Here is a 113,018-nt window from a genome sequence, read left to right as displayed (position 1 = left end):
GGTCGCGACCGGATGCGCGCCATCGCCCGCAGACTCCCCCTGGTCGACGTTCACGACGTCGACCGCACGGAGGAGTGGTTCCAGCGGCACGGGCCCAAGGCGGTGTTCTTCGGGCGGATGCTGCCGCTGTTCCGCAGCTTCATCTCCATCCCGGCGGGCATCGAGCGGATGACGCTGTGGAAGTTCCTGCTCCTCACCGCCGCGGGGAGCCTGATCTGGAACACCATCTTCATTCTCGCCGGCTTCTGGCTCGGCGAGCAGTGGCACGTGGTGGAGCAGTACGCCGAGATCCTCCAGTACGTGGTGATCGCCGCGGTCGTGGGGGCGATCGCGTGGTTCGTGATCAGCCGGACGCGCAAGCACCGCCGCGGCGAGACCGACGAGGCGAGGAGCGCAGCCCGGGAATAGCCGGGTTGACGGGGCGGTTTAGAGTGTCAATCGGACCGCAGTCCGATTGACGACGACTGCCCGATGGCGTGCAGCAACCCGCTACTCCGAAGGACACGCTCATGACCATCACCGCTCCCTCCACCACGTCTTCCACCTCCACAGAGCAGCGCCTCGCCGAGACGTCCGCCCCCATCCACGAGACGCTCGCGACCCGCTGGAGCCCCCGCTCGTTCGAGGCGAATGAGACCATCGACGAGAGCCTCCTCACCGCCGCCCTCGAGGCCGCCCGCTGGGCGCCGTCGGCCGCGAACACGCAACCCGCCCGCTTCATCGTCGCTCGCCGCGGCTCGGAGGCCTTCGAGAAGGTCGCCGCCTCGCTCATGGGCTTCAACTCGGTGTGGGCCACCAACGCCGCCGTGCTCATCGTCGGCATCGCCGAGACCGTCGACGCCGAGGGCAAGCCGCGCCCGTGGGCCGAGTACGACCTCGGTCAGGCCCTCGCCCACCTCTCCTTCCAGGCCCACGCCGACGGCCTCCACGTGCACCAGATGGGCGGCTTCGTCGCGGCATCGATCTCCGAGGCCTTCGACCTCCCCGAGTCGCTGAAGCCCCTCACGGTCACCGCCCTCGGCACCCTCGCCCCCGCCGAGGCCCTCCCCGACGACACCCTCATCGCCCGCGAGTCCGCCCCCCGCACCCGCCTCCCCCTCGACGAGCTCCTCCTCGTGAGTGAGTGAGTGCGCGCTCCGACGCGCAGCAGCGAACAAGAAGGCCGGGACACCGAAGGAACACTTCGGACCCGGCCTTCTCGTCATGTCGACGGCGCTTCAGCGGCTGGCTACTCCGAATCGAGCGGGATCGACTCAACGGGGGCAGCCACGACCATGAGCTCCTCGCCCGAGGGCGACACGTCGACGCGCACGGTGTCGCCGTCTCGCACGGCGCCCGAGAGGAGGGCGGTGGCGAGGCGGTCGTCGATCTCGTGCTGCATGAGGCGGCGGAGGGGGCGCGCCCCGTAGATCGGGTCGTAACCGTGCGAGGCGAGCCAGCTGCGCGCATCCGGAGTCACCGCCAGCGTCAGCCGCCGCGACGCCAGACGACGCGAGAGGCGGTCGACGTAGAGCGACACGATCTGGGCCAGGTCGTCGGCCGAGAGCGCCTGGAACACGACGATGTCGTCGAGGCGGTTCACGAACTCGGGCTTGAAGGCCTGTCGCACCGCCGCCTGCACGAGCGCTGTTGCGTCGTCGTGCGAGAGGGTCGGGTCGACGAGGAACTGTGAGCCGAGGTTCGAGGTGAGGATGAGGATGGTGTTGCGGAAATCGACGGTGCGACCCTGCCCATCGGTGAGCCGGCCGTCGTCGAGCACCTGCAGCAGCACGTCGAACACCTCGGGGTGCGCCTTCTCGACCTCGTCGAGCAGGATGACGGAATACGGCCGACGCCGCACCGCCTCGGTGAGCTGACCGCCCTGCTCGTAGCCGATGTACCCGGGAGGGGCGCCGAGCAGACGAGCCACCGAGTGCTTCTCGCCGTACTCCGACATGTCGATGCGCACGAGCGCCTTCTCGTCGTCGAACAGGAACTCGGCGAGTGCCTTCGCCAGCTCGGTCTTGCCGACACCGGTCGGGCCGAGGAAGAGGAACGAGCCCGTGGGCCGGTCTTCGTCGGCGATGCCCGCCCGCGAGCGGCGAACGGCGTCGGCGACGGCCTTCACCGCATCCTTCTGCCCGATGAGCCGGCGGCCGAGCTCGGCCTCGAGGTTCAGCAGCTTCTCGGTCTCGCCCTGGGTGAGGCGGTCGACCGGGATGCCCGTCCACGCCGCGATCACGGCCGCGATGTCGTCGGACCCCACCTGGTCGTTGACCATGCGCTCCCCGCCCTCGGCGTCGACCTCGGCCTGTTCGGCCGACGCGAGCGAACGTTCGAGCACCGGGATCTCGCCGTACAGCAGCCGAGACGCCAGCTCGAGGTTGCCCTCGCGCTGTGCCCGTTCCGCCCGCATGCGGGCACTGTCGAGCTTCTCTTTGAGCTCGCCGACGCGGTTGAGAGCAGCACGCTCGCGATCCCACCGCTCCTGCAGTGCCTGAAGGGTCGCCGTGCGCTCGGCGAGGGTCGCGCGCAGAGCGGCGAGCCGCTCCTTCGACGCGTCGTCCTTCTCCTTCTTCAGCGCGAGCTCCTCGAGCTTCAGGCGATCGACGCTTCGCCGCAGCTCGTCGATCTCCACGGGTGCCGAGTCGATCTCCATGCGCAGGCGCGACGCCGCCTCGTCGATCAGGTCGATCGCCTTGTCGGGCAGCTGGCGACCCGGGATGTAGCGGTTCGACAGGGATGCGGCAGCCACCAAGGCGGAGTCGGCGATCGACACCTTGTGGTGCGCCTCGTAGCGCTCCTTGAGGCCGCGCAGAATGGCGACGGTGTCTTCGACCGACGGCTCGCCCACGAACACCTGCTGGAAGCGGCGCTCCATGGCGGCGTCTTTCTCGATGAACTCGCGGTACTCGTCGAGCGTGGTGGCGCCGATGAGGCGCAGTTCGCCGCGGGCCAGCATGGGCTTCAGCATGTTCGAGGCCGCGACGGAGCCCTCCCCGCCGCCCGCACCCATGAGCGTGTGCAGTTCGTCGATGAAGGTGATGATCTCGCCGTCGGCGTCGTTGATCTCTTTCAGCACGGCCTTCAGCCGCTCCTCGAACTCACCCCGGTACTTCGCCCCGGCGACGAGTGCCGCGAGGTCGAGCGAGACGAGCTGCTTGCCCTTCAACGAGTCGGCGACGTCGCCCGCGACGATGCGCTGGGCGAGACCCTCCACGACGGCGGTCTTGCCGACGCCGGGCTCGCCGATGAGCACGGGGTTGTTCTTCGTGCGTCGGGTCAGCACCTGACTGACCCGACGGATCTCGGCGTCTCGGCCGATGACCGGGTCGAGCTTGCCGCTCGCCGCGATCTCCGTCAGGTTGACGCCGTACTGCTCGAGTGCGCTCTTCTGCTCGTCGCCGTTCGGGGTGCCCTGGTTGGTCGCCATCTCGGTGGTCCGTCCTCCTGTGTTTCAAACTTGAGTGTATGTGACTCAAGTTTAGCAGAGCGGATGCTTCGGCACCAGAGTTCCGCTCGCATGATGGGTGGTGCCGCGCAGAAACGCCGAAGGGGCGGCGACCGTCATCCGGTCACCGCCCCTCGGGGTCATTGCTGGTGTCAGCTGTTCTGACGGGCCGCCTCACGACGACGCACGACGAGCAGCAGGGCGCCGGCTGCGAGGATCAGCGCGATGCTGCCTCCCGCGAGCGGCAGGGTGGCGTCGGCACCGGTCGAGGCGAGCTCGCCCGATCCGTTGCCCGAACCGCCGTTGCCGCCGTTGCCGCCGCCGCCGTTGTTCGCGGCGACGATCGTGATGGAGGAACCGGCCTTGTTGCTGACCGCACCGTCGATCGACTGGGTGGCCTCGATGGTGATGGCACCCGCGGCGATCTGGCCGCCGAGCTTGACCGACCACTTGCCGTCCTTGACGGTGGCCTTGCCGGCCGATGCACCGTTCAGCCACACCTCGACGGTCGCGCCGTCGATGCCGGTGCCGCTGATGGCGGTGGGGCCTTCACCCTCGATGAACGAGGAGCCCGACTTGGGGTCGGTGATCTTCGGAGCAACCGGAACCACGTCGAACTTCACCGTGGTGGGGTCGGACACGTTCGGGTCGGCCGAGGCGCGGGCAGCGTCGCTGCTCTGACGCGACTGAACCGCGGTGACGGAGTACTTGCCGTAGCCGAGCTCGACGTCGACGCTCCAAGCGCCGTCTTCGCCGACCGTGGTGGTCGCCTCGACGTCGCCGGTCAGCTCGAGGCTCGCACCGGGCTCGCCCTTGCCGGAGAGGGTGGTGACCTCGGTCTCGACGCGCGAACCGTCGGCGGGCGACGTGAAGGTCGGAGCCGCGATCGGGGTGGGAACGACGTTCACGGTGAAGTCGGTGGCGTCGGAGCTGTCGAAGCCCTTCTCGGCACGGATCGTGTAGTCGTAGGTGCCCTCAGCGCCGGGAGCGTTGAACGCCCAGTCGCCCGAACCGTTCACGGGGACCGTGAACGGGTCGCCCGAACCCTGGGTCACGACGAGTGTGGTGCCCGCAGGAGCCTTGCCCTGGATGCTGCCGCCGCTGTAGACGTCGCCGCCGTCGCCGGGGGCCGTCAGGGTGGGGGTGTCGATGAAGAGCGCGACGGTGTAGCCGCCGGTCAGCGCGAGGCCGGCCTCGAGGTTGGCACCCCAGACGAAGTCCTGTCCGTCGTTGGTCTTGCCACCGCCGGAGAGAACGCCCACGGCGGTGTCGCCCTGGATCATCGATCCGCCCGAGTCACCCTCGGCGGAGGTCATCAGCGAGCCGAAGCCGTAGACGTAGCGGCCGGAGACCTGTACCCAGCCGTCGGTGATGACGACCTCGCCGCTGGTCTGACCGGTGGTGCGGCCGCTCTTGGTGATGGGGGCACCGGCGACAGCCTCGCCCACGGAGCGAACCGGGACGGTCGACAGCGAGAGGTCCTCGGTGTCGGCGGTGGTCCAGTCGGTGACCTCGGGGAGGGTGGTGAGGTCGGTGTTGGTCACGTCGATCGCCGCGATGTCGACACTGGTGGTGTCGCCGTCGGCGCCGTTCGAGTTGCCGGTTCCGCCGTACTGCGAGAAGGCGAGGACGCCGAGCGGCTGGGTGAACTGGACGGTCGAGTTGTCCGCGGCGCCGCCGCCGGCGGTGTCACCGGTCGGGAGGGTCAGCCAGCTGTACTTGAGCTCGTTGTCACCGGTGCAGTGGCCGGCCGAGATGACGGCGGGCTCACCCTCGGGGCTCCAGCCGGCGTAGCCGACGGAGCAGAGACCGCCGGAGGTGGCGTCGGGGGTCGCACCCGAGAAGTAGCCGGCGCCGCCGACGACGTCATCGGTCGAGTAGGCCTCGATCGGCGCGGCCAGCTCGATGTACTTCACGTTCGTGGCGCCCTCGATGGCAGCCTTCGTGCTCGCGCTGAGATCCTCGCCCTCGACCTGCACGATGACCACATCGCCGGTGTTGTTCTTCGCGAAGCCCTGAACGTTGGCGTCAGCGAGAACGGTCTGCGCGAGGGCGGTGAACTCGGGGCCTGCAGTGGGCAGAACCTTGTCTTCACCTGCAGCGAATGCGGTGGCGCCGAACGCCCCCGTGAGTCCGGCCGTAGCCAGTGTTCCGACCGCGAGATACGCGAGTCTCTTCTTCCAAGTCATAGATGTAAATCCCTAGATCCGGTGATGGCTCCGGGGGCATACCGCTATCTCCACTCGTCATGGAACAGATCCCCCGTGCATACAAGGTAGGCATGAAAGAAGCCCCCTGACTAGGGGTATTGCCAGAAATCTCGTAGATTTGCCTAAGTCGTATATGTATGGCATAGGGGCCCGTCGCACCTCCGAAACCCCTGATCGAGGCGTGTTCGGGTGGCGTCCAACCCGTCATGGTAAGAACAGAGCGTGCAGGTCATCCCCCCTCGAGCGCGACTGGCGCTCGGTCTCGCAGGCTCGGTGAGCATCCTCGCCGGCTCCTACGCGGTCGGCTGGGTCGGCCCTGCGTCGACGCTCCACGACCTCGCGATTCTGGAGTTCCTGCGCAATTCGCGCGGCGCGGTCATCATCGGCGGCGTGCTCATGGTCGCCGGCACCCTTGCGCTGCTGTTCGCGTGGCTCACCCTCGGCGTGTCGCTGCTGCGTCGCGCGGGCGGTCGCGACCGGCTCAGCACGGCCGAGCGCCGCGAGCACGAGCGCGTACGACTCGTGCAGGTCGTCACCTCGGCGGCGGTCTGGGCCGCACCGCTCGTCTTCACACTCCCGCTGTTCAGCCGCGACATGTTCGCCTATGTCGGCCAAGGGCGTCTCATGGCCGCGGGGCTGAACCCCTACTCCGACGGCATGGCGTCGCTCCCCGGGTGGTACGGCATCGGCGTCGACCCGCTGTGGGCCGATGCGCAGACCCCCTACGGCCCGGTGTTCGTCTGGCTCGAGCGGGTCGTCGTCATGGCGACGGATGCGCTGCCCACCGAGGTCGCCGTGTTCGCGTTCCGGCTGCTCGCCGTGTTCGGCCTCGCCATGCTGGCCTACTACGCCTGGCGCATCGCCCGCCTGCGTGGGCTCGACGAGGCGGCGGTGCTCTGGATCGTCGCGGCCAGCCCTCTGGTGCTGATGAACTTCGTCGTCGCGGGCCACAACGACTCCCTCATGCTCGGCTTCATCGTCGGCGGCGTCTACTACGCGCTCCGCGACCGCCCGGTGCTCGGCGCCGTCTTCATCGGCATCGCCATCGGCGTCAAGCCGATCGCCCTCATCGCGCTGCCCATCATCGGTCTCATCTGGGCGGGCCGGCGCGCCGGCTGGGGTGTGGTCATCCGTCGCTGGGTGGGCGTGGCGGCGATCGCCATCGGCTTCGTCGTGGTGCTCGGCTGGGGCATCGGCGTCGGCGTGGGCTGGATCGGGGCGCTCGCGACGCCCACAGCGGTGTCGTCGTGGTACGCCCCGGCCAACATCATCGGCATGAGCCTCGGGGGTCTCGCCAACGGGGTCGGACTCGACGGCGCCCTGGTGCAGGAGATCGTCAAGCTCGCGCTCCTGGCCGTGGGGTGCACCGCCGCCATCTACCTCATGCTCCGCAAGCGAGACGCCGATCCGTTGTGGCTGCTGCTCGGCTCGTTCGCCGCGATCGTTCTGCTGTCGCCGGTCATCCACCCCTGGTACGCCCTCTGGCTCCTCACCCTCCTCGCCATCGCGGGGCGTCAGCGGCTGTGGAGCATCCGCACCGTCGTCTATGCGACGACCTTCTTCGTGCTCATCGGTCTCGCCGAACCGCTCGACATGATCCCGAGGATCGACGCGGATGCGCGCATCGAGGTCGTCGTCATCGGCGCGGCCCTGCTGGGTGTCGCCGCCATCCTCGTCTCGACGGAGCTGCTGGTGCGGCGTCGTTCGGCGGGCCTCGCCCTCCGCACCCTGTCGCTGCGGGCGTAGCACCCGGTACCGACGGCACAGCCCCGGCGGGCCGGGCGACTGCGCCGACGTGCCGGGCGACCCGCGCACTCCGCGCGTGCCTCGATGCGCCGGGTACGGACTACTCCGCGCGGGTGCCGCCTGCGCCGTGATATGACGGACGCGTGCGACTGCTGACCCGCCGATCGAGCGTCTTCCTCGGTGTCCGGCGACCTCCGTTCCCGTGACGGCCCTCGCGGTGGGCGGCCTCGTGGCGGCGCTGGCGTGGCACGAGTGGGCGGCATGGCGCCGGTTCGGCGTCCTCGGCGAGCCCCTCCCGCAGCTGCAGGATGCGCATGCGCGGCACGAACGGTCGGCGTCCCACGGTGCCCGCGTCAGCGGCGGGTGGAGGCCGTGAGGGTGAACTTCGGGTTGCGGGCGACCTGACGGGTGGGGCCCACGGTGCGCTGCAGCGCGGGGCGGTAGGCGAGGTGCGAGTTGTACACGGTCCAGAGCTCGCCACCCGGCGCGAGCACACGGCCGGCGGCCTCGAACAGCTTGAGCGCGATGCCGGCGTGCACGGTCGACCCGACGTGGAAGGGCGGGTTCAGCAGCACGATGTCAGCGCTCGCGTCGTCGAAGCCGCTGAGGGCGTCGTCGCGCACGACCTCGGCCGCGACGCCGTTGGCCTCGAGGGTGGCCGTGGCGGAGATGACGGCGGCAGCCGACTGGTCGGTCGCGATCACCCGGAGATCGGGTCGTGACCGGGCGAGCGCCGTCGCGAGCACACCGCTGCCGCAGCCGAGGTCGATCGCGACCGGCGCTGCGGCGCCCGACCGACCGGGGTGACCCACCTCGTCGAGGTGCTCCAGCAGCAGCCGGGTGCCGATGTCGATGCTCGTGCCGGCGAACACGCCCCCGCTCGCGCACACCCACAGCCCGAGATCGTCGTGGCGCTCGCGCCGGAGAGCGGCGGGAGCAGCATCCGTTCGCGGGTTCGAGGCCACGAGCACGCGCGACTTCTGCCGCGCGAGCGTCGCCCGCACCTCGCCGAAGCTCGCGCCCAGCACCTCGTTCATCGCGGGGGTCATGTGCTTCTGCCGACCGGTGGCGTAGACCACCACATCGGGTGCCGCCCAGGCGGCGATGGCGCGAGCGATCTCGTCGAGCTGGGCGAGCTGGCGCGGAAGGCGGAGGAGCACGACCGTCGCCTGCTCGAGGAGTTCCTCACCGAGTGGCAGCGAGGTGAAGCGCGCGGCGAGACCGGGATCGCCGAAACGGCCGGCGTTGGCGGCGAGCGCGCGCTCACCGGCGAGCGCGTCTTGATGCACGCGGATGCCGTCGAGCCCGAGCACCGCGGCCGCGGCGAGCGTGATGGCACCGTAGTCGTCGCCGATCACGGTCACGAGGCCCGGGGTGCCGGCGGTGGCCTCGAGTGCCTCCGCCGCCTCGTCGAGCAGCAGCCGGTCGGCGGCGTCGGCCGCGAACAGGTTGTCGGCCTCGACATCTGGCCAGCGTCGCAGGGCGTCGAAGGAGAACTCAGCCACCCCTCAACCGTAGCGGTGCCACCTGATCGCGTTCGGCTCGCCGCACGAACGACCGGGTGACCGCCGGCACGACGGGAACGGAGACGGCTACCGACAGGAGCAGCCCCACCGCGGCGCACACGGGCGCGATGGTGACGAAGAGCTGGCCCGACCAGATGACGGCGATGCTCAGCAGGTACGCGACCGCACCCGCGGCACCGATGACGCCGTGCACCACCGCGACGCACGGCACCAGCACGGCGAATGAGACGACCGTGGTCGCCCAGGGCCGCGCCACTCCGGGAGCCCGACGCAGCAGGAGCCACGGGCCGAGTAGGCCTGCCCCCGTGGCGCAGGCGATCGCGATGAGCAACGACCATTCGAGCACGGCCTCGTGGCCGCCCACGAAGGCGTCGAGGAGTACGGCCTCGATGACGAGCGCCGGCACCGACAAGGCGACGCCCACCACGAGACCCGCCGCGCGCGCACGCCACTTCGATGTCGTCGGCAAGACGACGACACCCGCGAGTCGAGGATTCGTCATCCCCTCAGGATGGCGGCTGGGAGCGCCGGCGTCAACGCCCGTCGCGGTCGCGAGGCCGCCACACCACGAGCTCGGTGCGCCGCTGGGTGCGGGTGCCGTGCTTCAACGAGATGACCTCGCCTTCGACACCGGCGGCGAAGACGCGCCGGCCGGGCCGGTTGAGCACCTCTTCGGCGAGCGCCGACTCCAGCTCGCGCACGCGGGCGGTGAGCCCGGCGACCTGGTTCTCGAGCTGAAGGATGCGCGCGATGCCCTCGAGCGACACCCCCTCCGACGACAGGCGCGCCACCTCACGCAGCTGCACGACGTCGCGCATCGAGTAGCGCCGCGACTTGCCTGCGGTGCGGGTGGGGCTCACCAGCCCGATGCGGTCGTACTGGCGGAGGGTCTGCGGGTGCATGCCCGCGAGCTCGGCCGCCACGGCGATCGCGAACAGCGGCGAGTTCTCGTCGACCTCGTCCATCGGGTCCGCCTCCCAGCGGGGTGTCGTGCCGGCTCGTCCTACTCGTCGTGAAGGGATGGTGACGGATGCTGCGGGCCGGCCCCAGCATCCGTCACCTCACCTCACTCCCGCGCCTTGGCGAGGAGTTCGGTTCGGGGGTTCTCGGCCGGTTCGACCGAGTGGAAGGCCTCGAGCGCCTCGCGCTGCTCGGCCGTGAGGTGCGACGGAACCGCCACCTGCACGACGGCGAGGAGGTCGCCCTTGCCCTTCGAGGTCTCGACGCCGCGGCCCTTGACCCGCAGCACGCGACCCGACGGAGTGCCGGGGGCGACCTTGAGCTTCACCGGGTTGCCGCCGAGGGTGGGCACCTCGATGGTGGCACCGAGTGTGGCCTCGACGAAGGTGACCGGCACGTTCACGCGCAGGTTGAGGCCGTCGCGTTCGAACACCGGGTGCTTCCGCACGGTGACGGTGAGCACGATGTCGCCCGCCTCACCGCCGTCGGGCGAGGGCTCGCCCTTGCCGCGCAGCTTGATCTTCTGCTGGTCGGCGACACCGGCGGGGATCTTCACCGTGATCGGCTTGCCATCCGCCGTCTGCAGCTTGATGGTGTCGCCCTTCACCGCGGTCACGAAGTCGATCGTGGTGCGCGCCGTCACGTCGCGGCCGCGGGTGGGGCCGTAGGCGCCGAAGCCCCCACGGCCGCCGCCGCGACCGAACATGCCGCCGAGGATGTCGTCGAAGCCGCCCGGTGCCTGCTGGTAGCTGTAGCTCGTTCCCCGAGCACCACCCCCGCCGCCGCCGAACATGCCGCCGAAGACGTCTTCGAAGCCGCCGCCCTGGCCGCCGCCGCCCGCGGTGAAGCGGGCGCCGGAGCCCATGGCGCGGATCTGGTCGTACTCCTTGCGCTGCTCGGCGTCGGAGAGCACCGAGTAGGCCTCGCTGATCTCCTTGAAGGTCGCCTCGGCCTTGGCGTCGCCCTGGTTCGAGTCGGGGTGGTACTTGCGCGCCAGCTTGCGATAGGCCTTCTTGAGCTCGGCGTCGGAGATGTCTTTCGACACCCCGAGCACCTTGTAGAAGTCTTTGTCGAACCAGTCCTGGCTAGCCATTCGGCACCGCCACCACGACCTTGGCGGCGCGCAGCAGCGTGGAACCCAGGTAGTAGCCCGACTCGACCACGTCGGCGATGGTCGCCGTGGTCACCTCGTCGCTCGGCTGCTGGAAGATCGCCTCGTGGATCTGAGGGTCGAACTCCTCGCCGGCCGCGGCGAAGGGCTTGAGTCCTACGCGCTCGGTGCCGGAACGTAGCTTCGTGGCGATGGCCGTGAACGGCCCGCCCTCCTCGAGGTCGCCGTGCTTGGCGGCCCGGTCGAGGTCGTCGAGCACGGGCAGCAGCACCTTCACGACCTCGCCGACCGCGCGCTCGCGCTCGATCTCGCGGTTCGCCTCGGTGCGCTTGCGGTAGTTGGCGTACTCCGCCGTCACGCGCTGCAGATCGGCGAGCCGCTCGGCCGCCAGTTCCTCGGCCGAGCTCTGGCCCGAGAGGAACGACAGGTCGGCGTCGGAGAGCGAGGTCTCCACATCCGGTCCCTCAGCCTGGATGAAGGACGAGTCGGGGGTCTCCTCGGCAGAGGCCCCCGACTCGTCAGCAGGCTGACGACCGTCGGTGTTGTCGTCAGTCATGGGTTACTTGTCCTTCGGCTCGTCTTCGTCTTCGACGACCTCGGCGTCGACCACGTCGTCGTCGTTCGACGACTCGGTGGGCTGGCCCTCGTCGCCCGCGGGGGCGGCAGCGTCTGCCTGGGCAGAAGCATAGATGGCCTGGCCGAGCTTCTGCTGGCTCTCGTTGAGCTTGTCGAAGGCGCTCTTCACGGCGTCGTCGTCCTCACCCGCGAGAGCGGACTTCAGGGCATCGACGTCGGCCTGCACCTCGGTCTTGACGTCGTCGGGCAGCTTGTCGGAGTTCTCCTTGATGAGCTTGTCGGTCGAGTACGCGAGCGACTCGGCCTGGTTGCGCACCTCGGCGGCCTCACGGCGCTTCTTGTCTTCGGCGGCGTGCTCCTCGGCCTCGCGCACCATGCGCTCGATGTCCTCCTTGGGCAGCGAGGAGCCGCCCGTGATGGTCATCGACTGCTCCTTGCCGGTGCCCTTGTCTTTCGCCGAGACGTGCACGATGCCGTTCGCGTCGATGTCGAAGGTCACCTCGACCTGCGGGATGCCGCGGGGCGCCGGCGCGATGCCGGTGAGCTCGAAGGTGCCCAGGTTCTTGTTGTCGCGGGTGAACTCGCGCTCGCCCTGGAACACCTGGATGGCAACCGACGGCTGGTTGTCGTCGGCGGTGGTGAAGGTCTCGGAGCGCTTGGTCGGGATGGCCGTGTTGCGCTCGATGAGCTTGGTCATGATGCCGCCCTTGGTCTCGATGCCGAGGGAGAGCGGGGTGACGTCGATGAGCAGGACGTCCTTGCGCTCACCCTTCAGCACGCCGGCCTGGAGGGCAGCGCCCACGGCGACGACCTCATCCGGGTTCACACCCTTGTTGGGCTCCTTGCCGCCCGTGAGCTTCTTCACCAGGTCGACGACGGCGGGCATGCGGGTGGAACCACCCACGAGCACGACGTGCGAGATGTCGTTCACCGAGACGCCGGCCTCGGCGATGACGTCTTTGAACGGCTTCTCCGTGCGGGCGAGCAGGTCGCTCGTCAGCTCCTCGAACTTGGCACGGGTGAGCGTGACGTCGAGGTTCGCGGGGCCGTTCTCGGTGAGCGAGAGGTAGGGCAGGGTGATGCTGGCGGAGAGGCCGGAGCTGAGCTCCTTCTTGGCCTGCTCGGCGGCCTCCTTGAGGCGCTGCTTGGCGATCTTGTCGTTCGTGACGTCGACACCGGTGGTGTCTTTGAACTGCTTGATCAGGTAGTCGACGATCCGCTGGTCCCAGTCGTCGCCGCCGAGGCGGTTGTCGCCCGAGGTGGCGCGCACCTGGATGGTGGAGAAGTCGTCGTCTTTGCCCACCTCGAGCAGGGAGACGTCGAAGGTACCGCCGCCGAGGTCGAAGACCAGGATGAGCTCGTCTTCCTTGCCCTTGTCGAGGCCGTAGGCGAGCGCCGCCGCGGTGGGCTCGTTGATGATGCGCAGCACGTTCAGGCCGGCGATCTCACCGGCGTCTTTCGTGGCCTGACGCTCGGAGTCGTTGAAGTACGCCGGAACGGTGATGACCGCGTCGGTGACGGTGTCGCCCAGGTAGCTCTCCGCGTCGCGCTTGAGCTTGCCGAGAATGCGGGCCGAGATCTCCTGCGGGGTGTACTTCTTGCCGTCGATCTCCGTCGTCCAGGGCGTGCCGATGTGGCGCTTCACGCTCGAGATGGTGCGGTCGACGTTGGTGACGGCCTGGCGCTTCGCGGTCTCGCCGACGAGCACCTCGCCGTCTTTGGTGAAGGCGACGACCGAGGGGGTGGTGCGGAAACCCTCGGCGTTCGCGATGACGGTGGGCTCCCCACCTTCGAGCACGGAGACCACCGAGTTGGTGGTTCCGAGGTCGATGCCTACTGCACGAGCCATGGTGGCTGTTCTCCTTCTGTTGGTGCTGCTGAATGTCTGAAGTCTTCCAAGACTTGAGCCTTGTGAGATCAAGTTCACCACTGAGCGGATGCCGCGTCAAGTCCGCTTCGTAAAACTTGAGTCATATCGGCTCAACTCTCAGCCCTCCCCCAGCATTCCCACCCCTGCTATCGTGGCTTGATGAACATTTCTCGACTCTCCGCGGTGTTAGTGGGGTGCGGGCTGATCGCGGTCGGCTGCTTGACCGGGTGCAGCTCCGAGGTCACCACCGCCGCGACCCCCGATCCGCGATGCTCCGACCAGCTGACCTCCACCACCCAGCAGCGCCGGGAGGACAGATGAGTCCGACCGAACGTACCGGATCCACGCTCCGCAGCCTGGGCGGGGTGGCCGCTCTCGCGAGCCTTCTCGGACTGGCCGGATGCAGTGGTGGGGGCGGGTCGGAGGGGGCGTGTCACGAGGTGGTGACGGCCCAGGGGCTCGAGGCGCTGGAGGAGGCGGGGCTCGGGTTCGATGCGGGGTGGCCGCGGGCGGATGACGAGTGGGCGGAGGTGTACTCCGCGTTCGGGCAGGCCGGTGGGGTGAGCTGCCGGTGGGGCGAGGGTGACGAGGGCGCGACGTACTCGGCCTCACCCATGACGGCGGGGCAGCTCGAGCAGGTCACCGGCATCCTCGAGGCGCTCGGGTTCACGGCGGCGGGGTCGGGCGACCGCGTGTTCTACGTCGCGCCCGACGGGCGACCCGCCGTGTTCGTCGCCACCGGCGACGCACTCTACGGCGTCGCCGGTTCGTCGGCGCACCTCGACGATCTCGCCCCTACGCGGAGGGGTAGAGCCACGATCTCATCGCGGAACAGCTCGGCACTCCCGGCTACAAGGTAGCTCGGAGGTAGGCCGCTCAAGTCGGTTGCCCGAGCGGGCGCAGCAGCCGAGCGGGATCCGTGCGGCAAGCATCTCGGCCGCGTTGAAGCGGTCACCTGAGACCATCCCCCCGCCGAGATGAAGAACACCGCAGTGCCCATGGCTGCCGGTCGGCGCGCGCGCCGCAGCGTCGAGACCACGATCTCCGCACCATCTCTTCTATTTGCGCATGGAGCTCCAGGTCGCACGGCGGGCGGGTCACTCCCGACATCTCGGCTCTCTTCTCCACGCGCTCGTCGGCTTGCCGGTGCCTTCATCATCGCCGCCCTCTCACCCCATCTGAGCACCCACCCGGGAAATCGCAGAATCGTCCAGGTGCAGCGCCGCATCCGCCATGTACTCGCCGGTCGGGCAGAATCTAGGGTGGCTCTGGCACGCAGCGACGCCTGTCCGCATCACAGTTGCAAGGGAGCACAATGTCCGCCTTCATCCACCGCCGAGCCGCCCGAGCGGCAACGGCCGGCCTCCTCGCGATCGGCCTCACGGCGGCCGTCGCCGGGTGCTCCTCGAGCGAGGGCGCCGCCTCCGCCGACGGTTCGCCCGTCGAGATCACCTTCCAGTCCTGGGTGCCGAACATCGACCAGGCCGTCGACGCGTTCAATGCCGCCCACGACGACATCCACGTCACGCTCGAGACCATCACGGCGGGCCCCGACGGCGGCTACGCCAAGATGCTTTCCGCAGTACAGGCGGGGAACCCCGCCGACGTCGCCCACCTCGGCTACGACGCCGTCCCCGACTTCCTCTTGAACGACGCCGTCGAAGACATCAGCGAGTATGTGAACGACTCCGAAGACCTCTTCGTGCCGTGGCAGTGGGCCACCGGCGTCTTCGGCGATGGCGTCTATTCGGTGCCGCAGGCCTCCGGGCCGCTCGGCCAGTTCTACCGCGCCGATCTGTTCGACTCGCTCGGCATCGCGTACCCCACCACCTGGGACGAGTACTACGAGGCGGCGAAGACCATCCACGCCTCCGACCCGAACAAGTACATCACCGCCTTCGCCTACAACCAGGCGCCCTGGCTCATCGGCCTCTCGCAGCAGGCGGGCGGCAGCTGGTTCGGCACCTCCGGTGACGCTTGGGACGTGACGATCGACGACGACGCGACCCTGAAGGCCGCCGCCTTCTGGCAGAAGCTCATCGACGAGGGCCTCGTGAAGATCGAGGCCGACTTCTCGAGCGAGTGGAACGCCGACATCCAGAACGGCAACATCGCGACCTGGATCTCGGGCTCGTGGGCAGACGCGATTCTGCGCGGCACCGCACCTGACACCGCAGGGAAATGGGCGGTCGGCCCGATGCCCCAGTGGGAGGCCGGCGAGAACGTCTCGGCGACCTGGGCCGGTGGCTCGGGAGTGGCCGTGCTGAAGGGCTCGAAGCACCCCGAGCAGGCCGCGGAGTTCGCGGTCTGGCTGAGCTCCGATCCCGAGAGCGTGAACATCCTCACCAACGTGGGCGCGGGCTGGCCTGCTCTCGCCGACACCAGCGAGATCACCGCCCTGCAGAATGACCCGGAGGTCTTCGGCTTCTACGGCGGCCAGGACATCTGGGACGTGTTCGCGGAGTCGGACGCCGCGGTCGACAACTCGTGGAAGTGGCCGCCGCTGTCGTCGACGCTGTTCGCCTCGCTGACCGACAACGTCAAGAGCGCCGTCGACTCCGGTACGCCTCTGACGGAAGCGTTCACGAAGACACAGACCGACATGGTCGATGCCCTGAAGGCCAAGGGCATCTCCGTCAACTGACACCATCGGGGGTGGGGCGCCTTGAGGCGCCCCACCCCCGACCCGTTCCGACCCGAAGGAGCCCGGCCATCGCCGTGACCGCCACCGCCCCCGCCCCCCGTCGGCGCCCGCGCGCCGCCCTGGTGGTACTCACTCTCCCCTTCCTCGTGATGTTCGCGCTGTTCTTCGTGGCACCGATCGTCTACGCCGTCGTCGACAGCCTCTACTCCACGAAGGCCTCAGGCCTCGGATTCGGTGCGCCGCAGAAGGTCTTCGTCTTCTTCGACAACTATCTCGCCGCCCTGTCGAACCCCTCCTTCGTCGAGAGCCTGGGCCGTCTGCTGCTGTTCTCGCTGATCGAGGTGCCGCTCATGGTGGTCACGGCGCTCGGGCTCGCGCTCCTCCTGGAGTCGGCACGGGCGAGGCTTCCCCGCTTCTTCCGGGTGCTGTACTTCGTTCCGTACGGCGTACCCGGTGTCATCGCCGCCCTGCTCTGGGGCTTTCTCTACATCCCCGCCACGAGCCCCGTGCTCCAGGTGCTGGGTGCGGTCGGGGTGGACATCAACCCGCTCTCCTCGAGCGGAGTGCTCTTCGCCATCGCGAACATCGCCCTCTGGGGCTTCGCGGGCTACAACATGCTGATCCTCATCTCGGCCCTGCATGCCATTCCGAGCGAGCTCTATGAAGCGGCACGCATCGACGGAGCCTCCGAGTGGAAGATCACCTGGCAGATCAAGCTGCCCCTGGTGCGCCCCTCGATCATCCTGGTGACCGTCTTCACCATCATCGGCACACTCCAGTTGTTCGTGGAGCCGCTGGTGCTGCGGCCCTTGACCACGGCGATCAGCTCCGACTTCACCCCCAACCTCGCCGCCTACAACCAGTCGTTCGCCCAGGGGAACCCGAGCCTCGCCGCCGCGATGGCGGTGATCGTCGCCGTTCTCGGCTTCGTCTTCTCCTTCGGCTTCCTGAGGCTGGTCAACCGGAAGGACAACCGCGCATGGTGACGCCGACCTCTCGCGTCTCGCGCTCGCAGCGCATCAAGCAGCCCGTCGGCAGCTCGATCGTCGTGAACGGGGTGCTGGTGATCGCCGGCATCTACTTCCTCCTGCCCATCGTGTGGGTGCTGGTCGCCGCCACGAAGTCGCCCGGCCAGCTGTTCAGCAGCTTCGGGCTCTGGTTCTCCGACTCGCCCCAGGCGGTCGGCAATCTCGTCAGCGTGTTCACCCAAGACGGTGGAATCTTCACCACCTGGGTGCTGAACAGTGTCGTCTATGCGGCGTTCGGGGCCTTCGTCGCGATGGTGATTTCGGCGGCCTGCGGCTACGCCTTCGCGAAATACGTCTTCCGAGGGCGCGAGACGCTGTTCTCGATCATCCTCGGCGGCGTGCTGGTTCCTGCGACGGTGATCGCGCTGCCGCTGTACTTCCTGCTGAACGCGGTACAGCTCACCGGCACCTACTGGGCGGTGCTGCTGCCCAGCATGGTGAGCCCGTTCGGCGTCTATCTCGCGCGCATCCACGCCAACGCAGCGGTTCCCGACGAGGTCATCGAGGCCGCGCGGATCGATGGCGCGGGCGACCTGCGCATCTTCGCCTCGATCGCCACCCGGATGATGGCGCCGGCACTCGTGACGATCTTCCTGTTCCAATTCGTCACGATCTGGAACAACTATCTGCTGCCCCTGGTCATGCTGAACGACCCCAAGACGTTCCCGGTGACCCTGGGTCTCACGCTGTGGAACTCCCAGACCCAGCGCGACCCGATGTTCTACCAGCTCGTGGTGACCGGCTCCGCGATCTCGGCGATCCTCCTCGTGGTGCTGATGATCTCGCTGCAGCGGTTCTGGAAGGCCGACCTCACCGCCGGCTCGACGAAGGGATGACCGTGACCGCTCTCACCGGGCCCGTGCCCGCCCACCTCCCGGCCCGCCTGACCATCACGCTCTGGGACTTCTCCTGGTACACCCGCGCGGAGCCGGGTGGTCCCTTCGACGACCTGGATGCGGTGTGTGCGGAGGCCGCGGCCCTCGGCTACAACGCCATCCGCATCTGCGCGGCCCCGTTGCTGCTTCACGGCGGGCTCGAGCACGACGGCCGGCCACTTGCCGACGCGGCCCGCGAGCTCGAGATCGAGGGGCTGGGCGGGTCGGAGGGCTGGGGTCGCTACGGCCAGCGCACCCGCTGGTACGACGCGCCGGGCGGCTACACCGTCGATGTCGGGGCCCGGCTGCTCGAACTCTTCGAGGCAGCGGAGCGGCACGGACTCGTCGTCGTGCTGGCCAGCTGGGAGTACCAGCAGTCCCCCGCCTTCGCACGCTCGGCGGCCTGGTTCGAAGCGATCCACGCGGTGCCGATGCACCAGCGCTACGCCCTCCTCGCTGGCGCCTGGAGCAGGATGATCGACCAGCTGACGGCCGCGGGCCACCGCTCGCGCATCGCCCTGGTCGAGTTGCACAATGAGGTCGACTTCTCGCTGCTGCCGCCGCTCGGTGAAGGAGGGGCCGAGGCGCTCTGCGGTCTCCGGCGGGAGCATCCCGATCTCCTCATCACGGCGAGCTACGGCAAACCCCCGCATCTCGCGATGCACCAGCTGCCGGAGGGTCTCGGAGCCGCACAGTTCCACGTCTACAGCTACGGGGTTCTGGATGCGCTGCAGCGCCTCGTCGACATCCGCTCGGAGGGCAGCAGCGATTTCCCGAACGCGGCACTGCAGGGCTTTCTGCGGCCTGATGCCCCGACACCAGCGGAGTACGGACGCGCGGCGGAATGGAAGTACCGGGCGACGGTCGTGACCGACCAGATGATCTACGGCTACGACTGGCTCGACCCCGACGCCTGGGACACCTGGCTCTACGACAACTACGGCGCCTACCGCGAGGTGATGCTGCGGGAGATCGAGTCGCGGGTCGTCGCCATCGCCGAGTGGGCGAGGTGGAAGCAGGTGCCCGCTGTCGTAGGAGAAGGCTGGATCGGCTACACGCCCCTGCACGGCAGCTTCGAGGAGGGTCCGGTCGGACGCGCTCTGGCCGAGCACGGGATCGAGACCGCTCTGTCGCACGGGGCATGGGGGCTGGTGCTCTGTTCGAACGCGGCACCGCACCACCCGATGTGGCGGGATCGGGAGTGGCAGCGGCGCCTGAACACGAGGATCCTCACGTACTGAGCTCCCGCCGGCGTTCTCGTTTTGCGCGTGCGTCAGCGCTCGCGGAACGTCGCGCGGTACGCCGTGGGGCTCACCCCGTTGATGGTGCGGAAGTGCCTCGAGAAGTAGAAGGGGTCGTCGTAGCCGACGGTGTGGGCGATGTCGGAGATCGAGGCGTCTGTCGTGATGAGGAGCTCGCGGGCACGGGCGCTGCGGAGGCGCTTCTGGTACTCGACGACACCCATGCCCGACACCTTGCGGAAACGTGCGGAGAAGTGCGAGACGCTGAAGCCCGCGACCGCGGCGAGCTCGAGAACGCTCACGGTCGTCGTGAGGTTCTCGCGCAGGAAGTCTTGAGCGGCGAGGATCGGATCGCCCGACAGCTTCACGCCCCGAGCGCGATCCGCGGCGAGCTGCGCCAGCAGACCCCACGCCGCACCCGACGCCGAGAGCAGACTGGAGTCGGTCTCATCGCGCTCGAGCGAAGAGACCACGTGTTCGAGGGCGGCCCGAGCGGCGTAGGGGTCGTGCACGGCGAGCACCGGATCGAAGTCGGCACCCTCGGCGGTGATCGCGCCGGCCAGCACGACGGCGTCGGCGCCGGTCACGTGCATCCACCAGATCGTCCAGGGGTTGCGGGGCTCGGCGCGGTAGCGATGGGGCTCGTCGGCGGGGAGCACGACGATCTGCCCTGGCAGCACACGGTGCTCACGGCCACGCAGCTCGACCACGCCGGCCCCGTCGGTGCACAGCATCACCACGACCTCCCGGGCCCCGTGCGGGCGAGCGCGACCATGGGCCGCGGCGTGAGGGAAGTGCCCCGCATCCGTCACCAGGAGCCTCTCGGTGAGAGGTGATCCCAGAGCTTCCGCCACTCTGGGCCGCGGCAGAACCCGGAGCCGCTGGCCGGGGAAGCCGTCGCGGATCAGCACGGTCGCAGTCTAACCGCGCCGTATCGACGGCAGTGTGCTCATCCCTCGTACTCGCGCGAGAACAGCAGCATCTCGGGCAGGCTGGTGGCGAAGTAGTCGGTCACCCCGTCGTCGCGCACGGCCCGGGGGGCCGTGAAACGGGGCCTCGCCTCACCGAGGTTCGCCGGAGGGTCTGCAGGGGCGAGCCCGAGCGCCTCGCGCACACCGTCCCACGCCCGAAGCGTTCGCCCTTCACCGCCCTCCCAGGGGTGGAAGGTGCGAGACGTGAGGATGTCGTGGGCCTCGGCAGCCCGGCCCTCGGCCGCAAGCAGTTCCACGTAGACGACGGTGAAGTCGTCGCGGGTGAGCACGACGTCGCGGATGCCGTCGAGCCGGGTGAGACGAGCGGATGCCGGATGCCCGAGTCGGGCGGAGAGTTGGTCCTCCTCGAAGCGGAGTCGAGCATCCTGCGGGGCGCGCTCGACGGCTGCACCGTACCGCTGCCAGGCGAGATCGTCGTCGTGTGCGACCGAGTACGCGGCGAGGCCGGCGTTTCTTAGCAGCACGGGGTCGCTGGCCCCGAGCTCGATCGCCCGTTCCCAGCAGTCGAGGGCGTCGCGGCGCCGGCCATGAGCGTAGAGCAGCATGCCGAGGAGCGACAGGGCTGTCTCGTCGCGGGGGTCGACGGCGAGCGCGCCGGTCAGCGCGTCGTGGGCGTCGAGGCCAGAGGGGAAAGCCCAGGTCGTGTCGCACTGCCGGGCCCTGTGCCGGCGAAGTACGGCGTCATCCGCTCGTCCGAGACTCTCGAGTAGCTCGGCAGCGACGTAGTGGGACACGGGGAGGACGTTCCCCGCCGCGATGACGGGCAGGGGTGCCTCCGCCAGATGGTCGAGCACCGCCAGGGCTTCCGTGGGGGCTCCTGCGGTTCGGAGCTCGAGAGCGACGTCGAGGAGCAGGCCGGGGTCGGAGGGATAGGCGTGCCCTGACAACGCGCGCACCGTCGGGTTGAGCGGTTCGAGCGCGAGTTCGGCCCGCAGCACCTCATGCGCTTCGTCGTGTCGACCCGCCTCCTTGAGCAGGACGGCTCGGAGCACCGCGCGCCGGCTGTCATGACCGACGACGCCGTCGAGAGTGTCGAGCACACGCTCTGCCGCCCGGTGCCGGCCCCGCCGCAGCAAGGAGGCGGCGAGCTCGAAGCCGGCGGGTGCCGCCCAGGCTCCGTCCCACCCCGCCTTGGCGAAGTGCTCCTCCGCCTCGACGTCGCGGCCGAGTCGCCTCAGCGCGAGTCCGGCGAGATAGAACGCCTCGGCGTCGAGCGGGTTGCCGTTGCGACGGGTGAGGCGTTCGAGGGCCAGCTCGACTCGGACGAGCGCCGAGCCGTACAGCCCCGAGCGGTACTCCGCGTCGCCGACGGCGAGATTGGTGCGGATGTCGCCCGGGTCACGGCTGAGCGCGGCTTCCCAGTACCGATGGGGGGAGCGAGTGGGATGCCGGAACTGGCTGAGGTGGAGGCCGGTGAGGTACAGCTCCTCCACCGTCTCGATCTGCTCGGGCGCGCTCGGCTCCTCGGCGGTCGAGGGCTCACCGTCGGCGATTCGAGGCGGCGACCACCGCACGAGCACGGAGCCTCGGTCGGAGAGGAGCTCGACCACGGTACACGGCCCGACCGTCCCGAAGGCGATCGACTCGACCTGGCCGGGAACGAGATCGACCGTTCGCGAGGCGACGACGGTCTCGCCGTCCCGTACCCGGAGGACGGCCGCCGGTCGAGGCGTCGTCGTCGCGAAGCGCGCTTCGCAGCTCGCACCTCGCTCCACGTGCACCGCGGCATCCGGAGTCGCCTGGTGAGCGGCCCCGATGCCCGGGATGGGGAACCAGTACTGGCTGAAGACCTTCGTCTCCCCCGGCAGCAGCCACGAGAAATCGGGCTGATTGTCGGTGTAGACGCCTGCCATCAGCTCGACGTACGGGCCGTCGTCGTCGGTGAGTTGCGCATCCCAGGCCCGGCCGAAGTCGGCGTCGCCCCAGGTCCACTGCTTCTTGCCCGGCGAGAGTCGCCGTTCGGCCCAGTGCACGAACCCGGCGTTACGGGAGTGGTCGTAGCCGCCGAAGAAGTCCTCTTTGGAGTCGACGATCATGTACGAGGTCGGCACGGGGATGTTGCGGTAGAAGTCGATGCGGTCGGCCCCGGGATGCTCGGCGGCGAGCGCCGGGTAGTCGACCCCGTAGTAAGGGCGGTCGGCGCGCGGGAATGCGGTGATCGCGCGCCGGGCGTGGTCGGCCACGTACCGCACGTCTTCGGGAAAGAACGACTGGTAGTCGTCGTGCACGCGCGCAGCGACATTCGCCCACCACAGGAAGGACTGACGCTCGCTGGTGCGGTTGTGGAGACGCACCACCACCTCGACGACCGAGCTGTCGGGTCGCACACGCACTCCGTGCTGACCCGCCATGCGCGCGAACGGGTCGTGGTCGGCGCACCAGACGGTCACCGATCCGTCGGAGCCGTGCTCGATCGTGCTCTCGACGGGCAGCACCGTGGCGGGGCGGTGATGCTGCGGCCAGTTGAACTCGACTCCGCCGCTCACCCACGGCCCAGCGAGCCCCACCAGAGCGGGCTTGATGACGTTGTTGCGGTAGAAGAAGTCGTAATCGGTGGTCTTGTCGTAGCCGATGTGGATGCGGCCGCCGAGCTCGGGGAGCACCACGAGTCGCAGATAGCGGTTCTCGAGATGAACCGCCTGCCAGGTGCGCATCTCGGCCGAATCGGAGACCGCTTCGGTGAACGGCAGCGGATACACCTTGCCGCTCGAGCCCTGATAGACGCGGTGGTCGAGGTACATCGGGTAGACGCTCGGCTCGGCGGCCGGGTAGGTGAGGATCTCGAGCGGTTCGCTCCAGGCGACAGGGCGGCCCTCGGCAAGTGCGGAGCGCAATTCGTCGGGCGCGGCGGGGAGCTCGATCCGGCCTGCGCCTTCGTCGGCACGGGGCGAGGGGCTGGTCGATTCGATCGTCATCCGAGTTCTCATCTGCGTTGATCAGCCGGTGGGAGCCGGGACTTCTGGGTGGAGCGCGACAGGAGCCGCACGCTCACGCTAATCGTCCCGGTCCCGACGGGCCGAGCACGATCGCACGGACTAACCTGGACGATCGTCTGATCTTCGCGTCAGGCGGCGGGGCCCTGGGTAAGGGTGACGGTGGCGGTGGAGGTGGTGCCGGAGGCGGTGGTCCAGGTGAGGGCGACCTGCTCGCCGGGTTCCATGGAGCCGAGGAGTGCGGTCAGGGCGGCGGCGGAGGCGACGGACTGGCCGTTGACGGCGGTGATGACGTCGCCCGCGGCGAGGCCGGCCGAGACGGCGGGGGTGCCCTCGATGACGCCCGCGACGGTCGCGCCGGAGGTGGAGGTGGAGCCGCTGGCGCCGCTGGTGCCGGAGCCGGTGCTGCCGGTGGTGCCGCGCATCCGTGACGACGGGGCGGTGCTCGACGGCGCATCCTGGGCCACCGAGATGCCGAGGAAACCGGGGTAGCCGATCTCGATGTACTCGGTGTCGACGCCGGCCCCGATCTGGCTCACGATGTCGAGCGCGTCGGAGAGGGGGATGGCGAAGCCGGTGATCTCGACGCTGCCCGACGATGCCGCGGTGTCGATGCCGACGACCTCACCGCTCGCGTTCACGAGCGGCCCGCCCGAGTCGCCCGACACGATGTCGGCGTCGACCTGGATGAGCCCCTCGAGGGTCTCCCCCTCGATGCCCGACTCGCTCTGGGTGGTGATGGTCTGGTCGAGGGCACTGACGGTGCCGGAGGCGGCGACCAGGTCGCCCGTGCCCTCCGCGTTGCCGATCGCGGTCACCGTGTCGCCCACGGCGACCGAGTCGCTGTCGCCGAGCTGCGCGGTGGTCAGCCCCGAGGCTCCGTCGAGCTGCAGCAGCGCGATGTCGTGGGTGGCGTCGGTGCCGACGACGGTCGCGGCGTAGCTCGCGCCCGTGAGCTCGTCGGTGACCTCGATGGCGGTCGAGCCTTCGACGACGTGGTTGTTGGTGAGGATGAGTCCGTCAGAGGTCAGGATGACGCCCGTGCCCGCCGAGGCGGCGCCCTGGTAGCTCAGGTCGGAGACGATGGTGACGACGCCCGCGGTCTGGGCGGTGCTGGCGGCGACCGCATCCGTCGTGGTGCCGGAGCCGGCCTGCGTGCCGGAGCCGTAGCCGTAGGTGCCCGAGCCGCCGAGCGGGAGGGACGAACCACCGGATGCCGGGCCGGAAGCGCTGGGATCGAACCCGCTGCCGGGAACGACGCCGGAGACCGACCCGTCGACGGCTGCGCCCCAGTCGTCGACGACCGATGCCTGCGACGACCCCGCGACAACCGCCGAGGTCACCTGGCCGACGGCGAACGCGGCGCCCCCTGAGCCCGCGCTCACGATGAGGACGGCTGCGGCTACTCCGGCGACGATGCCGGCGCGGCGACGACGTGCGCGGGCGGATGCCCGACGGTCGCGGCGCGGTGGGCGCCCGGATGCTGCACTCTCGATCTGGGGGACGACGACCGGGCCGTCGATGGTGTGGGCGATCACGACGGCCGGGCGGTCGGCGGAGGGGGCGGGGGCGGGGTGGTCGTTCATGGGAGTGTCCTCGGGTGGTGGGAGGGTCGGGGTGGATCGTGCTCGCCATCCCACCGGTCCCTCCTCGGCGCCGACCAAGACGCGGGTATGGCGCACCTATGACTTCTCCACATCTGTGCTGAGTGCGGAGTTCTCCACACTCAGCAGGCGCGCCACCCGTTGTTCACCCGTCCGCACTACTGTGGCCCCATGACCGTCCCCACCAGTCTCGAATCGGCAGCGGCTGCGGCGGGCGGGCGACGACCGAAGCGGTCGCACGTTCTGGCGTGGGGTCTGTGGGACTGGGGGTCCGCATCCTTCAACGCCGTCATCACGACGTTCGTGTTCACGGTGTATCTCACCAGCGACTCGTTCGGGGGCGAGACCACCACCTCGGCGCAGCTCGGAGTCGCGATGACCATCGCCGGGATCGTCGTCGCGGTGCTGGCACCGGTCACGGGTCAGCGCTCCGACCGGGGCGGGCGGCGCAAGCTCTGGCTCGCCGTCAACACCTACATCGTGGTGGCCCTCAGCGCCCTCATGTTCTTCGTGGCGCCCGAGCAGGGCTACCTGTGGTTGGGGCTGTTCCTGCTGGCGGCGGGCACCGTGTTCTTCGAGTTCGCGAGCGTGAACTACAACGCCATGATCGCGCAGGTCTCGACACCGAAGACCGTCGGGAAGGTCTCGGGCTTCGGCTGGGGGATGGGCTACGTGGGCGGCATCGTGCTGCTGCTGTTCGTCTACTTCGGGTTCATCAACCCGATCGGCGGCACCGCGTTGTTCGGCGTACCCGACAGCGACGCGCTGCCCATCAGGGTGACGGTGCTGGTGTCTGCGATCTGGTTCGCGTTGTTCGCGCTGCCGGTGCTGCTCGCGGTACCGGAGTACCACGCCCCTAAGGCGACAGCAGAGGGGCACGGAAAGAAGCGGACGGGGTTCTTCGCGAGCTACGGCATCCTCTTCCGCGACGTGAAGGCGCTGTTCCGCGAGAGCCGGGAGACGGTGTACTTCCTGCTCGCGAGCGCCGTGTTCCGTGACGGGCTCACCGGGGTGTTCACCTTCGGCGGCGTGCTGGCCGCCGGCTCGTTCGGGTTCAGCTCGGGCGAGGTCATCGTGTTCGCGATCGCGGCGAACATCGTCGCAGGAGCGTCGACGATCCTGGTCGGGCTCCTCGACGACCGCTTCGGGGCCAAGCCCGTCATGGTCGCGTCGCTCATCGGCCTCCTGGTCTGCGCGGCGTTCGTGTTCGCACTGCACGACGGCGGCCAGATCGTGTTCTGGACCTTCGGGCTCGCCCTCTGCGCCTTCGTCGGCCCCGCGCAATCGGCGAGCCGATCGTTCCTGGCCCGGCGCATCCCCGAGGGCCGCGACGGCGAGATCTTCGGGCTCTACGCCACCACGGGCAAGGCGGCGACCTTCCTCTCCCCCGCCCTGTTCACCCTCTTCATCGGTCTCGGCGCCGCCGTCGTCGGCCCCGGGGTGAACGTGCAGTACTGGGGCATCCTCGGCATCGCCCTGGTGCTCCTCGTCGGCCTGCTCCTCCTCATCCCTGTGCGCTCCCGCCCCCGCTGAGGGCGCGGGTTCACGGGCCCTGGTCGCCAAAAGAGCTCCCCAGAGCTGGGGAGGATGGGGGCCTTAGCCCCTCCTTCGAGTCGGTCGCACAACGTGCTCGCTGATGCGCGCAAAAGAGCACTTTGCGCTACCAAGGTGAGCAGTGTGGAGCCCGCGGGTCAGCGCGCGAGGGTGCCGAGGTAGAGGCCGAGGTAGGCGACGGCGACGGCGAGCACGAGCATGCCGAGGCCGTTGACGAGGGCGGCGCCGTAGCGGCGGGTCTGGAGAAGGCGCACCGTCTCGAAGCTCGCGGTGCTGAAGGTCGTGTAGCCGCCGAGGAACCCGGTGCCGAGGACGAGGAGCAGCTCGTGCGACACCGTGCCGGAGAGCACGAATCCGGTGAGCAGGCCGAGGAGGAACGACCCGGTCACGTTGATGACCATGACTCCCACCGGAAAGGTCGACGGCACAAGGCGCTTGATCACGCCGTCGAGCACGAAGCGCACCACGGCGCCGAGGCCGCCGGCCGCTGAGAGGGCGAGCATGAGCAGCGGCGTCACCGTCATCGCGACCTCCCCGCCCGGTCGCCCGGCGCTCTGCGTCGCCCCAGCACGGATCCGAGGAGGATGCCGCCCCCGCTCGCCAGCCCGCCCACGATCACGGTCGCGAGCCCGTACACCAGCGCGATGGCGAACCCGCCCTGGCTGAGCATCGAGGCGCTGTCGGCAGACAGCGCGGAGTACGTGGTGAACCCCCCGAGCACTCCCGTGCCCACGAACAGCCGCAGGTGACGTCGGATCCCCTCGTCGGGGCCGCGCAGCGCGAGGGCCGCGAGCACGAACGCCCCGACGATGTTGATGCCGAAGATGGCGACGGGGAACGACCCGATGGGCTGCACCACGAGGGTGACCGCCTCCCGGAGGGCGGTACCGAGGGCACCGCCCACCAGCACGAGCGCGAGGTGCCCCGGGTGGAGGTAGGCGGGGCGTGACGCACGCACCACCGGCGTCGCGGGCAACCCGGGAGTGGCGTCGTCGGCGTCGCTGTCGATCGGCAGCGACGCGCGGGGGTCGTCGACACGGTCATCCATCGCCTCAAGGATACGGCGGCGGGTCGTCGCTCTCGCCCGCGGTGCAGCAGCTGACGTGGTGTCACCCGCGGGCGAGAGGGCCCGGGTCAGGCGCGGCGACGTCGCATCGTCAGCACGATCCCCACGACGACGGCTCCGACCACGAGGAGCGAGCCCACCGCGGCAGCGAGCACGAGGGGCAGCTGCACCCCGCCTCGATCGCCCGCGCCGTTCGACGCGGCGCCAGCGGCGGGCGTCTCGGATGCGGGCGCGGAGGCGGCAGGCGATGCGGGCGAGGTCGCGCCCTCGCCCGCGGCAGGCGACTCGGAAGCCGCGGTCGACGGCCCCGCCGGCTGCCCGCCCGTCGACTCCCCGCCCGCCGACACGGGCCCCTGGTAGTCGAAGCCGTACTCCCCCGACACCGGATGCCCGTCTGACGAGACCGTCTGCCACACCACCGTGTACCCACCGGTCGCCGTCGGCGTGAACGGCACGCTCAGGGTGGCGTTCACGATCGTCAGAGCTCCGGATGCGGTGGCGCCCGTGGCGTCGCGCACCTCGACGGCGATGCCCGCCTGGAGGTCGGTGAGCGGCGGTTCATTGAAGGTGAGGGACACCTCGGCGAGAGGATCGGTCACCGTCGTGTCGGCGGCGGGCGAGGTCGACACCAGGAAGTCGTGAGCCGACGCCGGCGCCACTCCCCCGACGAACCCCGCTCCCCAGCCGAGCCCCAGCACCGAGGTCACCACTGCCGCTGCCGCCGAGAGGGCCGCGACGAGCAGTACCCTCCTGCGCGCCAGGTCGCGGCGCGCGCCGCGGGCCCGCCGCACGGCATCGGGACGACCACCCCGTGCGGTCGACGTCGTCGTGACGCTCATCGCTGCGCCGCCTCGGCGTCGTCGACCCGCGCTGCACTCGAGCCCCGCGCGGCACGCGAGCCCCGTGCTGCGCCGATGGCGACCACCACGAGCGCCGCCGCCGCCAGCACGATCGCGCCGATGCCGAGCCCGAGGGAGACCGACGCGACCGCCGCCGCATCGCCGGCCGCGGCATCCTCTCCACCCCCGGCGGCCGGGGCCGACCCCGAGCCGCCGGTCTCCGCCCCGGCGCCCGCGGTGGCACTCACCGCCGCCTGGTCATGCCCGTGTCCGTCCGACGGCGGAGCGTCGTTCACGTAGAGCACAGGTGCCGGGCTCTCGGGTTCCTCCCCCGAGGCCGGGGCCGGCTCGTCCCAATCGACGACGCTGCCGTCGGAGTAGCTCTGGTGGGCGGGTAGCGCGATGCTCCCCACGTCGGGCACGGGCCCGACCGAGATCGGGAACTCCTGGAACTGGCCGTCGGCGATGCCGACACCGTCGACAGCCGTCCAGGTCACCGAGACGGGCGCCTCGGTGAGGGTCGCCGACCCCGAGGTGACCGGTTCGGGGAGGTCGCCGGTGACGACCTCGGTGGTCCACCCGGGCACCGGCTGATAGCTCACGCTCGTGAACGGCGTGCCGGTCGGCAGGTCGACGGTGACCGAAGTGGTCGACGCGGTCGCCGACTCGTTGGGAACCTTGAAGGTGAGGGTGGTGTACGAGCCGGCCACCGCCTGGGCGGGATTCACGCGCACGTGGGCGGAGGCGGCGAGGGGTGCGGCGAGGGCGAGGGCGCCCCCCGCGAGGAGTGCAGCAGCGACGCCGGAGGCGCGCGCGATGGAGGTCTTGGTCATGACTGATGTCTTTCTGACGAGAGGGATGAAAAGGTCGAATGCGCGTCTGCGCACGCCGCCGATCTCCGGCCCCCGAGACGGTGGGCCGGTTTATCCGCCGGGTCAGGCCCGGATGCGGTCAGCTGGCGGCGCGCGCGATGAGCGCCGCTGGCGGTCCGCGGTGCCTCAGGCGGTCGAAGGCGACACCCAGGTCGTCGAGCGGGTCGACCACCCCGAGCAGCCAGACCTGCACTCGAGCGCCGCTGCGCCGGCGTGCGACGATGCTGGCCCGCTCGACGAGGTGGGCGAGCACGACGGGGAGGGCGGCGAGGCCGACCCGCACCGCGCGCACGACGGTGGCGGCCGCGCCGAGGCCCGAGCGACCGAGCGCGAGCAGACGCCGCAGCACGGTCTCCCCGCGCCGGAGCGCCACCACGGTCAGCACCGCGGCCACGGCGTGCGCCAGCCACATCGACCCCCCGTCGTGCTGGTGCACGGCCGAGGCCGAGGCGTCGGGAACCAGAGTGGCCGAGACGTGGCCGCCGTGCTCGTGTGATGCGACGCTGAGGCCGGAGCCACCACGGTCTCCGACACCGAAGAGCAGGTGGAAGGCGAATTGGCTGAGCGCGACCGACACGGCGAGCAGGGGCAGTGAGGGCCTCCGCAGCGTGAAGAGCACACAGACGACCGCCGAGAAGGCGCCGGCGATGACGAGACCGAGAACGGCAGGCGCGCCTCCCCCGGCGGCCACGTGAGACAACGCCGCCATGAAGACGGCGACGGATGCGGCGCTCAGCCCACGGACGACGCGGATCGACCTGGCGTTCATCCTCCCCGCATCCCGGGCCCCTCCGTGAGGCCCGATTCCAGTCTAGAGGCGGGCATCCGGACTCGTTCTCAGCGCTTTGCGGATAACCCCCTACACGAGCAAGAAGTTAGATAAACTAGCCACTAGTGCTTCTAGTTCAGGATTGTCAACCCCCCTGTGACCCATTTGGGGGGACGGGTGACGCAGGCATAGCCTTCCGATACGACCGGGATATGTCGAAGCACCGCAGGGCTGAGAGGCAAGGCGGTGCGGTGAAGCAGGTAGTCGAAGTAGCAACGGAGATGAACATGTCACGTACACTCGCCACGGCCCCTCTCGAGACCGACGACGCAGAGCCCCAGGCCCGTCTCGCCGACATCCGCGGGGCTTCCGAAGACCCGGTGAAGGACTACCTCCGCCAGATCGGTCGCACCGCCCTGCTGACCGCCGAGGACGAGGTCGATCTCGGTCGCCGCATCGAGGTCGGCGTGCTCGCCGACGCGAAGCTGAGCGAGACCCCCGTCATGGACGCGACGCTGAAGCGCGAGCTGCAGTGGCTGGCCCGCGACGGTCAGGCCGCGAAACGACAGCTCATCCAGGCCAATCTCCGCCTGGTCGTCTCGATCGCGAAGCGCTACCTCGAGCGCGGGCTGCCCTTCCTCGACCTGATCCAGGAAGGGAACATCGGCCTCGTGCGCGCGGTCGAGAAGTTCGACTACCAGGCCGGCTTCAAGTTCTCGACCTACGGCTCGTGGTGGATCAAGCAGTCCATCAACCGCGCTCTCGCCGATAGCGGTCGCATCATCCGCATCCCGGTGCACACCTCGGAGAAGATCTCATCCATCACCCGCATGCAGCGCCGTCTCATGATCGAGCTCGGCCGCGAGGCGACGATCGACGAGGTCGCCGCCGCGGTCGACCTGCCGCCCCGCAAGGTGCAGGAGCTCATCCGTCACGGTCGCGACACGGTCTCCATCCACACGCCCGTCGGCGACGACGACGCCGAGCTGGGCGACCTCATCGAAGACACCTCGCAGGCCCAGCCCTTCGACGCTGCCGCTGCCTCGCTGCAGCATCACGACCTCTCGGCTGCGCTCGCCACCCTGCCCCCCCGCGAGGCCCGTGTGGTGTGCATGCGCTTCGGTCTCGACGGCGAAGACCCCATGTCGTTCGACCAGATCGGCGACGTGCTGGGGGTCTCGCGCGAGCGGGCCCGCCAGATCCAGCGCCGGGCGCTGAGCATGCTCCGCAACGAGGCACTGCACGACTACCTGATCGCCTGACCGGTCACAAGGATGAGGAGGGGCCCCGGCAATCACGCCGGGGCCCCTCCTCATGTGCGCGGGTCGGCGGTCGTCACCGCGCGGCGCTGCGGCCCCGACGCCGCTCGCGCGACAGCCGGAGGCCGCGGTACCCGAACCCCACGGCCAGCACGATCACCCCCGCCACCACCGCCGAGGGCGGCAGCGCGGCGACCAGCACCACGCACCCGGCCGCACCGACCAGCTGCACGACGCGCGGCGAGCGCCTCTCGGTGCGCGGCTGCCCGAACGCCGACACATTGGCGACGAAGTAGTACAGCAGCACGCCGAACGACGAGAACGCGATCACCCCGCGCAGGTCGACCGCGAGCACCAGCGCCACGATGACCACACCGACCGCCAGCTCGGCGCGGCGCGGAACGCTCCGCCGCGCATCCACCACGCCGAGTGCCCTCGGCAGGTCGCCCCGCCGCCCCATCGCGAGGGCGGTGCGGCCGACGCCCGTGACGAGCGCCAGGAGCGCGCCGAGCGAGGCGAGCGCGGCGCCCACCCCGACCACCGGCACGGCCCACTCCCACCCGTTCGCCTGCACCACCTGCACGAGGGGATCGGCCGCCGAGGCGAGCCCGTCGGCGCCCAGGGCGGTCACAGTTGCGGTGGCGATGGCAAGGTAGACGGCCAGCGCGATGACGAAGGCCACCGTCACGGCCCGGGGAATGGTGCGTTCTGGACTCTTGACCTCCTCGCCGAGGGTGGCGATGCGGGCGTACCCGGCGAAGGCGAAGAAGATCAGCCCCGCGGCCTGGACGATGCCGTAGGGCGTCACGTCTGAGAGGGCCGCCGCAGGGATCGCCGCCGAGCCGCCCGCGCCGCCGGCCCCTCCGGCCGAGCCGGCCAGCGCATCCGTCACCCCCGATGCCACGACGACGGCGAGCACGGCCAGCACCGCCACCACGATCACCCGGGCAGCCAGCGCGGTGCGGGTGATTCCGAACAGGTTCACGCACACCAGGGCGGCGACCGCGAGCGCGGCAAGCGGTCGCTCGAACGCCTCGGCGCCCGCCGGCAGCGCGTAGACGGCGAAGGTGAGCGCCATGGCGGCGCAGCTCGCCGTCTTGCCGATGACGAAGCTCCACCCCGCGGCGAAGCCCCACCACTCCCCCAGCCGTTCGCGGCCGTAGACGTAGCTGCCGCCCGCCGTCGGGTAGCGCGCTGCGAGCTGCGCCGTGGAGGTCGCGTTGCAGTAGGCCACTACGGCGGCGAGGGCGAGCGCCCCGAGCAGGGCTGCCGCGCTCCCCGCCGAAGCCGCCGCGGGGGCGAAGACGGAGAACACGCCCGCGCCGATCATGGCGCCCAGGCCGATGAACACGGCGTCGGCGAGCCCGAGCCGACGCTCGAGGGACGGCGACGGCGTAGGCGGGGGAACAGCGGTCACGCGCGCAGACTAACCGGGCCGGGTGAACGGGAGGCGGCGCCCCGCCTCACCGTGCGTGGCGGGGCGCCGGGATCTGCGCCGCGATCAGGGAGTGGCCGCGGGCGGTGAAGTGGATGCCGTCGGCGTCGACGTCGCTGCGCAGCCGGTCGGGCTGCTGCGGGTCGCGCAGCAGGAAGTCGGCGTCGACGACACGGTCGATGCCGTACGGCAGCGTGGAGAGCCAGGCGTTCCAGGCCAGACGCGTGCTCTCCTCGGCCCCGCTCAGCGCGCGCGGCGGCTCCGTCATGGCGTAGACCGTGGCGTCGGGCCACAGCGTGCGCACCCGCGTCACGACCGCTCCCCAGTCGTTCTGGATGTCGGCGAGCTGCCGCCCCCGTGCGATGTCGTTCGAGGCGGCCCACACCGTCACGATGTCGGGCTCGAGGTCGTCGCCGTACTGCTGCCACAGCTCCGAGCCGCCTGCGAACAGCGAGCTCAGCGACCCGGGCGCCGCGAGCGACACGGCCACGGCGTCGTTCGAGATCGCCCACTGCTGCGGCCACGCCGTCTGCTCGCCGCGGGTCGGATGCTCGGCGGGCGAGAGCGTCCCCGGTGCGTTCAGCGAGTGGCCGATGCTGAGAAGCACGGGGGCGTCGCCAGCGAACTCGTACTCGATCCACACGTCGAAGTAGCTGAGGTCGGCGCTGCGCTCGGCGCGCGGGGTGCCGATGGCGGCCGCGTCGGTCGACGCCCCGACTCCGGTGGCGAGCCAGGACAGGCCGGGGTTGGTGGCGAGCGTCGCGCCCGCGGGCGCGGTGAATCCGATCGAGAGCAGGTAGGGCGTGTGCGCGGCGACGAGCTGGGTGCCGGGGTCGATCCATCCCGAGACGAAGCCCTCCCGGGCCAGGTTGGCCGTACCGCCCACCTCGACGGGGGCGGTGCCGAACTCGCCGGTCTGCCCGTCGGGCCCGTCGATGCGGTGCTCCCCCACGTAGACGCCGGTGAGGGTGACGGGTGAGTCGATGCTCTGCTCGGTGTTGAACTGCCAGTTGCGCACGTGCACCCGGAACGCCGTCGCGTCGACGGCGAGCTCGAACGGCAGCCGCATCGACGCCTCGAACTCCGCTCCCCCACCGGTCTCGACGCGGTTCAGGGTGTGCCCGAAGCTGTAATCGGCGACTCGGGCCGGGGCGCCCACCTGCTTGGCCTCGACACGACCGGCAGCGTCGGCTCGGGCTGCGCCGGCCTCCTGCACCCGAGCGGGCGCGATCGTGGGTGCGGCGGCATTCAGCGAGCCGAGGGCGAAGGCGGCAACGACCAGCGAGACGACCGCGGCCACCGAGGTGACGATGAGCAGCAGGCGCGTGCGATCACGTCGGGGTCTGCTCATCCCTCCATGGTGAGCAACCACTGCCAGATGAGCAAGAGCGTGACGAGGAACCCCGCCACGTAGTTGAGCCACAGGAAGCGGTGCCAGCCGGCATTGGCGCGCTCGGCGTCGGCGTCGGAGATCGACCAGTAGGGCAGGATGCTCACCGCATAGGGCAGGGCGAGCACCGCCGCGAGGGGCCCGGGCCACGGGGTCAGCAGCAACAGCAGCCCCGAGAGGATGTATGCCGCGAAGGCCATGCGTACGGTCGCCTTGCCGCCCACCACGGTGGCGACGGAGCCGATGCCGCCCTCGCGGTCGGCGACGATGTCCTGCACGGCGCCGAAGGCGTGACTGGCGATGCCCCAGAGGAAGTAGGCGCCGAGCAGCGCATACAGGCCCGGCGTGAACACGGCTCCCGCGAGGGCGAGCCCGTAGACCGCCGGGCTCACGAAGTGGGTGCTCGACGTGAGCGAGTCGAGGAAGGGTCGCTCCTTGAACCTGAGGCCGGGTGCGCTGTACGCGATGACGGCGAAGACGCTCACCGCGAGCACCGCCCACGACAGCGGCGACCCGACGACGACGAGGAAGACCAGGAACGGCACGTTCGTGACGACGACGGCCCAGAGCGTCGTGCGGTGGAGCGACCGGTCGAGCACGGCGCCCTCCACGCCGCCCTTGCGCGGGTTGCGGAGGTCGGACTCGTAGTCGAACACGTCGTTGATGCCGTACATGGCGAGGTTGTAGGGCACCAGGAAGTACAGCGTGCCGAGCACGAAGACGAGGTCGATCTCGCGGGTGGTGAGGAGGTAGCCGGCGGCGAACGGGAAGGCGGTGTTGACCCACGACAGCGGTCGCGACGAGAGCAGGAGGGTGCGGATCACCGGTCTCGCCCCCTCTCGTCGCGGGCGCCGAGCAGCAGCCAGAGCGAGGGCAGCAGCAGAACCGCCGCGATCGCGTAGGCGAAGTCCTCGAGCGGAGCGATGCCGATGAACGCCCCCGAGATCAGACCCTCGTCGTAGCCGACGAGACCCACGGCGATCATCACGTTGTCGAACAGTGCGGTGAGCACGAGCAGGAGGCCGAGCGTCGCCCCGAAGGCGGCGAGGGTGCCGCGGCGGGCAGCACTCGGCCGCCGGCGCACGACCACCGCGGCGACGATCAGCACGACCAGTACTGGTGCGAGGAAGAGGGCGTTGAGACTCCAGTAGGTCACGCGGTCGACCGCCCGATCAGGCGTCGGGCGCCGGCGAACACGTTCATGGTGAGGTAGCAGAGCAACGTGAGGAAGAACAGTTCCTCCACCGGGAGCTCAGGGGCCACCTGGAGCCCCGTCATGAACTCCGTCTCGCCGCGGAAGAAGATGCCGAGGCCGATGCCCGCGAGGTCCCACAGCACGAAGAAGGCGACCCCCACCACGAGCACCACGGCTGCGCGCCGGGGCCGGTGGAAGAAGAACAGCCGGAAGCGACGGTCGAGCACCACCATGCCGGTGAGCGAGACCAGGAGCGCCGCCAGATACAGGATGCCCATGCGGTCTGCTCAGCTGCCCGCGGCGAGTGGTTCGGGCAACGCCGTCGTGCTGGTGTCGCCCCGGAGCCGCTTGAGCACGAGCTCGGCGCTGATCAGGCACATCGGCAGACCGATCCCCGGCGTCGTCGACCCGCCGGCGTAGTAGAGCCCCTCGACCTTGGAGCTGACGTTCTTGGCACGGAACATCGCACTCTGCCGGAGGGTGTGGGCGGGCCCGAGGGCCGTGCCCTTCCAGGAGTTCAGGTCGTCGGCGAAGTCGGCCGGGCCGATCGTGCGGCGCACCCTCACCCGCTCGGCGAGGTCGGGGATTCCGGCCCAGTCGGCGATCTGGGCGATGGCGGTGTCGGCGAGGTGCTCCACCGTCGCATCACCCTCACCGTCGACGCCGCCGTGCCCGATCGACGGATCGGCCGGGATGGGCACGAGCACGAAAAGGTTCTCCATGCCGTCGGGCGCCACCGTGTCGTCGGTGGCACTCGGCCGGCAGACATAGAGCGACGCGGGGTCGGGAACGGTCGGCTGATCGCTGAAGATCTTGCCGAAATCGCCCTTCCAGTCCTTCGTGAAGAACAGGGTGTGGTGCTCGAGCTCGGGCAGTTCGCCCTCCACCCCGAGCAGCACCAGCAGTGCGCTCGGGCCGGCCGTGCGCTTCTCCCAGTACGACTCGGGGTAGCTCTGCAGTTCCGGCAGGAGCATCCGCGTCTCGGTGTGCCAGAGGTCGGCAGTCGACACCACGATGTCGGCCTCGAGCGAGTGCGCCCGGCCGGATTCGTCGGTGTAGTGCACGCCGCCCACATGGGGCCTCGTCGAAGGATCGCCCTCGGGTTCGGGCGCGACTGCGGTCGACGCCTCCCCGGCGAGCACCCGCCTGAGCTCGTCGCGATCGATGACGTTCGTGTCGAAGGCGGTGGTCTCGTAGTCGTAAGGGTCTTCGGGCTCCGGCGCCGCCACCACCTTCGCGTCGGCGGCCATCACGATGCGCGTCACCTCCGCCCCGGTGATGATCGACACGCCCTCGCGGCGGGCCACCCGCGCCACCGCGTCGATCACCGTGGACAGGCCGCCCTGGGGGTAGAGCACACCGTCGTCCAGGTCGAGATGACTCATGAGGTGGTACATGCTCGGAGCGGCATATGGCGAGCTGCCGAGGAACACGGCGGGGTAGCCGAGCACCTGCACGAGGCGCGGGTCTTTCACCGTGCGGCCCGCGAAGGCGGCGAGCGGCTCCGAGAGCAGGCGCACCAGCCGCGGCAGGCGCTTCACCACGGGCGCCACCAGCAGCGGCGTGTACTTCTCGAACGTCGTGTAGAGGAAGTGGTCTTTGGCGAGCTCGTAGGTCTCGCGGGCCGAGTCGAGGTACCCCGCCATCCGCACCCCGGAGCCCGGTTCGAGCGATTCGAACAGCTCGAGGTTGGCCTCCCGGCTGCCGGCGAGGTCGATGTGGTTCTCCTCGCCCTCGAAGTACACGCGGTACCCGGGCTCGAGCTTCACCAGGTCGAGTTCGGCAGCGGCGCTCGTGCCGAGCAGCTTGAAGAAGTGGTCGAAGACCTCGGGCATGAGGTACCACGACGGGCCGGTGTCGAAGCGGAACCCGTCACGCTCCCACAGGCCGGCACGGCCGCCGAGGGTGTCGTTCTTCTCGAGCAGGGTCACCGTGTACCCCTCGCGGGCCAGCAGTGCGGCGCTCGCGAGCCCGCTGATGCCGCCGCCGATCACGATCGCGGTCTTCTGCGCATCCGTCACTCGATCAGATCTCCCTAGCCTGTTGTCGGGCGGCTCCTGAAGGGCGCTCCTGCGGCACCCGGCCGAGCGCCGCTCCCACGGCTATTCTCACCTTGACCGGGTTCGGAACCCGGATGCGCGTCGCGGCGAGTACGGATGCGGGGGTGCGGCGCAGCCGCTCGGTCAACTCCTCGAACAGCCGTTGGGCCAGCACGACGGCTCGACGGCTCGACGGGGGCAGGGCGCTCAGGCACGACCTGGCGATGCGCAGGTCGTCGTCGATGCCGGCGACGATCCGGCGCTTCTCGGCCTCGCTGAACGTCTTCACGTCGATACCCGGGAAGTAGCTGCGACCGAGCGCCTCGAAGTCGGCGGCGAGGTCGCGCAGGAAGTTGATCTTCTGGAAGGCGGCGCCGAGATGACGGGCGCCGTCTTCGAGCCGCGCCCGTTCGGCCGGGGCCGTGGGCACGCCGTCGAGGAAGGCGGCGAGGCACATCAGGCCCACCACCTCGGCCGAACCGTAGACGTAGTCGTCGAACGACTCGGGCGTGTGCTCGCGCTGCGACACGTCGGCGCGCATCGACCTGAAGAAGGGGACGGTGAGGTCTTGGCCGATGCCGACCCGCCTGGCGGTGTAGCCGAACGCGTGCACGACGAGATTGGTGCTGTAACCGCAGGCGAGCGCCTCGTGCGTCTCGCGTTCGAGCGCGTCGAGGCGCGCGGTGATCTCCGCCGCGTCGAGGTCGGCGGCGGCGGCGACCCCGTCGACCACCTCGTCGGCGAGCCTGACCAGGGCGTAGATGTTCTCGACGTGCTGACGCACGGTGGGTGCGAGCAGGCGCGAGGCGAGCCCGAACGAGGTGGAATAGCGGCGGATGACGATGGCCGCCGTCTCCATCGCCACCCGATCGTAGAGGTCGGGCTGCCGATCGACGGCCGCGCTGCCCCCGCTGCCGGGGCCGTCGTTGCCGCGTGCGCTGCTCACAAGGCTCACCGTACGCGACCGAGCACCGAGGCGACCACCGGACGGAACTCGTCGCGCACGGCGGGGGTCAACGACTCGTCGGCCAGCGACTCCCAGGCGCGGTTGGCGTGATCCCGCGCGAGCGCCTCGGCGAACCGTCTCGACCCGGTCTGCTCGAGAACACCGCGGATGCGCTCGGCGTCGTCGGCCGTGAGGTCGGGCGAACCGAAGAGCGAGGCGACCGAGGCCCACTCCGGGCGGGTCACCGCGTGGGCGAGCAGTACCGTGCTCTTGCCCTCGCGCAGGTCGCCGAGCGCGGTCTTGCCGGTCTCGCTCTCGTCGCCGAACACCCCGAGGAGGTCGTCGACGATCTGGTAGGCGATGCCGATGCGGCGGCCGAAGAGCCCGAGAGCCCGGACCGCCCGGTCGTCGGCCCCGGCAAGCACCGCCCCCGCCCTCAGCGGAGCTTCGAAGGAGTACTCGGCCGTCTTCAGCCGCTCCATCTCGACGATCTCGTCGACGGCCGGGGGATCGGAACGCAGCGAGAAGTCGACGTCGAGCAGCTCCCCCGCCGCCGAGACGAACATCGCCTCGTCGAGGATGTCGTGCAGGCGGCTGCGCAGCAGCCCGTCGACCCCCGACCGGTCGATCATGCGGAAGGCGTTGAAGAGGGCGAGGTCGCCCGCGATCACCGCGACCGACATGCCACGGTGCTCGGCTATGGGCAGCGGGATGCCCGCCGTGGTCGCGAGGTCGCGGTAGCTTCCCGAGACGTTCGGCCCGCCCCGGCGCACGAAGTCGCGGTCGATGACGTCGTCGTGGACGATGAGCGCGGTGTGCAGCAGTTCGAAGGCCGCGCCGATGTGGGCGGCGGCATCGAGGTCGGTGCCGCCGAGGGATTCGTAGGCGGCCATGACCATGCGCGGACGAAAGCGCTTGCCCCCGGAGGAATTGCGCTCGAGTGTCTGCCAGAGCGCGGCATATGGTTTTCCCAGAGCTTTCGCCCGATAGTGGGAGTCATCGAAGAAGGCGCGGAGCACACGATCGACCTGATGCTGACGGCGCTCCGAGACGGCGGCCAGATCGGGAGTATCCACGGCTCTCACGTTACACGGCAAACTGGTAATAAAGGAGAATAGTGAAATGACCACGACTCCTGAGCAAGTGATCCTCCTCTCCGACGACGGATCCCCCATCGGCGTGGCCGACAAGCACACCGTACACACCGACGACACCCCCCTGCACCTCGCCTTCTCCTGCCACGTCTTCGACGACGAGGGCCGCGTGCTCGTCACCCGCCGCGCGCTCACCAAGGTGACCTGGCCCGGGGTGTGGACCAACTCGTTCTGCGGTCATCCGGCGCCGGGGGAGTCGTTCGACGACGCCGTGGTGCGTCGAGCCGAGCGCGAGCTCGGGCTCGAGATCGAGGGCCTGGAACTCGCTCTCCCCGACTTCCGCTATCTGGCGATCGACGCATCCGGAATCGTCGAGAACGAGATCTGCCCGGTCTTCACCGCGCGGGCCGCGGGCCCCGTCTCGGCGAGCCCCGACGAGGTCGCCGAGTGGCGCTGGGCCGACGCCGCCGAGCTCGGTCTCGCCGTGTCGCTCACCCCCTGGGCGTTCAGCCCCTGGCTGGCGCTGCAGCTCCCGCAGCTCGGCCGACGCTAGCCTGAGGGCATGGCAGAGATCGACCCGCAGGCGGCCGACGCCACGATGGCCTCCGACCTGGGGCGGCGCATCTCGGCACTGCGCAAGCTCGAGGGTCTCACTCTGGTGAAGCTCGCAGCTCTCACCGAGCTCTCCCAGCCCTTCCTCTCGCAGATCGAGCGCGGCAAGGCCCGCCCGAGTATGGCCTCGCTGCACCGCATCGCCCAGGCGCTCGGCACCTCGACGCCGATGCTCCTCTCGTCGGCCTCCGAGTCGGCCTCGGCGAGCGCGCAGGCCGAGATCGACACCGAGCTGGTGAGCCTCGTGCGCGCCGACGAGGGCTCGATGGCGGAGCAGGACACCGGTCAGGCCAAGGCCCTCGTGGCCGGCGAGCGCGCGATGCACCCGATGGAGTTCGTCACCCGGCTCACCGACTTCGAGGAATATTACGAGCATCCGCATGCCGAGTTCATCTACGTGATCTCGGGCGTGCTCGAGGTCGATCTCGCCGACCAGGGAATCCACGTCCTGCAGGCCTCCGACACCCTCTATTTCGCCGGGGGAGTGCGCCACCGCTGGCGCGTACGCGGACTCTGGCCGGTGCGACTGCTCATGGTTCAGGCCGGCCGTTCGCATCAATAATCTATGCAAGAAGTTTGACAGAAGTAATAAAGTCGACCCCAGCGCGAAACAGGCCAGTAATACATCGTCCCCAGTATTGACTTCATCAATACTGCTGAGGAGGCCCGATGGGCGACGCGATGGTGGAGTTCGACAGCCTGTCGATGACCTTCCCCGACGGAACGACGGCGCTGCGCGACGTCGACATCCGCATCGAGTCGGGTGAGTTCGTCGCCCTGCTCGGCCCGTCGGGGTGCGGCAAGTCGACGCTGCTGCGCCTCGCCTCCGGGCTCGAGACGGCGACCGGGGGAGCGACGCGGGTGGCCACCCGACAGATCGGCTACGTCTTCCAAGACGCGACACTGCTGCCCTGGCGCACGGTGCGTCAGAACGTCGCCCTGTTCGCCGAGCTCGACCACCTGAGCGCCGCCGAGACCGCGGCCCTGGTCGACGACGCGCTCGACCGGGTGGGCCTCGCGGGCTTCGCCAAGCACCGCCCGCACCAGCTCTCCGGCGGCATGAAGATGCGCGTGTCGCTCGCCCGCTCGCTGGTCAACCGCCCCGAGCTGTTCCTCTTCGACGAACCCTTCGGCGCGCTCGACGAGTTCACCCGCGAGCGGCTCAACGACGACGTGCGGAGCCTGTTCGTGCGCGAGCGCTTCACCGGCATGTTCGTCACCCACTCCATCCCCGAAGCCGTCTACATGTCGACCCGGGTGGTGGTGATGGGCGCCCGTCCCGGTCGGGTGATCGGAGAGTTCGCGGTGCCCTTCGCCGACACCCGCGACGAGCACACCCGCTACTCACCCGAGTTCGCAGCGCTCGCCACCGACATCTCCGACTGCCTGAAGGGGGCGATGGCATGAGCGCCGTCACGGATGCGCGCCGCCGCAGGCCCCGCGCGCGGGCTCTCACCGTGGGGCTCCCCGTCGCTTTCGGCGTGCTCTTCATCGGCCTCTGGTACCTCACCAGCGCCTTCCTCCTCTCGCCGTCGCGCCGATTCATCCTGCCCACGCCGCACGAGGTGCTGGTCGAGGCCTTCCTGACCCCGAAGAACCTTGTCGCCCTGCTCGGACCCCTGTGGACCTCGACGGTCATCGCGATGGTGGGTCTTCTCATCGCCGCAGTGATCGGCATCGTCACCGCCGTGCTGATGAGCCAGGCGAAGTGGGTGGAGATCACCCTCTTCCCCTACGCGGTCGCGCTCCAGAGCGTGCCCATCCTCGCGATCGTGCCGCTCATCGCCTTCGCCATCGGTTACGGGTTCGAGAGCCGCATCCTCGTGGTGGTGCTCATCAGCCTGTTCCCGATCATCACGAACACCCTGTTCGGCCTGCAGTCGACCAGCCCGCAGATGCGGGAACTGTTCACCCTCAAGCGGGCCGGCCGGTGGACGGTGCTCACCAAGCTCCAGTTCCCGGCCGCACTGCCCGCTCTGTTCACCGGCCTCCGCATCTCGGCCGGCATGGCGGTGGTGGGCTCGATCGTCGCCGACTTCTTCTTCCGCAAAGGCGACTCCGGCATCGGCCTGGTCATCGACACCTACCGCAACCAGCTGAACGGCGAGATGCTCTACGGCGCCATCATCCTCGCCTCGCTGCTCGGGCTCGCCGCGTTCTGGTTGTTCGGGCTGCTCTCACGGCTCGTCGTCGGGCCGTGGTACCGCCCGAACGCGCGCTGACCTGGCGCTTTCCCCTTCGCCTCCGCTTCGACCCACCCCGCACCATCCGCGCACCGCCCACACCTGAGGAGTCCCATGCCCCACCGCACCCGCATCCGCCTCGCGACCGGCGCCGCCGTCGCCTCTGCAGCACTCCTGCTGACCGCCTGTTCATCGTCGGCCCCCGCCGCCCAAGACGCCGAGGCCGCCGGCGGCGACGGCGCCCTCGGCGCCTGCCCGTCGACGGTCGTGCTGCAGACCAACTGGTTCCCCGAGCCCGAGCACTCCGCCGCGTACGCCCTCATCGACCCCGCCACGGCCACCATCGATGCCGACGCGGGAATATACTCCGGGCCGGCGATCGCCGACCCCGACATCACCGTCGAGGTGCGCGCGGGCGGACCGTTCATCGGCTTCCAGCAATCGACGGCCCTGCTCTACTCCGACGACTCGATCATGCTCGCCATGATCGACACCGACGAGTCGGTCAAGCTCTCGAAGGACCAGCCCACCAAGGCGGTCTACACGCCGCTGCAGAAGAATCCGCAGATCCTCTTCTGGGATCCCGAGAAGTACGACTTCGCCGGGCTCTCCGACATCGCGGCGAGCGACTCGACCGTGCTGTACTTCCAGGGCGCCACCTACATGGACTACCTGATCGCCCAGGGCGACGTGCGCGCCGACCAGGTCGACGGATCCTTCGACGGCTCGGTCACCCGCCTGGTGGCCGGCGAGCCCGTCGTGATGCAGGGGTACATCACCCAGGAGCCGCACCGGCTGAAGTACGACTTCCCCGACTACGGCCGCGACGTCGACACGCTTCTGATCGCCGACTCTGGCTACGACATCTACCCCGCCGCCTGGTCGGGCAAGCCCGAGGTCATCGAGGCTCAGAGCGACTGCCTCGCGCAGCTGGTGCCCGCCATGCAGCAGGCGCAGATCGACTACATGGAGTCGCCCGACGCGGTGAACGCGGCCCTCACCGACTACCTCGTCGACATCGACCAGTTCTTCCAGATCTCGCCCGAGCTCGCCCAGAACGTCCACGACGTGCTGCGCGACGAGGCTCTCGTGACCGACGGCACCGACGGGGTGTTCGGCTCGTTCGACCCCGAGCGGATGGAGCGGATGACCGGTGTGCTCACCGACATCTACTCCGGCACCGACGTGGAGGTCGCCGACGGCCTCGTTGCCGACGACATCTACACCAACGAGTTCCTCGACACCTCGATCAGCTACACCGAAGGCAAGTGACGACAGTGCGCATCCGTTCCATCACCCCGCTGCCGCTCCGGCTCACCACCGACTACTCCACGATGACCTGCTTCGTGGTGCGGGTGGAGACCGACGAGGGGCTCGTCGGCTGGGGGGAGAGCTGCGACTGCTTCGGCATCTCGCACCCCGCCGTGCTCGCCGCCATCGTCGACGACGTCTACGGGCCCGCGCTCGTCGGTGTCGGGCTCGACGAGGCGAGGGTGGCGCTGGAGCGGGTGCGCACCGTCACCCGCCGCACACTCGGCGACCAGTTCGGCGCCGCCCAGTCGCGCAGCGCCGTCGCCATCGCGCTGCGCGATCTGGAGGGCAAGGTCGCGCAGCGCTCGGTCTCGGCCATGCTCGGCCGGGTGAAGGACAGCGTGCGGGTCTACGCCGGCAACAGCCACTTCCTCGAGACCAGGGAGGCGGGCGCGCACCTCGAGCTGCTCGGGCCCCTGCTCGAGCGGGGCGTGTCGATCGTCAAGATGCGCATCGGGCTCGATTGGCGGAACGCCCTCCGGGTGCTGGCCGACCTCCGGGCCGCGCTGCCCGAGACCGTCGAGATCACCGTCGACGGCAGCGAGTTCTTCTCCGTGGCGGAGTCGATCGAGATCGCCAGGCGGCTGGGCGGGCTCGGGGTGGGCTGGTTCGAGGAGCCTGTTCCCGCGAGCCGCCTCAGCGCCATCAAGCGGGTCGTGGCGTCGTCTCCGGTGCCCGTCGCCTACGGCGAGCACTTCTTCGGCACGGAGTACGCTCTCGACGCGCTCGAGCTCACCGGGATCTCCGTGGTGCAGCCCGACGCGTCGATCTGCGGAGGCGTCGACGAGGCGCGCAGCATGGCGGTCGCGGCCCTCGGGCGCGGGGCACGCGTCGTGATGCACCTCCACGGCGGACCGGTGACCGTCGCTGCCAACGCCCACGTGGCGGCATCGGTGGAGGGGGTGGAGGTGATCGAGTACCCGTTCCATCTCTCACCGATGCTGAACCGGGTGGCCCCCGGAGCGGGGTTCGGTGTCGACGCCATCGTCGACGGACGCGTCGCGGTACCATCGGGTCCCGGCCTCGGAATCGAGATCGACGAGTCGGTCATCGACGAGGCGCACCGCGCCTGGAAGGAGCAGGTGGCGTGAGCGACACGGCGAACGGCCAGCGGATGCTCGGGCCGGGAAGCCGCGTGCTCGTCACGGGCGCACGGGGCAAGGTGGGCCGTGCCGCGGTCGACGCGCTCGTCGCCGCCGGCTTCGACGTCACCGCCACCGACATCGCCCGCCCCGTCTACGACGCCGATGCCTCGAACGCGGTGCGCTACGTGCAGGCCGACCTCACGAACGGCGCCGACGCGTTCTCGGTGGTGCGGGGGATGGATGCCGTGGTGCACGCCGCGGGAATCCCCGAACCGACGAAGAACACACCCCACACCGTGTTCCTCACCAACGTCACGGCGGCGTTCAACGTCGTCGAAGCCGCAGCACACTCGGAGGTGCGCCGGTTCGTCAACCTCTCGAGCGACTCGGTGTCGGGGATGACCTGGGCACACCGGCCCGTCGCCGCACGCTTCTGCCCCATCGACGAGACGCACCCCGACCTCGCCCACGACGCCTACGGGCAGTCGAAGCGCGTCTCCGAGGTGCTCTGCGACGGGCTGGTCGGCCGCTCCGACGCGACGGCGGTCTCGATCAGGCCCACCTGGGTGCTCACGCCCGAGAGCTACGCCGCGAACCTCGCGCCGTTCTTCGCCGACCGCGACCTGTCGAGCGCGGTGTTCTGGGCCTACATCGACGTCGCCGACCTCGCCGAGCTCATCGTCGCCGCTGTGGGCCGGGCCACCCCCGGCCACGAGGTGGTGTACGCGGCGGCCGCCGACAACATCGGCGGGCGCGATCTCGCGTCCGAGATGGCGCGGCTGCACCCCGAGGTGCCGCTGCGAGAGCTCACCAGGGTCGACGCCTCGGGCATCAGCTCGGCCAAGGCCGAGCGGCTGTTCGGCTGGCGGGCGACCCGTTCGTGGCGCGACCATCTCGATGAGGACGGGCATCCACTCGGCTGAGCCGCTCCCCGAGGCGGATGCCGCACCACCCCCGTCGGCGGCACAGAGGCGCGGGCGGGGCGTGTGGGATGCTGGTCGCATGGACGCCCACGACATCCGTAACCGCTACCTCGCCTTCCTCGCCGAGAACGGCCACACGGTCATCGACCGGGCACCCCTGGTGCCTCGCGGTGACACCTCGACGCTGTTCAACGGCAGCGGCATGCAGTCGTTGCTGCCGTACCTGCTCGGCGAGGAGCACCCCGAGGGCGAGCGGCTCGTCGACTCGCAGCCCTGCGTGCGCGCGCAGGACATCGATGACGTCGGCGACAACCGGCACACCACCTTCTTCGAGATGCTCGGCAACTGGTCGCTCGGCGACTACTTCAAAGAGACGCAGATCAGGCAGTTCTTCACCTTCCTGGTCGACATCGTCGGCCTCGACCCCGAGAACATCTACGTCACCTGCTTCATCGGCGACGCCGAGAACGGCATCCCGCGCGACGACGAGGCGGCCGGCATCTGGGCACAGGTGTTCGCCGAGCGGGGCATCTCGAACGGCATCGTCGAGATCGGCTCGCAGGCCGACGGTGACGCTCGCGGAGTGCATGCCGGAGAACGCATATTCTTCTACGACGGCGGCGAGAACTGGTGGTCGCGGGGCGGCTCGCTCGCCGCGACCCCCATCGGCGACCCGTGCGGTCCCGACAGCGAGGTGTTCTACGACTTCGGGCCGGCGCATCAAGACCCGTCGTACGGCCTGGCCCACCCGGCCAGCGACGGTGGACAGTTCATGGAGATCGGCAACCAGGTCTTCATGCAGTACCGCCGCCTCGATGACGGCTCGTTCGAGGAGCTCGCCCGGCGCAACGTCGACTTCGGCGGCGGGCTCGAGCGCATCGCCGCGGCGTCGCTGGGTTCCGACGACGTGTTCCGCATCTCGCTGCTCTGGCCCATCATCGAGACGCTGCAGACCCTCACCGGGAAGTCGTACGACGACGAGACCGCCGCCATGCGCATCATCGCCGACCACCTGCGCGGCGCCACGTTCCTCGCCGTCGACGGCGTGCGGCCCTCGAACAAGGAGCAGGGCTACGTGATGCGCCGGCTGCTGCGCCGCGCCATCCGGCTGGCCCTCTCGCTCGGGCTCTCGGAGAACTTCTTCGCCACCGTCGTTCCCGTCATCGCCGACCTGTACGCCGACGACTACCCCGAGGTCGCCGCGTCACGCGACGAGGTGATCGCGGTGCTGGTGAAGGAGGAGAACTCGTTCCGCCGCACGCTCGAGGGCGGTTTGCTGGCGCTCGGGGAGTACGAGGGACAGGTGCTCGGCGGGGCCGACGTGTTCCGGCTCTCCGACACCCACGGCTTCCCGAAGGAGCTCTCGGTCGAAGAGGCGAGGCGGCTCGGCATCGCGGTCGCCGACGACTGGGAGGCCGGCTTCGCCGAGGCGCTCGAGGAGCAGCGTGCCCGCTCCCGCGGCGCGACCCGACTCGGGGCCGCGGGCCTGCCCGGCGGCGCGGCGGCGGCCCCCTCCGCCTGAGTCCGCCCCAGCCCCCCAGCCCGAGCGGCGGCTACTCGCCGAACGACTCCTCGCCCGCGTCGTCGCCGGCGTCGTCACCCGTGCGGGAGACGTCGGTGCGGTGGAAGTTGAGGTGCGAGCGCGAGGCGGTCGGCCCACGCTGGCCCTGGTAGCGGGAGCTGTACTGGCTCGACCCGTACGGGCGCTCGGTGGGGCTCGAGAGCTGGAAGAAGCACAGCTGACCGATCTTCATGCCCGGCCAGAGCTTGATCGGCAGCGTCGCCACGTTGCTGAGCTCGAGGGTGACGTGCCCGGTGAACCCTGGGTCGATGAAGCCCGCGGTCGAGTGGGTGAGCAGGCCCAGCCGCCCGAGCGAGCTCTTGCCCTCGAGCCGCGCCGCGATGTCGTCGGGCAGCCCGACCCGCTCGAACGTCGAGCCCAGCACGAACTCGCCGGGGTGCAGGATGAACGGCTCGTCTGCCTTGGTCTCGATGAGCCGGGTGAGTTCGGGCTGGTCGTCGGCCGGATCGATGAACGGGTACTTGTGGTTGTCGAACAGCCGGAAGTACCGGTCGAGCCGCACGTCGATCGACGACGGCTGCAGCATGGCGGGCTCGTAGGGCTCCAGACTCACGCGGTTCTCGCGGATCTGGGTTCGGATGTCGCGGTCGGAGAGCAGCACGCAGTCAGTGTATGGGGTGTGCGCTCCGGCGTGCGGTGTGATCGTGCCGGGCGGCGGCTGTCAACCCCGGTGCGGGTGGCGTCGTGCCGCCGTGGACTGGGAGCATGACGATCCGAACCCGACACCTCCGCCACCGCCCGCTGACCGTCGCGGCGGGCCTGCTGCTCGTCGTCGGAACCGCCGCCGGGCTCTCCGCCTGCAACGGCGGCGCCCAGACCGAGTACCCGGAGCGCACGAGTTCGGGCACACCGGTCGCCCCGAACGACGAGGTCACCCCGCTGCCCGACGACACCGCCTCGCCGAGCAGCACCCCATCGCCCGTTCCCACCACCGTCGACGACTCGGGCACGCAGGACGGCGGCTCCGACTGAGCGGCGTGAGCACCCGGGCCGACGCCGACGTCGCCGTGGTGGGCTCCGGCCCGAACGGCCTGGCGGCAGCCGTGACCATGGCCCGCGCCGGTCTCTCGGTGCGGGTGTACGAGCGTGCCTCGACCATCGGCGGGGGCGCCCGCACCGCCGAGGTGACCCTGCCGGGCTTCCGGCACGACATCTGCTCCGCCGTGCACCCGCTCGCGCTCTCCTCGGGCTTCTTCAGGTCGTTCCGGCTGGAGGAGCGGATGCGCCTCGCCGTTCCCGAGATCTCCTTCGGCCATCCGCTCGACGGCGGGCGGGCAGGAATCGCGTTCCGCGACCTCGGCCGAACCGCCGACGCCCTCGGCGCCGACGGGCGTGCCTACCGACGGCTCATGGAACCGCTCGTGCGCCGCGCCGACGAGGTGGCTCAGTTCACCGGATCGAGTCTCGTGAGGCTTCCCGCGCATCCGCTCACCGCCGCCCTGTTCGGGCTGCGGGCGCTCGAACAGGGGTCGCCGCTGTGGAACCTCCGGTTCGGCGACGAGGTCGCGCCGGCGATGCTGAGCGGGGTCGCCGCGCACAGCATCCTGCCGATGCCGAGCCTCGGAACCGCCGGGGCCGCACTCTCGCTCGGCGTGCAGGCGCACGCTCGCGGGTGGCCGGTGCCGATCGGGGGGAGTCAGGCGATCGTCGACACGATGGTGGCCGACCTGCTCGAGCACGGCGGCGAGATCGTGACGGATGCGGAGGTGCGGCGCCTCGACGACGTGCGGCCCGCGAAGGCGGTGCTGCTCGACGTCGCACCCGTGAACCTCGCCCGCATCGCCGCCCAGGAGCTGCCGCGGCGCTACCTCGCGGCACTGCGACGGTTCCGCTACGGCAACGCCGTGGCGAAGACCGACTTCGCACTCAGCGGGCCCGTGCCGTGGGCGAACGAGGAGCTGCGGCGAGCGCCGACGGTGCACGTGGGCGGCACACGCGCCGAGATCGCGGCAGCGGAGCGCGAGGTCGCCGCCGGGCGGCATGCAGCGTCGCCGTACGTGCTGGTCTCGCAACCCTCGATCGTCGACGAAGAGCGAGCCCCTGCGGGCGGCCACGTGCTGTGGGCGTACACCCATGTGCCGAGCGGGTCGACCCACGACCAGACCGAGGCGATCACGCGGCAGATCGAACGCTTCGCGCCGGGTTTCCGCGACCTCGTGCTCGGCTCGGCCTCCCGCACGGCGACCGAGTACGAGTCGTACGACCCCAACTACATCGGCGGCGACATCGCCGCCGGAGCCGCCACCTTCGGCCAGCTCATCGCCCGGCCGACCCTGTCGCTCGACCCCTGGTCGACGCCCGCCCGCGGGGTGTACCTGTGCTCGTCGTCGACGCCCCCCGGGCCGGGTGTGCACGGCCTGTCGGGCTGGTACGCGGCGCGACGGGCACTGGCGGCGGTGTTCGGCATCCGTACCCCGCCGTCGCTGGCACCCCACCCGAACAGATCGGAGTCACCGTGTCGACCAATGTGAACGTGTTCTCCTGCCCGCCCGAGCGCGTCTTCGAGGTGCTCGCCGACGGCTGGCTCTTCCCCGTCTGGGTGGTGGGCGCCTCGCGCATGCGCGACGTCGAGGAGGCCTGGCCCGCCGAGGGCAGCAAGCTCCACCACTCCTTCGGGGTGTGGCCCGCGGTCATCGACGACGAGACGACGGTGCTCGAGTGGAACCCACCTCACCGCATGGTGATGCAGCCCGCCGGCTGGCCCATCGGCGAGGCGCGCGTGACCATCACGGTGAAGCCGCGCGGCCCGGGATGCGTCGTGCGGCTCGAGGAGCACGCCTCCCGGGGCCCCGGCACCCTCGTGCCGGCACCCCTGCTCGACATCCCCCTCCACATCCGCAACACCGAGACCCTCCGCCGGCTCCGCTACGTCTCCGAGCGCTGAGGTCCGCGAGGTCCGAGAGGTTCGCTAGAGGTCGCGCCTCCCGTCAGCGCGCAGCGTCGCGAAGAACGCTGCCGCCGCCCGGCGCAGCGAGCCCTCGTCAGCTGGCCGAGGTGCCTCACGATCGAGCAGATCGAGCTCCCGCAGAGCGAACCGCTCGGAGCGGCGGAACGAGTTCAGCGCGCTGGTGTTCACCATGGCGCGAATCGTGACCTCCCGGAGCGGCCTCGGAGCCCGCTCAGCCCACGGTGCCGCGCTCGCCCCGGCGAGAACCACTGCTGCGGCCATGGCCGCGGCCGTCGGGGGCAGCTGTACCAGCCACGCGCTCGCGGCGAGACACAGCATGGAGACGTTGATGGCGATTGCGCTGAGCAGCGCGGCGATCGAACTGCTCCGACTGAACGACGTGAGCCCGACGTACACCGCCAGTCCGTCGAAGTAGGCAACGGACGCAGCGATCACGAACAAAGCGGCCGCACCTCCGACGCCCGTGACCGGGAGTTCACCGACGCTGACCACGAGCGTGAGCACCGCGATGAGCACGGCGATCACGACGACGCCGCCGGGCAGGAAGGCGAGCCGCGCCGTCCATCCCACCCGGGTGGCGCCGGCCCGCGCTCGATCTCGCGTCTTCTCCGCGGCGGCCCGTCGGCGGTCGTTGTCGAACACCAGCAAGCGCCCGACCAAGCCGGCCAGCACGACGACGAGTGTCGCCTGGGGAAGGAACGCGAACAGCACCCCCAGCTGGGACGGATGCCTGAACAGCGCGGGCACGACCCACACGGTCGAGCAGATCGTGCCGACGCCGATCATCACCGCGATCCCCGCGAACCATCGGCGATACCGCTGCGGGAGTCCGTCCAGGAGCGCTTCGCCGGCGTAGGCGGCTATGACGAACCCCAGCAGCACGGTGGCGTAGAGCCCGTACGACGCCCCGAGCTGCCCGACGAGCACCCCGCCGCTGTCGACGATCCACGCCGCGACCCGTGAGCCGTCGCCCTCCGAGACGATCCAGCACGCCGCCAGCACGGTCACGAGAAGAAAGACGGAATAGGCCGCCATCTCGCGCAACACCTCCCCACTCGAACGAGGAAGCAGCTTGATCGTCTCAGGGCGCTTGGTCATGCCCGACACGGTAGAGCAGACCGGCGACGCCAGACCCCTGCTATCCTCGGGGGAGCACCACACGCGGATGTAGTTCAATGGCAGAACTTCAGCTTCCCAAGCTGATAGCGCGGGTTCGATTCCCGTCATCCGCTCCGACAGGGCGTTGCGACGCCCGCATCCGAAGGCGGGCCGCGGCCCGCATCAACCGTGAATCCACGCTCCATCGGCGAGGAGTTCGCGTAACTCCTCGATCAGGCGCGCGGTGTGGAACCCGTCGGCGACCGCGTGGTGAACCTGCACCGCCAGCGGGAGGAGGGTGCGGCCCTCGCGCACCGTGTACCGGCCGAGGGTGAAGATCGGAGCGACGTGGTCCGCTCCACCTTCGACGTTCAGGGTGAATCCCGTGAACGACGTCCACGGCACGCTCGACACGTCGAAGGTGTTCCCGGGCGGCGCGCCCTGAGGGAAGAACTCGGTCGACCCGGCGTACTCGGCGATCGTCGCCGTGGCGGCATCGTGGAAGGCCGCGAAGTCGGGGTCGAACGGCACCCACAGGCACGAGAACGTCTCCCGCTCCGGGTGGAAGACCGTGAACGCCGGATGCACGACGCGCCACACCGCAGGGTCTCCGGTCTCGCCGAGGGTCATGCGGAACTCGTCGTGGCGGTTCACGACGGAGGCGATGGCCCAGATCTGAGCGACGTACGCGCGACGGTCCGCCGTGCGGACTGCGCCGACGAACTCGCTCACGTCGATCTCGACGGTGATCGCGTAGGTGCACGGAACGACGTGGCGGTAGTGCTCGAAGTGCTGACGCCGGGGCCAGTCGGCGAGATCGATCGGCACGGGGTTCTGCATCGACTCATCATCGCAGCACGACCTGGAGCGGCTCGAGTTCGCCCCCACCCGCCTCGGCCCGGGGAGGGCCACAATGGAGGGATGAGCAAGACAGTCGCACGGCCCTCGGTGGCCCGCACGATCGGGCGCATCGCGCTCGGGTCCGCCCTGGTGTTCGCGGGGGTGTCGCACCTCACCTTCGCGCGCAAGGACTTCCAGGCGCAGGTGCCCGACTGGGTGCCGGTCGACGACGACACGGTGGTGCTCGGCTCGGGTGTCGCCGAGATCGCGCTCGGAGCCTCGCTGATCTTCCTGCCGAAGCACAAGCAGGCGGTCGGCAACACGGCCGCGGTCTTCTTCACCGCGATCTTCCCCGGCAACCTGTCGCAGTGGCTGAACGAACGCGACGCCTTCGGGCTCGACACCGACCGCAAGCGCTTCGCGCGCCTGTTCTTCCAGCCCGTGCTCATCGCGTGGGCGGTGTGGTCGACCCGCGACAAGCGCTGATCGACAGAGGTCCACGATAGATTGAGGCCGTGACCCATCGCGTTCTGCTCGACGTCGACACGGGGGTCGACGATGCCCTCGCCATCCTGTTCGCCGTCGCCCACCCCGACATCGAGCTCCTCGGCATCACCTGCGTCGCCGGCAACACCTCGCTGCCCAACGTGGTGGCGAACACCCTCAAGGTGCTCGATGCGGCCGGAGCGCCGCCCATTCCGGTGGCGGGCGGAGCCGTACGCCCCCTCATCGAACCCCTGCGCTCCTCGCACGTGCACGGGGAGGACGGACTCGGCGACCTCGGCCTCGCCCCCTCGACCCGCCCCGTCGACCCCCGGCACGCCGTCGACCTCGCCCGCGACCTCATCCTCGCCTCCGACGGCCCGGTCACCCTGGTCGCCCTGGCCCCCCAGACGAACCTCGCGCTGCTGCTGCGGCAATACCCCGAGGTCGCGCAGAACCTGGAGCGCATCGTGTTCATGGGCGGCTCCGCCAGCGGGGGCAACGCGACCGCGGTCGCCGAGTTCAATGTCTGGCACGATCCCGAGGCCGCGGCGATCGTGCTCGACTCGGGGGTTCCCGCCTTCATGTACGGGCTCGACGTGTTCAACCAGGTCACCATCGACGAGAGCGACGCCGCGCGGCTCACGCAGGGCTCGAGCGTCTCGGGTCGGCTCGCCGGCGCTCTTCTGTCGTTCCAGATGGCCGACCCCGAGACCGCTCCGGAGTCGGATGCCGACGCGGCTGCCGCGGATGCGGCCGACGGTGCGGCCGAGAGCCCCTGGGGTGGCCACATCGGCGACGCCGGTGCCCTCTGCGCCCTCGTCGACCCCGGTGCACTGACGATCGAGAGGCACCCGGTGCGGGTCGAGCTGGCGGGGTTCGCGCGCGGCCAGACGATCGTCGACCGACGACGGCGGTCGGGCGAAGATGCCGTTCACGGCATACACTCCTCCGTGCCCGCCATCGACATCGCCCTCGACGTGGATGTCGACCGCTTCGCCCGCCTCTTCCTCGACACGATCGCCCGTCTGCCATGAGCTCGAACGGCCTGCGTCTTCCCGAACCCGTCGATCCCGTCGAGTTCGCAGCCGACCGGGCCGCCGAGCACGGGGTGCCGCTCGCCGACGGCCTCCCGCCGGCAGCCGAGGTGCGGAGCGGGGTCTGGGTGCTGCCCCAACCCACGCCGGGCAACGGCATCCCCCAATACACCCTGAGCTACGCCATCTTCGACGCCGCCGGAGGCGTCCATCTCGTCGATCCGGGCTGGGACACCGACGAGAACGCCGGGCGGCTCGCCGCGTTCCTCGCCGACCGGGGCGCGAGACTCGACGATGTCGCCTCCGTCACCGCCACCCACCTGCATCCCGACCACCTCGGCCTCGCCGAGCGCCTCCGCCGGGAGACGGGCGCCCGCGTGCAGCTGCACGCCCACGAGCAGGAGGCCGCGCGACGCCTCGCCGCCTCGTCGCTCACCGCGGTGGAGACCGCGACCGCGCGACTCGACGGATGGGGCGTGCCATCGGCAGAGCGCGACGAGCTGATGGCGGTGGCACGGGTGGCTGCCACCGCAGGCCCCCGCACGACCGAGGTCAGCACCGGTGTCGGCCCGGCCGGCTTCACCGCCGACCTGCTGCTCCGCGACGGAGACCTGCTCGACGTGGCGGGCCGGCGCATCGAGGTGCTGCACACCCCCGGTCACACCCCGGGCCACCTCGCCCTCGTCGACCACGACGACGAGCTGCTGTTCACCGGCGACCTCGTGCTGCCGACCGTCTACCCGGGCCTCGGCCTCGGCGGACCGGCCGACGACCCGCTGGGCGATTACCTGCGCTCGCTCGATCGTGTCTCGGGCTACGACCGGCACGAGGTGCTCCCCGGCCACGGCTACCGCTTCACCGGCATCGCCGAGCGCTGCGCCGACATCCGCGAGCACCACCTGAAGCGCTCCCGCGAGATCGCGGCCCTTCACGCCGAGCATCCGGAGTCCTCCGTGTGGCAGCTCGCCGCGCACGTCAGCTGGACAGCCGGCTGGGCGAACCTGCATGGCTTCTACCGCGTCTCGGCCCTCAGCCAGACCGCCCTGCACCTCACCCATCTGCAGCGGGCGGAGGCAGCGGCATGAGCGAGCTCGTCGACATCCCCTCACCCGGCTGGCCGCTCGAGTTCGGTGTTCCCGGCCGCGCCGGTGTGGTCATCGTCCACGACGAGTACGGCCGGCTTCCCTACCTCGAGTCGTACGGCACGGCCCTCGCCGCGCAGGGCTTCCACGTCGTCGTGCCCGACCTCTTCGACGGCAAGGCCGCCGTGCACGAGGCGGGCGCGGCCGAGCTGGTCGCCCGCGTCGACGAGGGCTTCGCCCAGGCGACCCTCGACGACGCCATCGGGTTCCCACGCGCCGCCGGGGCCACCCGCGTCGGCGTGATCGGGCTCGGTCTCGGCGGCAGGCTCGCGCTGCGGGCGGCGCAGAGCGGGGCAGCGGATGCCGTGGTCACCTACTACGCCACGCTCGGCGACGACGAGGGCGGCATCATCCCCTGCCCGGTGATGCTGCACCGGGCAGCAGGCGACGAGTTCGACGCCTTCGTGAGCCGCGTGAAGGAGCACGGCACCCCGGTGACCCAGCACAGTTACGCCGCGTCGTCCGGCTTCGCGAACGCGACGGTCGCAGAGCTCGTCGACCCCCAGGCCGCCGCACTCGCCTTCGCCCGCTCGGTCTACTTCATGCAGGCCCAGCTGCTCGACTGACGACCGCGGCGTGTAGCGTGTGCCCGTGACCGCATTCGCACCCGAGGTCGTCGACGCCGTGCTCCGGCACATGAACGACGACCACACCGACGACAACCTGCTCATCGCCCGCGCCTTCGTCGACCCCTCGGCCGACGCCTCGACGATGACCGGGTTCGACGGCGACGGGGGAGTGTGGGAGGTGACGACCGGGGGCACGGCACGCACCGCATCCGTCGCCTGGCCGGCCGGCCCGATCAGCGAGCGGGCCGAGGTGCGCCGCGAGATCGTCGCCCTCTACGACGAGGCCTGCGCCGTACTCGGGGTGGAACCGCGCTCTCACGACCGCTAGGTTAGGTGATACTAACTTCCACTCGACTAGCTGGGAATGAACACATGGCCGCAGTGATCCCCTTCTCTCAGGCTCTTCGCGAGCGCACCTGGTCGGGCCACGGCGACAGCGAGGGCGCCGGCTTCATGACCGACCTGATGAGCGGCAAGGGTTCGAAAGACGACTACATCGCCCTGGTCGCCCAGCACTACTTCATCTACGAAGCCCTCGAGGCAGCCGCCGACCGCATGAAGAACGACCCCGTCGCCGCCGCGTTCATCTCGCCGAAGCTCACCCGGCTGCCCGCCATCGAGGCCGACCTCGAGTTCCTCCTCGGCGCCGAGTGGCGCGAGCAGATCGAGCCGCTGCCCACCACGCAGCGCTATGTGAAGCGCATCGAAGAGGTGGCCGCCACATGGAACGGCGGGTTCATCGCGCACCACTACACGCGCTACCTCGGCGACCTCTCCGGTGGGCAGATCATCCGCACGCTGATGCAGCGGCAGTTCGGCTTCGAGACCAACGGCGTGGGCTTCTACCTGTTCGGCGACATCGCGAAGCCGAAGGAGTTCAAGGAGATCTACCGTACCCAGCTCGACGCCGTCGACTGGGACGACGCCGAGCGCGATCGCGTGATCGACGAGGTGCTCGTCGCCTACCGCTTCAACACCGAGCTCTTCCTCGACCTCGCCGACGCCAAGGCCGCCCAGGTCGCTTAGGGCCCGGGGCCTAGGCGGCGGGCGCGGCCGTCGGTGAAGCGGGCAGCGCCGGCGCGCCCGATCCGCCCGCGGCACCCGGCCCGCGCGTCGCTCCCGCCGCGAGCACCACGGCGCTCCGCCCCCGCGCGCGCGTCACCGCGACCAGTGTGAGCACGAGCCCGATGGCGGCGAAGACGACGAGCACCAGCGCCTCCTGAGCGGCCACCGCCGCCGACCCTCCACCGATGAGCGCGTGCATTCCCGTGATGGCATGCGACAGCGGCAGCAGCTGCGCGAGCCCGGTGTAGAACGGCGAACTGAGCCCGTTCGGGATGATGACGGCGGCAGCCGCCACCTGCACCACCACCAGCGCGAGCGACACCAGGCGTCCCGCCTGCCCGAACAAAGCGACGAGCCCCTGGTGCAGCATCACGAAGCTCACCGACATCACCGCCGAGAACAGGATGGCGCCCATCACGTGAAGCGGATGCGCCCCCACCGCGAACAGCACGACCGCCACCACGGCAGCCTGCACCAGGGCGAGCGCGGCGGCGGGGACGAGGGCGGCGACGACGACGCGGAAGGTCGACGCCGTCGAGGCCAGCTCGCGGCGGCTGAACGGCGTGAGCAGCAGGTAGATCGCGAACGCGCCGATCCACAGGGCGAGCGGGACGGCGACCGCGGCGATCGCGGCCGCGGGGGTGGGCAGCGCGTCGATGTCGCTCTGCTGCGTCACCACGGGGGTGGCCGCGACCGTGGAGATCGAGTCCTGCTGCTCCTTCGTGTAGCTCGGAACGGCGGCGGCGGCCTCGGAGAGACCGGAGGCCAGCTTGCCCGTGTTGGTGGCGAGCTCCGTTCCGCCACCGGCGATGCCCGAGGCGGCCGTGGAGAGATCGCCGAGGCCCTTCGCCAACTCGGCCGTGCCGGAGGCGAGCTTCTCCGTGCCGTTCGCCACCTCGGTGAGCGTCGAGGTGAGCAGGGGTAGGTCTTGGGCGAACTCGGCGGCACCTCCGCTCACCTGGTTCGAGAAGTCTTCGAGCGCCGTCACCCCGAGCGCGTCGAGTCCGAGCCCGAGGGTCACGCCGAAGCTCTGCACCCGTATTCCTGCCGCCGTGGACTGCAGCTCGCCGAGACGGGACTGGATCTCCTCATCCGTGAGACCGGGCACGGCGTCGCTCAGGGCCGCGATGTCGCTCTCGAGCTGTTGCTGCTGGGCGTCGATGCCGTAGCTCTTCGCGGTCTCGTCGGCAAGGCGCTGCTTGAGCAGCCCGATGCCGTCGGTGACCCCGGTCGACCCGACGGCGATGGCGTCGGCGTAGACCGGCAGGTCGGCCGTGCCCGTAGCGATCTGGCGCATGCCGGTGTTGAGCGCCTGCACGGCCGTGTCCAGCCCCGCCCCACCCTGCGCCGCGCCGGCCATTCCGGTGGCGAGCTGGTCCTGATATCCGGCGAGCGTGTTCGCCCCCGAGGCGAGCTGCCCGGCCCCGTTCGCCGCCTCGGTGAGCTGTCCGTTCAGCTCGGTGAAGCCGCCGAGAAGACCGGTGACGTACTGTTTGGTCGCCGTCTGCGAGATCGTGGCCTGGAGATTGGCCGACAGGGCACTGGCGAGGAGCTCGGTGACGTAGCTGCTCGCGCCGTTCGTCTGCACCTGCACCTGTGCCTGCACGGGATCGCTCGTGGCGATGGAGACGTAGTCGGCCGAGAACTGCTGAGGGATCGTGACCACGGTGGCGAACTCGCCCGACGACAGGCCCACAGCCGCGGTGTCGGGGTCGGTCACCGTCCAGGAGAAGCCCTGGCCGGCCGTTCCGGCGGTGAGCTGGCTGACGAGGAGCTTGCCGGCGGCGACGGGGGAGCCGGTTCCGCTGCCGTCGGAGGCCGCGGGGGTGACCGTGGTGCCGTCGACGTAGACGATCTGGTCGAGGTTGACCACGGCCGCGGGCAGGCTCGGTGAGGTCGCGCCGGCCGCGTCGGAGCTCGAGCCGCCCGAGCCCGAAGCGCTCGTGCCGGCCTCGGCCCGCAGCGCCGTCACGGCCACCCCGGCGATGAGCAGGGGCGTCAGCACGGCGAGCACGATCGCGATACGGCGCGCGAGCGGTGAGAGGCCGCCGCTGTCGCCGCGTCTGACGAGGGAGCGGAGCTTCGTCATGCTGTCACCTCCTGTCGGGGCTCGGTGGGCGGGTTCTGGTCGGGGTCGTCGGGGGAGTCGCCTCCTCGCTGCGGCCCCGGGTCGTCGGGGGCCGGGCCGCCACCGCGTCCCGATGGTGCGTCGAGGGCCGCCTGGTCTCCCGGAGCGCCATCCGGTGCCGCCGGCAGACCCGGCAGGCCCGGCAGCGCCCGCGGCTCCGGACGCACCGCGGCGAGCTCCACCACCTGCACAGGACGGGTGCCCGCCTCGAGCCGCGCCCCGTGGTGGGCGACGACGAGCGTGGCGGTGAGCGGCAGTGCTGCGTCGACGATCGAGAGCGCGTGCTGCAGGTGGGCGGTGGGGATGCCGGTGCCGTCGACGGCGACGAGCCCCACCTTGGCGGTGGCGCGCCCGCGCCGGTCGGTCACCGTCGCCGCGGCGGCCGTGGCCTCCGCGAGCTGGCGCATCCACTCCTCCGCGAGAGCTCCGCCCCAGAGCTCAGCGAGTTCCTCGCCGAGCTCGCGCTGCAGCCGCTCCTGCACCCTCCGTGCGACGGCGGGCAACGAGCCGAGCGGGATGCGGTCGGCCAGCAGGTCGTCGTCGACCGGCCGCGCCACGAGCACGCTGTGGCGGCGCAGCTCGGCCGCGTGCACGGGGAGGGGGCGGTCGAGCACGCGCAGGTGGCCCTCGAGCAGCCGCTGCCTCCCGGCCATCGCGGCGACGACGGCCTCGGGGTGGGTGCCGACCGCTCCGGTCACGATCACCAGGTCGCCCGCCTCGGCGCGCACGTCGAAGGGGGCGACGAGCTCGCCTTCGGCGGCGGACTCGACGACCGCGCGCTCCGCGGCCACGGCGAAGGGCGGCGCGTCGGGCGCGGGCAACGGACGCCACCGCACCGCGTCGAGCATCTCGCGCACGCCCTCGCCCTCGAGGTCGACGTTCGGCAGGATGCGCGCCAGCCGCTTCGGGATGGCCCAGCCGAGCTTACCGAGCAGCATCATGAGTGCCGGGATGAAGGTCATGCGCACGAGGAAGGCGTCGATGAACACGCCCGCCGCGAGGCCGAGGGCGATCGGCTGCAGCACGGCGTTGCCGCCCGGCACGAAGCTCGCGAACACGGCGAACATGATGCAGGCGGCAGCCGTCACCACCCGGGCGGCTCCCACGAAACCGTGGCGCACCGAGAAGTGGGCGTCGCCGGTCTCGCTGTACACCTCGCGCATCCGCGACACCAGGAAGACCTGGTAGTCCATGGCGAGGCCGAACAGCACCGCCATGAGGAGGATGGGGAAGAAGCTGATGACCGGGCCCACCTTGGCCACGCCGAGCACATCGGCGAGCCAGCCCCACTCGAACACCGCGGTGACGATGCCGAACGACGCAGCCACCGAGAGCAGGTAGCCGATGGTCGCCGAGATGGGCACTGCGAGGGAGCGGAAGACGATGGTGAGCAGGATGATGCACAGGCCCACCACGACCACCGCGAACGGCAACAGGGCGTCGGCGAGCCGCGCCGACACGTCGATGCCGAGCGCGGTCTGCCCGGTCACCTGGTAGCCGAAGCCGTTCGCCTTCTCGAAGGCGGCTTCGCTGTCACGGATGCCGTGCACCAGCTGCTCGGTGGCGACGCTGTCGGGCGAACTGTCGGGGATGATCGACACGATGAGCATGTCGAGAGTGGCATTCGGCAACGCCTGGCTCACGCTCGCGACGTCGGGGAGGCCGGTGAACTGGTCGTGCAGCGCGGTGCGGGCCGAGTCGAGGTCTGTCACCGCGGCGATGTCGGCGGTGATGAGCAGTGGCCCGTTGAAGCCGGGGCCGAAGCCCTCGCTCAGCTGGTCGTACCCCTCGCGCGACATCGAGCCGCTCGGGTCGTACCCGGCGTCGGGCAGCGTGAGCCGGAGCGATGCGGCGGGGAGCGCGACGACGACCAGCCCGATCACCACCACGGCGACGGTGATGACGGGCTTGGCGGTGGCGAGCGCCACCCAGCGCGCCCCGAGCGTGGTCTTCTTCGCGTGCGGGTCGGCGGACGCGAGCTCGCGCCGAGCGGCGCGCGAGGTGGGCTTCGGGATGAGGCGCCGACCGAACAGGCCGAGGATGGCGGGAAGCAGGGTGAGTGCCACGACGACGGCGATCACGACCGAGATGGCGGCGCCGATGCCCATCACGGTGAGGAAGGGGATCTGCACCACCGAGAGGCCGAGCAGGGCGATGATGACCGTGAGACCTGCGAAGACGACCGCGCTGCCCGCGGTGGCCACGGCGGTGGCGGCCGATTCCTTCGGGTCCATGCCGTGGATGAGCTGGGTACGGTGCCGCGCCACGATGAACAGGGCGTAGTCGATGCCGACGGCGAGTCCGAGCATCGTGGCGAGCAGCGGCGCCGTGGAGGAGATGCTCACGAAGCCCGACGCGATGGTGATGGTGGTGGTCGTGATGGCGACGCCGATCACCGAGGTGACGAGCGGCATGCCGGCTGCGAGCAGTGAGCCGAAGGTGATGAGGAGCACGACGAAGGCCACCAGCAGGCCGATGGCCTCGGTGTAGTCGACCCCGGCCTCCGGCGGGTCGGTGACCCCGGAGAAGTAGACCGTGACCCCGTCGGTCGCCGCCTTCTCGCCCGCGGCGACGATCGCCTCGTTCTCGGCCTCGCTCAGCTGGGAGCTCGCGACGTCGAGCTGCACGGTCGTGTACGCCATGCTGCTGTCGTCGTTGACCTGCGCCGACGCGTTGGCGTCGAACGGCCCCGTCACCATCGACACGTGGTCGACCGAGCCGAGCGCGGTGACGGATGCGGCGATCTGGCTCTCGAAGGCATCGATCTTCTGCCCCGACGGCGGCACGTAGATGACCTTGGCGCTGCCCCCCGAGGCCTGCGGGAAGCGCTGGTCGAGCATGTCGATGGCCTGCTGCGACTCGGTGCCTGGGATGGCGAAGGAGGAGCTCATGGTGCCGCCGAGCGCGCCGGCGCCGCCGACGAACAACCCGAGCAGCACCACCCATCCCACTATCACCGCGATGCTCCGATGCGCGGCGAAGCGCCCGATCCTGTACAGCAGCGTAGCCATGTGCCCCTCCCCTCTGAGGGTATCGGTCACGCAGCACCCCGTCGGGGCCCGGGAGTCCCCCCCTTAGTGGGGGGCGCCAGACGTCAGCGGGGGCGGGTGGCGCGCTGCATGAAGGCGAGGACGGCTTTGTCGACGATGATGTCGCTGGGCTTCAACGGCCTGGTGAGGTAGAGGCCGTCGAGAGTGGTGAGGCGGCTGAGCGCCACATAGGTCTGGCCGGGGCTGAACACCCGGGAGCCGAGGTCGACGATCGCCTCGTCGTAGGTCTGCCCCTGCGACTTGTGGATGGTGACCGCCCAGGCCAGCCGCAGCGGGAACTGGGTGAACTCGCCGATCACCTCCTTGGTGAGCTGCTTCGACTCGGGGGAGTAGGAGTAGCGGTGCTTCTCCCAGGCCACCGGGTCGACCTCGTGCACCTCGCCGTCGACGTCGACCCACACGGTCGAGTCGATCTTGGTGACGGTGCCGACCGTGCCGTTCACCCAGCGCTGGTCGCCGTCGTTGCGGAGGAACATCACCTGGGCCTCCACCTTGAGCTCGAGGTTCACATCGGCCGGGTAGGCCCGCCCCGCGAAGTCGCCCGAGATCTCGGCCTTCGCGCTCAGCACGCGGCCGGGCAGGCGCGCCAGCGCACTCTGATTGATGCGGTTCACCGAATCGTTGCGTGTGGCGAGGGTGATCGCGCCGTCTGCGGGGGGAGTGCGCGCGCCCGCACCGTTCAGCGCGTCGGCGATCTCCTTGGTGACCATGCCGAACCGAACGGCGTTGAGCATGAACTTGAAGTCGTCGTCGTGCTGACGGTGCACCTCGGTGAGCTCGACGATACGGAGCGGCGCCTCCTCCCACACCCGCGCGTCGAAGAACCACATCGACCGGTAGCGGTCGGCGAAGTAGGCGCGCTCGTCGGCGTCGCCCGGCACCGGGGCGAGCTGGTACGGGTCGCCGAACAGCACCACCTGAACGCCACCGAAGGCCTCGGCGGGGCGCTGCCTGGCCTGACGGAGGCTGCGGTCGATCGCATCCATGAGGTCGGCGTTCACCATCGAGACCTCGTCGATGACGAGGGTGTCGATGGTGTTGAGCAGCTTCCGCACCTCACCGCCCTGCTCGATCTCGTGGTCGGCGATGACCCCGATCGGCAGCTTGAACAAGGAGTGGATGGTCTGCCCGCCGACATTGAGGGCGGCGACCCCCGTAGGTGCCGAGATGACGAGCTGCTTCTCGGTGTTCCACGAGAGGTGGTTGAGCAGCGTCGACTTGCCGGTGCCTGCGCGACCGGTGACGAACACGTGCTCGCGGGTGCCTTCGATGAGGTCGAACACCCTCTGCTGCTCGGCCGAGAGCGCTGGCCTGTCCATCACTCCAATCTACCGGCCCCCGAGGCCGTCGAGAGGGGTCACCGTAAACTGTGGAGATGACCGACGAGGCGGATGCTGGGGAGAACTCCCGCGACGCACTCCAGAGATCGGTGGTCATCTACACCGGGCTGCTCCTGCTCACGGTGGCCGCGGCGTTCTCAGCGATCGGCATCCTGAACCGCGAGTTGTACAGCGCGCCCGCGTTCGTGCGCATCTACCTCGACGCCGTCGCCGACCACGACGTGGCGGCGGCCCTCGCCACCCCGGGTGTGAAGCTCGTCACCGACGACGCTCCCGGCACCGGCGAGGCATCGCTCATCACCCCCGACGCACTCGGCGGGCTCTCCGACATCGAGTTGGTGAGCGACACCGAGATCACCCCGGGCCGGCACCGCATGGTGTTCTCCTACACCCTCACCGGCACCCCCGTGCGGGGCGACTCCAACCCGTACACCGTGACGGCGCAGAGCGAGTTCGACGTGGAGCGCACCGGAACCAGCTGGCTGGTCTTCCCCGAGTGGTCGTTCGTGCGCTCGCCCAGCGCGACCGCCACCATCACCGTGTCGCACGCCTCCGACTTCACCGCGGGCGCCGTGCAGGTCTCGGCCGGCGACCCGACAGCGTTCCACGCCAGCAGCTCCTACGAGATGCTCGTGCCGAGCCTCGTGATGCTCTCCCACCATTCCGAGCAGCTCGGTTCACGGGCCGTGCCGCTGGCGGCGACAAAGCCCCGCACCCCGGTCAGCGCGATTGTCGACGTGCAGCCCACCACGGGCTTCCTCGCCGAGGTGCAGACGGCGGTCGACGGCTTCCTCGCCGACTGCGTCACCCAACGGCTGCTGTACCCGCCCGGATGCCCGTTCGGCCTCGATGTCAACGACCGCATCGTCTCGGAGCCTGTCTGGTCGATCGAGAGCTACCCCCAGCTCACCCTGCTCGCCGGGCAGGACAGCTGGGTGGTGCCGAACGCCCGGGGCACCGCGCGGGTCGTCGTCGACATCCGGTCACTGTTCGACGGCACCGTCACCACGCGCGACGAACTCGTGCCCTTCGACGTGAGCTTCGCGGTGTCCGTCGAGCCCGACGGCTCGATCGCGTTCTCACCGCGGAGCTGAGCCCTCGCCCTGTCGACCGCCCTCGGAGCGCCCGCTGCCTCCGGCGAGCTGAGCGAGCATCCGGTTGTACTCCTCGAGCTCGGCCTCGCCCGTGCGATCGGCGTTGCGGTCGCGACGCGTGGTCTCCTTCTTGTCGTTGCGGCTCCATTGAACCGCGACGACGAAGGCGAGGATGACGGTGGGGATCTCACCGATGCTCCAGGCGATGCCGCCGCCGGTCTGCTGGTCTTCGAGGGCGTCGGCGGCCCAGGTGCGGCCGGTGGCGCCGAACCAGTCGGCGAGCAGCAGCCCCGTGCCCTCCATGAGCGCGAGACCGAAGAAGGCGTGGAACGCCATCGTGGCCAGTAGCAGCACCAGGCGGAACGGGTAGGGCAGCTTGTAGGGCACCGGGTCGATGCCGATGAGAGCCTGCACGAAGAGGTAGCCGACGATGAGGAAGTGCACGATCATCCACTCGTGCCCGAGGTGGTCTTCGGTCGCCCAGCGGAACAACGGCGTGTAGTAGAAGGCGACGAGGCTGGTGGCGAAGAGCACGCCCGCGACGATGGGGTTCGCGATGACCGCGGCGACACGGGAGTGCACGGCGAGCAGGATCCACTCGCGCATGCCGCGGCTGCCGTCGTCGCGCTTGCGGATGGCGCGGAGTGCGAGCGTCACGGGGCCGGCCGGCACGAGCAGCAGCGGGATGGCCATGCTGAGGGTCATGTGCCCGAACATGTGAGCCGAGAAGAGGAACTTCTCGTAGACGTTGAGGCCGCCGTTGGTGACGTAGAACAGCATCAGCATGCCCGCGACCCACAGCACCGTGCGGTACCAGGGCCAGCGGTCGCCGCGCCGGTGCAGGCGCCAGACGCCCGCGAGGTAGAACACGATGCCGAAGGCGCACACCAGCACCCAGATGAGGTCGAAGTTCCACAGGGTGAGGAAGCGCTCCACCGTCGGCTCAGGGGGCAGCTGCGTTCCGGTGAGGATCTGCGCCGCCGTCTGCTCGGGCGGCACGGTCTCGGGAACCGGGGTGGCCGTACGGGCGAGTGCGGCGGCGAAGCCGGTGGCGATGCCCATGAACGCGAGCTCGGCGACGACCAGCCACCAGAAGTGCCGGCGCCGGCCGGTGTCGGCGAGCCGGCCGATCACGAATCGGCGGTGGAACGCGCCGAACACCCCGAGCGCGACGAGCGCGCCGACCTTCACGAGCACCAGCACGCCGTAGGGGGTGAGCAGGCGGTCGAGCGAGCCCACCCGGAGCTCCGCGCTCACGTAGCCCGACGCCGCCACCACGATGAAGCACACCAGGGCGACGCTGGAGTAGCGCGCCACCACGTCGACGAGCCGCGGGGTGTCGAGCTGACGACTCAGGATGGCGATGACGACGAGACCCCCCAGCCAGGCAGCCGCGAAGACGAGGTGGAGCATCAGAGCGGTGATGGCCGCGTCGTGGCCATCGGTTCCGGCGGCGTGGCCCTGCTGGGCCATCGGCCACAGCGACGCCACGGCGAGGAGTCCGACGAAGAACAGGGCGGTCTGGTTGCGCACGGCGAAGCAGAGCACGGTGACCACGGCGCCCGTGAGGGTTGTCTGCAGCCACGCCTGACCGAGCGGGATGGCGGTGAGGAACTGGCCGAGACCCTGCGAGAAGGTGTCGTCGAAACTCAGCGCCCGCGCGGTGACGCTGAGGTAGCTGAAGAAGCCGGTCAGCCCGGCGGCGACGGTGAACAGAGCTGCGGAGCCGGCGGCGACGTCGAGGGTACGGGCGGCCACGGGGCTGTCGCCCGGGAAGACGAAGAGGACGAGGCCGATCGAGCCGATCATGCCTGCGGCGGCGATGTTGACGAGCATCGAGGCCGCAGGGAGCCCGTAGCGCACCACCGCGCCGGGGTCTTCGAGCAGCTGCGGCGCAGCGCCGCCACCGATGGCGAGGGCCGCGAGGAGCGCCGCCACCGAGACCGCCACCAGGGCGGCAGGACCGGCGACCCGCACGACTCTCAGCACCCGACCACTTTACGCGCCGCTGCCTGTGCCTCCGCCCGGTGCGGATGCGCAGGCGCAGCCGCGGTCGACAGCGTCCACCGTCAACAGCATCCGCCGTTAACAGCAGAGAGGGCGACGACCGAAGTCGTCGCCCTCTCGAGCTGGTGAGCCGAAGGCTACTTGGCGGCAGCCTTGAGCTTCGAGCCGGCCGAGATCTTCACGGAGTGGCCCGCGGGGATCTCGATGGTGGCGCCGGTCTGCGGGTTGCGGCCGGTGCGAGCGGCGCGCGAGGTGCGCTCGACAGCGAGCCAGCCCGGGATGGTGACCTTGGTGCCGCTGGCGACCGAGTCGGCCAGGGTCGAGAACAGAGCGTCGAGAACCTCGTTCACCGAAGCCTGGGTCTGGCCGGAAGCGGCGGCGACGGCTGCGACGAGCTCGGTCTTGTTGAGTGACTTGTCAGCCATTTAAGGTGTCCTCCTCGGACCATTTCGCTGCGGATGCAGCTGTTGACAGTGGAACAACCCCGGCCACCGGGGCCAGTTCGGTTGGTCTGTTCGACCGAGGGTAACTTACCAGCTGGACTTCGTAATGCCCGGCAACTCGCCTCGGTGCGCCATGTCGCGGAACCGCACACGCGAGATTCCGAACTTGGTGAGCACACCACGGGGGCGGCCGTCGACCGAGTCGCGGCTGCGCACGCGGATGGGCGAGGCGTTGCGGGGGAGCTTCTGCAGGCCGAGGCGTGCGGCCTCGCGCTCCTCGTCGGTGGACGTGGGGCTGACGAGAGCCTTCTTCAGCTCGAGACGCTTCGCGGCGTACCGCTCCACGACGACCTTGCGCTGCTCGTTGCGGGCGATCTTGCTCTTCTTGGCCATGTGTTTACCGCTCCTCTCGGAAGTCGACGTGCTTGCGGATGACCGGGTCGTACTTCTTCAGCACGAGGCGGTCGGGGTCGTTGCGACGGTTCTTCTTGGTCACGTAGGTGTAACCGGTGCCCGCCGTCGAGCGGAGCTTGATGATGGGACGGACGTCCTGCTGCTTTGCCATTAGAGCTTGATCCCCCGAGCCTGGATGTCCTTGACGACGGCCTCGATGCCACGGGCGTCGATGACCTTGATGCCCTTGGCGGACAGCGTCAGGGTGACGTTACGGCGAAGCGACGGCACGTAGTACGTCTTCTTCTGCACGTTCGGGTCGAAGCGCCGCTTGGTGCGACGGTGCGAGTGCGAGATGTTGTGACCGAAGCCGGGAACGGCTCCTGTCACCTGGCACACTGCTGCCATTGTTTCCTCCATTTGGTTACCGTGAGACGAGCGCCTCACCCAAGATGACTTGTCGACAGGCCCGACTCGTGACGGGCCCGCAATGGGCGGAGGATTCCACCCAACCGTGTAAGCTTAGACGAGCGGCGCCCGGGCGGCAAGTCGGGCCCGCCGGTCACGGCCCGGCGTAGTCGGTGACGGTGAGCCAGAGCGGGTACAGGTCTTCGCGTTCGCCGCGGTCGCCCGTGGCGATCTCGAACGGGCCTCCGGCCGTCAGGTTGGCGAACAGGTCGTCGGCGGTGATCTCGCCGGCCAGCCTGAAATCGTCGTAGACGAAGGGCACGCCGTTCGAGCCGAGCGGGCTCGGGGAGTCCATGAGGTGGAAGTGCAGGTGCGGTGAGTCGGTGTTGCCGGTATTACCGAGCAGCCCGATGACGTCACCGGTCGACAGTCGCTGGCCCACCTCGACGCCTGCGGGGTTGCCGGGCTGCAGGTGCGCGTAGAACGCGTACACGCCGTCGCCGAGCTGTTGCACGATGTGGTTGCCGCCGTACTCGTCGACCGTGAGGCCGGTCGGGTTGGCGCCCGGCCTCTGCTCGGGGAGGTCGAACCGCATCGAGACGATCGGTCCGTCTCCCACGGCGAGGATGTCGGCGCCGAAGTAGGGGTAGCTCGAGAGCTCGTCGACGGGCCCGGTCACGAACGAGCCGTTCGAGTCGAGCTGCACGTAGTCGATCGCGTAGCGCTCGGGGGCGTGGTACGAGCCGCCGATGGGGTTCACCGCCCCGCGGTGCGGCGTGACGGCGCAGCAGCTGTTGCCGTTCAGCCAGCCGTCGCCCCGCAGGGGCGGCGCGATCACGACGGGCGCCTGGTGGTCGACCGGGGTGCTCGCGAGCCGCTCCGTCATCTCCGGGGTGATGATGGGCGGGGCGCCGGGGTCGAACCCGAAGGTCACGTCGTGCGCGAGCTTCGCGGGCACGTCGTCCATCGACTCGACGGTGACGTCGAGCCACACCAGGGCGCCCTGGCCGGCCCCGATGACCCGCCCCGGCTCGGTCGTGCCCGACACATGCACCCAGGGCACGACCTCGTCGCCGTCGAGGCGCTCGAGCGATCTGCCCTTCCCGTCGAGCACGTCGATGGTCTCGATCGTCGCCGTCTGGGTGGTGACGTTGCTGAGGTAGAGCTCGTAGGCGATGTGCACCAGACCGTCGGTGGTCGGCACGGGCCGCGGGGTGCTCAGCACGCGCGCGATCACCGGGGTGAAGGGGTCGTCGGATGCGCTGGTGGCGTCGCCGGAGCCCTCACCGTCACCGGAGGCGGCGTCGGGAGGCGGGGTGCTTCCTTCGGCGACCGGATCGGCGGCGGGCTCGGGCGCGGAGGACGGGGTGCAGGCGGCGAGGAGCAGTGCCGCTGCGGCGATCGGGATCAGCAGAAGCGGACGTCGGGTCATGCAGTCAGTATGGGACGCGGGGGCACCCGGAGGCCAGAGACGTCTCAAGCCGTGGTCGGCACGCAGGCGGAGCAGTAGCCGAAGATGTCGACGACGTGCTCGGGGCGGGTGAAGCCGTGCTGGGCCGCGGTCTTCTGGGCCCATGACTCCACCTCGTCGGCCTCGATCTCGACGGTGAGGCCGCAGCTGCGGCAGATGAGGTGGTGGTGGTGCGCCAGCGAGCAGGCGCGGTAGAGCGACTCGCCCTCGGGTGACTGGAGCGAGTCGGCCTCACCCTCTTGGGCGAGATCGGCGAGCGCCCGGTACACCGTCGCCAGGCCGATCTGCGAGCCGGTGTTCTTGAGCGAGGAGTGCAGCGCCTGGGCGCTCACGAAGCCCATCTGGGTGCCGAGCGCCGAGCGCACCGCCTCCCGCTGCCACGTGTTGCGCTTCACGAACCGACCACCTCTTCCGACCGTCTCCACCGTATCCGTGCCAGCTGGGAGACGCCTAGCGCCAGCACGAAGAACAGGGCTGCGGTGAGGGCGATCGCCGCACCGGCGGCGATGCCGAGCCACCGCGAGGAGAGCACCCCGACGACCCCGGAGAGGGCTCCGATGACGGGGGCCAGCACGAACATCTGGGTAGTGGTGCGTGCGATCACCCGTGCCGCCGCGGCCGGGGCCGCGATGAGGGCGAGGGCGAGGATCGCCCCGACCGCCGGCATGGCGGTCACCACGGTCAGCACGATGAGCGCGAGCGAGACCGCCTCGACCACCCAGGCGCGGTACCCCGCCGCCCGGAACCCCATCGGGTCGAGGGTGGAGAACAGGATCTCCTTGCCCGCGGCCAGGAGCACCACGACGGCCACGAGCAGCACCGCCGTCGACGCGGCGAGGTCGAGGTCGGTGGCGTTCAAGATGGAGCCGATGAGGTAGCTGTCGACGTGGATCGGCAGTTCGGGGAAGAACGCCTGCAGGAAGACCCCGAGCGCGAAGCCGGCCGTGAGCACGACGCCCGACGCCACCTGCGACCCCTGCCGCGTCACCCTGCCGAGCAGGGTCATCGCGACGATGAGCAGCACGCTCGACACCACGGCACCGAGCATGACGCTCACGCCGAGCGCCGCCGCCAGCACCGCACCCGGGAAGGTGGCGTGCGTGAGCGCCTGCGTGAAGAAGGCGCGCCGGCGCAGCACGACCACCGTGCCGACGAGTCCGCTCAGCACCCCGATGACCACGGCGAGCACGAGGGCGCGTTCGAAGTACCCCATCAGGCAGCCACCCGCATCCGGCCGCGTCGCGCCGCGTCGACGACCACGCGCACGAGGAGCACCACGAGGTACACCGCCACCACGACGAGCACCACGGTGGCACCGCTCGGTGCGGGCACTCCCGCGCCGACGGAGAGCGCGAAGGCGATGCTGAGCCCGAGCCACCCGGTGAACGCGGCGAACGCGGCGGCGAGGGCGAAGATGAGCCCGATGCGGCCGGCGATGAGCCGCCCGACCGCACCGGGCACGATGAGCACCGCGAGCACGAGCAGGTTGCCCACGGCGTTCGACGCCGCCACCACCACCAGGGCGATCGCCACGTTGAGCACGAGGTCGAGCGCGAGCACCCGGTAGCCCGCCGCCGCCGCTCCCGGGCCGTCGAAGGCCCGGAACAGCTGGCCCTTCAGTGTGACCAGCACGAGCAGCAGGGCGATGCCGCAGACCACGGCGGTCTGCACCAGGTCGGAGTCGGTGACGGTGAGCAGCCGCCCGAACAGCAGCTGGTCGAGCTGGCCCACGTAGTCGCTCTGGGTGGAGACCACGATGATGCCGATGGAGAACATGCCGGTGAGCACGATCGCGGTGGAGGCGTCGGAGGTGATGGCCCGCCGGGTGAGCAGAGTGAGCACCACGGCCGCCACGACGGCGGCGATGACCGCGCCGGCGTACAGCCCGTCCCGACCGGAGACCACGAAGCCGATGACGAGGCCCGGGAAGACGGCGTGCACCAGCCCGTCGCTCACGAACTCGAGGGCGCGAAGGTTGACCAGCACCCCGATGAACCCCGCCACCACGCTCAAGACGAGCAGCACGCCGAGTGCCTTCGCCATGAAGGGCAGGGCGAAGGGGTCGATGAAGAAGGCGCCGAGGTCCACCTCAGCGCACCTCGTCGTGGGTCGGCGGCTGCAACGGCTCCCCGTCGGGCCCGAGCTCGACCTCGCTGAAGGTGTTGTGCACGTTCGGCATGGTGAGCACGCTCTCCCGCTCGCCGAAGGCCACCTGGCGGCCGTTCAGCAGCATCACCCGGTCGCACACCTGGCGGGCGAGGTCGAAGTCGTGCGTCGAGACCACGATCGCCACACCGTCGGCCTTGAGCGCGAGCAGCGTGTCGATGAGGGCTGCGCGGTTGTCGTGGTCCAGGCCGTTGAACGGCTCGTCGAGCAGCAGCAGCTTCGGTGTCGACACGATCGAGCGTGCGAGCACGCCGCGCTGCTGCTGACCGCCCGAGAGGTCGCCGAAACGGATGCGCGCCCGCTCGGTGAGCCCGACCGCGGCCAGCGCGGAGGCGACAGCCGCGCGATCGACGGCCCGCGGCATCCTGAACCAGCCGATGGAGCGGTAGCGGCCCATCATGACGACCTGCTCGAGGGTGACGGGGAACTGCGGGTCGAGCTCGTCGTGCTGCGGCATGTAGCCGATGGCCGAGGCGTAGCGGCGGCGCGAATCGCTGCCGTCTACCGTGAGGCGGCCGGCCACTTGGGGCACGAGGCCGAGGATGCCCTTCAGCAGGGTGGACTTGCCTGCGCCGTTCGGGCCGATGAGGGCGACCGCCTCTCCGGCGTGCACCTCCATCGAGATGCCGGAGAGCGCCACCGTCGGCCCGTAGGCGAACGACGCGTCGTTCACCTGCAGGACGGGGGCGCTCTCGGTCACCGCGCTAGTCTTCCAGGTCTGCGGGGAGCGCGCTCGGCGTGGCCCCCCACGACTCCAGGATGACCGTGGCGTTGTGGATCTGCGAGTCGAGGTAGGTGGCGCCGTCGCTGCCGGCCGGGCCGAGCGAGTCGCCGTAGAGCGCCTCGTCGCCGGAGTACACCTTCACGCCCGCCTCGCTGGCGATGGTGTCGGCGGCCTTCGGCGAGATGGAGGCCTCGGAGAACACGGCCTTCACCCCGGTGGCCTTGATGGCCGCGACCAGCTCGTCGATCTGAGCGGCGCTCGGCTCGGCGTTGTCGTCGAAGCTCGGGATGACCGAGCCCACGTAGGTGATGCCGTAGGCGTCGACGAAGTAGGTGAAGGCGTCGTGGTTCGACACCAGCAGACGCTTGTCGGCCGGCACCTGGTCGACGTTCTCGCGGATCCAGCCGTCGAGCTCGGCGAGCTTCTTCTCGTAAGCGTCGGCGTTCGTCGTGAAGTCGGATGCGGCGGCCGGGTCGGCGACGGCAAGTCCCGCTTCGATGGTGGCCACCATCTGCTCCGCGCGGGAGGGGTCGGTCCAGATGTGCGGGTTGCCGCCCTCGTGGGCGTGGTCGTCGCCCTCCTCGTGCGCCTCGCCCTCCTCGTGGGCGTGGTCGTCTTCGGTCGACCCCTCCTCGTGGGCGTGGTCGTCGCCGGCGGTCTCCTCCGAGAGCTGGATGCCGGTCGACGCGTCGATGGTCACCCCGTCGAAGCCGGAGGCCGAGATGGCGTCGTCGAGCCATTCCTCGAGCCCCGCGCCGTTGATGACGAGCACGTCGGCCGACGCCAGGGCCGACAGGTCGGCCGCCGACGGGTCGTAGCTGTGCGCGCTCTGGTTCGGCTGGATGAGCTGGGTGACGCTCGCCGCGTCGCCCGCGATCTCGCGGGTGAAGTCGGCGACCTGGGTGGTGGTGGCGACCACCTTGAGACCGCCGGCGGCAGCGCTCGTGGAGCCCGCATCCGTCGACGAGGCGCCGGATGCGCAGCCCGCGAGGGCGAGAGCGGAGGCCGACAGGAGCACGGGGACGATGAGCGCGTTCTTCTTCACGCGCTCGAGCCTAGATGATAATGATTATCAACACCAACTTAATCGAGCAGAAGCGCAGGTTCCTCGATGATGGAGGCGACGTCGGCGACGAAGCGGCTCGCCACGTCGCCGTCGACGACCCGGTGGTCGAAGCTCGCGCCGATCGTGGTGACGAAGCGCGGGCGCACCTCGCCGTCGACCACCCAAGGCTTCTGCTTGATGGTTCCGAGAGCGACGATCCCCACCTCGCCCGGGTTGAGGATGGGGGTTCCGGTGTCCATGCCGAACACGCCGATGTTGGTGATGGTGATGGTGCCGCCCGCCATGTCGGCGGGGGAGGTGCGGCCCTCGCGCGCGGTGAGGGTGAGCTGCTCGAGCGCTTCGGCGAGGCCGCGCATCGAGAGGTCGTGCGCGTCTTTGATGTTCGGCACGATGAGCCCGCGCGGTGTGGCGGCCGCGATGCCGAGGTTCACGTAGTTGCGCACCACGATCTCCTTCTCGGTCCACGCCGAGTTCACCATCGGGTTGCGCTGCACGGCCCAGATGAGCGCCTTGGCCATGATGAGCAGCGGCGAGATCTTCACCCCGGTGAAGTCGGGGGAGGTCTTCAGGCGCTTCACGTACTCCATGGTGCGGGTCGCGTCGACGTCGACGAACAGGCTCACGTGCGGGGCGGTGAACGCGCTCGCCACCATCGCCTTCGCGATCTGCTTGCGCATGCCCTTGACGGGGATGTACTCCTCGCGCACCGGAGCCCACTGCGGGGTCTCGATGTTGTGGAACACCTTCGCCTGGTCGGCGTGACGGATGACGTCTTCGCGCGTGATGTCGCCGATGAGCCCGGTGGGGGTGACCTCGTTGAGGTCGACGCCGAGGTCTTTGGCGAGCTTGCGGATGGGGGGCTTGGCGATGACGGGAACGCCCGGGATGGGCTGATGGGCGCGGGCGAGGCGCGTGGTGGGCCGCTTGGCGTCGGGGCTCTCGCCGATCGCGGGGATGGTGGCGGCGGCACGCGTGCGTGCCGTGCGGCGGCTGGCCACGTGACCCTTGATGCCGTAGCCGACCAGCACGGCGCCCGAGCTCTCGGCGGCGGGCGGGGAAGCGGGCGCGACCGTGGGCGCGGGTGCCTCGGCGCGCGTACCCGCCGCGGCTGCCGCCGGGGTCGAACCCGCCGGTGCCGCATCCGGCAGCGTCACCGTGCCGAGGATCTCGGTGGCGGCGACCGCCGGCGGCGCCTCCTGGCCGTCGCTCGCGTTCACCGCGATGATCGCGGTTCCGACGTCGACGGTCGTGCCCTCGGGCACCAGCAGGTTCTCGACGGTGCCGGCGAACGGCGACGGCAGCTCGACGAGCGACTTGGCCGTCTCGATCTCGACGATCACCTGGTTGATCTCGATGGAGTCGCCCGGGGCGACCTTCCAGGAGACGATCTCGGCCTCGGTGAGGCCCTCACCCACGTCGGGCAGGTGGAACTGTGCGCTGGTCATCGGATTCTCCCGGTGTCGGTTCAGTACGCCATCACCCGGTCGACGGCCTCCATGATGCGATCGGCATCGGGGAGGTACAGCGTCTCGAGCTTGGCCGGCGGGAAGGGGGTGTCGAAGCCGGAGACGCGGAGCACCGGCGCCTGCAGCGAGTAGAAGGCGCGCTCGGCGACGGTCGCGGCGATCTCGGAGCCCACGCTCACGAAACCGGGCGCCTCCTGCGCCACCACGAGGCGGCCGGTCTTCGTGACCGAGTCGAGGATGGGCCCGTAGTCGACCGGGCTGAGCGACCGCAGGTCGACGACCTCGCAGCTCACGCCCTCACCGGCGGCGATCTCGGCGGCGGCCATGAGCACGCTGACCATGGCGCCGTGGGCGAGCAGGGTGACGTCGGTTCCCGTGCGAACCACGCGGCTGGCGTGCAGCGGCGCCGCCGTGCCGGCGAAGTCGACCGGCCCCTTCGGCCAGTAGCGGCTCTTCGGCTCGAAGAACATGACCGGGTCGTTCGAGGCGATCGACTCCTGGATCATCCAGTACGCGTCGTTCGGCGTCGACGGGCTCACGACGCGCAGGCCCGCTGTGTGGGCGAAGTACGCCTCGGGGCTCTCCTGGTGGTGCTCGACCGCACCGATGTGCCCGCCGTAGGGCACCCGGATGACGACGGGCATCGTGAAGGCCCCCTGGCCGCGATTGGTGAGCTTCGCCAGCTGCGAGGTGATCTGGTCGAAGCCGGGGTAGATGAACCCGTCGAACTGGATCTCGCACACGGGCCGGTAGCCGCGCATCGCGAGACCGATGGCCGTGCCGACGATCCCCGACTCGGCGAGCGGGGTGTCGACGACGCGGGTCTTCCCGAACTCCGCCTGCAGCCCCTCGGTGACACGGAACACGCCACCCAGCGCACCGATGTCCTCACCCATGAGCAGCACCTTGGGGTCGTCGGCGAGCGCCTGCCGGAGCCCGGCGTTGAGGGCCCGCGCCATGGGCAGTTCCTCGACCCGGGAGGCCGCGGCAGAAGCATCCGTCGTCGTCGTCTCGATGCTCATGCCGTCTCCTCCTCGAACGAGGCTTCGTAGCGTTCGAGCCACAGCTTCTGCTCGGCCATCACGGGGTGCGGCTCGGAGTAGACGTGGTCGAACAGGATGTCGGCCGCCGGAGGCTCGAGGGCGAGTGTGCGGTGACGGATGTCGGCGGCGAAGTCTTCGGCCTCGGTCTTCACCTCGGCGAAGAAGGCGTCGCCTTCGCCGAGCGACCTGAGGTACGTCTCGAAGCGCGCGATGGGGTCGCGCGACACCCAGCGCTCGTGCTCGGCGGGGTCGGCGTACTTCGTGGGGTCGTCGGAGGAGGTGTGCGCGCCGATGCGGTAGGTGAGCGCCTCGATGAACTGCGGGCCGTTGCCGCCGCGGGCCTCGTCGAGGTGCTTCGTCGTGACCGCGAAGCTCGCCAGCACGTCGTTGCCGTCGATCTGCACGCTCGGGATGCCGAAGCCGCGCGAGCGGAGGTAGAGCGGTGTGCGCGACTGCACCGAGACGGGCACCGAGATGGCCCACTGGTTGTTCTGCAGGAAGAACACGTTCGGCGACTGGTTCGACGCCGAGAACACGAAGGCCTCGCTCACGTCGCCCTGCGAGGTGGAGCCGTCGCCGAAGTAGCAGAGCACCGCGGCGTCGACGGAGTCGTCGCCCGTGCCCACCACGCCGTCGCGCTGCATCCCCATGGCATAGCCCGTGGCGTGCAGCGCGTGCGAGCCGATGACGAGGCAGTAGCCGTGCACATTGCCGTTCGTGGGGTCGGTCGGGTCCCACCCGCCGTGGGTGTTGCCGCGCAGCAGCTCGACGACGCCGAGCATGTCGACACCGCGCACCTTGGCGACGGAGTGCTCGCGGTAGGAGGGGAAGATGTGGTCTTGCGGGCGGGCGGCGAAGGCCGAGCCCACCTGGGCGCCCTCCTGGCCGTGGCTCGGCACCCACAGGGCCATCTGCCCCTGCCGCTGCAGGTTCGTGCCCTCGAGGTCGAAGCGGCGCACGACGGCCATCTGCCGGTAGAACTCGCGCAGATCGCCCTCGCTCAGGCGGTCGAGGTAGCCGGCGTACTCTTCGGCCGCCTCGGTGGGCGCGAACTCGCCCTCTGTGGTGAGGAACCTCACGGGTGTCTGGTCGGTCATGCGAACTCCCTCATGATCTGAGCGGATGCGGCGAGCACGTTCTCGACCGACTCGGCCTCGCCGATGGTGAGCCTGATGCCATCGGGCAGGTACGCCCGGGCGATGATGCCGTGGTCGCGGAAGATCTCGAGCGCCCGTTCGGTGTGCTCGCCCGTGGGGTACCAGACGAAGTTGCCGTGCGGACGGGGGATGCTCGTCCACCCCTGCTCGACGAGCGAGTCGTAGATGGCGTCGCGGCGGGCGGCGATGTCGGCCACCCGAGCCCGCAGCTCGTCGCCGCGATCGAGCGAGGCGATGGCCGCGACCTGGGCGTGGTCGGTGAGGCTGAGCGGCATCGCCGCGATGCGGGCGGCGGTGAACACCTCGGCCGGCCCGATGCCGTAGCCGATGCGGAGCCCGGCGAGCCCGTAGGCCTTCGAGAAGGTGCGCAGGATGACGAGGTTCGGGTACCGACGCACCAGCGTGCGCCCGTTCACCGCTGTGGGGTCGGTGACGAACTCGGCGTAGGCCTCGTCGAGGATGACCAGCACGTCGGTGGGTACCTTCTGCATGAACCGCTCGAACTCCTCAGCGGTGACGATGGAGGAGGTGGGGTTGTTGGGGGAGCAGACGAGCACGAGCCGGGTGCGGTCGGTGATGGCGGCGGCCATTGCGTCGAGGTCGTGGCGATGGTCGGGGGTGTTCGGCACGGCGACCTTCACGGCCGAAGGCAGCACCGTCATCCACGGGTACACCTCGAACGAGCGCCACGAGTAGACGACCTCGTCGCCCGGCCCGGCCGCCGTGAGGGTGAGCTGCACGAGCAGGGCCACCGAGCCTGCGGCGAGGATGACCTCGTCGGGCTCCACCCCCCAGTCCGCGGCGATGCGCGTGGTGACCTCGGGGGCCGCCGCGTTCGGGTAGCGGTGCAGCGTGCGGGTGGCGGCGTCGACCGCGTCGAGCACTCCGGGCAGCGGGTCGAACGGGTTCTCGTTCGACGACAGCTTGAAACCGGTGGGGGCCGCCTGACCCTGTCGGTAGGCGGGGAGGGCGAGGATCTCGGGGCGCAGCTTCACCGGGCTGCTCGCGATGCCGGAACTCATCCGTTCATCTTAGTTCTCGCTGTGAAAGCGACTCCGGAATATAGGCCACTCCTCGGCGAGCATCGCGTAGACGAGGGTGTCGGTCCACTCGCCCTTGAAGAACTCGTCTTTCACGAAGTGGGCCTCCCGACGCATGCCGAGCCGCTCGAGCAGCCGAGCGGATGCGTCGTTCCGCGCGTCGAGCCGGGCGATCACGCGGTGCAGCCCGAACTCGTCGAAGGCGAGCCGCAGCATCTCGTGCGCGGCTTCGGTGGCGTAGCCGTGGCCGGCCACATCGGCTGCCATCGCGTAGCCGAGCTCGCCCCGTGCATCCGTCTCGCTGTCGAACTTCAGCAGCACCTCGCCGATGACGCGGTGTTCGGCACGCAGCTCCATCGCGAGCACCAGCCATTGCCCGGGGGCGGAGACGACGCCCTGCTTCGCACGGGAGGCGATGGCCTCTCGTATCTGGTCGGGTGTGCGCACCGGCCACGGGATGTAGCGCACCACCTCGGGGTCGGAGTGGTAGCGCATCAGGTCGTCGAGGTCGCCCGCACGGTGCGGCCGCAGATCGAGCCGCGGCGTCGCGACCGGATAGTCGGGTGCCCAGAGCGTGCTCACCATGCCTCGACTCTGTCATCCCTGGCCGTTCCGCGGAACACCCCCGTCTGGGATAGTGGGGTCATGCGCAGATTCCTGGTCTCCCTCATCGCGAACGCCATCGCCCTGTGGCTCACCACGCTGATCGTCGCCGGGGTCAAGATCGACTCCTTCGGAGACGACGGCGCGCTCGACACCATCCTCACCTACCTCTTCGTCGCCCTCATCTTCGGCATCGTGAACGGCATCATCGGCAGCGCCATCCGCATCGTCGCGTTCCCGCTGTACATCCTCACCCTCGGCATCATCGCGCTGTTCGTGAACGCGCTGCTGCTCTGGCTGGTGTCGGTGGTGACCGGCTGGTTCGGCTTCGGCCTCGTCGTCGACGGCTTCTGGAGCACGGTCTTCGGCGCTCTGGTCCTCGCGATCCTCTCGGCGATCATCGGCGCGATCCTCCGCCCCCTGGCGGGTCGTCGCGACCGCTGAGCGACCCGGGCGCGAGCCCGAGCATCCGCTCCAGCACCTGCGCGATGAGGAGCTGCTGCCCGGCCGTGTCGCCGTGCAGCACCATGGCCTGAGCGTTCGCGCCGTCGATCAGCCCGATGAGCTGCCTCGCCACCGCGGGCGGGTCGTCGGTGCTGAAGCGGCCGGAGGCGACCCCCGCCTCGACGAGCTCGGTCACCAGGGCGTTCCAGGCCGCCATGTGGTCGCGCACCGCCGAGGCGAGCGCCTCGTTGCGGCGGCCGAGCCCCCACGCCTCGACCCACACCACCGTCGTGGCGTCGCGGGCGGGGTCGAGCAGGGTGCGGATGAGGACGGCGAGTGCGGCGACCTCACCCCCGTCGGAGTTCCGCGAGCGCACGCCCGCCAGCAGCTCCTCGACCTCGTCGAGCTCGGCCGCGACGATCGCCGAATAGGTGCGCGCGACGAGTGCCTCCATGCTGGGCTCGTAGTGGGCGACGAGCCCGGGGGCGACGCCCGCCCGGGCTGCGAGGCCTCGCAGAGTGAGGGCGCCGAGCCCCTCCTCGAGCGCGAGCTCGCAGGCAGTCGTCGCCAGCTGAGCCGCGCGCTCGGGTGCACTGAGGCGGGTGCGGGTGGCTCTTGACATCGTCGGCACTCCCTCCGTAGCCTCGATCCCAATCCTATTGGTCGCATGATCAATAAGCGAGAGGAGCGGTGATGACCTGGACGATGCCGGCCGAATGGGCCCCGCAGGAGCGCATCTGGATGGCCTTCCCGCGCCCCGGATACACCCTCGGCGACGACCCGGAGTCGGCCGAGGAGGGCCGCAGGGCCTGGGCCGCCGTCGCGAACGCCGTCGCAGGCTTCGAGCCGGTGACCATGGTCGTCGACCCGAGCGCGCTCGCCGACGCCCGCCGGCTGCTCTCGGCCGAGATCGAGCTGGTCGAGGCTCCGCTCGACGACTTCTGGATGCGCGACATCGGCCCGAGCTTCGTGCTCGGCGACGACGGCCGGCTCGGCGCCGTCGACTGGACCTTCAACGGCTGGGGCGCCACCTCGTGGACCACCTGGGACAGGGACTCCCTCATCGGCGAGCGCGTCGGCACCCTCGCCGGGGCCGAGATCGTCACCTCGATGCTCGTGAACGAAGGCGGCGGCATCCACGTCGACGGCGAGGGCACCGTGCTCGTCACCGAGACCGTGCAGCTCGACCCCTTCCGCAACCCCTACCTCACCAAGGGGCGGGTCGAGGCCGAGCTCCGCCGCACCCTCGGTGTCACCACGGTGGTCTGGCTGCCCCGCGGCCTCACCCGCGACTATCAGGCACCCGGCACCCGCGGCCACGTCGACATGGTGGCGGCGTTCGCCGGTCCCGGGCGGGTGCTGCTGCACTGGCAGGACGACCCGGCGCATCCCGACTACGGGGTGGTGCGGCAGGTGCGCGCGGTGCTCGAGCGGGCCACGGATGCGCGGGGCCGTTCGTTCGAGATCGTCGAGCTGCCTGCGCCCGCCACGCTTCGCGACGCCGAGGGGTTCGTCGACTGGAACTACGCCAACCATCTCGTCGTGAACGGCGGGGTGATCGCCTGCGGCTACGGCGAAGCCGAGGCGGATGCGCGGGCGGCGTCGATCCTCGCCGAGGCCTACGGGCGCGACGTGGTGACCGTCGATGCCCGGCCCATCCTGGAGCGCGGTGGCGGGGTGCACTGCATCACGCAGCAGCAGCCGGTGTCGCGTGGGGCCGCTCCCGCGCGGGGTGCCGCGTGAACGTCGACGTGGTGGAGGCCTCGATCGCCGAGCTGCGTGCCGCCCTCGAGAGCGGCACGGTGACGAGCGTGGGCCTGGTGGAGGCCTATCGGCGGCGCATCGAGGCCTACGACAGATCGGGCATCCGTCTCAATGCGGTGATCGTCGACAACCCCGACGCCCTCGCCGACGCCCGGGCCTCCGATGCCCGACGGGCGGCGGGCACGGTGCTGGGGCCGCTCGACGGCATCCCGTACACCGCGAAGGACAGCTACCTCGCCAAGGGCCTCACCGCCGCAGCCGGGTCGCCGGCGTTCGAGCATCTCGTCGCCCAGCGCGACGCCTTCACCATCGAGCGGCTGCGGGCCGCGGGTGCCGTGCTGCTCGGCCTCACCAACATGCCCCCCATGGCCAACGGCGGCATGCAGCGCGGGCTCTACGGCCGCGCCGAGAGCCCCTACAACGGCGCCTACCTCACGGCTGCCTTCGCCTCGGGCTCCTCGAACGGCTCGGGCACCGCCACCGCGGCCAGCTTCGCCGCCTTCGGGCTCGGCGAGGAGACCTGGTCGTCCGGCCGCGCCCCCGCCTCGAACAACGCGCTCTGCGCCTACACGCCTTCGCGCGGCGTCATCTCGGTGCGCGGCAACTGGCCGCTCGTGCCCACCATGGACGTGGTGGTGCCGCACACCCGCACCATTGCCGACCTGCTCGAGGTGCTCGACGTCGTCGTCGCCGACGACGAGGAGACCCGGGGCGACTTCTGGCGAGTGCAGCCCTGGGTGCGGCTGCCGCGCGCCTCGGAGGTTCGGCCGGCGTCGTACCCCGCACTCCTCGACGACCCGCTGCCGCTCGCCGGGGTGCGGCTCGGCGTGCCACGGATGTACGTGAACGCCGACCCCGAGGCCGGCACGGGCGACAAGCCGGGGATCGGGGGGCCGACGGGGCAGCGCATCGTCACCCGCGCATCCGTCATCGAGCTCTGGGAGGCGGCGCGACGCGACCTCGTGGCGGCGGGCGCCGCGGTCGTGCCGTGCGACTTCCCCGTCGTGTCGAACTACGAGGGCGACCGGCCTGGGGCTCCCACCGTGTACACCCGGGGCCTCGTGCCGCCCGAGTTCTTCGAGCGCGAGCTGTGGGAGCTGTCGATGTGGGCGTGGAACGACTTCCTCGCCCAGAACGGCGACCCGGCGCTGAACCGGCTCGCCGACGTCGACGGGCCGCGCATCTTCCCGCATCCGCCGGGCGCCCTGCCCGATCGCTACGGCGACTTCGACTTCGACCTCGCGCTCTACGCCGAGCGCGCCCGGAACGAGGGAGTGGTGCCGCTCGAGGGCATTCCCGGCGTCGACCGGGGCCTCCACGGCCTCGAACAGACCCGGAGAGTCGATCTCGAGGAGTGGATGGCCCGGAACGGCTTCGACGCGGTCGTCTTCCCTGCCGTCGCCGACGTGGGCGCCGCCGACGCCGACGTCGACGAGCGCTCGGCCGAGCGCGCCTGGCAGAACGGGGTGTGGGTCGCGAACGGCAACCTCGTGCCCCGCCACCTCGGCATCCCCACCGTCACGGTTCCGATGGGAACCCTCGACGACATCGGCATGCCGGTCGGGCTCACCTTCGCCGGCGCTGCATACTCCGACACCGCCCTGCTGCGCCTCGCCGCCGCGTTCGAGGCGCTCGCGCCGCGGCGCACCGAGCCCCCGCGCACTCCCGCCCTTGGGGGTCGCACGGCCTGAGTGCGAGAATGAGGGCCATGCCCCGTGACCCCGATGAGCCCGCAGACGAGGCGTTCCGCATCAGCATGGTCTGCACCGGGAACATCTGCCGATCGCCGATGGCCGAGGTGGTGATGCGCGACCTCGTCGACCAAGCCGGTCTCGGCGACCGCGTCGTGGTCAGTTCGGCAGGCACGGGGGAGTGGCACGTCGGCGAGCACGCCGACCCCCGCACGGTCGCAGCCCTGCGGGCACGCGGCTACGACGGCAGCCTCCACCGCGCGCGCCAGTTCGACCCGTCGTGGTTCGACCGGCTCGACCTGGTGGTCGCTCTCGACCGCAGCCATGAGCGGGTGCTGCGCTCGTGGGCGCGCTCAGAGGAAGACCGGCAGAAGGTCCGTCTGCTCCTGAGCTTCGACCCCGAGTACGCCGGCCGGTCGGACGTGCCAGACCCGTACTACTCCGACTCCGCGATGTTCGACTCGGTGCTCGCTATGGTCGAGCACTCCTGCAAGGCGCTGTTCCGGCAGCTCGAGCCCGCGTTCCGCCGGCCGCACCCCGTCCTCTGACCGCCCGAACCGCCTTCGCCCGGCCACCCGGCCGACCGCACCGTCCCGCCCAGCCCCCAGCACGAAAGACGTCATGCCCCCTCTGCCTCCCCAGCCCATCAGCCCCCTCGACGGCCGCTACCGCCCCGCCGTCTCCGAGCTCGGCGAGTTCCTCTCCGAGGCCGGTCTCAACCGTGCGCGGGTACACGTCGAGATCGACTGGCTGCTCCACCTCACCGACAACTCGATGTTCGGTTCAGAACCCCTCGACCCCGAGCTCGCCCGCCGGCTGCGCTCCGTGGTGCAGGAGTTCGGTCAGGCCGACATCGACCAGATCGCCTCGCTCGAGGCCACCACGCGGCACGACGTCAAGGCCGTCGAGTACTACGTGCGCCGCAAGCTGGCCGACCTCGGGCTCAACCACATCGCCGAGCTCACCCACTTCGGCTGCACCAGTGAGGACATCAACAACCTCTCCTACGCCCTCACCATCCGCTCGGCGGTGACGGATGTCTGGCTCCCCGCCTTCACCGCGGTGATCGAGGAGCTTCGACGCCAGGCGGTGGAGTACCGCGACGTGCCCATGCTCGCCCACACCCACGGCCAGCCCGCCACCCCCACCACCATGGGCAAGGAGCTCGCCGTCACCGTGCACCGCCTGGAGCGGGTGAAGAAGCAGATCGAGGGCACCGAGTACCTTGGCAAGTTCTCGGGTGCGACAGGAACCTTCGCCGCCGATCTCGTCGCCGACCCCACAGCCGACTGGCAGGCCGTCTCGCGCGGTTTCGTCACCTCGCTCGGCCTCGAATGGAACCCGCTCACCACGCAGATCGAGTCGCACGACTGGCAGGCCGAGCTCTACTCGCGCATCAGCCACGCCAACCGCATCCTGCACAACCTGTGCACCGACGTGTGGACCTACATCTCGATGGGCTATTTCGCTCAGATCCCCGTCGCCGGGGCGACCGGCTCGTCGACGATGCCGCACAAGGTCAACCCCATCCGCTTCGAGAACGCCGAGGCGAACCTCGAGCTCTCGAGCGCGCTGCTCGACTCGCTCGCCGCGACCCTCGTCACCTCGAGGCTCCAGCGCGACCTCACCGACTCCACCACGCAGCGCAACGTCGGCGTGGCCCTCGGCCACTCGCTGCTCGCCCTCGACAACATCAAGGGCGGCCTCGGGCAGATCTCGCTCGCCGCCGACGTGCTCGCCCGCGACCTCGATGCGAACTGGGAGGTGCTCGGCGAGGCCATCCAGACCGTGGTGCGGGCCGAGGTGACGGCGGGGCGCTCGTCGATCGCCGACCCGTACGCGCTCCTCAAGGAGCTCACCCGCGGCCGCCGCATCGGTCAGGCGGAACTGGTCGAGTTCGTGCGCGGGCTCGACATCGGCGACGAGGCGAAGGAGCGGCTGGTGGCGCTCACCCCGGCGGGGTACACCGGGCTGGCGTCGGAGCTCGTCGACCACATCCTGCAGGGGGAGTAGGGGGCGGGGAGGCCGCGGCCGGCGAGTGCCGGCCGCGCGCCTCAGCGCACGACCTCAGCGCACGACCTCAGCGGCCGGGCATCAGTGGCCGGAGGGCCGCTTGTCGTCCCCTCCTGGCACCGACCCGGTGGCGTCGCCGTCGCCGTCGCCGTCGATCTCGTGCTGCTCGAACTCGTTGGGCTTGATCGACAGCGAGAACATCGCCATCACCACGAGCACGACGATGAAGGCGATGCCGAAGAAGATGAGCGACAGCACGATCTCGCGTGTCGACAGCAACACCGTCAGCCCCACGAACAGGGCAAGGATGCCGGAGAGCACGAGCAGTTCGACGGGCTTCAGCCGGTCGCGCCTCGAGGGTTGGTTCACGATGCCTTTCCGCCCCGAGGGGACTGCCCGGTGGTCGCGGCGGGCACCGCTTGGACTCCCCAGCGCAGCGAGAGGCCGGCGATGACGAGGAACAGCCCGACGATCGCGGCGTAGGCGCCCAGCATCCCGACCGCGAAGACGGGATCGGTGGGGAAGAAGATCAGGACGAGGGCGAACACGACGGTGAGCACGCCGACGATCGCCCAGTCGCGGCCCGCGGGGTTCTTGGTGCTGCGGAGACCGACGTAGAGCTCGAGGAACCCGCCGATGGCGGAGTTCATCGTCGCGCAGAACAGGAAGAAGCCGAGCCCACCGGTGCTGAACGCGAGCGCCAGCGCCCCGAACACGACTCCCGAGACACCGTGCACGAGGAAGACGACACGGATGCTCCGCTCGGTGACGGTGCGCCACGACAGCACGGCGATGATGAGACCCGACACGATCGCGAACACGCCGTAGGAGAGGAGGCCCACCTGGGCGGAGTGGTTGGAGACGAAGGTGATGACGAGGGCGGTGACGACGAACGGGATCGCCCGGGCCACGGGAACGCCCCAATAGGGCGACCGCGGGAGAGTTCGGGTTGCGTCGGTCACGCGGAAAGCCTCGATTCAGCTAGCTCGTGCCCCCAGTTTATTGTGCTCAGCCTGGGAGCCTCTCCCGGTCGTGTCTCCCGAGGCCCCCCGGGCGGGGTGCGACGGCCACCAGAAGCGGTCGCCGGTGAGGAGCACCAGAGCCGGCACCAGCACCGTGCGCACCACCAGGGTGTCCAGCAGCACGCCGATGCACACGATCACGCCGATCTGCGTGAGCGCCACGACCGGCAGCACGCCGAGCACCGCGAACACCGCTGCCAGCAGGATGCCGGCACTCGTGATCACCCCGCCGGTAGAGCTCAGCGCGCGCACCATCCCCTCTCGGGTACCGTGCCGAGCCGCTTCCTCGCGCGCCCTCGTGGTGAGGAAGATGTTGTAGTCGACACCGAGCGCGACGAGGAAGAGGAACGCGAACAGCACGACGTTCGCGTCGAACGCCGGGAAGCCCATCAGGTTCTGGAAGATGAGGTTCGAGGCCCCGAGGCTGGCGAAGAAGGTGGCGAGCACGCTCACGATGAGCAGCACCGGCGCCACCAGCGAGCGCAGCAGCAGTGCCAGGATGACGAACACGATCGCCAGGATGAGCGGGATGATGAGCGCCTGGTCGGCTGCCGCGGCGGTGTTCTCGTCGAGGGCCGTGGCGTCGCTGCCGCCGACCAGGCTCTCCGAGGCATCACCCTGGGCATCCTGGAACGCGGCGCGCAGCGCTTCGATCGTGGCGAAGGCCTCGTCGCTCTGCGGCTCGGCGGAGAGCGTGACGTCGAGCCGGGTGTAGCCCTCGGCGCTCTCACCCGGTCGCACCGCCTCGACGCCGTCGACGCCCTCGACGATGCTGGTCGCGTCGGAGACCGCGGCGTCTGGGGTCAGCACGATGGTCTGTCCGGTGAGGCCCGCCGAGAAGGAGTCGTCGATGACGCGCTGGGCGACCACCGACTCCGGCTCGCCCACGAGCTGGTCGACCTGCGAGAGGCCGATGCGCACCCCGAAGAGGCCGAGGGCGAGAGCGCCGATGCCGAGGGTCGCGACGATCGCCACCACTGCGGGACGGCGGCTGACGCCGCGGCCGAGTCTGGTCCAGAGCGAAGGCTTCCGGGCAGCGTGGTGGTGGTCGCCCGAGGCGTGCACGCGCGGCACGAACGGCCAGAACAGGCCGCGGCCGCAGACGACGAGGGCTGCGGGCAGCACGATCAGGGCGAACAGCACGGCGATCGCGATGCCGATGGCACAGGCGATGCCGAGGGCCCGGTTGCCGGCGAGCTCGGCGAACACGAGGGTGAGGAGGCTGAGCGCCACGGTGCCACCGCTCGCCGCGATGGCGGGGCCTGCGCTCGTCACGGCCGTGAGCATGGCGCGGTGGCGATCGTTCTCGCGGGTGAGCTCCTCGCGGTAGCGGGCGACGAGCAGGAGGGCGTAGTTCGTGCCCGCGCCGAAGACGAGCACCGAGAGGATGCCCCCGATGGAGGCGTCGATGGTCACACCGAGGGGGTCGGCGAGCGTGGTCACCACGACGCGCGCGAGGCCGTCGGCGATGCCGACGACGGCGAGCGGCACGATCCACAGCACCGGGCTGCGGTAGGTGACGATGAGCAGCACCGCCACCACGATGACGGTCACGAGCAGCAGCCGGAAATCGGCGCCGGCGAAGGCGTTGCTGATATCGGCCTGGAAGCCGACGGGACCGGTGAGCAGCACCGTCACGCCGTCGGGCAGACCCGCGGCCGCCGTGCTGCGGAGGCCTTCCGCGGTTCCCTCGAGGTCGTCCTCGGCCGTCGCGGAGTCGAGGGGCACCACGACGATCGCGGCGTCTTGGTCGTCGCTGAACTGCGGCACGACGGCCTGGGGGGCGATCGAGTCCTCGGCGAGCGCCGCAGCGGAGGCGGCGATGGCCTCACGGTCGGTGTCGTCGAGCGCCGCGTCGTCGTCGCGACTGTAGACGAGGATCGCCGCTGTGCTGTCTGCGCTCGGGAACTCCTCGAGAAGGGCGGAGACCTTCGCGGCGTCGCTCGAGTCGGGAAGTCCGGAGGCGGGGAAGCTCTCGCTCGACCCCTTCGGCAGCAGGCCGAACAACAGCCCCACGGCGACGACCGCCAGGCCGAGCACCAGCCAGGCCGTGCCCCTGCCGCTCACGAAACGTGCGACTGCCCGCATCCGCTCTCTCCCTCATCATGGCTTTTCGATCGAGTTGCCAGATAACCAAGTAACTTAGCTATCTAGTGGATTAGCATGGCACTCGTGGATGTCGACCGCAAACCGGAAGCCGAGCGCCCCACCGCCGAGCCGGCGGGCGCCGGCACCGACCCCGGTGACGACGATTCGCCCTGGTCTCGCGACGAGCTGGCCGAGGCCGGCATCTCGGAACGCGACCCCATCATCACGACCCTCCGCGACATCGACACGCACTCGCGCGCCTTCGAGCGGCGCCTCGCCTCGACCCTCACCGTGAACCAGACCGACCTCACGGCGATGCAGCACCTCATCTCGAGCGGCCCCCTCACCCCGAGCGACCTCGCTGCACGCCTCGGCGTCACCACGGCGGCGTCGACCCTCGTCGTCGACCGCCTCGTGGCGCTCGGCCACGCCGAGCGGCACCCGCACGAGCACGACCGCCGCAAGATCGTGGTGGTTCCCGCCCGCAGCTCGGTGCTCCGCGCCATCGACGAGCTGCGCCCCGTCATCGACGGCCTCGGCGACCTCGTCGCCGAACTCACCCCCGAGGAGCACGCCGTCGTCGAGCGCTTCCTCCGCGGCGTCGACGCCGTCTACCGCACCGCCGCCACCCCCGACCCCTGACCCGCAGCGCCCGCCGGCGGTGTGAGCCTCACTCCCGATGATCGGCCGAGATCATCCAGCGGTCGCGCATCCTGAACGCCGGCAGCGTCTGCCGCTTCGCCCTGTTCGCGGCAACAGTCCCCCGCATCCCCACCTTGCGTGCCCACGCGGCCAGCGGAATCACCTCTCTGCTCGTGAGCAGCACGAGACGCTTGTGCAAGGCCTCCAGCACCAGCAGCGCGAGCAGTCTGATCAGGGAGTCGTACCGATCCGTCCGCGCGTACTCGTCGAGGGCCGGGTAGTAGTCCGACCGCCGCGTGCGCGCCCTGACGATCACCGGCGGAAGACCCTCGGCCAGCAGCTGCTGGTTCATCAGCACGCGCCCGATGCGGCCGTTACCGTCGACGAACGGATGGATCACCTCGAACTCGCAGTGGAACCACGCGACGCGCTCGATCGCTCCGTCCGGCGGGCCCGTCCGATATCGTGCGAGCGCCTGATCGACGAGATCCGCCACGAAGGCCGGATTCGCTCCCAAATGCGAGCCCACCCGTACCCACTCGTCACCGCGCCGGAACCGCCCTGCCGCGTCGTCGCGGATTCCAGTGAGCAACTCGCGATGCCAGCGGAGGATCAGCTCGACCGACAGCTGCTCCGTCGACGTGAGAAGGTCATCGGTCACCCGGGCGAGGTTGCTCGCCTCGTAGATCTCCCGCAACTCGCGAGCCGACGTGGGCACGCGACCCGCGAGGATGCGCTCCGTGTCCTCGAGCGTCAGAGTCGAGTTCTCGATCGCGTTCGACTGATGCACCGACTCGGGCAGCTCCGCGAGTGCTATCTCCGTCAGCCCGGAGGCATGCCGTTCGGAGAGATCGCGGTAGCGATCCCACAGCTCATCGATGCGATCGAGGGTCGTCCGGTTGATCATCGCCAGCCCCTCCCACGGGCAAGGTTACCGTGAATTAAGATCCTGGACTGGATACATTCACGGTTAGTCGCGGCTCTCGTGGCTACCCGCGGCTAGGCCGGAGGCATGTCCGCGAAGCGGGAGAAGTGGCCGTGGAAACCGACGGTGATGGTGGCAGTGGGGCCGTTGCGGTGCTTGGCGACGATGAAGTCGGCCTCGCCGGCGCGGGGGTTGTCTTTCTCGTAGGCGCCCTCACGGTGAAGCAGGATGACCATGTCGGCGTCCTGCTCGAGCGAACCCGACTCACGGAGGTCGCTGATGGCGGGCTTCTTGTCGGCGCGCTGCTCGGGGCCACGGTTGAGCTGCGACAGGGCGATCACGGGAACCTGCAGCTCCTTGGCCATGAGCTTCAGCGCGCGAGAGAACTCCGACACCTCCTGCTGGCGGCTCTCGACCTTCTTGCCGCTCGTCATGAGCTGCAGATAGTCGATGACGACGAGCTTGAGGCCGACCTTCTGCTTCAACCGCCGGCACTTCGCCCTGATCTCCACAAGGGTCATGTTCGGGCTGTCGTCGATGTAGAACGGCGCGTCGTTGATGCGGCCACGGGTCGAGGCGAGCGTGGTCCAGTCGCGCCCCTCGATACGCCCCTTGCGCATGCTCTGCAGGGGAACGGATGCTTCTGCCGAGAGCAACCTCATCGCGATCTCCGACCGCCCCATCTCGAGCGAGAAGAAGATCGACGGCATGTCGTTCTTGATCGATGCGGCGCGGCAGAAGTCGAGCGCAAGGGTCGACTTACCCAGTGCCGGACGCGCGGCGACGATGATCATCTGCCCCGGGTGGAACCCGTTGGTGAGGTTGTCGAGGTCGGCGAAGCCCGTCGGCACGCCGGTCATCTGCCCGTCTTTGCCCGCTGCCGCCTCGATCTCGTCGATGGCGGCGGTGACGGCCACGGTGAGCGGCACGTAGTCCTCGGTCTCCACGCCGCCGTTGACGGCGTAGATCTCGGCCTGGGCGTTGTTGACGAGATCGGTGACCTCACCCTCGCTGGCGTAACCCATCTGCACGATGCGGGTGCCGGCCTCGACGAGCCGCCGCAGCACGGCCTTCTCGGCCACGATCGACGCGTAGTAGCCCGCGTTCGCAGCCGTCGGCACGAGACCGGTGAGGGTGTGCAGGTACTCCGCACCGCCCGCGCGCACGAGCTCGCCCGTCTTGGTGAGCTCGTCAGTCACGGCGATCACGTCGGTGGGCTCGCCGTGCGAGTAGAGGTTCAGCAACGCCTCGAAGATCACTTCGTGCTTCGGCACGTAGAAGTCGACCGAACGCATGACCTCGACGACGTCGGCCACTGCATCCTTGCTGAGCAGCATGCCGCCCAGGGCGCTCTGCTCGGCCAGCAGATCGTGCGGCGGAGTGCGGTCTCCGGCCGAACGCGGCTCCCGGTCGCCGGGTCGCTGCTGGTCTCCCGCAAGGCCGAGGTGGGCGATCGACACGTGGTCTCCTCCTGGTCGTTCCCGTTGCTCGCACCAGCAAAGCGGTAGCGGGCGAACGGATCAAATTGGCTTGTGGATAACGTTGTGGACGATCTGCGCGAAACGCCGCGGCCCGTGTGCACAAGGTGTGCACTAGTCTGTGGACAACCACCGACATCAGAATGTGAAAAACGCCCCTACCAGGCATTTCATCAGCACACAGGGTGTGAGTAGAGACATCCTTCGATCAACACTTGAACGTTGTCATGGAGCATCCACCCTGTGCATAGGCCTGGGGATTCCGGGCGCGAAAAAGGGGCGTCAAGGGCCGGAAGAACCCTTGACACCCCTTGATCGGGTGGACTACTTTGCTGCGACCACCTGAAGGCTGATCGTCGCCGAGATGTCGTCACGGAGGCGCACGGTGGCCTCGTGGTTGCCCGTCGCCTTGATGGCGTTGGGGATCTCGATCTTGCGCTTGTCGAGCGAGCCGATGCCGGCCGCCGCCACCGCGTCGGCGATGTCGGAGGTCTTCACCGAGCCGAACAGACGACCCTCTTTGCCCGCCTTGACGGTGAGCTTGACGGTCGCGTTCTCGAGCGACTGCTTGATGTGCTGGGCCTCTTCGATGGTGGCCAGCTCGCGAGCGGCACGCGCCGCCTTGATCTGCTCGACCTGCTTCTCGCCACCGCGGCTCCACGCCACGGCGAAGCCCTTCGGGATGAGGTAGTTACGGGCGAAGCCGTTCTTGACCTCGACGACGTCGCCGGGGGTTCCGAGACCGGTCACCTCGTGGGTGAGGATGAGTTTCGACATTCTGCTGCTCCTTAACGGCCTGAGCCGGCGTAGGGCAGGAGTGCCATCTCGCGGGCGTTCTTGACGGCACGGGCGATGAGGCGCTGCTCCTGGACGGAGACTCCCGTGATACGGCGGGCGCGGATCTTTCCACGCTCCGAGATGAACTTGCGCAGGGTCGCGACGTCTTTGTAGTCGATGACTCCGACGCGGATCGACTTCGCGGGTGCGGCGTTCTTCGCACCCTTGGCGCCGCGGAGCGGCTTGCGGCGGTCGCCGCTTGACTTTCCAGCCATGGTGATTCCTGTTCTGAAAGAGAAGAGAGTTTAGAAGGGGGTGTCGTCGGCGTACGAGCCCGGAGTGTTCCAGACGTCGCCGCCCGAGCCACCCGACGAGGAGGGAGCGGATGCCGCCCACGGCTCGTCGACGGCGGGCTGACCACCGCGGTTGCCGCCCCCGAAGGAGCCGCCGCCACCGCCGCCGCCGGAGGTGGCACGGGTGACCTGCGCGGTCGCGTAGCGGAGCGAGGGGCCGATCTCGTCGACCTCGAGCTCGATCGAGGTGCGCTTCTCGCCCTCTTTCGTCTCGTAGGAGCGCTGGCGCAGGCGGCCGGTCGCGACGACGCGGCTTCCCTTCGTCAGCGATCCGGCGACGTGCTCGGCGAACTCACGCCACACCGACGCCCGGAGGAACAGCGCTTCGCCGTCCTTCCAGTCGTTCGACGCCCGGTCGAAGGTGCGGGGGGTGGAGGCGATCGTGAAGTTCGCTACCGCGAGCCCGTTCTGCGTGTAGCGCAGCTCAGGGTCGGCGGTGAGGTTTCCCACCACGGTGATGACGGTCTCGCCGGCCATGATCGACTACTCGGCAGCCTTGGTCGACGCCTTCGACGCAGCGGCCTTGACGGCGGCAGCGGGCGAGGCGGAGGCGGCGGGAGCGGCAGCCGGGGCAGCAGCGGCCTTCGGGTTGGCGGCCTTGCGGGCGGCCTTCTCGTCGGCGAGCTTCTTGGCGGCGGCGACCTGGGCCATTCCCTCTTCGGCGCGGAGCACCTTGGTGCGCATGACGGCCTCGGAGAGCTTCAGCTGGCGGTCGAGCTCCTTGGTGGAGTCGGCGGTCGCGGTGAGGTTCACCACGGCGTAGATGCCTTCGCTCTTCTTGTTGATCTCGTAGGCCAGGCGACGGCGGCCCCAGATGTCGACGTTGTCGACGGTGCCACCGTCGTTGCGGATGACATTGAGGAACTTGTCGAGGCTCGGAGCCACGGTGCGCTCGTCGATCTCGGGATCGAGGATGACCATGAGTTCGTACTGATGCGTCACAAACCCACCTCCTTCGGACTAGAACGGCCACAGACGGTCTGTGACAGGAGGGTTCTGCATCGGCCCGGCACCCGAACGGAGAGTTCCATCGGGCACAGGACAACCTGGGTAGCCTACCAGAATGCGCATCGCCCTGGTATCGCTGCACACCTCCCCGCTGGCGCTCCCGGGCTCGGGCGACGCGGGGGGCATGAACACCTTCCTCCTCGGAGTCGCCGACGCGCTGGTGGCGGGCGGTCATGAGGTCGAGCTGCTCACGCGGGCGACGGAGGCACGCTTCGGCACGGCAGACGAACGGCGCACCCCGGGCGGCGCCGTGGTGCGGTTCCTGGAGGCGGGACCGCGCGCATCCGTTCCCAAGTCGGAGCTCGCGACGCTCGCACCCGCCTTCGGCGACGCGCTGCGTGCCCTGCCCCGCTTCGACGTCGTGCACTCGAACTACTGGCTCTCAGGCCTCGCCGCACGTCCGGTGGCCGAGGAGTGGGGTGCGCCCCATGTGCTGAGCCTGCACACCGTCGCCGCGCTGAAGAACGCGCGCCTGGCACCCGGAGACACCCCCGAACCCGCTTCGCGGCTCGAGGGCGAGCGGATGCTCGCGCGGGCCTCCGATCTCACCGTGACCCACACCGCCGCCGAGAGCGAGGCGGTGCTCGAACTGCTCGGCGCGGAGCCGACGCGCGTGGTCACGGTGCCCCCCGGGGTCGACGAGGAGCTGTTCCGGCCGGGTGCGAAGGCACCGGGGCGGCCGGTGCTGCTGGTGCTCGCGCGCATCCAGCCCCTGAAGGGGATCGATCTCGCGATCGAGGCCCTCGCGCGCATCCCGTCGGCGATGCGGCCGCGACTCGTGATCGCCGGTGGGGTGAGCCCGGGCCACGACGGCTATGCGGCGCAGCTTCGCCGGCGAACCGGTGAGCTCGGGGTCGACGACGACGTCTCCTTCCTGCCTGCTCAGGCGAGGGATGCAGCCGCCGACCTCCTGCGCGAGGCGTCGCTCGTGCTGGTGCCCTCCTTCTCCGAGACCTTCGGGCTCGTCGCCCTGGAGGCGGCGGCGAGCGGAACACCGGTGATCGCGTCGCGCACGACGGGGCTGCTCGACGCCGTCGCCGACGGCGAGAGCGGCGTACTGCTCGACGGGCGCGATCCCGAGGGGTGGGCCGCCACCATCGCCGGTCTGCTCGACGACCCGGACCGTCTCGCCGCGCTCTCCGCCTCGGCGGGGGGCTTCGCCGCCCGCCATTCATGGCGTCGCAGCGCGGCACTGCTGGAATCGCAGTACTCCGGCGCGGTCACGGCGCGCGCGGCACGGGCCGGCCTCGGCGGCAGCCCCGTCTTCTTCCACGCCCACCCCGACGACGAGTCGATCTCGACCGGTGGCGCCATCGCGGCGATCGTGCGGTCGGGTGCGAGGGCGACCGTGCTCACCGGCACGCGGGGCGAGCGCGGAGAGGTGGTGCCGGGGCCCTTCGAGGCCCTCGAAGGTACCGCGCAGCTCGCTCCGCACCGTGAAGCGGAGCTGCGGTCGGCACTGTCCGAATTGGCCCGCGCGGGCCACGGCGACATCGCCCACGCGTACCTCGGTGGATCGCGTCGCGTGTATTCCGATTCCGGAATGCGGTGGGGCGACGACGGTTTCGCCGTCGCCGCCGCCGACGCCTCGCCCGATTCCCTCAGCCTCGCGCCACTTCAGGAGGTCGTCGACGACGCGATGAGGGCGATCACCGAGCTCGGTGTGCAGCCGTCGTCGATCGTGAGCTACGACGCCAGAGGCGGCTACGGTCACCCCGATCACGTGCGCATGCACGACGCCGCGGTCGCGACTGCCGCACGGCTCGGGGTGCCGTTCTTCGCGGTCATCGAACCACGGACGGCCGGTGTCGATCCGGATGCCGAGGCACCCGTCGCCCTGGAGCTCGAGCTCGGTGCCCTCGCCGCCGTGAAGGCGCGGGCGATGGGCGCGCACGCCTCGCAGTTGACTCTCGACGCCTCCACCGAGCCGCCGCACTTCGTGCTGAGCGGGGGCCAGCGGCATCCCCTCGGCGTCGTGGAGCGGTTTCGGCGCGAGGAGACCGATACGATCGTTCAGTTCTGACAACTACTGAATGAGAGCCGTTCCGAATGAGCATCAAGGTCGCCATCGCGGGCGTGGGCAACTGCGCCAACTCGTTGATCCAGGGCGTGACGTACTACGCCGACGCGGATGACACGGAGGCGATTCCGGGACTCATGCACACGCGCTTCGGCAGCTACCACGTGGGCGACATCAAGTTCGTCGCGGCCTTCGACGTCGATGCCGCCAAGGTCGGTGCCGACCTCGCCGATGCCATCTGGGCCAGTGAGAACAACACGCTGAAGTTCGCCGACGTCGCGCCCACCGGCGTGACCGTGCAGCGCGGGCCGACCCTCGACGGTCTCGGCGAGTACTACGTCGAGATGATCGACGAGTCGCCCGCCGAACCGGTCGACGTGGCCGAAGCCCTCCGCGCCTCGGGCGCCGACGTGCTCGTCGGCTACCTCCCCGTGGGCTCGGAGGAGGCCGTGAAGCACTACGCCCAGGCGGCGCTCGACGCCGGTGTGGCCTACGTCAACGCGGTTCCGGTGTTCGTCGCCTCCGACCCGGAGTGGGCGCAGAAGTTCGTCGACGCCGGCCTCCCCATCGTCGGAGACGACATCAAGAGCCAGGTCGGTGCCACCATCACCCACCGCGTGCTGGCGCGCCTGCTGGAGAGCCGCGGCATCCGTCTCGACCACACCTACCAGCTCAACGTGGGCGGCAACATGGACTTCAAGAACATGCTCGAGCGCCGGCGGCTCAGCTCGAAGAAGGTGTCGAAGACCCGCTCGGTGACCTCGAACATCGACATCGAGCTCGACGCCGACGACGTGCACATCGGCCCGAGCGACCACGTGCCGTGGCTCGACGACCGCAAGTTCGCCTTCGTGCGCCTCGAGGGTCATGGCTTCGGCGGAGCACCCCTGAGCCTCGAGTACAAGCTCGAGGTGTGGGACTCGCCGAACTCCGCCGGAGTGATCATCGACGCGCTGCGGGCGGCGAAGATCGCCCTCGACGCCGGTCTCGCCGGGCCGGTCGAGTCGGCGAGCGCCTACTTCATGAAGTCGCCCGCGAAGCAGCTGCCCGACGACGTGGCGCGCACGCAGCTCGAGGAGTTCATCAGTCGGTACGGGAGCGCCACCAGCTGAGCAGCCTCGCCGTGGCCTCCTCCTCCGAGAGGGGGCCCTCATCGAGCCGCACCTCGAGGAGGTAGGCGTACGCCTGCCCCACCTCGCGTGAGGGCTTGATGCCGAGGATCGCCATGATCTGCTCGCCGTCGAGGTCGGGCCGCACCGCTGCCAGCTCCTCCTCCTTCTCGAGCACGGCGATGCGCTCCTCGAGGTCGTCGTAGGCGAAGGAGAGCTGATCGGCCTTGCGCCGGTTGCGCGTGGTGACGTCGGCACGGGTGAGGATGTGCAGACGCTCGAGCTGGTCGCCCGCGTCGCGCACGTAGCGTCGCACCGCGGAGTCGGTCCACGCGCCGTCGGTGTAGCCGAAGAAGCGCAGGTGCAGCTCGATGAGCCGCGACACGGCCGCGATGGTGTCGTTGTCGAAGCGCAGGGCGCGCAGCCGCTTCTTGGCGAGCTTCGCCCCGACGACGTCGTGGTGGTGGAAGGTGACCTGCCCGCCCGGTTCGTTGCGCTTGGTCGACGGCTTGCCGATGTCGTGCAGCAGCGCCGCGAGCCGCAGCACGAGGTCGGGGGAGGCGATGCCGGCGGCCGCGCGCGACTTCTCGAGATCGATCGCCTGGTCGAGCACCGTGAGGCTGTGCTCGTAGACGTCCTTGTGGTGGTGATGCTCGTCGCGCTCGAGCTGCAGGGCGGGCACCTCGGGCAGCACGATGTCGGCGAGGCCGCTCTCGACGAGCAGTTCGACCCCGCGACGCGGCGCATCCGTTTTCAACAGCTTCGACAGCTCGTCGTTCACCCGCTCGATCGAGACGATGCCGATCGACTCCTTCATCTCGGAGATCGCGATCGCGGTGTCGACGTCGACGGTGAAGCCGAGCTGGGCGGTGAACCGGATGGCGCGCAGCATGCGCAGCGGGTCGTCGCCGAACGAGATCTCGGGCGCTCCCGGCGTGCGCAGCACACCCGCGATGAGGTCGTCCATGCCGTGCGACGGGTCGACCAGCACGAGCTGGGGCAGCCGCAGGGCCATTGCGTTCACCGTGAAGTCGCGGCGCAGCAGATCGCCCTCGAGGGTGTCGCCGAACTCCACAGCGGGCTTGCGGCTCTCGCCGTCGTAGGAGTCGGAACGGTAGGTGGTGATCTCGACGTTCTCGCCGTCGATGCGCGCGGCGATCGTGCCGAAGGCGCGGCCCACGTCCCACTGCGCCTGCGAGATGGGGGTCACGAGTTCGAGGATCTCGTCGGGCCGCGCGTCGGTGGTGAAGTCGAGGTCGGTGATCGGCCGGCCCAGGAAGGCGTCGCGCACGGGGCCACCCACGAGCGCCAGTTCCTTGCCCGCTGCCTGGAAGGCTGCGGCGAGCGTGGCGACGGGGCCGCTCTCCGCCAGGGAGGCGAGGAACGCGAGCGACTGCTGAACCGATTGCACCGAGCCATTTTAGCCGCGGCCCCGCGCCGACCGCCTCCCGGTTCTCCCAGCCCCCGTCTCCTAGAATCGCCAGAGGAGTGAGAGCGTCGTGGGGCGCGCACTCCGTCGGCCTATGAATTCACCAGCGCGTCGGATGTCCCGAGTTGCGCCCGCGATCGCAGCCTGCGCGCTCATCGCCGGTGCTCTGTTCGCGACCCCCGCGCCGAGCCCCGCACAGGCGGTCGAGGTCTCCGCCGAAGTCGATCCCGCCTCCGCACCCGCACCCGCACCCGCACCCGCACTCACTCTCGCACCCGCGAACGACGGCGTGGCCACCCCCGGCTCGGAGCTGCAGCTCGCCGTCGAGATCGCGAACCCGAGCGACGGGCGCACCGTCGACACCCCCGTCACCGTCTCGCTCGGCGACACCGCCTTCGACTCGGTGTCGGCCCTCGGCTCCTGGCTCGACGGCAGCGACGCGTCGGGGGAGGCCGGCGCCGCGCCCGAGCTCGCACCCGTGACATCGGTCGCCTCCACGGTGGTCTCGCCCGGCGTCACCCACACCGTGCAGGTCACCCTCCCGGCCGCACAGCTCGATGCGGCCCTCGACAGCTGGGGCGTCTATCCGGTCTCGGTGTCGGCGACCATCGACGGAGTCACCACCGTCGCCCGCTCGACGATCGTGTGGAACGACCCCGCCGCATCCGCCCCCGCCCCCGCCGACCTCACCGTCATCGCCCCCATCACGAGCGTGGCGAGCTCGACCGGTCTCATCCAGCCCGCCGCTCTTGAGGCGTTCACAAGCGACTCCGGCGTTCTCACCCGTGAGCTCGAGGCGGTGATCGACCAGCCCGTCACCATCGCCGTCGACCCGCGCATCATCGTCTCCATCCGGGCACTGGGGTCGGCGGCCCCCGACTCGGCTGTGGCCTGGCTGCAGCGCCTCGACCAGGCGAGCAACCCGATCATCCCGCTCACCTTCGGCGACTCCGACATCTCGGGGGAACGTCAGGCCGGCGCCACCCAGGTGCTGCAGCCCACCTCGTTCTCCTATGCGTTGCGCGGGGCCGACTTCACCGACGTCGACGAGCTCATCGAGCCGACAGCGACTCCGGATGCGGGGGTCGCCGCGGCGAGCCCGTCGCCCACGCCGTCGGCGAGCACCGTACCCACGCTCGAGCAGCTGCTCGCCTGGGACTACACCTCGAGCACGATCGCCTGGCCCCGAGGGGGCACCGTCGTCGGCGACGACCTCCCGGTGTTCGCGTCGTCGGGCTACGAGCGCACCATCGTCGACTCGGAGCAGCTCAGCGCGACGCCTGAGGAGGGCGATCCCGCGCCTGCGCCCATGGCTGCCACGGCCCGCGTCGGCGACCAGCAGGTTCTCGTCTCCGACCACGTCGTCTCCTCCGCCCTGCACGACGCCCTCTCCGCGACCACCGGCCCCGGTCGCGACGCCGCCTACGCCGCGCTCTCCGCCTCGCTCGCGGTGGCTGCCGAGCACGGCATCGTGCCCTCCGGCTCCCCGGGTGTCAAGGTGCTCGCGGTGCTCGACCGTGAAACCATGAACCTCGGCGACCTGGGCGCGGCGATGGCCGTGGTGAGCGACTCCCCCTGGTCGCAGCCGTCTCCGCTCGACACTCTGCTCACCGGCGCCTTCGAGCAGCCCCTCACCCTCACCGACGCCCCGCAGCCGGCGGAGCGCATCGAGCGCATCTCGGCGCTGCTCTCCGACGCCAGGGGCATCGACGCGTTCTCGTCGGTTCTGCTCGACCCGTCGCTGCTCTCGGGTTCGCAGCAGGCGAACCTGCTCGCCCTGCTCTCGAACGCCTGGACGACCAACACCGGGGGTTGGAGCGTCGCCGTCGACGCCGCCCGTGAGACCACAGCGACGACCCTCGGCGCCGTGCAGATCGTCGACGGGTCGAACATCAACATGGTGGCGAACCAGGCCAACCTCCCGGTCACCCTCAGCAACGAGCTGCCCTACCCGGTGAACGTCGTGGTGCACGTCACCCCCTCGAACGGTCGCCTCGTGGTGGAGAAGAGCGACATCGAGGTCACCATCGAGGCGAACTCGCGCAAGGGCGCCCAGATCCCGCTCGAGGCCGGCGTGGCGAACGGGCCCGTCACCCTGCGCTTCCAGGTGCTGAGCCCCACCGGCGTGCTCGTCTCGGTGCCGTCACCGGTGCTGGTGAACGTGAGCGCCGACTGGGAGACCTGGGGCACGGTGATCGTCGCCATCCTGCTCGTGCTGTTGTTCGGCTTCGGGCTGGTGCGCAACATCCTGAGACGGCGTAAGCGCATTCGCGAGGCCACGGACGACACGGATGCGACCGACGAAACGGATGCGTCCCATGGCTAGCAGCATCGGTCGCGCCAGCCTCTTCCTCGCCTCCGGCACGATGGTGTCGCGGGTGCTGGGCTTCGTGCGCACCATCATCCTGGCGCAGACGATCGGCGTCGTGACGAGTGCGAGTGCCGACGCCTTCGCCGTGGCCAATCAGCTGCCGAACAACATCTACGCCATCATCGCGGGCGGCACGCTCTCGGCGGTGCTGGTGCCCCAGATCGTGCGCGCCACCCTGCACAGCGACGGCGGCAAGGGCTACATCAACAAGCTGCTCACCATCGCGATGGTCATTCTCGCGGCGACGACGGTCGTGGCCACCCTGGCCGCGCCGATCCTGGTGACCGTGTCGGCACCGAGCTGGTCGCCGGATCAACGGGCTCTCGGCATCGCTTTCGCGTACTGGTGCCTTCCGCAGGTCTTCTTCTACGGGCTCTACACCGTGCTCGGCGAAGTGCTCAACGCCAAGAGCGTGTTCGGTCCGTTCACCTGGGCTCCGCTGGTGAACAACGTGGTCTCGATCGCGGGCCTCGTCGTCTTCATCGTGCTGTTCGGCGCCGACCCGAGCGGTGAGCGCCTGGTCACCGACTGGTCACCCGACAAGATCATCCTTCTCGCCGGGAGCACCACTCTCGCGGTGGCGTGCCAGGCCCTCGTGCTCTTCATCTTCTGGCGGAGGGCCGGCATCCACTACCGTCCTGATTTCCGCTGGCGCGGCGTGGGCCTCGGCGCCGCCGGAAAGCTCGCCGGCTGGACCTTCGGCATGCTCCTGGTCACCCAGGCCGCCGGTCTGGTCGAGACGATGGTGGTCTCCATCGCGTCGGGAGACGGGGCCTCCGTCGCCACGGTGCAAGCGGCATGGCTCATCTTCATGCTGCCGCACTCCATCATCACCGTGTCGATCGTCACCGCGTACTTCACCAAGATGTCGGGGCATGCGAACCGTGGAGAGGTCACCGAGCTGCGGGGCGACGTGTCGGCGGCCATCAGGGTGACGGGCCTGTTCATGGTGCTCGGCACCGCCGTGCTCATCGTCGTCGCCTACCCGTTCTCGAGTCTGTTCTCCCGCACCTTCGAGCAGACTGCTGCGATGGGCAACGTGCTCATCGCCTTCGTGGTCGGACTCGTACCGTTCAGCGCCCTCTTCGTCTTGCAGCGGGTCTTCTACTCCCTCAGCAACACGAAGACCCCCTTCTTCCTCCAGGTCCTCCAGGCCGTCATCTTCACCGCTCTGGCCGTGGCCTGCTCGTTCCTGCCGGTCGAGATGATCACGGTCGGCGTGGGTCTCGCGCTCTCGCTCGCCACGGCCATCCAGACGCTGGTCGCCGGGGTCATGATCCGCAGCAAGCTCGGGGGAGTGGGGGGTCGCACCATCGTGGTCAGCTTCCTCCGTTTCGCCGTCGCCGCCCTCCCCGCGGCCGCGGCCGGGGTGGGGGTGTTCCTCGGGCTGCAGGCCCTTCTCGGGCAGGGGTTCACCACCTCGGGGTTCGTCGGCCCGATCGTCTCCATGGCGGTCATCGGTGTCGTGATGCTGCTCGTCTATCTGGGGGCCCTGTTCCTCATCCGCTCGCCCGAATTGAAGGATGCGCTGGGGCCGCTGCGGGCACGCCTCGGCCGCTGACCGCGCGGAATAGTGCGCGGTTAGGATGTGTTGTACCGCTCGACGGACCCGGCAGCACCGTGCCCGCCCTCATTCCAGGAGACAGTAGACATGCGCGAGATCATCATCATCGGGTCGGGCCCCGCCGGTTTCACGGCGGCGATCTACGCCGCCCGGGCCGGACTCAAGCCCCTCCTCCTCGCTTCGAGCGTCGAGGCGGGCGGCGACCTGATGAACACCACCGAGGTCGAGAACTTCCCCGGCTTCCCGCAGGGTGTGCAGGGCCCTGAGCTCATGATGAAGCTGCAGGAGCAGGCCGAGCGCTTCGGCACCGAGGTCGTGCTCGACGACGTCACCCGCCTCGAGCTCTCGGGCGAGGTCAAGGTCGTCGAAACCGGTTACTCGGGCACCTTCGAGGCTCGCTCGGTGATCTTCGCCACGGGTTCTGCCTACCGCAAGCTCGGCCTCCACGACGAGGAGCGCCTCTCCGGCCGCGGCGTCTCCTGGTGCGCCACCTGCGACGGCTTCTTCTTCAAGACCAAGACCATCGCGGTCGTCGGCGGCGGCGACTCCGCCATGGAGGAGGCCACCTTCCTCACGCGCTTCGCCGAGAAGGTCTACGTCGTGCACCGCAAGGACTCGCTGCGCGCCTCGAAGATCATGCAGGAGCGCGCCTTCGGCAACGACAAGATCGAGTTCGTGTGGAACGCGGAGGTCGTCGGCATCAACGGTGAGAACGCGGTGGAAGGGCTCCAGCTGCGCGACACCGTCACCGGTGAGGAGAGCACCCTCGAGGTGCAGGGTCTGTTCGTCGCGATCGGCAACGACCCGCGCGTGCATCTCGTTCACGGTCAGCTCGACCTCACGCCCGAGGGCACCATCGCCGTCGAGGGCCGCTCTTCGAAGACCAACCTCACCGGAGTGTTCGCGGCCGGTGACGTGATCGACCCGCACTACCGGCAGGCCGTCACCGCGGCCGCCTCCGGCACGGTCGCCGCGCTCGACGCCGAGGAGTTCCTCGCGTCGCTCGACCAGGCCGCCGCCGAGGCGCGCGACCTGGTTCCCGCCGAGTAGAGCATCCGAACTCCCACCTCCCCACGAAAGAAGGAAGCCATGTCCAACGCCAAGGCAGTCTCCGACTCCACCTTCGACGCCGATGTCCTGAAGTCCGAGAAGACCATCCTCGTCGACTTCTGGGCCGAGTGGTGCGGCCCGTGTCGCGCCGTCGCCCCCATCCTCGACCAGATCGCGGCCGAGCACGGCGACAAGCTCGAGATCGTGAAGCTGAACGTCGACGACAACCCGCAGACCGCGATGAAGTACCAGATCACCTCGATCCCGGCGCTCAAGGTCTACCAGGGCGGCGAGGTCGTGAAGACGATCATCGGCGCGAAGCCCAAGGCTGCCCTCGAGGCCGACCTCGCGGCGTTCATCTGATCGCCTCGACCCCGTCGAACCCCCGAGAACGCGCCTGACGGCCAGTTCCTGTCGAGTGGCCCGCCGCATCCTTGCGCCGGGCCACTTTTTCGTGTTCTACGATGGAATTTCGGTCTACGTCGGGATGTACGTCAGTGAGCAGCCACAACCCTCCACAGCAGTCGGGCAACAACCTCGATCCCTGGTACTACAACTACGCCGAGCGCACGGCCGGCCTCGCCGCCTCCGAGGTACGCGCCCTGTTCGCCGTGGCCTCGCGCCCCGAGGTGGTGTCGCTGGCCGGCGGTATGCCCGCCGTCTCCGCACTGCCGCAGGAGCTCGTCATCGACTCGATTAACCGCGTCATGCGGCAGCAGGGCCCCGTCGCCCTGCAGTACGGCTCGGGGCAGGGTGTTCCGAAGCTCCGTGAGCAGATCCTCGACGTGATGGCGATGGAGGGCATCCGGGCCAGCGCCGACGACGTGGTGGTGACGACGGGTTCGCAGCACGCGCTCGAACTGGTGACCAAGCTTTTCATCGACCCGGGAGACGTCGTGCTGGCCGAGGGGCCGAGCTACGTCACCGCGATGGTCATCTTCAAGTCTTTCCAAGCGGAGACGCACCATGTGCTGATGGACGAGCACGGCATGATCCCCGAGTCGTTGCGCGAGAACATCGCCCGGCTCAAGGCTGCGGGCAAGAAGATCAAGTTGCTCTACACGATCCCGTCGTTCCAGAACCCTGCCGGTGTGACGCTGAGCTGGGAGCGACGGCTCGAGATCCTCGAGATCGCCCGCGACAACGACATCCTGGTGCTCGAAGACAACCCCTACGGTCTGCTGCACTTCGACTCCCCGCCGCCGCCCGCCATGCGCTCGGTCGAGCAGGACGGCGTCATCTACCTCGGAACCTTCTCGAAGACCCTCGCCCCCGGCTTCCGAGTCGGCTGGGCACTCGCGCCCCACGCGGTCCGCGAGAAGCTCATCCTGGCCAACGAGGCCGCGGTGCTCTCGCCCAGCTCGTTCAGCCAGCTGGTCGTCTCGGAGTACCTCGACTCGATCGACTGGCGCGCGCAGGTCGACCGCTTCCGCGGGGTCTACCGGGAGCGCAAGGAGGCGATGATCTCGGCGCTCACCGAGTACCTGCCGAACCTCAGCTGGACGAATCCCGAAGGCGGCTTCTACGTCTGGCTCACCCTCCCGCCCGACCTCGACTCGAAGCAGATGCTGCCCCGTGCGGTGAAGGAGCTCGTCGCCTACACGCCGGGAACCGCGTTCTTCTCCGACGGCGGCGGGCGCAACAACATCCGTCTGTCGTTCTGCTATCCGACGCCCGACGCGATCAAGGTGGGCATCCGTCGCCTGCAGTCGGTCATCAACGGCGAGCTCGACCTCCTCGAGACCTTCGCCGCGACCGGCCCACTCGAGACGGTTCGCGACCGCAACTATTCCGCCCCGCCGCCCAACCTGGATTGAGGATCGACTCCATGTCCGACGAAACGACTCCCCGCACCGTCGTGGTGCTCGCCGGCGGTATCTCTCACGAGCGCGACGTGTCGCTCCGTTCCGGCCGGCGCGTCGCCGACGCCCTCCTCGAACGCGGCCACTCGGTCACGCTTCGCGATCCGGATGCGACGCTTCTTCCTTTCCTCGCCGAGAACCGACCCGACCTCGTGTGGCCCGCCCTCCACGGCGCCAGTGGTGAAGACGGAGCGTTGCGGGCCCTGCTCGGCATGCTCGGTGTTCCGTACGTCGGATCGCGGTCGAACACCGCACGGCTGGCCTGGCACAAGCCGACAGCCAAAGAGATCGTCTCTCGGGCGGGCCTCGCCACCCCGCAGTCGATCACGCTCCCGCGCGACAGCTTCCGGGAGCTCGGGGCCACGCAGGTGCTCGCCCTGGTGCTCGACTCGCTCGGAGCCGACCTCGTGGTCAAGCCGGCCATGGGTGGTTCGGCACTCGGCGTCGGTGTTCTCGAGACCTCCGACGATCTTCCGCGCGCCGTGGTCGACGCCTACACCTACGGCGACGTGGCGCTCATCGAACAGCGGGTGCGGGGTGTCGAGATCTCGGTCGGGATCGTCGACCTCGGTGACGGTCCGTTCGCCCTTCCTGCTGTTGAAATCGAGCCCCGATCAGGCATTTATAGTTTCGAGGCTCGTTACAACGCCGGTGAGACCAGCTTCTATGCTCCCGCCCGCCTCGACGCGGAGACGGCTTCGAACGCGCAGCGCGCCGCGCTCGAGATCCATCGCGCGCTCGGCCTCCGCCACATCTCCCGAGTCGACCTCATCGTCGACGCCTCCGGCGTTCCGTGGTTCCTCGAGGCCAACGTGCTCCCCGGTCTCACGGAGACCTCGACGGTGCCGCAGGGCATCCTGGCGGCCGGGTTCACGCTCGGTGCGGTGTACGAACAGATCGGCGAGGTCGCCCTCGCCGACGAGCGCGGCTAACTCGGTTCGGTCGAGTCGTCTCCGCCGAACCCCGTCTCTCCCAGCTCGGAGAGGATGCGGTTGAGGTCGCCGATGGTCGCGAAGTCGATGACGATCTGACCCTTGGTACGCCCCAGACTGACACGCACCCTGGTGTTCAGACGGTCGCCGAGTCGCTCGCCGATCTCGTCCAAGTGGCCCCGCTTGGTTCCCGCCGTCGTCTTCGCGCGCGACTGCTTGGGAGCCTCCGAGGCCAGCGCCTCAGCGGCACGCACCGAGAGGTCTTCATTCACGATCTTGTCGGCGAGCTTCGTCATCGCCTCGACGTCACCGACGGCCAGCACGGCCCGCGCGTGACCTGCACTGAGCACTCCGGCCGCCACGCGGTTCTGCACCGCCGGTGGGAGCCGGAGGAGTCGCAGGGTGTTGGTGATCTGGGGGCGCGACCGACCGATGCGCTCCGCGAGCTGATCCTGCGTGATGCCGAAGTCGTCGAGCAGCTGCTGATATGCGGATGCTTCCTCGAGGGGATTGAGCTGAGACCGGTGCAGGTTCTCGAGTAGAGCATCCCTGAGCATGTCTTCATCGGCGGTGTCTTTGATGACGGCGGGGATGGTGTCGAGACCGACCTCCTTGGTCGCCCGAAGTCGCCGCTCGCCCATGACCAGCTCGTACTGCTGCTCGGCACCGTCTTCGCGGGGGAGCTCGCGCACGACGATGGGCTGAAGTACGCCGATCTCGCGGATGGAGTGAACGAGCTCAGCCAGGTCTGCCGGGTCGAAGACACTGCGCGGCTGCTTGGCGTTCGGCACGATGGAGGCGGGATCGAGCTGGGCAAGGCGCGCGCCGGGAACCGACACGAGCTGCGGCTCGGAGGGGGTGGACCGTGGAGCATCGAAGAACACGTCGACGGGGCGCGACCCCTCGAGCCGCGGCTCGTCGGTGGGGATGAGGGCTCCGATACCGCGGCCGAGGCCGGCTCTCTTCTTAGTGGCCACGCTGCGACGCTCCTCTTTCTGCGATTTCGGCGGCCGCCTCGAGGTACGAGATCGAGCCGGGGGAACTGGGGTCGAAGCTGATCACGGTCTGCCCGTAGCTCGGAGCTTCGGAGATGCGCACCGAACGCGGGATCACCGCCTGGAGCGTCTGCTCGGGGAAGTGCTCGCGAACATCCTCGGCGACCTGGAAGGCAAGGCGGGTGCGGCCGTCGTACATGGTGAGCAGGATCGTCGAGACCGCAAGGGCGGGGTTCAGATGCCGTTCGATGAGACTGATGTTGTTGAGCAATTGGCTGAGGCCCTCAAGAGCGTAGTACTCGCACTGGATCGGGATGAGCACCTCACGCGCCGCCACGAATGCATTGATGGTGAGCAGGCCGAGTGACGGCGGGCAGTCGATGAAGACATAGTGGAATGGTTCGCCCTCGCGCTCTTTGGCTGCAAGGAAGCGATCGAGGGCACCTCTGAGCCGCTGCTCGCGGGCGACCATAGGAACGAGCTCGATTTCGGCGCCCGCCAGGTGGATGGTGGCAGGAAGACAGAACAAGCGCTCGTTCTCGGGGCTGGCCTGCACGACATCGGCGATATCCTCGTCTCGGATGAGAACGTCGTACACGCTCGGGAGCTCACCTCGATGGTCGACTCCGAGAGCGGTCGAGGCATTGCCTTGTGGATCGAGATCGATCACCAACACGCGTGCGCCCTCTCGCGCGAGTGCGGCCGCGAGATTCACCGTGGTCGTGGTCTTGCCGACTCCGCCCTTCTGATTCGCGACTGTCAGCACACGCGAAGAGTGGGGGAGGGGAAACTCGCGAGTCGCCAGGCGTCGCCGGCGCTGCGAGAGATCTGCCAGTTCCCGAGCCAGTGGAGTCGTCGCATCGAAAGCGGTGGAATCACTGGTGGTCATTCACTTCATCCTGTCGATATGTTTCACGTGAAACATCGTGGCTTCACCGTACCTCGCGGCGAGAAGGGCAGACTTCGATGCTACCCAACAACACGGTGCGGTTCCGCGTGTCGCGGGAGATCTCGAACCTGCCCGCAGACTTTCGGTTGATCAGGCCGGCAGCGATGCCCGAATCACCCTCGTGATCTCCACGCCATGCTCGGCACCGAGCTCGAGAACCTCGACACCCGTGAGTTTGAACCGACGGATCGCCTTCTCCGCGGAGTCGATCTCGCGCGCGGCGCCGGCACCCTTCATGAGCACCATCTCGCCCCCTGGCTTCAGCAAAGGGGCACAGAGCGGGACGAGTTTGGCGAATGCGCTCACAGCGCGCGCTGTCACCTGGTCGAGCTGAGCCTCGCCGCGGTACTCCTCGGCCCGAGCGCGCACGACCCTCACATTCTCGAGGCCAAGATTCTCGCGCTGTTTTTCCAACCATGCGACTCGCCGTTCCATCGGCTCAATGAGAACGAAGTCGACATCCGGCCGAGCAACGGCCAGCACTATTCCAGGCAGGCCGGCACCGCTCCCGATGTCTCCAACGACACCCGGGCGCAAGAGGGGAGCGACGAGAGCGCAATTCACGATGTGACGTGTCCAGATGCGGGGGAGTTCGAGTGGTCCGATGAGCCCGAGCTCCTCACCGCGCGTGATCAGGTCGTCGGTGTACCGACGCGCAAGGTCGAGCCGATCACCGAAGAGTTCCCGTGCGAGCGTGGGCTCCTGCTCTGCGCTCGTGATGCCGTCAGACTCGGTGCCCATCCCTGGTCACACTCACTCTCATGCCAGCGATGTTTCACGTGAAACATTGCGATTGCGTTCGCCCAGCGACGGGGCTCTTCCAGAACTGCCATTCTATCTTCGCGGACACGTTCGTTCGTCGGGCCCGAGGCGCTCATGTTTCACGTGAAACATCGTCCTGGCAAGCCGTGGTCGACTAATGGCTATGTTTCACGTGAAACATTGAGGGGCCGTCGGCACGCACGCGCTGCCATCGCTCAGAGCTTCACGTGGAACATAGTCCCGTCCCACGATGCCCCTGAATCTCCCAACGGTGGCCAGAGCCGAACGAACTGAACGAACCACGTCCATTGAGCACATAGTCCGTGCTCTTCGTGATCCAATGCGACGGACTCCACCGAATGTGGGGGCCGTACCAAGCGGGCTTCTGATTGACCACGGGGGTCACGCATGTGTGATGCGCCCGTACAGCCGACGCGACGCGTCGAGGGCCGAGAGCCGGAAGACCGTGAGCGGTCTCGACGTGGAGACGGCGCGCGGCGGTTGGCGCCACAGTGTGGCGCACGCAGAATGCAATCGTCCCCAACCCATTGCGACAAGCTGGCTGGCTCCGCCGTCTTCGAGCAGGAAGTGTCGCATGCCCATACCCACGGCGATCGATCTAGGCAGGCTTCGTTGCAGGGCGTGACGTGAAGTTCGACGAACATCAAGTCACGACGCCCCGATTTTGGCTGAGCGAACTGCAGTTCCGAGACCATCTTGCATGCTCTTTACTTCGAGATCGAGCCCGCCGGTTCTGATGAGGCCGCGTCTCCGGAGGCTTCTGCGCGCGGGGCGGGTGGGTCCATCCTTGCGGACCAGTGAGCCGGAGCCGTGACGATCGGCGACGCCAAGGTGTGCTCGGGTGGCTTCGAACGCGCGGGATACCGCGATTGGACGCCGGGCGCCTCCGCCGCGAGGGGTAAGACGGCACTCCCATGGACCAAGACCCAGATGGCCATATCCCGTATCCCATGGGTTGAGGGGGCGGATCGTGACAGGTCGATGACGGTACGAGGGCCGGAGAGCGCGGACGTAGAGATCTACTCCACGGTACTAGTCGCGAGGTAGTAGCGAAGACGCTGACGCTAGGGGCGGATAGAGCGCCGGTGAAAGTGAGCTCGCGCGACGGTGACCACATCAGTAGCCCTAATTCGCACTGAAGAGAAACTGCCTCCGCGTGGCCCCGATCGGGCCATAACCGGGCATTCCACCCGCTCTGCCCGCAGGGAGGAGGCCGCTGACACTAAGCGTCGACGGAGACTGCGGGCTCATAGGCGCCGAGGGATATGTGTCGAGAGTCGGGGTAGTCGGACGGCGTACTGACTGCGGTGCTACGAAGCACGACCGCCGGCGTGGGACCGGCTGACGCAGAGCGAACCGAGCGGACGCATGGGCGCCCACCAGATTGCGTCCGTGACGGTCGTTCACCACCGCGCACAGCGAAGAATCTGGTCTGCTCTCAGACCATGCACCGGCGGCGGCGCATCGAGTTGTCACAAAGGGCCGCATCCGGCGCCTTGAGTAGACACATTGCGACCGGTCGAAGAGTAACAGTGGCACTCGGGAGGAAACATCACCCCGAGCGTCTAAAGCCCTGAGCGGGCCGCGACCGAAAGTCTCGACGGGTTCCATGGTCGAGAAGCGCGAGCACCGGCGTGCGACGAGCGATCGCAGCCAGAGGTCGTGCAGTTCCGGGGGACGGGAACAGCACTGGCATTGCTCGAGGCTGCCATGCCCAGCCGCTGGGCTTTCTTAGTGGCCGCGAACCCGCCCTCTCGAAGGAGTGAAAGGGGCGAGGGTGACGCGGCAACAATGTGACAGGTCGAGGGCAAGCACATTGCACGACAGTGACGATCTCTCACCAGAACTACTTCGGTGTAATTCGGACGCAAAGGAAAGGGGCCGGGGCGCCGGAGGCGCTCACCGGCCCCTGGGGGTGGTGCGGGGGAGTGCGGGTCAGGCGCGCCGGATCACCGTGTGGCGGTCGCGACCCTCGCCCTCCGACTCGGAGGTGAACCCGCGGTCGGCGACGATGTCGTGAACGAGCTTGCGCTCGTACGACGACATCGGCTCGAGAGCCGCGGCCGACGCACCCGCCTCGATCTCGGCAATGGCCGAGGTCACGAGCTTTTCGAGTTCACGCTGTCGCTGCTCGCGACTTCCGCCCACGTCGAGGATGAGGCGGGAGAAGTCGCCGGTCTTCGTCTGCACGGCGAGGCGGGTGAGCTCCTGCAGCGCCGAGACGGTGTCGGGTCGCGACAGGAGTCGCAGGTTGCTGTCGCCCGAGGCGTTCACCGAGATGTAGGCACGGCCGTCGGCCACCGAGATGTCGATGTCGCCGTCGAGGTCGCAGATGTCGAGCAGCTCCTCGATGTAGTCGGCTGCGACATCGCCCTCGTCGACGGTCTCGGTCGTCTCACCCGCGGCAGCCGGAGTGGCCTCGGGGTCGATGGTGGTCTCGGTCACGTCGCTCATTTCTTGCCGCCTTGCTTCTTTGCACGGTTCTTACTCACCGGCTGCTGTCGTTGGGTGGGCTTCGGGGGTTCGGGTGCCGTCTCGATCTCGCCGGCAGCGCCCTTCTTCGGCTCCAGCTTCCCGCGTCGAGCCAGTCGCTCTTCACGAGCCTTTGCCGCCTCGCTGCCGGGGGTGGGCATGTTGCGGATCACCAGGAACTGCTGGCCCATGGTCCAGAAGTTCGAGGTCAGCCAGTAGAACATGACACCGAGCGGGAAGGCCACACCCGAGAACACGAACACGAGCGGAAGGATGTACAGCAGGATGCGCTGCTGCCGGTACATCGGGCTCTCCTTGGCCTCAGGAGACTGGTTCTTGGCCATGATCTGCAGCTGCGTGTAGAACTGCGACGCCGTCATCAGCACCACCATGAGACCCGCGATGAGCATGACCTGCCACGGTCCGCCGGCGTTCCAGGCGCCGATGAAGGTGTCGTGGAGCGGAGCGACCCCGAACAGCGTCGCGTCACCGAACTGCTTGCCGAGCCCGGCGTCGAGCGGGCCGACACCGGCCTGGCCCTTCTGCGCGTTGTTGAGCACCGAGAAGAGACTGAAGAAGATCGGCATCTGCAGCAACAGCGGCAGACACGAAGCGAGCGGGTTGGTGCCCGTCTTGCGGTAGAGCTCCATCGTCTCGCGCGACATCGCCTCACGCGAGAACTGGTCCTTCTTGCCCTTGTACTTGTCCTGGATCTTCTTCAGCTGGGGCGCGACCTCGAGCATCTTGCGCTGGCTCTTGATCTGGCGCACGAAGATGGGGATGAGGGCCGCACGGACGACGATCACCAGACCGACGATCGAGAGCACCCAGGTGAGACCGGCTGCCGGGTCGAGCCCGATCGCCGTCCACACCCAGTGCCACGCCACGAGGATCAGCTCCACCACCCACTTGATGGGCCAGAGGATGGTATCGATGAACGGGATTTCCATGGGTCGGGTCAGCCCTTTCCGTGGCTAGCTGGTACGACGAAACCGAACGGCGTGAGCCGATATCTCAGGCGGCGAAGCGGCGGCACGTCGTCGACGCCACCCTTCGCCCAGGGGTGACAGCGCGCGATGCGATAGACGCCGAGTGCTGACCCCACCACGAGTCCGCGCTGCTGGATCGCCTGCAAGGTATAAGAGGAGCACGACGGGTAGTAGCGGCACACGTCGCCGTACAGTGGGGAGATCACGGCGCGATACCCACGCAACACCAGAACGGCGAGATTGCGGGGGAGCAGCAGCAGCGCGGTCAACACCGACGTCATGCGAGCACGGATCCTTTGGTGAGAGAACGCGACAGTTCTTCGAACAGTACCCGGTAAGGCTGTGACGCGGCTCCGGGAAGCGCCCGCACGACCACGTCGACACCTGGTCGCACGTGGGGGAGGAGTTCGTAGCAGGCCGCTTTCATGCGGCGCCGAACCCGGTTGCGCACCACGGCCACGCCGACCGTCTTGGCCACGATGAACCCGAAACGCGCATCCGACGACGAATCGGATGCGCGAATGTAGGTCACGGTGTTGGGCCCCACGTGCTTCGAACCACGTCGAACGGTGGAGCGGTAGTCGCTGCCGTGAGTGATGCGATTGGCTGAGGCCAACACCGCCGGGCGACGGAGAACTCAGGCGGAGAGCTCGGTGCGGCCCTTGCGGCGGCGAGCCGACAGGATCGCACGGCCCGCACGGGTGCGCATGCGCAGACGGAAGCCGTGCACCTTGGCGCGGCGGCGGTTGTTCGGCTGGAAGGTTCGCTTGCTCATCTTGATCTCCGTGATCGGCCGGCGTTCGAATGGTTCGCCGCCGTGAAGTGGTCGCGTCGTGACGACGTGGGGGTGTGTGGACAGAGGTCCACGAGTCAACTGATTAAACCTACGGCCTGAATCGCCGTGGGTCAAACGGGACGCCGCAAAGAATCAATTATCCACACCCTGTGGATAGAAGCTGTGTAGGACACGCGGCCTGTCAATACAACGAACTTGCCCTGCGGCATGGCAGTCACTAGCGTAGCTTCCTACAGTTATTCACAGCCGGCGGGGGCGCGACATCGGCAGCAGTCGAACGAACGGTTCGGCACGCAATTGAAGGTTCGACAGGAGTTTCCTTGGCTGACGGTGCCGGTTCGACAGAAGACAACTGGCGCTCGGTGCTCGACGTGCTGGCGCACGACGAGCGCATCACCCCTCAGCTGAAGGGTTTTCTCGGCCTCGTGGTTCCGAAAGGCATCCTCGGCGGGTCGTTCTACCTCGAAGTCCCCAACGACTTCACGCGCGACATGCTCGAGCAGCGCGTGCGCCCCTCTCTTCTCACCGCGCTCGGAACCCTCGACAGCCGCCTGGCCGTCTCCAACTTCTCGGTGGTCGTGAACCCCGACGTCGACGGCTTCGAGACCGTCACGGTCACCGACCCGGCACCCGAGGCGAGCTTCACCGACTCCATCGTGCAGAGCACACCCGCCGTGCAGGAGACCGTCGGGCCGCTCCGCAACAACGACACCCGGCTGAACCCCAAGTACAGCTTCGACAACTTCGTCATCGGCGGGTCGAATCGCTTCGCCCACGCCGCGGCCGTCGCTGTCGCCGAAGCTCCCGCCAAGGCCTACAACCCCCTCTTCATCTACGGCGATTCCGGCCTCGGCAAGACCCACCTCCTCCATGCCATCGGTCACTACGCGATCTCGCTCTATCCCGGCGTCCGAGTGCGCTATGTGAGCTCGGAGGAGTTCACCAACGACTTCATCAACTCGATCGCCAACAACCGGGGCGCCGCGTTCCACAGCCGCTACCGCGACATCGACCTGCTCCTCATCGACGACATCCAGTTCCTGCAGGGCAAGGCCGAGACGCAAGAAGCGTTCTTCCACACCTTCAACACCCTGCACGATCACAACAAGCAGGTCGTCATCACCTCCGACCTGCCGCCGAAGCACCTCACCGGCTTCGAAGACCGGATGCGCACCCGCTTCGAGTGGGGACTGATCACCGACGTGCAGACCCCCGACCTCGAGACCCGCATCGCCATCCTGCGCAAGAAGGCACAGAGTGAGCGGCTCAGGGTGCCCGACGACATCCTCGAGTTCATGGCCTCGAAGGTCTCGTCGAACGTGCGGGAGCTCGAGGGCACCCTCATCAGGGTCACCGCGTTCGCGAGCCTCAACCGCACCCCGGTCGACATGCAGCTCGTGCAGACGGTGCTGAAAGATCTCATCACGCTCGACGACGACAACGTCATCGCACCCGTCGACATCATCAACCACACCGCCGAGTACTTCAGGCTCTCGGTCGACGACCTCTATGGCTCGTCGCGCTCGCAGGCGATCGCGACGGCGCGCCAGATCGCCATGTACCTGTGCCGTGAGATGACGAGCCTGTCGCTGCCGAAGATCGGGCAGCTGTTCGGCGGCCGCGACCACACCACGGTGATGTACGCCAACAACAAGATCGGCAAGCTGATGACCGAGAAGCGGTCGATCTACAACCAGGTCACCGAGATCTCGAACCGCATCAAGCACAACCAGCGCTACAAAGGCGCCTGAGCGACTCCTGACACGGTTGTCCACAGATTGTGAAAAGAATGTGGATAAACCGGCTCGAGATGTTGATCATTCGGGCCGGGATGTGGATTCGTTCATCGAG

The 113,018-nt window shown here is 69.4% G+C and carries 107 protein-coding genes, 1 tRNA gene and 1 pseudogene (1 of these 109 running past the window's edge); 44 read left to right on the top strand and 65 right to left on the bottom strand.

Annotated features, from left to right (window positions below; genetic code table 11):
* Both ABFY20_RS00545 and ABFY20_RS00540 read left to right on the top strand, forming a co-directional pair.
* Window positions 1-408, top strand: partial view of a DedA family protein gene (locus tag ABFY20_RS00545; RefSeq protein WP_368497993.1) — the 3' portion only. Its footprint begins 330 nt before the window's first position; only the last 408 of its 738 coding nucleotides appear in the window; the start codon falls outside the window, past its left edge; its stop codon occupies window positions 406-408.
* Window positions 409-509: 101 nt separating this feature from the next.
* Complete coding sequence (locus ABFY20_RS00540; RefSeq protein ID WP_368497992.1) at window positions 510-1,127, top strand: nitroreductase family protein; 618 nt, start codon at window positions 510-512, stop codon at window positions 1,125-1,127.
* A 101-nt stretch (window positions 1,128-1,228) separates the two neighbouring features.
* Here the strand turns inward: ABFY20_RS00540 and ABFY20_RS00535 are convergent, their stop codons facing one another.
* Both ABFY20_RS00535 and ABFY20_RS00530 read right to left on the bottom strand, forming a co-directional pair.
* Complete coding sequence (locus ABFY20_RS00535) at window positions 1,229-3,412, bottom strand: ATP-dependent Clp protease ATP-binding subunit (protein ID WP_368497991.1); 2,184 nt, start codon at window positions 3,410-3,412, stop codon at window positions 1,229-1,231.
* A gap of 170 nt (window positions 3,413-3,582) precedes the next feature.
* Window positions 3,583-5,619 (bottom strand): hypothetical protein, encoded by a 2,037-nt coding sequence (locus tag ABFY20_RS00530; protein WP_368497990.1) that lies wholly within the window; start codon window positions 5,617-5,619, stop codon window positions 3,583-3,585.
* 243 nt (window positions 5,620-5,862) lie between these two features.
* Here ABFY20_RS00530 and mptB point away from each other — a divergent pair, with 243 nt between their 5' ends.
* Window positions 5,863-7,386 carry a polyprenol phosphomannose-dependent alpha 1,6 mannosyltransferase MptB gene (mptB, locus tag ABFY20_RS00525; RefSeq protein ID WP_368497989.1) on the top strand — a complete coding sequence of 508 codons (1,524 nt, stop codon included), beginning with the start codon at window positions 5,863-5,865 and terminating at the stop codon, window positions 7,384-7,386.
* Between the two features lie 353 nt (window positions 7,387-7,739).
* On the opposite strand, the gene ABFY20_RS00520 is transcribed toward mptB, so the two are convergent.
* The 6 genes from ABFY20_RS00520 to dnaK all read right to left on the bottom strand — a co-directional run bounded on the left by ABFY20_RS00520 (window position 7,740) and on the right by dnaK (window position 13,408).
* Complete coding sequence (locus tag ABFY20_RS00520) at window positions 7,740-8,891, bottom strand: class I SAM-dependent methyltransferase (protein ID WP_368497988.1); 1,152 nt, start codon at window positions 8,889-8,891, stop codon at window positions 7,740-7,742.
* A complete protein-coding gene (locus ABFY20_RS00515) occupies window positions 8,884-9,414 on the bottom strand; it encodes a hypothetical protein (RefSeq protein ID WP_368497987.1) in 531 nt (176 codons plus the stop codon). The genes ABFY20_RS00520 and ABFY20_RS00515 overlap by 8 nt, the downstream gene beginning before the upstream one ends.
* Window positions 9,415-9,445: 31 nt before the next feature.
* A complete protein-coding gene (locus tag ABFY20_RS00510; RefSeq protein ID WP_368497986.1) occupies window positions 9,446-9,877 on the bottom strand; it encodes a MerR family transcriptional regulator in 432 nt (143 codons plus the stop codon).
* 101 nt (window positions 9,878-9,978) lie between these two features.
* Window positions 9,979-10,965 carry a DnaJ C-terminal domain-containing protein gene (locus ABFY20_RS00505; protein ID WP_368497985.1) on the bottom strand — a complete coding sequence of 329 codons (987 nt, stop codon included), beginning with the start codon at window positions 10,963-10,965 and terminating at the stop codon, window positions 9,979-9,981.
* On the bottom strand, window positions 10,958-11,539 hold the full coding sequence (locus ABFY20_RS00500; RefSeq protein ID WP_368497984.1) for a nucleotide exchange factor GrpE: 582 nt from the start codon (window positions 11,537-11,539) through the stop codon (window positions 10,958-10,960). Before ABFY20_RS00500 ends, ABFY20_RS00505 begins: the two co-directional genes overlap by 8 nt.
* A 3-nt stretch (window positions 11,540-11,542) precedes the next feature.
* Entirely contained in the window at window positions 11,543-13,408 is a 1,866-nt protein-coding gene (dnaK, locus tag ABFY20_RS00495) for a molecular chaperone DnaK (protein ID WP_368497983.1), read from the bottom strand.
* Window positions 13,409-13,746: 338 nt separating this feature from the next.
* On the opposite strand from dnaK, the gene ABFY20_RS00490 reads away from it, so the two are divergent.
* The 5 genes from ABFY20_RS00490 to ABFY20_RS00470 all read left to right on the top strand — a co-directional run bounded on the left by ABFY20_RS00490 (window position 13,747) and on the right by ABFY20_RS00470 (window position 19,217).
* The gene (locus ABFY20_RS00490; RefSeq protein WP_368497981.1) at window positions 13,747-14,289 is read left to right on the top strand and encodes a hypothetical protein; all 543 of its coding nucleotides are present in this window, start codon (window positions 13,747-13,749) and stop codon (window positions 14,287-14,289) included.
* A gap of 455 nt (window positions 14,290-14,744) precedes the next feature.
* Window positions 14,745-16,073 (top strand): ABC transporter substrate-binding protein, encoded by a 1,329-nt coding sequence (locus tag ABFY20_RS00485; protein ID WP_368497980.1) that lies wholly within the window; start codon window positions 14,745-14,747, stop codon window positions 16,071-16,073.
* Between the two features lie 74 nt (window positions 16,074-16,147).
* Entirely contained in the window at window positions 16,148-17,059 is a 912-nt protein-coding gene (locus ABFY20_RS00480) for a carbohydrate ABC transporter permease (protein WP_368497979.1), read from the top strand.
* On the top strand, window positions 17,053-17,937 hold the full coding sequence (locus ABFY20_RS00475) for a carbohydrate ABC transporter permease (RefSeq protein ID WP_368497978.1): 885 nt from the start codon (window positions 17,053-17,055) through the stop codon (window positions 17,935-17,937). The genes ABFY20_RS00480 and ABFY20_RS00475 overlap by 7 nt, the downstream gene beginning before the upstream one ends.
* Window positions 17,938-17,939: 2 nt before the next feature.
* On the top strand, window positions 17,940-19,217 hold the full coding sequence (locus ABFY20_RS00470; RefSeq protein ID WP_368497977.1) for a cellulase-like family protein: 1,278 nt from the start codon (window positions 17,940-17,942) through the stop codon (window positions 19,215-19,217).
* Between the two features lie 32 nt (window positions 19,218-19,249).
* On the opposite strand, the gene ABFY20_RS00465 is transcribed toward ABFY20_RS00470, so the two are convergent.
* From ABFY20_RS00465 to ABFY20_RS00455, 3 genes are all read right to left on the bottom strand, one after another.
* A complete protein-coding gene (locus tag ABFY20_RS00465; protein ID WP_368497976.1) occupies window positions 19,250-20,128 on the bottom strand; it encodes a helix-turn-helix domain-containing protein in 879 nt (292 codons plus the stop codon).
* Between the two features lie 38 nt (window positions 20,129-20,166).
* On the bottom strand, window positions 20,167-23,124 hold the full coding sequence (locus ABFY20_RS00460; RefSeq protein WP_368497975.1) for a DUF5107 domain-containing protein: 2,958 nt from the start codon (window positions 23,122-23,124) through the stop codon (window positions 20,167-20,169).
* Window positions 23,125-23,273: 149 nt separating this feature from the next.
* Window positions 23,274-24,728, bottom strand: coding sequence for a S1C family serine protease (locus tag ABFY20_RS00455; protein WP_368497974.1), 1,455 nt, complete (start codon window positions 24,726-24,728; stop codon window positions 23,274-23,276).
* Between the two features lie 189 nt (window positions 24,729-24,917).
* Between ABFY20_RS00455 and ABFY20_RS00450 the strand changes: the two genes are divergently transcribed.
* Window positions 24,918-26,279, top strand: a complete 1,362-nt coding sequence (locus ABFY20_RS00450) for an MFS transporter (RefSeq protein ID WP_368497973.1) — start codon at window positions 24,918-24,920, stop codon at window positions 26,277-26,279.
* Between the two features lie 158 nt (window positions 26,280-26,437).
* Here ABFY20_RS00450 and crcB read toward each other — a convergent pair whose 3' ends face one another.
* The 5 genes from crcB to ABFY20_RS00425 all read right to left on the bottom strand — a co-directional run bounded on the left by crcB (window position 26,438) and on the right by ABFY20_RS00425 (window position 29,846).
* Window positions 26,438-26,818 (bottom strand): fluoride efflux transporter CrcB, encoded by a 381-nt coding sequence (crcB, locus tag ABFY20_RS00445; protein ID WP_368499839.1) that lies wholly within the window; start codon window positions 26,816-26,818, stop codon window positions 26,438-26,440.
* 2 nt (window positions 26,819-26,820) lie between these two features.
* On the bottom strand, window positions 26,821-27,348 hold the full coding sequence (locus ABFY20_RS00440) for a CrcB family protein (RefSeq protein WP_368497972.1): 528 nt from the start codon (window positions 27,346-27,348) through the stop codon (window positions 26,821-26,823).
* 86 nt (window positions 27,349-27,434) lie between these two features.
* A complete protein-coding gene (locus ABFY20_RS00435; protein WP_368497971.1) occupies window positions 27,435-28,205 on the bottom strand; it encodes a copper resistance protein CopC in 771 nt (256 codons plus the stop codon).
* Window positions 28,202-29,038 (bottom strand): YcnI family protein, encoded by an 837-nt coding sequence (locus tag ABFY20_RS00430; protein ID WP_368497970.1) that lies wholly within the window; start codon window positions 29,036-29,038, stop codon window positions 28,202-28,204. Before ABFY20_RS00430 ends, ABFY20_RS00435 begins: the two co-directional genes overlap by 4 nt.
* Window positions 29,039-29,156: 118 nt before the next feature.
* Entirely contained in the window at window positions 29,157-29,846 is a 690-nt protein-coding gene (locus ABFY20_RS00425; protein ID WP_368497969.1) for a hypothetical protein, read from the bottom strand.
* Window positions 29,847-30,133: 287 nt separating this feature from the next.
* Between ABFY20_RS00425 and ABFY20_RS00420 the strand changes: the two genes are divergently transcribed.
* On the top strand, window positions 30,134-31,108 hold the full coding sequence (locus tag ABFY20_RS00420; RefSeq protein WP_368497968.1) for a sigma-70 family RNA polymerase sigma factor: 975 nt from the start codon (window positions 30,134-30,136) through the stop codon (window positions 31,106-31,108).
* Between the two features lie 73 nt (window positions 31,109-31,181).
* On the opposite strand, the gene ABFY20_RS00415 is transcribed toward ABFY20_RS00420, so the two are convergent.
* The 8 genes from ABFY20_RS00415 to ABFY20_RS00380 are packed head-to-tail and all read right to left on the bottom strand — an operon-like array spanning window position 31,182 to window position 39,186.
* A complete protein-coding gene (locus ABFY20_RS00415) occupies window positions 31,182-32,522 on the bottom strand; it encodes an APC family permease (protein WP_368497967.1) in 1,341 nt (446 codons plus the stop codon).
* 46 nt (window positions 32,523-32,568) lie between these two features.
* Window positions 32,569-33,891, bottom strand: coding sequence for an SGNH/GDSL hydrolase family protein (locus ABFY20_RS00410; protein ID WP_368497966.1), 1,323 nt, complete (start codon window positions 33,889-33,891; stop codon window positions 32,569-32,571).
* Window positions 33,888-34,754 carry a prenyltransferase gene (locus tag ABFY20_RS00405; RefSeq protein ID WP_368497965.1) on the bottom strand — a complete coding sequence of 289 codons (867 nt, stop codon included), beginning with the start codon at window positions 34,752-34,754 and terminating at the stop codon, window positions 33,888-33,890. The genes ABFY20_RS00410 and ABFY20_RS00405 overlap by 4 nt, the downstream gene beginning before the upstream one ends.
* A complete protein-coding gene (locus tag ABFY20_RS00400) occupies window positions 34,751-35,086 on the bottom strand; it encodes a lycopene cyclase domain-containing protein (RefSeq protein ID WP_368497964.1) in 336 nt (111 codons plus the stop codon). Before ABFY20_RS00400 ends, ABFY20_RS00405 begins: the two co-directional genes overlap by 4 nt.
* On the bottom strand, window positions 35,083-35,403 hold the full coding sequence (locus ABFY20_RS00395; protein ID WP_368497962.1) for a lycopene cyclase domain-containing protein: 321 nt from the start codon (window positions 35,401-35,403) through the stop codon (window positions 35,083-35,085). The genes ABFY20_RS00400 and ABFY20_RS00395 overlap by 4 nt, the downstream gene beginning before the upstream one ends.
* Window positions 35,404-35,412: 9 nt before the next feature.
* A complete protein-coding gene (gene crtI, locus ABFY20_RS00390) occupies window positions 35,413-37,146 on the bottom strand; it encodes a phytoene desaturase family protein (RefSeq protein WP_368497961.1) in 1,734 nt (577 codons plus the stop codon).
* Between the two features lie 4 nt (window positions 37,147-37,150).
* On the bottom strand, window positions 37,151-38,110 hold the full coding sequence (locus ABFY20_RS00385; protein WP_368497960.1) for a phytoene/squalene synthase family protein: 960 nt from the start codon (window positions 38,108-38,110) through the stop codon (window positions 37,151-37,153).
* 5 nt (window positions 38,111-38,115) lie between these two features.
* The gene (locus tag ABFY20_RS00380; protein ID WP_368497959.1) at window positions 38,116-39,186 is read right to left on the bottom strand and encodes a polyprenyl synthetase family protein; all 1,071 of its coding nucleotides are present in this window, start codon (window positions 39,184-39,186) and stop codon (window positions 38,116-38,118) included.
* A gap of 46 nt (window positions 39,187-39,232) precedes the next feature.
* Here ABFY20_RS00380 and idi point away from each other — a divergent pair, with 46 nt between their 5' ends.
* The 8 genes from idi (at window position 39,233) to ABFY20_RS00340 (ending at window position 46,840) form a co-directional block, all read left to right on the top strand.
* Window positions 39,233-39,757 (top strand): isopentenyl-diphosphate Delta-isomerase, encoded by a 525-nt coding sequence (gene idi / locus ABFY20_RS00375; RefSeq protein ID WP_368497958.1) that lies wholly within the window; start codon window positions 39,233-39,235, stop codon window positions 39,755-39,757.
* A 9-nt stretch (window positions 39,758-39,766) separates the two neighbouring features.
* Window positions 39,767-40,378 (top strand): helix-turn-helix domain-containing protein, encoded by a 612-nt coding sequence (locus tag ABFY20_RS00370; protein WP_368497957.1) that lies wholly within the window; start codon window positions 39,767-39,769, stop codon window positions 40,376-40,378.
* Between the two features lie 107 nt (window positions 40,379-40,485).
* Complete coding sequence (locus ABFY20_RS00365; RefSeq protein ID WP_368497956.1) at window positions 40,486-41,223, top strand: ABC transporter ATP-binding protein; 738 nt, start codon at window positions 40,486-40,488, stop codon at window positions 41,221-41,223.
* The gene (locus tag ABFY20_RS00360) at window positions 41,220-42,038 is read left to right on the top strand and encodes an ABC transporter permease (RefSeq protein ID WP_368497955.1); all 819 of its coding nucleotides are present in this window, start codon (window positions 41,220-41,222) and stop codon (window positions 42,036-42,038) included. Before ABFY20_RS00365 ends, ABFY20_RS00360 begins: the two co-directional genes overlap by 4 nt.
* 75 nt (window positions 42,039-42,113) lie before the next feature.
* Window positions 42,114-43,271 carry a hypothetical protein gene (locus ABFY20_RS00355; protein ID WP_368497954.1) on the top strand — a complete coding sequence of 386 codons (1,158 nt, stop codon included), beginning with the start codon at window positions 42,114-42,116 and terminating at the stop codon, window positions 43,269-43,271.
* Window positions 43,268-44,401, top strand: coding sequence for a mandelate racemase/muconate lactonizing enzyme family protein (locus ABFY20_RS00350; RefSeq protein ID WP_368497953.1), 1,134 nt, complete (start codon window positions 43,268-43,270; stop codon window positions 44,399-44,401). The genes ABFY20_RS00355 and ABFY20_RS00350 overlap by 4 nt, the downstream gene beginning before the upstream one ends.
* Window positions 44,398-45,318, top strand: coding sequence for an NAD-dependent epimerase/dehydratase family protein (locus ABFY20_RS00345; RefSeq protein WP_368497952.1), 921 nt, complete (start codon window positions 44,398-44,400; stop codon window positions 45,316-45,318). The genes ABFY20_RS00350 and ABFY20_RS00345 overlap by 4 nt, the downstream gene beginning before the upstream one ends.
* Window positions 45,319-45,397: 79 nt before the next feature.
* On the top strand, window positions 45,398-46,840 hold the full coding sequence (locus tag ABFY20_RS00340) for an alanine--tRNA ligase-related protein (RefSeq protein WP_368497951.1): 1,443 nt from the start codon (window positions 45,398-45,400) through the stop codon (window positions 46,838-46,840).
* A 31-nt stretch (window positions 46,841-46,871) separates the two neighbouring features.
* On the opposite strand, the gene dcd is transcribed toward ABFY20_RS00340, so the two are convergent.
* Complete coding sequence (gene dcd / locus ABFY20_RS00335; protein WP_368497950.1) at window positions 46,872-47,501, bottom strand: dCTP deaminase; 630 nt, start codon at window positions 47,499-47,501, stop codon at window positions 46,872-46,874.
* 104 nt (window positions 47,502-47,605) lie between these two features.
* Here dcd and ABFY20_RS00330 point away from each other — a divergent pair, with 104 nt between their 5' ends.
* From ABFY20_RS00330 to ABFY20_RS00320, 3 genes are read left to right on the top strand one after another with little or no spacing between them, the layout of a single operon-like run.
* Entirely contained in the window at window positions 47,606-47,872 is a 267-nt protein-coding gene (locus ABFY20_RS00330; RefSeq protein ID WP_368497949.1) for a hypothetical protein, read from the top strand.
* A 5-nt stretch (window positions 47,873-47,877) separates the two neighbouring features.
* Window positions 47,878-49,371 carry a phytoene desaturase family protein gene (locus ABFY20_RS00325; RefSeq protein WP_368497948.1) on the top strand — a complete coding sequence of 498 codons (1,494 nt, stop codon included), beginning with the start codon at window positions 47,878-47,880 and terminating at the stop codon, window positions 49,369-49,371.
* Window positions 49,356-49,784: an SRPBCC domain-containing protein gene (locus ABFY20_RS00320; protein ID WP_368497947.1), complete on the top strand. Its 429-nt coding sequence runs from the start codon at window positions 49,356-49,358 to the stop codon at window positions 49,782-49,784. Before ABFY20_RS00325 ends, ABFY20_RS00320 begins: the two co-directional genes overlap by 16 nt.
* A gap of 24 nt (window positions 49,785-49,808) precedes the next feature.
* Here ABFY20_RS00320 and ABFY20_RS00315 read toward each other — a convergent pair whose 3' ends face one another.
* A complete protein-coding gene (locus ABFY20_RS00315; protein WP_368497946.1) occupies window positions 49,809-50,906 on the bottom strand; it encodes a hypothetical protein in 1,098 nt (365 codons plus the stop codon).
* Window positions 50,907-50,969: 63 nt separating this feature from the next.
* Between ABFY20_RS00315 and ABFY20_RS00310 the strand changes: the two genes are divergently transcribed.
* A tRNA-Gly gene (locus ABFY20_RS00310) sits at window positions 50,970-51,040 on the top strand.
* Between the two features lie 49 nt (window positions 51,041-51,089).
* Here the strand turns inward: ABFY20_RS00310 and catA are convergent.
* Entirely contained in the window at window positions 51,090-51,746 is a 657-nt protein-coding gene (gene catA / locus ABFY20_RS00305; RefSeq protein WP_368497945.1) for a type A chloramphenicol O-acetyltransferase, read from the bottom strand.
* Window positions 51,747-51,827: 81 nt separating this feature from the next.
* On the opposite strand from catA, the gene ABFY20_RS00300 reads away from it, so the two are divergent.
* Genes ABFY20_RS00300 through ABFY20_RS00275 form a run of 6 tightly spaced genes read left to right on the top strand, consistent with a single transcriptional unit; the run spans window position 51,828 to window position 56,003 of the window.
* Complete coding sequence (locus ABFY20_RS00300; RefSeq protein ID WP_368497944.1) at window positions 51,828-52,232, top strand: hypothetical protein; 405 nt, start codon at window positions 51,828-51,830, stop codon at window positions 52,230-52,232.
* 29 nt (window positions 52,233-52,261) lie between these two features.
* Entirely contained in the window at window positions 52,262-53,266 is a 1,005-nt protein-coding gene (locus ABFY20_RS00295) for a nucleoside hydrolase (protein ID WP_368497943.1), read from the top strand.
* A complete protein-coding gene (locus tag ABFY20_RS00290; protein ID WP_368497942.1) occupies window positions 53,263-54,351 on the top strand; it encodes an MBL fold metallo-hydrolase in 1,089 nt (362 codons plus the stop codon). Before ABFY20_RS00295 ends, ABFY20_RS00290 begins: the two co-directional genes overlap by 4 nt.
* A complete protein-coding gene (locus ABFY20_RS00285; protein WP_368497941.1) occupies window positions 54,348-54,974 on the top strand; it encodes a dienelactone hydrolase family protein in 627 nt (208 codons plus the stop codon). The genes ABFY20_RS00290 and ABFY20_RS00285 overlap by 4 nt, the downstream gene beginning before the upstream one ends.
* Window positions 54,975-54,999: 25 nt before the next feature.
* Window positions 55,000-55,305 carry a DUF2470 domain-containing protein gene (locus tag ABFY20_RS00280; protein WP_368497940.1) on the top strand — a complete coding sequence of 102 codons (306 nt, stop codon included), beginning with the start codon at window positions 55,000-55,002 and terminating at the stop codon, window positions 55,303-55,305.
* 44 nt (window positions 55,306-55,349) lie between these two features.
* A complete protein-coding gene (locus ABFY20_RS00275; protein WP_368497939.1) occupies window positions 55,350-56,003 on the top strand; it encodes a heme oxygenase (biliverdin-producing) in 654 nt (217 codons plus the stop codon).
* Between the two features lie 10 nt (window positions 56,004-56,013).
* On the opposite strand, the gene ABFY20_RS00270 is transcribed toward ABFY20_RS00275, so the two are convergent.
* The 3 genes from ABFY20_RS00270 to ABFY20_RS00260 form a co-directional block, all read right to left on the bottom strand.
* A complete protein-coding gene (locus ABFY20_RS00270; protein ID WP_368497938.1) occupies window positions 56,014-58,131 on the bottom strand; it encodes a YhgE/Pip domain-containing protein in 2,118 nt (705 codons plus the stop codon).
* Entirely contained in the window at window positions 58,128-61,181 is a 3,054-nt protein-coding gene (locus tag ABFY20_RS00265; RefSeq protein ID WP_368497937.1) for an MMPL family transporter, read from the bottom strand. Before ABFY20_RS00265 ends, ABFY20_RS00270 begins: the two co-directional genes overlap by 4 nt.
* A gap of 83 nt (window positions 61,182-61,264) precedes the next feature.
* The gene (locus tag ABFY20_RS00260; RefSeq protein ID WP_368497936.1) at window positions 61,265-62,539 is read right to left on the bottom strand and encodes an ATP-dependent RecD-like DNA helicase; all 1,275 of its coding nucleotides are present in this window, start codon (window positions 62,537-62,539) and stop codon (window positions 61,265-61,267) included.
* A 56-nt stretch (window positions 62,540-62,595) separates the two neighbouring features.
* On the opposite strand from ABFY20_RS00260, the gene ABFY20_RS00255 reads away from it, so the two are divergent.
* The gene (locus ABFY20_RS00255; protein WP_368497935.1) at window positions 62,596-63,654 is read left to right on the top strand and encodes a hypothetical protein; all 1,059 of its coding nucleotides are present in this window, start codon (window positions 62,596-62,598) and stop codon (window positions 63,652-63,654) included.
* Here ABFY20_RS00255 and ABFY20_RS00250 read toward each other — a convergent pair.
* The 16 genes from ABFY20_RS00250 to ABFY20_RS00175 all read right to left on the bottom strand — a co-directional run bounded on the left by ABFY20_RS00250 (window position 63,640) and on the right by ABFY20_RS00175 (window position 77,623).
* Entirely contained in the window at window positions 63,640-65,643 is a 2,004-nt protein-coding gene (locus ABFY20_RS00250) for a cytochrome c oxidase assembly protein (RefSeq protein ID WP_368497934.1), read from the bottom strand. The two genes, ABFY20_RS00255 and ABFY20_RS00250, sit on opposite strands and share 15 nt — an antisense overlap.
* A 155-nt stretch (window positions 65,644-65,798) precedes the next feature.
* On the bottom strand, window positions 65,799-66,086 hold the full coding sequence (locus tag ABFY20_RS00245; protein ID WP_022897485.1) for an HU family DNA-binding protein: 288 nt from the start codon (window positions 66,084-66,086) through the stop codon (window positions 65,799-65,801).
* A gap of 105 nt (window positions 66,087-66,191) precedes the next feature.
* Complete coding sequence (gene rpsN, locus ABFY20_RS00240) at window positions 66,192-66,497, bottom strand: 30S ribosomal protein S14 (protein WP_171706690.1); 306 nt, start codon at window positions 66,495-66,497, stop codon at window positions 66,192-66,194.
* A gap of 4 nt (window positions 66,498-66,501) precedes the next feature.
* Window positions 66,502-66,669 carry a 50S ribosomal protein L33 gene (gene rpmG / locus ABFY20_RS00235; RefSeq protein ID WP_022897487.1) on the bottom strand — a complete coding sequence of 56 codons (168 nt, stop codon included), beginning with the start codon at window positions 66,667-66,669 and terminating at the stop codon, window positions 66,502-66,504.
* Complete coding sequence (gene rpmB / locus ABFY20_RS00230) at window positions 66,669-66,905, bottom strand: 50S ribosomal protein L28 (protein ID WP_171706691.1); 237 nt, start codon at window positions 66,903-66,905, stop codon at window positions 66,669-66,671. Before rpmB ends, rpmG begins: the two co-directional genes overlap by 1 nt.
* Before the next feature lie 154 nt (window positions 66,906-67,059).
* Window positions 67,060-68,337 (bottom strand): M23 family metallopeptidase, encoded by a 1,278-nt coding sequence (locus ABFY20_RS00225; RefSeq protein WP_368497933.1) that lies wholly within the window; start codon window positions 68,335-68,337, stop codon window positions 67,060-67,062.
* A 44-nt stretch (window positions 68,338-68,381) separates the two neighbouring features.
* Complete coding sequence (locus tag ABFY20_RS00220) at window positions 68,382-68,771, bottom strand: Fur family transcriptional regulator (RefSeq protein ID WP_368497932.1); 390 nt, start codon at window positions 68,769-68,771, stop codon at window positions 68,382-68,384.
* Window positions 68,768-69,589, bottom strand: a complete 822-nt coding sequence (locus tag ABFY20_RS00215) for a metal ABC transporter permease (RefSeq protein ID WP_368497931.1) — start codon at window positions 69,587-69,589, stop codon at window positions 68,768-68,770. The genes ABFY20_RS00220 and ABFY20_RS00215 overlap by 4 nt, the downstream gene beginning before the upstream one ends.
* Complete coding sequence (locus ABFY20_RS00210) at window positions 69,589-70,464, bottom strand: metal ABC transporter permease (RefSeq protein WP_368497930.1); 876 nt, start codon at window positions 70,462-70,464, stop codon at window positions 69,589-69,591. Before ABFY20_RS00210 ends, ABFY20_RS00215 begins: the two co-directional genes overlap by 1 nt.
* A 1-nt stretch (window position 70,465) precedes the next feature.
* Window positions 70,466-71,242 carry a metal ABC transporter ATP-binding protein gene (locus ABFY20_RS00205; protein WP_368497929.1) on the bottom strand — a complete coding sequence of 259 codons (777 nt, stop codon included), beginning with the start codon at window positions 71,240-71,242 and terminating at the stop codon, window positions 70,466-70,468.
* 4 nt (window positions 71,243-71,246) lie between these two features.
* The gene (locus ABFY20_RS00200) at window positions 71,247-72,311 is read right to left on the bottom strand and encodes a metal ABC transporter substrate-binding protein (RefSeq protein WP_368497928.1); all 1,065 of its coding nucleotides are present in this window, start codon (window positions 72,309-72,311) and stop codon (window positions 71,247-71,249) included.
* A 38-nt stretch (window positions 72,312-72,349) separates the two neighbouring features.
* Entirely contained in the window at window positions 72,350-73,777 is a 1,428-nt protein-coding gene (locus tag ABFY20_RS00195) for a dihydrolipoamide acetyltransferase family protein (protein WP_368497927.1), read from the bottom strand.
* A gap of 20 nt (window positions 73,778-73,797) precedes the next feature.
* The gene (locus ABFY20_RS00190; protein ID WP_368497925.1) at window positions 73,798-74,820 is read right to left on the bottom strand and encodes an alpha-ketoacid dehydrogenase subunit beta; all 1,023 of its coding nucleotides are present in this window, start codon (window positions 74,818-74,820) and stop codon (window positions 73,798-73,800) included.
* Window positions 74,817-75,938 (bottom strand): thiamine pyrophosphate-dependent dehydrogenase E1 component subunit alpha, encoded by a 1,122-nt coding sequence (locus ABFY20_RS00185; RefSeq protein ID WP_368497924.1) that lies wholly within the window; start codon window positions 75,936-75,938, stop codon window positions 74,817-74,819. Before ABFY20_RS00185 ends, ABFY20_RS00190 begins: the two co-directional genes overlap by 4 nt.
* On the bottom strand, window positions 75,935-77,020 hold the full coding sequence (locus ABFY20_RS00180; RefSeq protein ID WP_368497923.1) for a histidinol-phosphate transaminase: 1,086 nt from the start codon (window positions 77,018-77,020) through the stop codon (window positions 75,935-75,937). Before ABFY20_RS00180 ends, ABFY20_RS00185 begins: the two co-directional genes overlap by 4 nt.
* 9 nt (window positions 77,021-77,029) lie before the next feature.
* Complete coding sequence (locus tag ABFY20_RS00175; RefSeq protein WP_368497922.1) at window positions 77,030-77,623, bottom strand: GNAT family N-acetyltransferase; 594 nt, start codon at window positions 77,621-77,623, stop codon at window positions 77,030-77,032.
* 60 nt (window positions 77,624-77,683) lie between these two features.
* Between ABFY20_RS00175 and ABFY20_RS00170 the strand changes: the two genes are divergently transcribed.
* The gene (locus tag ABFY20_RS00170) at window positions 77,684-78,085 is read left to right on the top strand and encodes a phage holin family protein (RefSeq protein ID WP_171706700.1); all 402 of its coding nucleotides are present in this window, start codon (window positions 77,684-77,686) and stop codon (window positions 78,083-78,085) included.
* Here ABFY20_RS00170 and ABFY20_RS00165 read toward each other — a convergent pair.
* Window positions 78,039-78,707 carry a TetR/AcrR family transcriptional regulator gene (locus tag ABFY20_RS00165; RefSeq protein ID WP_368497921.1) on the bottom strand — a complete coding sequence of 223 codons (669 nt, stop codon included), beginning with the start codon at window positions 78,705-78,707 and terminating at the stop codon, window positions 78,039-78,041. The genes ABFY20_RS00170 and ABFY20_RS00165 overlap by 47 nt on opposite strands.
* 71 nt (window positions 78,708-78,778) lie before the next feature.
* Here ABFY20_RS00165 and ABFY20_RS00160 point away from each other — a divergent pair, with 71 nt between their 5' ends.
* The 4 genes from ABFY20_RS00160 (at window position 78,779) to purB (ending at window position 83,553) form a co-directional block, all read left to right on the top strand.
* Window positions 78,779-79,828 (top strand): agmatine/peptidylarginine deiminase, encoded by a 1,050-nt coding sequence (locus ABFY20_RS00160; RefSeq protein ID WP_368497919.1) that lies wholly within the window; start codon window positions 78,779-78,781, stop codon window positions 79,826-79,828.
* Window positions 79,825-81,540 (top strand): amidase, encoded by a 1,716-nt coding sequence (locus tag ABFY20_RS00155; protein ID WP_368497918.1) that lies wholly within the window; start codon window positions 79,825-79,827, stop codon window positions 81,538-81,540. The genes ABFY20_RS00160 and ABFY20_RS00155 overlap by 4 nt, the downstream gene beginning before the upstream one ends.
* Window positions 81,541-81,557: 17 nt before the next feature.
* On the top strand, window positions 81,558-82,088 hold the full coding sequence (locus ABFY20_RS00150; protein WP_368497917.1) for a low molecular weight protein-tyrosine-phosphatase: 531 nt from the start codon (window positions 81,558-81,560) through the stop codon (window positions 82,086-82,088).
* Between the two features lie 73 nt (window positions 82,089-82,161).
* Window positions 82,162-83,553, top strand: coding sequence for an adenylosuccinate lyase (gene purB / locus ABFY20_RS00145; protein ID WP_368497916.1), 1,392 nt, complete (start codon window positions 82,162-82,164; stop codon window positions 83,551-83,553).
* An 81-nt stretch (window positions 83,554-83,634) separates the two neighbouring features.
* Here purB and ABFY20_RS00140 read toward each other — a convergent pair whose 3' ends face one another.
* From ABFY20_RS00140 to ABFY20_RS00130, 3 genes are read right to left on the bottom strand one after another with little or no spacing between them, the layout of a single operon-like run.
* The gene (locus tag ABFY20_RS00140; protein ID WP_368497915.1) at window positions 83,635-83,922 is read right to left on the bottom strand and encodes a hypothetical protein; all 288 of its coding nucleotides are present in this window, start codon (window positions 83,920-83,922) and stop codon (window positions 83,635-83,637) included.
* The gene (locus tag ABFY20_RS00135; RefSeq protein ID WP_368497914.1) at window positions 83,919-84,515 is read right to left on the bottom strand and encodes a hypothetical protein; all 597 of its coding nucleotides are present in this window, start codon (window positions 84,513-84,515) and stop codon (window positions 83,919-83,921) included. Before ABFY20_RS00135 ends, ABFY20_RS00140 begins: the two co-directional genes overlap by 4 nt.
* Window positions 84,516-84,530: 15 nt before the next feature.
* A complete protein-coding gene (locus tag ABFY20_RS00130) occupies window positions 84,531-86,663 on the bottom strand; it encodes an MMPL family transporter (protein ID WP_368497913.1) in 2,133 nt (710 codons plus the stop codon).
* 75 nt (window positions 86,664-86,738) lie between these two features.
* Between ABFY20_RS00130 and ABFY20_RS00125 the strand changes: the two genes are divergently transcribed.
* Window positions 86,739-87,305: a MarR family winged helix-turn-helix transcriptional regulator gene (locus ABFY20_RS00125; RefSeq protein WP_368497912.1), complete on the top strand. Its 567-nt coding sequence runs from the start codon at window positions 86,739-86,741 to the stop codon at window positions 87,303-87,305.
* Between the two features lie 28 nt (window positions 87,306-87,333).
* Here the strand turns inward: ABFY20_RS00125 and ABFY20_RS00120 are convergent, their stop codons facing one another.
* The 6 genes and pseudogenes from ABFY20_RS00120 to rpsF form a co-directional block, all read right to left on the bottom strand.
* Window positions 87,334-88,002 (bottom strand): Fic family protein, encoded by a 669-nt coding sequence (locus ABFY20_RS00120; RefSeq protein WP_368497911.1) that lies wholly within the window; start codon window positions 88,000-88,002, stop codon window positions 87,334-87,336.
* A 302-nt stretch (window positions 88,003-88,304) separates the two neighbouring features.
* The gene (gene dnaB / locus ABFY20_RS00115; RefSeq protein WP_368497910.1) at window positions 88,305-89,690 is read right to left on the bottom strand and encodes a replicative DNA helicase; all 1,386 of its coding nucleotides are present in this window, start codon (window positions 89,688-89,690) and stop codon (window positions 88,305-88,307) included.
* A 342-nt stretch (window positions 89,691-90,032) separates the two neighbouring features.
* Window positions 90,033-90,485: a 50S ribosomal protein L9 gene (gene rplI, locus ABFY20_RS00110; protein ID WP_368497908.1), complete on the bottom strand. Its 453-nt coding sequence runs from the start codon at window positions 90,483-90,485 to the stop codon at window positions 90,033-90,035.
* Window positions 90,486-90,496: 11 nt separating this feature from the next.
* Complete coding sequence (gene rpsR / locus ABFY20_RS00105; protein WP_022895757.1) at window positions 90,497-90,760, bottom strand: 30S ribosomal protein S18; 264 nt, start codon at window positions 90,758-90,760, stop codon at window positions 90,497-90,499.
* 30 nt (window positions 90,761-90,790) lie between these two features.
* Window positions 90,791-91,315, bottom strand: coding sequence for a single-stranded DNA-binding protein (locus ABFY20_RS00100; RefSeq protein ID WP_171706713.1), 525 nt, complete (start codon window positions 91,313-91,315; stop codon window positions 90,791-90,793).
* 114 nt (window positions 91,316-91,429) lie between these two features.
* A pseudogene (rpsF, locus tag ABFY20_RS00095) lies at window positions 91,430-91,780 on the bottom strand (30S ribosomal protein S6); the annotation flags it as partial.
* A 121-nt stretch (window positions 91,781-91,901) separates the two neighbouring features.
* Here rpsF and ABFY20_RS00090 point away from each other — a divergent pair.
* Window positions 91,902-93,869, top strand: coding sequence for a glycosyltransferase (locus ABFY20_RS00090; protein ID WP_368497907.1), 1,968 nt, complete (start codon window positions 91,902-91,904; stop codon window positions 93,867-93,869).
* A gap of 26 nt (window positions 93,870-93,895) precedes the next feature.
* Window positions 93,896-94,978, top strand: a complete 1,083-nt coding sequence (locus ABFY20_RS00085; RefSeq protein WP_368497906.1) for an inositol-3-phosphate synthase — start codon at window positions 93,896-93,898, stop codon at window positions 94,976-94,978.
* On the opposite strand, the gene ABFY20_RS00080 is transcribed toward ABFY20_RS00085, so the two are convergent.
* The gene (locus ABFY20_RS00080) at window positions 94,950-96,386 is read right to left on the bottom strand and encodes a CCA tRNA nucleotidyltransferase (RefSeq protein WP_368497905.1); all 1,437 of its coding nucleotides are present in this window, start codon (window positions 96,384-96,386) and stop codon (window positions 94,950-94,952) included. The two genes, ABFY20_RS00085 and ABFY20_RS00080, sit on opposite strands and share 29 nt — an antisense overlap.
* Before the next feature lie 133 nt (window positions 96,387-96,519).
* Between ABFY20_RS00080 and ABFY20_RS00075 the strand changes: the two genes are divergently transcribed.
* From ABFY20_RS00075 to ABFY20_RS00050, 6 genes are all read left to right on the top strand, one after another.
* Complete coding sequence (locus ABFY20_RS00075; protein ID WP_368497904.1) at window positions 96,520-98,730, top strand: DUF6049 family protein; 2,211 nt, start codon at window positions 96,520-96,522, stop codon at window positions 98,728-98,730.
* On the top strand, window positions 98,723-100,336 hold the full coding sequence (gene murJ / locus ABFY20_RS00070) for a murein biosynthesis integral membrane protein MurJ (RefSeq protein WP_368497903.1): 1,614 nt from the start codon (window positions 98,723-98,725) through the stop codon (window positions 100,334-100,336). The genes ABFY20_RS00075 and murJ overlap by 8 nt, the downstream gene beginning before the upstream one ends.
* Before the next feature lie 90 nt (window positions 100,337-100,426).
* Window positions 100,427-101,389 (top strand): thioredoxin-disulfide reductase, encoded by a 963-nt coding sequence (trxB, locus tag ABFY20_RS00065; RefSeq protein ID WP_368497902.1) that lies wholly within the window; start codon window positions 100,427-100,429, stop codon window positions 101,387-101,389.
* Window positions 101,390-101,428: 39 nt separating this feature from the next.
* A complete protein-coding gene (gene trxA, locus ABFY20_RS00060) occupies window positions 101,429-101,752 on the top strand; it encodes a thioredoxin (protein WP_368497901.1) in 324 nt (107 codons plus the stop codon).
* Window positions 101,753-101,886: 134 nt separating this feature from the next.
* Window positions 101,887-103,206 carry a PLP-dependent aminotransferase family protein gene (locus tag ABFY20_RS00055; RefSeq protein ID WP_368497900.1) on the top strand — a complete coding sequence of 440 codons (1,320 nt, stop codon included), beginning with the start codon at window positions 101,887-101,889 and terminating at the stop codon, window positions 103,204-103,206.
* A gap of 11 nt (window positions 103,207-103,217) precedes the next feature.
* Entirely contained in the window at window positions 103,218-104,183 is a 966-nt protein-coding gene (locus tag ABFY20_RS00050) for a D-alanine--D-alanine ligase (protein WP_368497899.1), read from the top strand.
* Here the strand turns inward: ABFY20_RS00050 and ABFY20_RS00045 are convergent.
* The 8 genes from ABFY20_RS00045 to rpmH form a co-directional block, all read right to left on the bottom strand.
* Window positions 104,180-105,160: a ParB/RepB/Spo0J family partition protein gene (locus ABFY20_RS00045; RefSeq protein ID WP_368497898.1), complete on the bottom strand. Its 981-nt coding sequence runs from the start codon at window positions 105,158-105,160 to the stop codon at window positions 104,180-104,182. The two genes, ABFY20_RS00050 and ABFY20_RS00045, sit on opposite strands and share 4 nt — an antisense overlap.
* Window positions 105,150-106,067 (bottom strand): ParA family protein, encoded by a 918-nt coding sequence (locus ABFY20_RS00040; RefSeq protein ID WP_368497897.1) that lies wholly within the window; start codon window positions 106,065-106,067, stop codon window positions 105,150-105,152. The genes ABFY20_RS00045 and ABFY20_RS00040 overlap by 11 nt, the downstream gene beginning before the upstream one ends.
* Before the next feature lie 150 nt (window positions 106,068-106,217).
* Window positions 106,218-106,868 carry a 16S rRNA (guanine(527)-N(7))-methyltransferase RsmG gene (gene rsmG / locus ABFY20_RS00035; RefSeq protein ID WP_368497896.1) on the bottom strand — a complete coding sequence of 217 codons (651 nt, stop codon included), beginning with the start codon at window positions 106,866-106,868 and terminating at the stop codon, window positions 106,218-106,220.
* 1,977 nt (window positions 106,869-108,845) lie between these two features.
* Window positions 108,846-109,364, bottom strand: a complete 519-nt coding sequence (locus ABFY20_RS00030) for a protein jag (RefSeq protein WP_368497895.1) — start codon at window positions 109,362-109,364, stop codon at window positions 108,846-108,848.
* Window positions 109,361-110,326: a membrane protein insertase YidC gene (gene yidC, locus ABFY20_RS00025; protein WP_368499838.1), complete on the bottom strand. Its 966-nt coding sequence runs from the start codon at window positions 110,324-110,326 to the stop codon at window positions 109,361-109,363. The genes ABFY20_RS00030 and yidC overlap by 4 nt, the downstream gene beginning before the upstream one ends.
* A gap of 14 nt (window positions 110,327-110,340) precedes the next feature.
* Window positions 110,341-110,652 (bottom strand): membrane protein insertion efficiency factor YidD, encoded by a 312-nt coding sequence (gene yidD / locus ABFY20_RS00020; protein ID WP_368497894.1) that lies wholly within the window; start codon window positions 110,650-110,652, stop codon window positions 110,341-110,343.
* Window positions 110,649-110,990 carry a ribonuclease P protein component gene (rnpA, locus tag ABFY20_RS00015; RefSeq protein WP_368497893.1) on the bottom strand — a complete coding sequence of 114 codons (342 nt, stop codon included), beginning with the start codon at window positions 110,988-110,990 and terminating at the stop codon, window positions 110,649-110,651. The genes yidD and rnpA overlap by 4 nt, the downstream gene beginning before the upstream one ends.
* Window positions 110,991-111,008: 18 nt before the next feature.
* Window positions 111,009-111,146 (bottom strand): 50S ribosomal protein L34, encoded by a 138-nt coding sequence (gene rpmH / locus ABFY20_RS00010; RefSeq protein WP_022895130.1) that lies wholly within the window; start codon window positions 111,144-111,146, stop codon window positions 111,009-111,011.
* Window positions 111,147-111,487: 341 nt separating this feature from the next.
* Here rpmH and dnaA point away from each other — a divergent pair, with 341 nt between their 5' ends.
* The gene (dnaA, locus tag ABFY20_RS00005) at window positions 111,488-112,918 is read left to right on the top strand and encodes a chromosomal replication initiator protein DnaA (protein ID WP_368497892.1); all 1,431 of its coding nucleotides are present in this window, start codon (window positions 111,488-111,490) and stop codon (window positions 112,916-112,918) included.
* Window positions 112,919-113,018 lie beyond the last annotated feature (100 nt).

The sequence above is a fragment of the Herbiconiux sp. A18JL235 genome, assembly GCF_040939305.1.
Classification (GTDB): Bacteria; Actinomycetota; Actinomycetes; order Actinomycetales; family Microbacteriaceae; genus Herbiconiux.
This window is presented reverse-complemented; position numbering and strand designations above follow the sequence as displayed.

What these genes read in the sequence shown, in the direction of transcription:
- ABFY20_RS00395 (WP_368497962.1), bottom strand. Translation starts at nt 35,403, where the DNA reads ATGGGCATCCTGTATCTGGCGGCGCTCCTGGTCTCGCTCACCGGCATG.
- rpsR (WP_022895757.1), bottom strand. Translation starts at nt 90,760, where the DNA reads ATGGCTGGAAAGTCAAGCGGCGACCGCCGCAAGCCGCTCCGCGGCGCC.
- ABFY20_RS00510 (WP_368497986.1), bottom strand. Translation starts at nt 9,877, where the DNA reads ATGGACGAGGTCGACGAGAACTCGCCGCTGTTCGCGATCGCCGTGGCG.
- ABFY20_RS00315 (WP_368497946.1), bottom strand. Translation starts at nt 50,906, where the DNA reads ATGACCAAGCGCCCTGAGACGATCAAGCTGCTTCCTCGTTCGAGTGGG.
- ABFY20_RS00330 (WP_368497949.1), top strand. Translation starts at nt 47,606, where the DNA reads ATGACGATCCGAACCCGACACCTCCGCCACCGCCCGCTGACCGTCGCG.
- ABFY20_RS00185 (WP_368497924.1), bottom strand. Translation starts at nt 75,938, where the DNA reads ATGACCGACCAGACACCCGTGAGGTTCCTCACCACAGAGGGCGAGTTC.
- ABFY20_RS00225 (WP_368497933.1), bottom strand. Translation starts at nt 68,337, where the DNA reads ATGACCCGACGTCCGCTTCTGCTGATCCCGATCGCCGCAGCGGCACTG.
- ABFY20_RS00455 (WP_368497974.1), bottom strand. Translation starts at nt 24,728, where the DNA reads ATGAACGACCACCCCGCCCCCGCCCCCTCCGCCGACCGCCCGGCCGTC.
- dnaK (WP_368497983.1), bottom strand. Translation starts at nt 13,408, where the DNA reads ATGGCTCGTGCAGTAGGCATCGACCTCGGAACCACCAACTCGGTGGTC.
- ABFY20_RS00130 (WP_368497913.1), bottom strand. Translation starts at nt 86,663, where the DNA reads ATGCGGGCAGTCGCACGTTTCGTGAGCGGCAGGGGCACGGCCTGGCTG.
- ABFY20_RS00090 (WP_368497907.1), top strand. Translation starts at nt 91,902, where the DNA reads ATGCGCATCGCCCTGGTATCGCTGCACACCTCCCCGCTGGCGCTCCCG.
- rplI (WP_368497908.1), bottom strand. Translation starts at nt 90,485, where the DNA reads ATGTCGAAACTCATCCTCACCCACGAGGTGACCGGTCTCGGAACCCCC.
- ABFY20_RS00085 (WP_368497906.1), top strand. Translation starts at nt 93,896, where the DNA reads ATGAGCATCAAGGTCGCCATCGCGGGCGTGGGCAACTGCGCCAACTCG.
- ABFY20_RS00540 (WP_368497992.1), top strand. Translation starts at nt 510, where the DNA reads ATGACCATCACCGCTCCCTCCACCACGTCTTCCACCTCCACAGAGCAG.
- ABFY20_RS00410 (WP_368497966.1), bottom strand. Translation starts at nt 33,891, where the DNA reads ATGAGCAGACCCCGACGTGATCGCACGCGCCTGCTGCTCATCGTCACC.
- trxB (WP_368497902.1), top strand. Translation starts at nt 100,427, where the DNA reads ATGCGCGAGATCATCATCATCGGGTCGGGCCCCGCCGGTTTCACGGCG.
- ABFY20_RS00050 (WP_368497899.1), top strand. Translation starts at nt 103,218, where the DNA reads ATGTCCGACGAAACGACTCCCCGCACCGTCGTGGTGCTCGCCGGCGGT.
- ABFY20_RS00475 (WP_368497978.1), top strand. Translation starts at nt 17,053, where the DNA reads ATGGTGACGCCGACCTCTCGCGTCTCGCGCTCGCAGCGCATCAAGCAG.
- ABFY20_RS00260 (WP_368497936.1), bottom strand. Translation starts at nt 62,539, where the DNA reads ATGGACAGGCCAGCGCTCTCGGCCGAGCAGCAGAGGGTGTTCGACCTC.
- ABFY20_RS00300 (WP_368497944.1), top strand. Translation starts at nt 51,828, where the DNA reads ATGAGCAAGACAGTCGCACGGCCCTCGGTGGCCCGCACGATCGGGCGC.
- ABFY20_RS00355 (WP_368497954.1), top strand. Translation starts at nt 42,114, where the DNA reads ATGCCCCACCGCACCCGCATCCGCCTCGCGACCGGCGCCGCCGTCGCC.
- ABFY20_RS00265 (WP_368497937.1), bottom strand. Translation starts at nt 61,181, where the DNA reads ATGGCTACGCTGCTGTACAGGATCGGGCGCTTCGCCGCGCATCGGAGC.
- ABFY20_RS00430 (WP_368497970.1), bottom strand. Translation starts at nt 29,038, where the DNA reads ATGACCAAGACCTCCATCGCGCGCGCCTCCGGCGTCGCTGCTGCACTC.
- ABFY20_RS00215 (WP_368497931.1), bottom strand. Translation starts at nt 69,589, where the DNA reads ATGGGGTACTTCGAACGCGCCCTCGTGCTCGCCGTGGTCATCGGGGTG.
- rpsN (WP_171706690.1), bottom strand. Translation starts at nt 66,497, where the DNA reads ATGGCCAAGAAGAGCAAGATCGCCCGCAACGAGCAGCGCAAGGTCGTC.
- ABFY20_RS00500 (WP_368497984.1), bottom strand. Translation starts at nt 11,539, where the DNA reads ATGACTGACGACAACACCGACGGTCGTCAGCCTGCTGACGAGTCGGGG.
- ABFY20_RS00125 (WP_368497912.1), top strand. Translation starts at nt 86,739, where the DNA reads ATGGCACTCGTGGATGTCGACCGCAAACCGGAAGCCGAGCGCCCCACC.
- ABFY20_RS00440 (WP_368497972.1), bottom strand. Translation starts at nt 27,348, where the DNA reads ATGGATGACCGTGTCGACGACCCCCGCGCGTCGCTGCCGATCGACAGC.
- ABFY20_RS00290 (WP_368497942.1), top strand. Translation starts at nt 53,263, where the DNA reads ATGAGCTCGAACGGCCTGCGTCTTCCCGAACCCGTCGATCCCGTCGAG.
- ABFY20_RS00160 (WP_368497919.1), top strand. Translation starts at nt 78,779, where the DNA reads ATGACCTGGACGATGCCGGCCGAATGGGCCCCGCAGGAGCGCATCTGG.
- ABFY20_RS00165 (WP_368497921.1), bottom strand. Translation starts at nt 78,707, where the DNA reads ATGTCAAGAGCCACCCGCACCCGCCTCAGTGCACCCGAGCGCGCGGCT.
- ABFY20_RS00535 (WP_368497991.1), bottom strand. Translation starts at nt 3,412, where the DNA reads ATGGCGACCAACCAGGGCACCCCGAACGGCGACGAGCAGAAGAGCGCA.
- ABFY20_RS00245 (WP_022897485.1), bottom strand. Translation starts at nt 66,086, where the DNA reads ATGGCTGACAAGTCACTCAACAAGACCGAGCTCGTCGCAGCCGTCGCC.
- yidD (WP_368497894.1), bottom strand. Translation starts at nt 110,652, where the DNA reads ATGACGTCGGTGTTGACCGCGCTGCTGCTGCTCCCCCGCAATCTCGCC.
- ABFY20_RS00170 (WP_171706700.1), top strand. Translation starts at nt 77,684, where the DNA reads ATGCGCAGATTCCTGGTCTCCCTCATCGCGAACGCCATCGCCCTGTGG.
- rpmH (WP_022895130.1), bottom strand. Translation starts at nt 111,146, where the DNA reads ATGAGCAAGCGAACCTTCCAGCCGAACAACCGCCGCCGCGCCAAGGTG.
- ABFY20_RS00515 (WP_368497987.1), bottom strand. Translation starts at nt 9,414, where the DNA reads ATGACGAATCCTCGACTCGCGGGTGTCGTCGTCTTGCCGACGACATCG.
- ABFY20_RS00530 (WP_368497990.1), bottom strand. Translation starts at nt 5,619, where the DNA reads ATGACTTGGAAGAAGAGACTCGCGTATCTCGCGGTCGGAACACTGGCT.
- ABFY20_RS00490 (WP_368497981.1), top strand. Translation starts at nt 13,747, where the DNA reads ATGAGTCCGACCGAACGTACCGGATCCACGCTCCGCAGCCTGGGCGGG.
- idi (WP_368497958.1), top strand. Translation starts at nt 39,233, where the DNA reads ATGACCACGACTCCTGAGCAAGTGATCCTCCTCTCCGACGACGGATCC.
- ABFY20_RS00075 (WP_368497904.1), top strand. Translation starts at nt 96,520, where the DNA reads ATGTCCCGAGTTGCGCCCGCGATCGCAGCCTGCGCGCTCATCGCCGGT.
- ABFY20_RS00435 (WP_368497971.1), bottom strand. Translation starts at nt 28,205, where the DNA reads ATGAGCGTCACGACGACGTCGACCGCACGGGGTGGTCGTCCCGATGCC.
- ABFY20_RS00485 (WP_368497980.1), top strand. Translation starts at nt 14,745, where the DNA reads ATGTCCGCCTTCATCCACCGCCGAGCCGCCCGAGCGGCAACGGCCGGC.
- trxA (WP_368497901.1), top strand. Translation starts at nt 101,429, where the DNA reads ATGTCCAACGCCAAGGCAGTCTCCGACTCCACCTTCGACGCCGATGTC.
- ABFY20_RS00100 (WP_171706713.1), bottom strand. Translation starts at nt 91,315, where the DNA reads ATGGCCGGCGAGACCGTCATCACCGTGGTGGGAAACCTCACCGCCGAC.
- ABFY20_RS00255 (WP_368497935.1), top strand. Translation starts at nt 62,596, where the DNA reads ATGACCGACGAGGCGGATGCTGGGGAGAACTCCCGCGACGCACTCCAG.
- ABFY20_RS00360 (WP_368497955.1), top strand. Translation starts at nt 41,220, where the DNA reads ATGAGCGCCGTCACGGATGCGCGCCGCCGCAGGCCCCGCGCGCGGGCT.
- ABFY20_RS00370 (WP_368497957.1), top strand. Translation starts at nt 39,767, where the DNA reads ATGGCAGAGATCGACCCGCAGGCGGCCGACGCCACGATGGCCTCCGAC.
- ABFY20_RS00190 (WP_368497925.1), bottom strand. Translation starts at nt 74,820, where the DNA reads ATGAGCATCGAGACGACGACGACGGATGCTTCTGCCGCGGCCTCCCGG.
- ABFY20_RS00030 (WP_368497895.1), bottom strand. Translation starts at nt 109,364, where the DNA reads ATGAGCGACGTGACCGAGACCACCATCGACCCCGAGGCCACTCCGGCT.
- ABFY20_RS00450 (WP_368497973.1), top strand. Translation starts at nt 24,918, where the DNA reads ATGACCGTCCCCACCAGTCTCGAATCGGCAGCGGCTGCGGCGGGCGGG.
- rsmG (WP_368497896.1), bottom strand. Translation starts at nt 106,868, where the DNA reads ATGGGCACCGAGTCTGACGGCATCACGAGCGCAGAGCAGGAGCCCACG.
- ABFY20_RS00180 (WP_368497923.1), bottom strand. Translation starts at nt 77,020, where the DNA reads ATGAGTTCCGGCATCGCGAGCAGCCCGGTGAAGCTGCGCCCCGAGATC.
- ABFY20_RS00365 (WP_368497956.1), top strand. Translation starts at nt 40,486, where the DNA reads ATGGGCGACGCGATGGTGGAGTTCGACAGCCTGTCGATGACCTTCCCC.
- ABFY20_RS00340 (WP_368497951.1), top strand. Translation starts at nt 45,398, where the DNA reads ATGGACGCCCACGACATCCGTAACCGCTACCTCGCCTTCCTCGCCGAG.
- ABFY20_RS00425 (WP_368497969.1), bottom strand. Translation starts at nt 29,846, where the DNA reads ATGAACGCCAGGTCGATCCGCGTCGTCCGTGGGCTGAGCGCCGCATCC.
- ABFY20_RS00505 (WP_368497985.1), bottom strand. Translation starts at nt 10,965, where the DNA reads ATGGCTAGCCAGGACTGGTTCGACAAAGACTTCTACAAGGTGCTCGGG.
- ABFY20_RS00420 (WP_368497968.1), top strand. Translation starts at nt 30,134, where the DNA reads ATGTCACGTACACTCGCCACGGCCCCTCTCGAGACCGACGACGCAGAG.
- ABFY20_RS00460 (WP_368497975.1), bottom strand. Translation starts at nt 23,124, where the DNA reads ATGACGATCGAATCGACCAGCCCCTCGCCCCGTGCCGACGAAGGCGCA.
- ABFY20_RS00285 (WP_368497941.1), top strand. Translation starts at nt 54,348, where the DNA reads ATGAGCGAGCTCGTCGACATCCCCTCACCCGGCTGGCCGCTCGAGTTC.
- ABFY20_RS00175 (WP_368497922.1), bottom strand. Translation starts at nt 77,623, where the DNA reads ATGGTGAGCACGCTCTGGGCACCCGACTATCCGGTCGCGACGCCGCGG.
- murJ (WP_368497903.1), top strand. Translation starts at nt 98,723, where the DNA reads ATGGCTAGCAGCATCGGTCGCGCCAGCCTCTTCCTCGCCTCCGGCACG.
- rpmG (WP_022897487.1), bottom strand. Translation starts at nt 66,669, where the DNA reads ATGGCAAAGCAGCAGGACGTCCGTCCCATCATCAAGCTCCGCTCGACG.
- ABFY20_RS00270 (WP_368497938.1), bottom strand. Translation starts at nt 58,131, where the DNA reads ATGACGAAGCTCCGCTCCCTCGTCAGACGCGGCGACAGCGGCGGCCTC.
- catA (WP_368497945.1), bottom strand. Translation starts at nt 51,746, where the DNA reads ATGCAGAACCCCGTGCCGATCGATCTCGCCGACTGGCCCCGGCGTCAG.
- purB (WP_368497916.1), top strand. Translation starts at nt 82,162, where the DNA reads ATGCCCCCTCTGCCTCCCCAGCCCATCAGCCCCCTCGACGGCCGCTAC.
- ABFY20_RS00150 (WP_368497917.1), top strand. Translation starts at nt 81,558, where the DNA reads ATGCCCCGTGACCCCGATGAGCCCGCAGACGAGGCGTTCCGCATCAGC.
- ABFY20_RS00275 (WP_368497939.1), top strand. Translation starts at nt 55,350, where the DNA reads ATGGCCGCAGTGATCCCCTTCTCTCAGGCTCTTCGCGAGCGCACCTGG.
- ABFY20_RS00195 (WP_368497927.1), bottom strand. Translation starts at nt 73,777, where the DNA reads ATGACCAGCGCACAGTTCCACCTGCCCGACGTGGGTGAGGGCCTCACC.
- rpmB (WP_171706691.1), bottom strand. Translation starts at nt 66,905, where the DNA reads ATGGCAGCAGTGTGCCAGGTGACAGGAGCCGTTCCCGGCTTCGGTCAC.
- ABFY20_RS00040 (WP_368497897.1), bottom strand. Translation starts at nt 106,067, where the DNA reads ATGACCACCAGTGATTCCACCGCTTTCGATGCGACGACTCCACTGGCT.